The organism is Deinococcus malanensis, assembly GCF_014647655.1.
GTDB lineage: Bacteria > Deinococcota > Deinococci > Deinococcales > Deinococcaceae > Deinococcus > Deinococcus malanensis.
This window is the reverse complement of the sequence record NZ_BMPP01000003.1, coordinates 1-115,343: the sequence shown is the minus strand read 5'-3', so window position 1 is coordinate 115,343 and position 115,343 is coordinate 1. Positions and strand designations below refer to the sequence as shown.

93 protein-coding genes and 2 pseudogenes (1 of these 95 running past the window's edge) are annotated in these 115,343 nt (G+C 64.8%); 46 read left to right on the top strand and 49 right to left on the bottom strand.

Annotated features, from left to right (window positions below; translation table 11 throughout):
- The 8 genes from cobT to pstB form a co-directional block, all read left to right on the top strand.
- Positions 1 to 62, top strand: partial view of a nicotinate-nucleotide--dimethylbenzimidazole phosphoribosyltransferase gene (gene cobT, locus IEY49_RS04565; RefSeq protein ID WP_189005016.1) — the end only. The gene continues 1,021 nt to the left of window position 1, outside the view; 62 of the gene's 1,083 nt are visible here — the last part of the coding sequence; the start codon falls outside the window, past its left edge; it ends in the stop codon at positions 60 to 62.
- Between the two features lie 190 nt (positions 63 to 252).
- Positions 253 to 1,284, top strand: a complete 1,032-nt coding sequence (locus IEY49_RS04560) for a peptidoglycan-binding domain-containing protein (RefSeq protein WP_229780626.1) — start codon at positions 253 to 255, stop codon at positions 1,282 to 1,284.
- A gap of 91 nt (positions 1,285 to 1,375) precedes the next feature.
- Entirely contained in the window at positions 1,376 to 2,455 is a 1,080-nt protein-coding gene (locus IEY49_RS04555; protein ID WP_189005014.1) for a peptidoglycan recognition protein family protein, read from the top strand.
- A gap of 186 nt (positions 2,456 to 2,641) precedes the next feature.
- A complete protein-coding gene (locus IEY49_RS04550; RefSeq protein WP_189005012.1) occupies positions 2,642 to 3,673 on the top strand; it encodes an extracellular catalytic domain type 1 short-chain-length polyhydroxyalkanoate depolymerase in 1,032 nt (343 codons plus the stop codon).
- A gap of 159 nt (positions 3,674 to 3,832) precedes the next feature.
- Entirely contained in the window at positions 3,833 to 4,858 is a 1,026-nt protein-coding gene (gene pstS, locus IEY49_RS04545; protein ID WP_189005010.1) for a phosphate ABC transporter substrate-binding protein PstS, read from the top strand.
- A gap of 155 nt (positions 4,859 to 5,013) precedes the next feature.
- A complete protein-coding gene (gene pstC / locus IEY49_RS04540; protein ID WP_189005008.1) occupies positions 5,014 to 6,033 on the top strand; it encodes a phosphate ABC transporter permease subunit PstC in 1,020 nt (339 codons plus the stop codon).
- On the top strand, positions 6,030 to 6,890 hold the full coding sequence (pstA, locus tag IEY49_RS04535; RefSeq protein WP_189005006.1) for a phosphate ABC transporter permease PstA: 861 nt from the start codon (positions 6,030 to 6,032) through the stop codon (positions 6,888 to 6,890). Before pstC ends, pstA begins: the two co-directional genes overlap by 4 nt.
- Before the next feature lie 33 nt (positions 6,891 to 6,923).
- A complete protein-coding gene (pstB, locus tag IEY49_RS04530; protein WP_189005004.1) occupies positions 6,924 to 7,682 on the top strand; it encodes a phosphate ABC transporter ATP-binding protein PstB in 759 nt (252 codons plus the stop codon).
- A 289-nt stretch (positions 7,683 to 7,971) separates the two neighbouring features.
- Here the strand turns inward: pstB and IEY49_RS04525 are convergent, their stop codons facing one another.
- Positions 7,972 to 8,793, bottom strand: coding sequence for a hypothetical protein (locus IEY49_RS04525; RefSeq protein WP_189005003.1), 822 nt, complete (start codon positions 8,791 to 8,793; stop codon positions 7,972 to 7,974).
- Positions 8,794 to 9,871: 1,078 nt separating this feature from the next.
- Between IEY49_RS04525 and IEY49_RS04520 the strand changes: the two genes are divergently transcribed.
- Together IEY49_RS04520 and IEY49_RS04515 are read left to right on the top strand one after the other, a co-directional pair.
- On the top strand, positions 9,872 to 11,545 hold the full coding sequence (locus IEY49_RS04520; RefSeq protein ID WP_229780625.1) for a M14 family zinc carboxypeptidase: 1,674 nt from the start codon (positions 9,872 to 9,874) through the stop codon (positions 11,543 to 11,545).
- Positions 11,542 to 12,471 carry an acetamidase/formamidase family protein gene (locus IEY49_RS04515; RefSeq protein ID WP_189004999.1) on the top strand — a complete coding sequence of 310 codons (930 nt, stop codon included), beginning with the start codon at positions 11,542 to 11,544 and terminating at the stop codon, positions 12,469 to 12,471. Before IEY49_RS04520 ends, IEY49_RS04515 begins: the two co-directional genes overlap by 4 nt.
- Positions 12,472 to 12,607: 136 nt before the next feature.
- Here IEY49_RS04515 and IEY49_RS04510 read toward each other — a convergent pair whose 3' ends face one another.
- The 4 genes from IEY49_RS04510 to IEY49_RS04495 are packed head-to-tail and all read right to left on the bottom strand — an operon-like array spanning position 12,608 to position 16,976.
- A complete protein-coding gene (locus IEY49_RS04510) occupies positions 12,608 to 13,309 on the bottom strand; it encodes a gamma-glutamyl-gamma-aminobutyrate hydrolase family protein (protein WP_189004997.1) in 702 nt (233 codons plus the stop codon).
- Positions 13,310 to 13,334: 25 nt separating this feature from the next.
- Positions 13,335 to 14,183 carry a transglutaminase family protein gene (locus IEY49_RS04505; protein WP_189004995.1) on the bottom strand — a complete coding sequence of 283 codons (849 nt, stop codon included), beginning with the start codon at positions 14,181 to 14,183 and terminating at the stop codon, positions 13,335 to 13,337.
- Positions 14,184 to 14,211: 28 nt separating this feature from the next.
- A complete protein-coding gene (locus IEY49_RS04500) occupies positions 14,212 to 15,144 on the bottom strand; it encodes an alpha-E domain-containing protein (protein WP_189004993.1) in 933 nt (310 codons plus the stop codon).
- Positions 15,144 to 16,976, bottom strand: a complete 1,833-nt coding sequence (locus IEY49_RS04495; protein ID WP_189004991.1) for a circularly permuted type 2 ATP-grasp protein — start codon at positions 16,974 to 16,976, stop codon at positions 15,144 to 15,146. Before IEY49_RS04495 ends, IEY49_RS04500 begins: the two co-directional genes overlap by 1 nt.
- A 314-nt stretch (positions 16,977 to 17,290) precedes the next feature.
- Here IEY49_RS04495 and IEY49_RS04490 point away from each other — a divergent pair, with 314 nt between their 5' ends.
- Entirely contained in the window at positions 17,291 to 18,175 is an 885-nt protein-coding gene (locus tag IEY49_RS04490) for a transglutaminase-like domain-containing protein (RefSeq protein ID WP_189004989.1), read from the top strand.
- Between the two features lie 56 nt (positions 18,176 to 18,231).
- Here the strand turns inward: IEY49_RS04490 and IEY49_RS04485 are convergent, their stop codons facing one another.
- Positions 18,232 to 19,896 carry a long-chain fatty acid--CoA ligase gene (locus tag IEY49_RS04485; protein ID WP_189004987.1) on the bottom strand — a complete coding sequence of 555 codons (1,665 nt, stop codon included), beginning with the start codon at positions 19,894 to 19,896 and terminating at the stop codon, positions 18,232 to 18,234.
- A 271-nt stretch (positions 19,897 to 20,167) separates the two neighbouring features.
- Between IEY49_RS04485 and IEY49_RS04480 the strand changes: the two genes are divergently transcribed.
- Entirely contained in the window at positions 20,168 to 20,545 is a 378-nt protein-coding gene (locus IEY49_RS04480) for an HU family DNA-binding protein (protein WP_189004985.1), read from the top strand.
- Between the two features lie 80 nt (positions 20,546 to 20,625).
- Here IEY49_RS04480 and IEY49_RS04475 read toward each other — a convergent pair whose 3' ends face one another.
- The 8 genes from IEY49_RS04475 to IEY49_RS04440 are packed head-to-tail and all read right to left on the bottom strand — an operon-like array spanning position 20,626 to position 26,877.
- Complete coding sequence (locus tag IEY49_RS04475) at positions 20,626 to 21,324, bottom strand: histidine phosphatase family protein (protein WP_189004983.1); 699 nt, start codon at positions 21,322 to 21,324, stop codon at positions 20,626 to 20,628.
- Positions 21,317 to 22,429 (bottom strand): phosphotransferase family protein, encoded by a 1,113-nt coding sequence (locus IEY49_RS04470; RefSeq protein ID WP_189004981.1) that lies wholly within the window; start codon positions 22,427 to 22,429, stop codon positions 21,317 to 21,319. The genes IEY49_RS04475 and IEY49_RS04470 overlap by 8 nt, the downstream gene beginning before the upstream one ends.
- Entirely contained in the window at positions 22,426 to 23,220 is a 795-nt protein-coding gene (locus tag IEY49_RS04465) for an SDR family oxidoreductase (RefSeq protein ID WP_189004979.1), read from the bottom strand. Before IEY49_RS04465 ends, IEY49_RS04470 begins: the two co-directional genes overlap by 4 nt.
- A gap of 3 nt (positions 23,221 to 23,223) precedes the next feature.
- Complete coding sequence (locus tag IEY49_RS04460; protein WP_189004977.1) at positions 23,224 to 24,024, bottom strand: SDR family oxidoreductase; 801 nt, start codon at positions 24,022 to 24,024, stop codon at positions 23,224 to 23,226.
- Between the two features lies 1 nt (position 24,025).
- A complete protein-coding gene (locus IEY49_RS04455) occupies positions 24,026 to 25,264 on the bottom strand; it encodes an acyl-CoA dehydrogenase family protein (protein ID WP_189004975.1) in 1,239 nt (412 codons plus the stop codon).
- A complete protein-coding gene (locus IEY49_RS04450) occupies positions 25,261 to 25,605 on the bottom strand; it encodes a hypothetical protein (RefSeq protein ID WP_189004973.1) in 345 nt (114 codons plus the stop codon). The genes IEY49_RS04455 and IEY49_RS04450 overlap by 4 nt, the downstream gene beginning before the upstream one ends.
- 7 nt (positions 25,606 to 25,612) lie before the next feature.
- Positions 25,613 to 26,071, bottom strand: a complete 459-nt coding sequence (locus IEY49_RS04445; protein WP_189004972.1) for a MaoC family dehydratase — start codon at positions 26,069 to 26,071, stop codon at positions 25,613 to 25,615.
- On the bottom strand, positions 26,068 to 26,877 hold the full coding sequence (locus IEY49_RS04440; protein WP_189004971.1) for an SDR family oxidoreductase: 810 nt from the start codon (positions 26,875 to 26,877) through the stop codon (positions 26,068 to 26,070). Before IEY49_RS04440 ends, IEY49_RS04445 begins: the two co-directional genes overlap by 4 nt.
- A 165-nt stretch (positions 26,878 to 27,042) precedes the next feature.
- Here IEY49_RS04440 and IEY49_RS04435 point away from each other — a divergent pair, with 165 nt between their 5' ends.
- Together IEY49_RS04435 and IEY49_RS04430 are read left to right on the top strand one after the other, a co-directional pair.
- Positions 27,043 to 27,456 (top strand): response regulator, encoded by a 414-nt coding sequence (locus IEY49_RS04435; protein WP_189004970.1) that lies wholly within the window; start codon positions 27,043 to 27,045, stop codon positions 27,454 to 27,456.
- A gap of 64 nt (positions 27,457 to 27,520) precedes the next feature.
- Positions 27,521 to 28,240: a glycerophosphodiester phosphodiesterase gene (locus IEY49_RS04430; RefSeq protein WP_189004969.1), complete on the top strand. Its 720-nt coding sequence runs from the start codon at positions 27,521 to 27,523 to the stop codon at positions 28,238 to 28,240.
- Positions 28,241 to 28,294: 54 nt separating this feature from the next.
- On the opposite strand, the gene uvrA is transcribed toward IEY49_RS04430, so the two are convergent.
- The 3 genes from uvrA to IEY49_RS04415 form a co-directional block, all read right to left on the bottom strand.
- The gene (gene uvrA, locus IEY49_RS04425) at positions 28,295 to 30,835 is read right to left on the bottom strand and encodes an excinuclease ABC subunit UvrA (protein ID WP_189004968.1); all 2,541 of its coding nucleotides are present in this window, start codon (positions 30,833 to 30,835) and stop codon (positions 28,295 to 28,297) included.
- A gap of 219 nt (positions 30,836 to 31,054) precedes the next feature.
- Positions 31,055 to 31,879: an alpha/beta fold hydrolase gene (locus tag IEY49_RS04420; RefSeq protein ID WP_189004967.1), complete on the bottom strand. Its 825-nt coding sequence runs from the start codon at positions 31,877 to 31,879 to the stop codon at positions 31,055 to 31,057.
- Positions 31,879 to 33,675 carry an acyl-CoA dehydrogenase gene (locus IEY49_RS04415; RefSeq protein WP_189004966.1) on the bottom strand — a complete coding sequence of 599 codons (1,797 nt, stop codon included), beginning with the start codon at positions 33,673 to 33,675 and terminating at the stop codon, positions 31,879 to 31,881. The genes IEY49_RS04420 and IEY49_RS04415 overlap by 1 nt, the downstream gene beginning before the upstream one ends.
- 134 nt (positions 33,676 to 33,809) lie before the next feature.
- Between IEY49_RS04415 and IEY49_RS04410 the strand changes: the two genes are divergently transcribed.
- Both IEY49_RS04410 and IEY49_RS04405 read left to right on the top strand, forming a co-directional pair.
- On the top strand, positions 33,810 to 34,784 hold the full coding sequence (locus tag IEY49_RS04410; protein ID WP_189004965.1) for an NADPH:quinone oxidoreductase family protein: 975 nt from the start codon (positions 33,810 to 33,812) through the stop codon (positions 34,782 to 34,784).
- Positions 34,781 to 35,272, top strand: a complete 492-nt coding sequence (locus IEY49_RS04405) for a MerR family transcriptional regulator (RefSeq protein ID WP_189004963.1) — start codon at positions 34,781 to 34,783, stop codon at positions 35,270 to 35,272. Before IEY49_RS04410 ends, IEY49_RS04405 begins: the two co-directional genes overlap by 4 nt.
- Before the next feature lie 174 nt (positions 35,273 to 35,446).
- Here the strand turns inward: IEY49_RS04405 and modB are convergent, their stop codons facing one another.
- The 3 genes from modB to IEY49_RS04390 all read right to left on the bottom strand — a co-directional run bounded on the left by modB (position 35,447) and on the right by IEY49_RS04390 (position 38,844).
- The gene (gene modB, locus IEY49_RS04400; protein WP_189004961.1) at positions 35,447 to 36,109 is read right to left on the bottom strand and encodes a molybdate ABC transporter permease subunit; all 663 of its coding nucleotides are present in this window, start codon (positions 36,107 to 36,109) and stop codon (positions 35,447 to 35,449) included.
- Positions 36,110 to 36,874: a molybdate ABC transporter substrate-binding protein gene (gene modA / locus IEY49_RS04395; protein WP_189004954.1), complete on the bottom strand. Its 765-nt coding sequence runs from the start codon at positions 36,872 to 36,874 to the stop codon at positions 36,110 to 36,112.
- Positions 36,875 to 37,182: 308 nt separating this feature from the next.
- Positions 37,183 to 38,844 (bottom strand): FAD-binding dehydrogenase, encoded by a 1,662-nt coding sequence (locus tag IEY49_RS04390; RefSeq protein ID WP_189004952.1) that lies wholly within the window; start codon positions 38,842 to 38,844, stop codon positions 37,183 to 37,185.
- A gap of 345 nt (positions 38,845 to 39,189) precedes the next feature.
- Here IEY49_RS04390 and IEY49_RS04385 point away from each other — a divergent pair, with 345 nt between their 5' ends.
- From IEY49_RS04385 to IEY49_RS04375, 3 genes are all read left to right on the top strand, one after another.
- Complete coding sequence (locus IEY49_RS04385; RefSeq protein WP_189004950.1) at positions 39,190 to 39,570, top strand: hypothetical protein; 381 nt, start codon at positions 39,190 to 39,192, stop codon at positions 39,568 to 39,570.
- A 261-nt stretch (positions 39,571 to 39,831) separates the two neighbouring features.
- On the top strand, positions 39,832 to 42,339 hold the full coding sequence (locus IEY49_RS04380) for a GAF domain-containing protein (RefSeq protein WP_189004948.1): 2,508 nt from the start codon (positions 39,832 to 39,834) through the stop codon (positions 42,337 to 42,339).
- A 147-nt stretch (positions 42,340 to 42,486) separates the two neighbouring features.
- Positions 42,487 to 43,239 carry a GNAT family N-acetyltransferase gene (locus tag IEY49_RS04375; RefSeq protein ID WP_189004946.1) on the top strand — a complete coding sequence of 251 codons (753 nt, stop codon included), beginning with the start codon at positions 42,487 to 42,489 and terminating at the stop codon, positions 43,237 to 43,239.
- Between the two features lie 593 nt (positions 43,240 to 43,832).
- Here IEY49_RS04375 and IEY49_RS04370 read toward each other — a convergent pair.
- A complete protein-coding gene (locus IEY49_RS04370; RefSeq protein WP_189004944.1) occupies positions 43,833 to 46,712 on the bottom strand; it encodes an EAL domain-containing protein in 2,880 nt (959 codons plus the stop codon).
- 515 nt (positions 46,713 to 47,227) lie between these two features.
- On the opposite strand from IEY49_RS04370, the gene IEY49_RS04365 reads away from it, so the two are divergent.
- Positions 47,228 to 47,644 carry a response regulator gene (locus tag IEY49_RS04365; protein WP_189004942.1) on the top strand — a complete coding sequence of 139 codons (417 nt, stop codon included), beginning with the start codon at positions 47,228 to 47,230 and terminating at the stop codon, positions 47,642 to 47,644.
- 390 nt (positions 47,645 to 48,034) lie between these two features.
- The gene (locus IEY49_RS04360; protein WP_229780624.1) at positions 48,035 to 49,258 is read left to right on the top strand and encodes a GGDEF domain-containing protein; all 1,224 of its coding nucleotides are present in this window, start codon (positions 48,035 to 48,037) and stop codon (positions 49,256 to 49,258) included.
- Here IEY49_RS04360 and IEY49_RS04355 read toward each other — a convergent pair.
- Positions 49,207 to 51,693, bottom strand: a complete 2,487-nt coding sequence (locus tag IEY49_RS04355) for a transcriptional regulator (protein ID WP_229780623.1) — start codon at positions 51,691 to 51,693, stop codon at positions 49,207 to 49,209. The genes IEY49_RS04360 and IEY49_RS04355 overlap by 52 nt on opposite strands.
- 211 nt (positions 51,694 to 51,904) lie before the next feature.
- Between IEY49_RS04355 and IEY49_RS04350 the strand changes: the two genes are divergently transcribed.
- The 6 genes and pseudogenes from IEY49_RS04350 to IEY49_RS04325 form a co-directional block, all read left to right on the top strand.
- A complete protein-coding gene (locus IEY49_RS04350) occupies positions 51,905 to 53,698 on the top strand; it encodes a S8 family serine peptidase (protein ID WP_189004940.1) in 1,794 nt (597 codons plus the stop codon).
- Between the two features lie 278 nt (positions 53,699 to 53,976).
- Entirely contained in the window at positions 53,977 to 55,092 is a 1,116-nt protein-coding gene (locus IEY49_RS04345; RefSeq protein WP_189004938.1) for an aldose epimerase family protein, read from the top strand.
- Positions 55,093 to 55,240: 148 nt separating this feature from the next.
- Positions 55,241 to 56,359 carry a galactose-1-phosphate uridylyltransferase gene (gene galT, locus IEY49_RS04340; RefSeq protein WP_189004936.1) on the top strand — a complete coding sequence of 373 codons (1,119 nt, stop codon included), beginning with the start codon at positions 55,241 to 55,243 and terminating at the stop codon, positions 56,357 to 56,359.
- On the top strand, positions 56,346 to 57,389 hold the full coding sequence (gene galK / locus IEY49_RS04335) for a galactokinase (RefSeq protein WP_189004934.1): 1,044 nt from the start codon (positions 56,346 to 56,348) through the stop codon (positions 57,387 to 57,389). Before galT ends, galK begins: the two co-directional genes overlap by 14 nt.
- A 414-nt stretch (positions 57,390 to 57,803) precedes the next feature.
- Complete coding sequence (locus IEY49_RS04330) at positions 57,804 to 58,712, top strand: SDR family oxidoreductase (RefSeq protein ID WP_189004932.1); 909 nt, start codon at positions 57,804 to 57,806, stop codon at positions 58,710 to 58,712.
- Positions 58,713 to 59,042: 330 nt separating this feature from the next.
- Positions 59,043 to 59,348: pseudogene (locus tag IEY49_RS04325) on the top strand (transposase family protein); the annotation flags it as partial.
- A gap of 64 nt (positions 59,349 to 59,412) precedes the next feature.
- Here the strand turns inward: IEY49_RS04325 and IEY49_RS04320 are convergent.
- Positions 59,413 to 60,198, bottom strand: a pseudogene (locus IEY49_RS04320) (IS982 family transposase).
- Positions 60,199 to 60,528: 330 nt separating this feature from the next.
- Here IEY49_RS04320 and IEY49_RS04315 point away from each other — a divergent pair.
- The 4 genes from IEY49_RS04315 (at position 60,529) to IEY49_RS04300 (ending at position 65,758) form a co-directional block, all read left to right on the top strand.
- Positions 60,529 to 61,302, top strand: coding sequence for a ParA family protein (locus IEY49_RS04315; protein WP_189004930.1), 774 nt, complete (start codon positions 60,529 to 60,531; stop codon positions 61,300 to 61,302).
- Positions 61,295 to 62,185: a ParB/RepB/Spo0J family partition protein gene (locus IEY49_RS04310; RefSeq protein WP_189004928.1), complete on the top strand. Its 891-nt coding sequence runs from the start codon at positions 61,295 to 61,297 to the stop codon at positions 62,183 to 62,185. The genes IEY49_RS04315 and IEY49_RS04310 overlap by 8 nt, the downstream gene beginning before the upstream one ends.
- A 1,311-nt stretch (positions 62,186 to 63,496) precedes the next feature.
- Positions 63,497 to 64,918, top strand: a complete 1,422-nt coding sequence (locus IEY49_RS04305; protein ID WP_229780622.1) for a replication initiator protein A — start codon at positions 63,497 to 63,499, stop codon at positions 64,916 to 64,918.
- 555 nt (positions 64,919 to 65,473) lie between these two features.
- Positions 65,474 to 65,758: a hypothetical protein gene (locus tag IEY49_RS04300; RefSeq protein ID WP_189004924.1), complete on the top strand. Its 285-nt coding sequence runs from the start codon at positions 65,474 to 65,476 to the stop codon at positions 65,756 to 65,758.
- A gap of 34 nt (positions 65,759 to 65,792) precedes the next feature.
- Here the strand turns inward: IEY49_RS04300 and IEY49_RS04295 are convergent, their stop codons facing one another.
- The 8 genes from IEY49_RS04295 to IEY49_RS04260 form a co-directional block, all read right to left on the bottom strand.
- A complete protein-coding gene (locus tag IEY49_RS04295) occupies positions 65,793 to 66,488 on the bottom strand; it encodes an HAD family hydrolase (protein WP_189004922.1) in 696 nt (231 codons plus the stop codon).
- 181 nt (positions 66,489 to 66,669) lie between these two features.
- Entirely contained in the window at positions 66,670 to 67,431 is a 762-nt protein-coding gene (gene hpaI, locus IEY49_RS04290; protein ID WP_189004920.1) for a 4-hydroxy-2-oxoheptanedioate aldolase, read from the bottom strand.
- Positions 67,424 to 68,278, bottom strand: coding sequence for a 2-oxo-hept-4-ene-1,7-dioate hydratase (gene hpaH, locus IEY49_RS04285; RefSeq protein ID WP_189004918.1), 855 nt, complete (start codon positions 68,276 to 68,278; stop codon positions 67,424 to 67,426). Before hpaH ends, hpaI begins: the two co-directional genes overlap by 8 nt.
- Before the next feature lie 13 nt (positions 68,279 to 68,291).
- On the bottom strand, positions 68,292 to 69,272 hold the full coding sequence (gene hpaD, locus IEY49_RS04280; protein WP_189004916.1) for a 3,4-dihydroxyphenylacetate 2,3-dioxygenase: 981 nt from the start codon (positions 69,270 to 69,272) through the stop codon (positions 68,292 to 68,294).
- Positions 69,259 to 70,797 (bottom strand): 4-hydroxyphenylacetate 3-monooxygenase, oxygenase component, encoded by a 1,539-nt coding sequence (gene hpaB, locus IEY49_RS04275; protein WP_189004914.1) that lies wholly within the window; start codon positions 70,795 to 70,797, stop codon positions 69,259 to 69,261. The genes hpaD and hpaB overlap by 14 nt, the downstream gene beginning before the upstream one ends.
- Before the next feature lie 12 nt (positions 70,798 to 70,809).
- Positions 70,810 to 71,622, bottom strand: a complete 813-nt coding sequence (locus IEY49_RS04270; RefSeq protein WP_189004912.1) for an NAD-dependent epimerase/dehydratase family protein — start codon at positions 71,620 to 71,622, stop codon at positions 70,810 to 70,812.
- Positions 71,619 to 73,172: a 5-carboxymethyl-2-hydroxymuconate semialdehyde dehydrogenase gene (hpaE, locus tag IEY49_RS04265; RefSeq protein WP_189004911.1), complete on the bottom strand. Its 1,554-nt coding sequence runs from the start codon at positions 73,170 to 73,172 to the stop codon at positions 71,619 to 71,621. The genes IEY49_RS04270 and hpaE overlap by 4 nt, the downstream gene beginning before the upstream one ends.
- Positions 73,173 to 73,227: 55 nt before the next feature.
- Positions 73,228 to 74,028, bottom strand: coding sequence for a fumarylacetoacetate hydrolase family protein (locus IEY49_RS04260; protein WP_189004910.1), 801 nt, complete (start codon positions 74,026 to 74,028; stop codon positions 73,228 to 73,230).
- 115 nt (positions 74,029 to 74,143) lie between these two features.
- Between IEY49_RS04260 and IEY49_RS04255 the strand changes: the two genes are divergently transcribed.
- From IEY49_RS04255 to IEY49_RS04235, 5 genes are all read left to right on the top strand, one after another.
- Positions 74,144 to 75,331 (top strand): PucR family transcriptional regulator, encoded by a 1,188-nt coding sequence (locus IEY49_RS04255; protein ID WP_189004905.1) that lies wholly within the window; start codon positions 74,144 to 74,146, stop codon positions 75,329 to 75,331.
- A gap of 75 nt (positions 75,332 to 75,406) precedes the next feature.
- Positions 75,407 to 75,760, top strand: a complete 354-nt coding sequence (locus IEY49_RS04250; protein ID WP_189004903.1) for an ArsR/SmtB family transcription factor — start codon at positions 75,407 to 75,409, stop codon at positions 75,758 to 75,760.
- 211 nt (positions 75,761 to 75,971) lie between these two features.
- Entirely contained in the window at positions 75,972 to 76,511 is a 540-nt protein-coding gene (locus IEY49_RS04245) for a DUF6428 family protein (protein ID WP_189004901.1), read from the top strand.
- A complete protein-coding gene (locus IEY49_RS04240) occupies positions 76,511 to 77,704 on the top strand; it encodes an MFS transporter (RefSeq protein ID WP_189004900.1) in 1,194 nt (397 codons plus the stop codon). The genes IEY49_RS04245 and IEY49_RS04240 overlap by 1 nt, the downstream gene beginning before the upstream one ends.
- 311 nt (positions 77,705 to 78,015) lie before the next feature.
- On the top strand, positions 78,016 to 79,155 hold the full coding sequence (locus IEY49_RS04235) for an ABC transporter substrate-binding protein (RefSeq protein WP_189004898.1): 1,140 nt from the start codon (positions 78,016 to 78,018) through the stop codon (positions 79,153 to 79,155).
- A 74-nt stretch (positions 79,156 to 79,229) separates the two neighbouring features.
- Here IEY49_RS04235 and IEY49_RS04230 read toward each other — a convergent pair whose 3' ends face one another.
- From IEY49_RS04230 to IEY49_RS04220, 3 genes are read right to left on the bottom strand one after another with little or no spacing between them, the layout of a single operon-like run.
- The gene (locus IEY49_RS04230) at positions 79,230 to 79,937 is read right to left on the bottom strand and encodes an ABC transporter ATP-binding protein (protein ID WP_189004896.1); all 708 of its coding nucleotides are present in this window, start codon (positions 79,935 to 79,937) and stop codon (positions 79,230 to 79,232) included.
- Positions 79,934 to 81,730 carry a branched-chain amino acid ABC transporter ATP-binding protein/permease gene (locus IEY49_RS04225; protein ID WP_189004894.1) on the bottom strand — a complete coding sequence of 599 codons (1,797 nt, stop codon included), beginning with the start codon at positions 81,728 to 81,730 and terminating at the stop codon, positions 79,934 to 79,936. The genes IEY49_RS04230 and IEY49_RS04225 overlap by 4 nt, the downstream gene beginning before the upstream one ends.
- Positions 81,727 to 82,776, bottom strand: coding sequence for a branched-chain amino acid ABC transporter permease (locus IEY49_RS04220; RefSeq protein WP_229780647.1), 1,050 nt, complete (start codon positions 82,774 to 82,776; stop codon positions 81,727 to 81,729). The genes IEY49_RS04225 and IEY49_RS04220 overlap by 4 nt, the downstream gene beginning before the upstream one ends.
- 195 nt (positions 82,777 to 82,971) lie before the next feature.
- On the opposite strand from IEY49_RS04220, the gene paaK reads away from it, so the two are divergent.
- The 3 genes from paaK to IEY49_RS04205 all read left to right on the top strand — a co-directional run bounded on the left by paaK (position 82,972) and on the right by IEY49_RS04205 (position 85,481).
- Positions 82,972 to 84,252 (top strand): phenylacetate--CoA ligase PaaK, encoded by a 1,281-nt coding sequence (gene paaK / locus IEY49_RS04215; RefSeq protein ID WP_189004890.1) that lies wholly within the window; start codon positions 82,972 to 82,974, stop codon positions 84,250 to 84,252.
- Positions 84,253 to 84,314: 62 nt separating this feature from the next.
- Positions 84,315 to 84,926 carry a hypothetical protein gene (locus tag IEY49_RS04210; RefSeq protein WP_189004882.1) on the top strand — a complete coding sequence of 204 codons (612 nt, stop codon included), beginning with the start codon at positions 84,315 to 84,317 and terminating at the stop codon, positions 84,924 to 84,926.
- A gap of 51 nt (positions 84,927 to 84,977) precedes the next feature.
- Positions 84,978 to 85,481: a hypothetical protein gene (locus IEY49_RS04205; protein ID WP_189004880.1), complete on the top strand. Its 504-nt coding sequence runs from the start codon at positions 84,978 to 84,980 to the stop codon at positions 85,479 to 85,481.
- A gap of 41 nt (positions 85,482 to 85,522) precedes the next feature.
- On the opposite strand, the gene IEY49_RS04200 is transcribed toward IEY49_RS04205, so the two are convergent.
- The 3 genes from IEY49_RS04200 to glpK all read right to left on the bottom strand — a co-directional run bounded on the left by IEY49_RS04200 (position 85,523) and on the right by glpK (position 89,922).
- Positions 85,523 to 86,581 carry a glucose-1-phosphate thymidylyltransferase gene (locus IEY49_RS04200; RefSeq protein ID WP_189004878.1) on the bottom strand — a complete coding sequence of 353 codons (1,059 nt, stop codon included), beginning with the start codon at positions 86,579 to 86,581 and terminating at the stop codon, positions 85,523 to 85,525.
- Positions 86,582 to 86,730: 149 nt separating this feature from the next.
- Complete coding sequence (locus IEY49_RS04195) at positions 86,731 to 88,287, bottom strand: glycerol-3-phosphate dehydrogenase/oxidase (RefSeq protein WP_189004875.1); 1,557 nt, start codon at positions 88,285 to 88,287, stop codon at positions 86,731 to 86,733.
- Positions 88,288 to 88,422: 135 nt separating this feature from the next.
- Positions 88,423 to 89,922: a glycerol kinase GlpK gene (gene glpK / locus IEY49_RS04190; RefSeq protein ID WP_189004873.1), complete on the bottom strand. Its 1,500-nt coding sequence runs from the start codon at positions 89,920 to 89,922 to the stop codon at positions 88,423 to 88,425.
- 491 nt (positions 89,923 to 90,413) lie between these two features.
- Here glpK and IEY49_RS04185 point away from each other — a divergent pair, with 491 nt between their 5' ends.
- Positions 90,414 to 91,367: a sugar-binding transcriptional regulator gene (locus IEY49_RS04185; protein ID WP_189004871.1), complete on the top strand. Its 954-nt coding sequence runs from the start codon at positions 90,414 to 90,416 to the stop codon at positions 91,365 to 91,367.
- A gap of 69 nt (positions 91,368 to 91,436) precedes the next feature.
- On the opposite strand, the gene IEY49_RS04180 is transcribed toward IEY49_RS04185, so the two are convergent.
- The 5 genes from IEY49_RS04180 to IEY49_RS04160 form a co-directional block, all read right to left on the bottom strand.
- Positions 91,437 to 92,324 (bottom strand): N-acetylglucosamine kinase, encoded by an 888-nt coding sequence (locus IEY49_RS04180; RefSeq protein ID WP_189004869.1) that lies wholly within the window; start codon positions 92,322 to 92,324, stop codon positions 91,437 to 91,439.
- A gap of 147 nt (positions 92,325 to 92,471) precedes the next feature.
- The gene (locus IEY49_RS04175; protein ID WP_189004867.1) at positions 92,472 to 94,037 is read right to left on the bottom strand and encodes a glycoside hydrolase family 10-like protein; all 1,566 of its coding nucleotides are present in this window, start codon (positions 94,035 to 94,037) and stop codon (positions 92,472 to 92,474) included.
- 66 nt (positions 94,038 to 94,103) lie between these two features.
- Positions 94,104 to 95,228: an ABC transporter permease gene (locus tag IEY49_RS04170; protein ID WP_189004865.1), complete on the bottom strand. Its 1,125-nt coding sequence runs from the start codon at positions 95,226 to 95,228 to the stop codon at positions 94,104 to 94,106.
- Between the two features lie 103 nt (positions 95,229 to 95,331).
- Positions 95,332 to 96,303, bottom strand: coding sequence for an ABC transporter permease (locus IEY49_RS04165; protein ID WP_189004863.1), 972 nt, complete (start codon positions 96,301 to 96,303; stop codon positions 95,332 to 95,334).
- 123 nt (positions 96,304 to 96,426) lie between these two features.
- Positions 96,427 to 98,181: an ABC transporter substrate-binding protein gene (locus IEY49_RS04160; protein ID WP_189004861.1), complete on the bottom strand. Its 1,755-nt coding sequence runs from the start codon at positions 98,179 to 98,181 to the stop codon at positions 96,427 to 96,429.
- A 124-nt stretch (positions 98,182 to 98,305) separates the two neighbouring features.
- Here IEY49_RS04160 and IEY49_RS04155 point away from each other — a divergent pair, with 124 nt between their 5' ends.
- The 6 genes from IEY49_RS04155 to IEY49_RS04130 all read left to right on the top strand — a co-directional run bounded on the left by IEY49_RS04155 (position 98,306) and on the right by IEY49_RS04130 (position 106,418).
- Entirely contained in the window at positions 98,306 to 99,076 is a 771-nt protein-coding gene (locus IEY49_RS04155; RefSeq protein WP_189004860.1) for a GntR family transcriptional regulator, read from the top strand.
- On the top strand, positions 99,073 to 100,248 hold the full coding sequence (locus IEY49_RS04150; protein WP_189004858.1) for an anhydro-N-acetylmuramic acid kinase: 1,176 nt from the start codon (positions 99,073 to 99,075) through the stop codon (positions 100,246 to 100,248). Before IEY49_RS04155 ends, IEY49_RS04150 begins: the two co-directional genes overlap by 4 nt.
- 5 nt (positions 100,249 to 100,253) lie before the next feature.
- A complete protein-coding gene (gene murQ / locus IEY49_RS04145) occupies positions 100,254 to 101,168 on the top strand; it encodes an N-acetylmuramic acid 6-phosphate etherase (RefSeq protein WP_189004857.1) in 915 nt (304 codons plus the stop codon).
- Between the two features lie 221 nt (positions 101,169 to 101,389).
- Positions 101,390 to 103,012: a catalase gene (locus IEY49_RS04140; protein WP_229780621.1), complete on the top strand. Its 1,623-nt coding sequence runs from the start codon at positions 101,390 to 101,392 to the stop codon at positions 103,010 to 103,012.
- 143 nt (positions 103,013 to 103,155) lie between these two features.
- Positions 103,156 to 103,584: a Fur family transcriptional regulator gene (locus tag IEY49_RS04135; protein WP_189004856.1), complete on the top strand. Its 429-nt coding sequence runs from the start codon at positions 103,156 to 103,158 to the stop codon at positions 103,582 to 103,584.
- Positions 103,585 to 104,231: 647 nt separating this feature from the next.
- Positions 104,232 to 106,418 carry a sugar nucleotide-binding protein gene (locus tag IEY49_RS04130; RefSeq protein WP_189004855.1) on the top strand — a complete coding sequence of 729 codons (2,187 nt, stop codon included), beginning with the start codon at positions 104,232 to 104,234 and terminating at the stop codon, positions 106,416 to 106,418.
- Between the two features lie 381 nt (positions 106,419 to 106,799).
- Here the strand turns inward: IEY49_RS04130 and IEY49_RS04125 are convergent, their stop codons facing one another.
- The 7 genes from IEY49_RS04125 to IEY49_RS04095 all read right to left on the bottom strand — a co-directional run bounded on the left by IEY49_RS04125 (position 106,800) and on the right by IEY49_RS04095 (position 114,908).
- Entirely contained in the window at positions 106,800 to 107,768 is a 969-nt protein-coding gene (locus tag IEY49_RS04125) for a phosphotransferase (RefSeq protein WP_189004854.1), read from the bottom strand.
- Positions 107,769 to 107,782: 14 nt separating this feature from the next.
- A complete protein-coding gene (locus IEY49_RS04120; protein ID WP_189004853.1) occupies positions 107,783 to 109,066 on the bottom strand; it encodes a phosphotransferase family protein in 1,284 nt (427 codons plus the stop codon).
- A complete protein-coding gene (locus IEY49_RS04115) occupies positions 109,050 to 110,894 on the bottom strand; it encodes an ABC transporter ATP-binding protein (protein ID WP_189004852.1) in 1,845 nt (614 codons plus the stop codon). The genes IEY49_RS04120 and IEY49_RS04115 overlap by 17 nt, the downstream gene beginning before the upstream one ends.
- A complete protein-coding gene (locus IEY49_RS04110) occupies positions 110,894 to 112,063 on the bottom strand; it encodes a glycosyltransferase family 4 protein (RefSeq protein ID WP_189004851.1) in 1,170 nt (389 codons plus the stop codon). The genes IEY49_RS04115 and IEY49_RS04110 overlap by 1 nt, the downstream gene beginning before the upstream one ends.
- The gene (locus tag IEY49_RS04105) at positions 112,063 to 113,292 is read right to left on the bottom strand and encodes a glycosyltransferase (protein ID WP_189004849.1); all 1,230 of its coding nucleotides are present in this window, start codon (positions 113,290 to 113,292) and stop codon (positions 112,063 to 112,065) included. The genes IEY49_RS04110 and IEY49_RS04105 overlap by 1 nt, the downstream gene beginning before the upstream one ends.
- Positions 113,289 to 114,482: a glycosyltransferase family protein gene (locus IEY49_RS04100; RefSeq protein ID WP_229780620.1), complete on the bottom strand. Its 1,194-nt coding sequence runs from the start codon at positions 114,480 to 114,482 to the stop codon at positions 113,289 to 113,291. The genes IEY49_RS04105 and IEY49_RS04100 overlap by 4 nt, the downstream gene beginning before the upstream one ends.
- 81 nt (positions 114,483 to 114,563) lie before the next feature.
- Positions 114,564 to 114,908 carry a hypothetical protein gene (locus tag IEY49_RS04095; RefSeq protein WP_189004845.1) on the bottom strand — a complete coding sequence of 115 codons (345 nt, stop codon included), beginning with the start codon at positions 114,906 to 114,908 and terminating at the stop codon, positions 114,564 to 114,566.
- Between the last annotated feature and the right edge of the window lie 435 nt (positions 114,909 to 115,343).

Genomic DNA, 115,343 nt, shown 5'->3' with positions numbered 1-115,343 from the left:
TTTCGGCGGCGGCTACCCTGCGGGAAATGCGCACCTTTGAAGAAGCGGGCATCCCGACCTGAGGCGATTGCGCACGTGAAATTCCGCACAGTGAGCACCTGACTAGGCAGGGTACGGTAGGCCCTACGCACTCTCCAACAGGTCGTGGCCACCGGGTTCTGCCCGGTGTAAGGCCAGCATTGTCCTGAACTCCCCCGTGGGAGTGCTGGTGGTCAGCCCTCGCCTCACCGGCCTGGCTGCCCTGGAGCCTCTATGACGATGCGCACCCCCTTGCTGCTTCTGCTCGCTCCACTGCTGCTTGCGCCCCTGCTCGCGGCCTGCAGCTCTGCCCAGACCAACAGCGTGGCCACCTCGCCATCCCCGGTCGTGGGCACGCCGCCGACCCTGAGCATCCAGTCGGTGCTTTCCTGGCAGGCGCTGAGGCAGGGTGACAGCGGCCGTGACGTGGTGACCCTGCAGTACCTGCTGCGGCACCACGGTTACAGCCTGAGTGTGGACGGCGCCTTCGGGCCGGGCACCGACAGCGTGGTGCGCAGCTTCCAGAGCAGCCGGGGCCTGGTGGTCGACGGCATCGTGGGTGGCAACACCTGGGAGAAACTGATCGTCACTGTGCGGCAGGGCGACAGCAGCAACGCTGTGCGGGCCGTACAGGATCAGCTGCGCAACGGGTACGGCTATGGCAGCGTCACGGTGGACGGGGCGGTCGGCAGCATCACGAACACTGCTGTGCGGGATTTCCAGAGCAAACGCGGCCTCAGTGTGGACGGGGTGGTGGGCCTGAATACCTGGCACGGGCTGGTCACGGGCAGCAGCACTGGCGGCACCAGCACCACCGCCAGCCTGGCCAACCAGATCCTGAATAACACCCGGATCACCCTGGGCACCAGCAGCAGCACCACCGGCGGCAGCCCCCGGCAGAACATCGTGGACACCGCCAACGGTCTTCCGGCCAGGCGCGGCTGTGCCAGCAATGCCAACTGCGGCCTGACGGTGTACCTGAAGCGCTCCATGCTGCAGGGCATGCTGAACATGGCCAACGCGGGCAACCGCTTTTACATCACGTCGGTCGCCGGTGGCGTGCACTCCACCTATTCGGACCACTACGCCGGGCTGGCCCTGGATATCGGTATCTGGAACGGCACGAGCCTTTCGACGCCGAACAGCGCGCATACCGCCGCGCGGAATGCCTGCATCGCGGCCGGATCGGATCCCAGTCAGACCTTCAATGCCTATAACGATTCCTCTGGCGGTCACAACAACCACGTGCACTGCGCCTGGAACTGAAGCCCTGAAAGCAGCCGGATCCAAACAATCGACAGCTGATGGACCAGCGGGGCCGAGGTTTCCCCTGGTCCCCGCTGCCCGTAGGAGTCCAATGAACGACTCACTGACCCGCCGTGACCTGCTGCGCTGGAGCGCCCTGCTGGGAGGCAGCGCCCTGCTGGCCAGCTGCGGACTTCAGGCCCCGCCCATAGCCGACCTGCCCCTGAACACGCACGCCGTGACCGCACCGAACATCTCCAGCACGACAACCTGGAAGGCCCAGCCTCCCAAGGAGCCCATTACCCTACTCGACGCGCGGCCCACCCGGATCATCGTGCACCACACCGCCAGCGCCAACGTGACCGACTACTCGCAGGCCCAGGCCTTTTCCCTGGCACGCTCGATCCAGCAGAGTCACTTTGACCGCGGCTGGATTGACTCCGGACAGCAGTTCACCATCAGCCGGGGCGGCTATGTCGTCGAGGGCCGGCACCGCAGTCTGGAGGCAGCCCAGGGAGGCACCCGCCACGTGCGCGGCGCGCACTGCGACGGCTTCAACGATGTCTCGGTGGGCATTGAGAACGAGGGCACCTATATGACGGTCTCGCCGCCGGCAGGTCAGTACTCGGCGCTGGTCAGCCTCTGCGCGTGGCTGTGCCAGCAGTACGGAATTCCGGCCACCGAGTTGTACGGGCACCGGGATTTCAACAACACCGCGTGCCCCGGCGACCTTCTGTACAGTCAGCTGCCTCAGTTGCGCAAGGACGTGGCGGCGCGGGTGGGCGTCAGCGTCAGGATCTGGCCCACCACCCGCAGCGGCCAGACCGGGGACCGGGTCCGAAGTGCCCAACGCCTGCTGATCTCCCACGGTCAGAGCCTGACGGCTGACGGCAGCTACGGACCGGCCACAGCCAGCGCGGTCAGTGCGTTTCAAAGCAGCGCCGGGCTGACGCCCGACGGCGTGATCGGTTCAGCCACCTGGGAGCGGCTGATCCGCACGGTGCGCCGCGGTGACAGCGGACCGGCTGTTCAGGCCGCTCAGGGGCAGCTGGCCGCGCGCGGATACGCCGTCACCGTGGACGGCCTTTTCGGCGCTGGCACCGAGTCGGCCGTCCGAAGCTTCCAGTCCAGCCGGGGCCTGACTTCCGACGGCATTGTCGGGCCCAACACCTGGCACGCCCTGGAAAGCTGAACCGGGCAGCCAAACCAGGAGCGCTTCACATTGGTGACGCGCTTTCCTGGTGGTCAGCCTGCTGCTTCCCTCCGAGTGTAACCACCCCGTAACGACGCGACCATAAGGTGAGAACCGCCCCAGAATTCACCTGACCGCTCCTTCCTGCCTGCAGGAGGGCACCCGGTCAACCTGCCGAGGTCAACCATGAAGCGTTCCTGCCTTGCCCTCCTTCTCCCGTTCCTCCTGGCCGCCTGTTCTCAGCAGGCGCAGCTTCCGGCTGCCGAACTGCCGAGCGGGCCGGACACCACTGCCCCAGGCCTGCGCGCCCAGGCCACCGGCTACTGGGTCTCCGGCACGTACTCGAACGCCTACGGTGCGCGTTACTACCGCCTGTGGGTCCCAGCCAGCTACGACGGCGCCACGGCCCGTCCCATGATGGTGATGCTCCACGGCTGTACCCAGAATGGCTACGACTTTGCGGCCGGCACCCGCATGAATGCCATTGCCGACGCGCGCAATTTTCTGGTGCTGTATCCGGAACAGGGCACGGCCTACAACAGCTATGACTGCTGGAACTGGTTTTACGACGTCAATCAGCACCGCGGCTCCGGCGAGCCGTCGATCATCGCCGGCATGATCTCCCTGGTCAAGAGCAATTACTGGGTGGACAATGCCCGCGTGGGCGTGGCCGGGCTCTCGGCAGGTGCCGCCATGGCCAACATCATGGGCTGCACCTACCCGGACCACATCCGCAGGGTGGCTGCCTTTGCCGGGGTGATGTACCGGGGCGCCACCACGGCAACCGGCGCGAGCAGCACCATGAGCTCCGGCAGCCCTTATGACCCGAACGAGCGCGGCACGTCCTGTTACAACGAGATGGGCACCCGCAAGCGCGTGATGCCGACCCTGCTGTTCCACGGCACGTCGGACAGCACGGTCAGCATTACCAACACCCACCAGACCGGAGCCCAGTGGGCCCAGACCAACGACCTGGCCTACGACGGCCTGGACGACGGCGACATCGACAACACCGCTGATGCCAGGGTCAGCGGCACCGCCTGCCGCTCGTTCACCCGTTACGACTACAGGAACAGTGCCACGGGCGGCACCGTGATGCAGAAATACATCATCAGCGGTCTGGGACATGCCTGGTCGGGTGGAAGCACCGCCGGGACCTATACCGACCCTTGCGGCCCGGACGCCAGCACGCTGGTGGCCAACTTCTTCGGCTTCTGAGCACGTGACCACGCCACCAGAGGGGCCAGCCGGCCCCTTTTTCTGTGGGGGCTGCTCTGGCCCGGCCGGCCAGCCAGACCGGCGTGCCCTCACTCCTGCTGACAGACCGCTGACAGACCAGTGACGCCCGGCTGACAAACGGCATGCACTCTGTCAGGCATGAAGAAGACCTTCCTCATGGGCCTGGCCCTGATGATGACCGCCACCGCCAGTGCGCAGAGCATTACCGGCGCGGGCGCCAGCTTCCCCTTTCCCCTGTACAGCAAGATGTTCGCCGAATACAAGAAGGACAAGGGCGTTGACGTCAACTACCAGTCGGTGGGCTCCGGCTCCGGACAGAAGCAGATCACCGAGCGCACCGTGGACTTCGCCGGCAGCGACAATCCCATGAGCGACGAGCAGCTCAAGGCCGCCCCGGACAAACTGCTGCACATCCCTACCGCCATCGGCGCCGTCGTGCCCGCCTACAACCTGCCCGGCGTGACCGAGCCCCTCAAGTTCACCGGTCAGGTCCTGGCCGACATCTACCTGGGCAAGATCCGCACCTGGAACGATAAGAAGATCACCAGCCTCAACCCCGGTGTGACGATCCCCCCCCTGCCCATTCAGGTCGCCCGACGCAGCGACGGCTCCGGCACGACCTACGTGTTCGCCGACTACCTGGCCAAGATGAGCAGCGAGTGGAAAAGCAAGGTCGGCGTGGGCAACAGCCTGCAGTGGCCGGTCGGCACCGGCGCCCGGGGCAACGACGGCGTGGCGGGCATTGTGAAAAGCACGCCCGGCGCCATCGGTTACGTGGAGCTGGTCTACGCCAAGCAGAACAAGCTGACCTACGGCAGCGTCCGTAACCGTGCCGGCAAGTACATCCTGGCCGACAACGGTCCCGCCAGCCTGGCCGCGCAGGGCGTGGTCATCCCGGCCGATACCCGCGTGAGCATCACCAACAGCGCCAACGCCGGCGCCTACCCGATTGCCAGCTTTACCTACGTGATCTTCTACCAGGACCAGAAGTATGGCAACCGCAGCGAAGCCCAGGCCAAGGCACTCAAGAACCTGCTGAGCTGGATGGTGTCCACCGGCCAGCAGTACAACGAGTCGCTCGACTACGCCAAGCTGCCCTCCAGCGTCGCCAGCAAGGCCCGCAGCATCATCGGCAAGATGACCTACGGCGGCAAGAAGATCTAATTCCCTGCACCTCCACGGGGCGGCCTCCAGCGCGGGGCCGCCCGTTGTCATGCCTGGGAACCGCCGGGTACATAGCGTGCCTGCAGCGCCCTGACGTTTCCTTGACCTGCGTCCTATGAACTGTAGGCACCCACTCCGGAGGGGACCACACGCCCATGACCCAACCCATCAACCCCCGCCCCACCACGACACCACCGTCCCGTGCCCGGCTGTCCAGCCGCAGTGACCGGGCATTCGAACTGCTGATTCTGGCGCTGGCCAGCGTCATCGTGCTGGTGTTCGTGCTGAGCCTCTACCTGTTGGGCAAGGAATCCTGGCCGGCCCTGCAGCGTTTCGGCCTTGAATTCTTCACACAGCGGACCTGGAACCCGGTCAACAGCCAGTTCGGGGCCGCCGCGATGATTGCCGGCACCCTGGTGACCAGCCTGGTCGCGCTGGCCATCAGCGTGCCACTGGCTATCGCCAGTGCCCTGTTCGTGGCCGAATACGCGCCGAAATGGCTGGCCAATCCGGTCGGCTACCTGATCGAGCTGCTGGCGGCGGTGCCCAGCGTGGTGTACGGGCTGTGGGCGCTGTTCGTAGTTGCACCGATCCTGGGACGCTGGCAGACCACCTTCTTCGTCAACCCGGAAAACCTCCAACTGCTGACCCGCTGCCAGGACCTGTGGAACAACAACCAGACCACGCTGCAGTGCTTCTTCGTGCCGTCCAGTGCCAGCGGACGCGGCCTGGCGCTGGCCATCGTGATCCTGACGGTCATGATCCTGCCTTATACCGCGTCGGTGGCACGCGACGTGATCCGGCTGGTGCCGCAGGACCAGCGCGAGGCGATGTATGCGCTGGGCGCCACCAAGTGGGAAGTGATCAGCCGCGCGATCCTGCCCTACGCCCGGGCAGGCATCCTGGGCGGTGTGATCCTGGCGCTGGGACGTGCGCTGGGCGAGACGCTGGCGGTGGCCATGGTCATTGGCGACAGCCAGGACATCCTGAAAAGCATCTGGGGCAACGCCAGCACCATGGCCAGCGTCATCGCCAACCAGTTCGGTGACGCGCAGGAAACGCTACACCGCTCCAGTGTGGTAACCCTGGGCTTTGCCCTGTTCTTCGTGAGTGTGCTCGTCAACTACGTGGCCCGGCTGGTTATCGCGCGCCTGACGCCCCAGGGAATCAAATGATGCGCGCCGCGACTGCTCCCCGGGCGAACAAGGTCCTGCTCTCGCCGGCCCGGAGAATCAAGAACCTGCTGATGGGCGCACTGATTCTGCTGGCCACCCTGCTGGTCGTGGCTCCGCTGATTCTGATTTTCGCCTACCTGCTGCGCGAGGGCGTCGGTGCGCTGAATGCCGACTTCTTTACCAAGACGCCCGCCCCTGAGGGCGAGACGGGCGGCGGCCTTCTGAACGCCATCACCGGTAGCCTGACCATGCTGGGTATGGCAAGCGTGATCGGGGTACTGGTAGGAGTGGCCGGCGGCATCTTCCTGGCCGAGTATCCCCGCCACCCGCTGATGCCCACCATCCGCATGCTGAGCGACGTACTGGCCGGCATTCCCGCCATCGTGATGGGCCTGGTCGCCTACGGTCTGATCGTGCTGACCTTCGGATTCTCCGGGCTGGCCGGGGCGCTGGCGCTGGGCTTCCTGATGATCCCCATCGTGGTGCGCACCACCGAGGAGGTCCTCAAGCTGGTGCCGCACACCGTGCGCGAGGCGGGGCTGGCCCTGGGACTCCCGCAGTGGCTGGTTATCCTGAAGATCGTGCTTCCTGCCGCCACCGGTGGCATCGTGACCGGCGTGATGCTGGCGCTTGCCCGCGTGGCTGGCGAGGCCGCTCCGCTGCTCTTTACTGCTTTCGGCAACCCCAACGTGAACCTGAACCCGCTGGAACCCATGAGCGCACTCCCCCTGGAGATTTACCGTGGTGCGACCAGTGCCTACGACGAGAACCAGCGCATGGCCAAGGCCGGCGCCCTGCTGCTGATCACCCTGATTTTCGTCACCAGTCTGCTGGCGCGCCGCTTCAGCCGCCGCTGACCGTACCCCCATTCAAGGAGCCCTGACCAACCCATGACCCCCCTGCTCACCGCCAACGACGTCAGCATCTTCTACGGCGACAAACAAGCCGTGAAAAACGTCAACCTGGAATTTGCCCGCGGCACCGTCAATGCCCTGATCGGCCCGTCGGGTTGTGGCAAGACCACGTTCCTGCGCGCCATCAACCGCATGCATGACCTGACCCCCGGAGCGCGGGTCACCGGCCGGATTGTGCTGGACGGTCAGGACGTCTACGAGCCCGGCGTCGATCCGGTGGCCATGCGCCGGCGCGTGGGCATGGTGTTTCAAAAGCCCAACCCCTTCCCCACCATGAGTGTGTTCGACAACGTGGTGGCGGGCCTGAAGCTCGCTGGCATGCGGGATCGCCGACAGCTGATGGAGGTTGCCGAGCGCTCCCTGCGCGGTGCGGCGCTGTGGGATGAGGTCAAGGACCGCCTCTCCTCGCCGGCCACGGGTCTGTCGGGCGGGCAGCAGCAACGGCTGTGCATTGCCCGTGCGCTGGCCGTCGAGCCCGAGATCCTGCTGATGGATGAGCCGACCAGTGCGCTTGACCCCGCCAGCACGGCCCGCATTGAGGACCTGATGACCGACCTGAAAAAGGTCACCACCATCGTGATCGTGACGCACAACATGCATCAGGCGGCGCGCGTCAGCGACACCACCTCGTTCTTCCTGGTGGGTGACATGGTCGAGCACGGCGCGACCGCACAGATATTCCAGGCGCCCCAGGACGAGCGGACCGAAGCTTATGTGTCGGGCCGCTTCGGCTGAGAGCCGCGGGGCTGATTGCGCAGTGGGCGACATGACGTGTCATGTCGCCCACTGCAAGCTGAAGGTTTTGTCGTAGCTACACAGTGTTGCACTGAAAAATCATTGACCGACGGCGCACCAATGCTTCATGCGCTCTCAGGAACGCGACGAGGCCCCTTCAACTTCGATGTTGCCTTGCTGCATCATCGCATCTGCAGCGTGCAGGCCGACGCCCCGCTGTGGATGATCGGCCTCACTCAGAGCGACCACCACAGTGCTCCGGACCAATCGTGTTCACGGGCTTCAGCCCTCACTCCGGAATGAGGGCCCTGAGCGCCTCAACCAGCGTGCCCACGAAGTTCCGTCTGGTTTCGTCGTCCAGCAGGTCCAGGGACAGAAAAGGATTCAGGTCCTCGTGTTCCACCAGCAGCAGGCGACCATCTGGGGTGCGGCAGGCGTCCACCCTTTGAATCCCGTGCTTCATGGCATTCCATTCGATAAACAGCCTGGAGAACGCCAGGTCGTCCGGCGAGGGACGGTACAACTCCAGCGCCCAGCGCCGGCGCTTGTCCGCAGTGTACAGTGCGTACTGGAACACATCGTTGAGGTAATAGAACGACACTTCGTACTCGAAATCCACCCATGGCTGGATCAGTGTTCCGGATGGCAGGTTCCCGAAGGTCAGCAACTCCTGCTTCGCAGCAACTCTGATTCCATGAGAATCGGCGCCATTCATGGGTTTGGTAAGGTACCGGTCGCTGTCCGGCAGGAGGTCAAGCTCGGCGAGACCATTTACCGTGGGGATCACGGGATAGTGCTGCCTTGTGAGGTCTACAAGGTACTGCTTGCCTTTCATGTCGCCCTTGCCGTCCAATGAGTTGAACACCGCGCAGTTCCTTGCAGACATTCTTGCCGTAAACAACTCGTATTCACGTGCGTAAGCCGCGACCGGCCCAGCATTGCGAAACAGAATCACGTCGGCACTGTCCTCAAAGGCCTCACTGTGTCTGGGATGGCACAGCGCCACATGAAACGATTTCTGTAATTCCTCTGTCAGGTACAGGTCCTCAGCGGAATAGTTCCGGCTGTTGGTCTGGTAATGCAGGTCAGTGAGGACAAGCAGATTCCTCACATCAACACCAGGGGCGGCAGGGAGTCGTTCGGGCGGATATTCATCTGTCCGCGACTATAGGGGGAAAGTGCGTGCGGCAGCGGTGGCCGTGTGTCTTCAATCTCCCTGCGTAGTTCAGAAGCCCAGACGCCCAAAGCAATGTTCCATGGATCCAGTCGTTCCTGGAATTGAGCGCGCACCCTAAAGAACCCGAAGGTAGGCCCTGTGTCTAGAGGGTGAGGCTTTCCCGGTCATCCATAGCCCGTGTGACGCGGTCAACACCTCTCCCGTCTATGGTCAGCACTTTGTCCGGACGGCACGCACTTTCTTCATATGTTCATGAAAGCTTCGATGCTCCTGGACCATTTGCAGAGCTCCTGGGGTAGGAATAGCATGGGCAGGTCACACAAATCTTGGAGTGGCGTTCCATAATTTGGAACGAGCAGGAGGGGAACGGCATACGTCAACCAAACCGTGCTCAAACCGCTGGATCTGCTTGATCTTTTACCGAACATTCTTCGCTGAGTCTGCACGACATCTGCGACCTGCAGCAGATTCCCAGGGGTTTGGCGCACTGGCTCCTCGCCACCCTACAGTCAGCCAAACTGTGCAGCTTCGCCCTGAGGCTGAGTACATGCTGGGCTGCGAGGCGCCCGTAGTACACGAATGCGTAGCCCAGCGGCTCAGGGGTGGACCTGCAGATCCCGTTCTGAGATGGAATGCTTGCCGATGGCCGCACCTAACCTTCAACCCCCTGGTGGGTGTCCATGTTTCCCTGTGTCGCGATTACCCTTACGGTCCTGGGCTTCAATCTGCTGGGGAACTGGTTGCATGACCATCTTGACCTACAAGGCAGGCGCAGATGAAATCCTCTGATACAAACCTACAGTTCAGTCCTCTCCTCGATCACGAGGGCCAGCCGACACAGCGCGGGCAGAAACACACCTGGACACAGCACTTCCCCTGGGAAGGTCAGCGCCTGCTTGCTCAGCTGCAGGCCGTTGGCCCTGCTGAGGGGCCGCAAAGCATTCTCGCGTACGTCTCGGAGTCTCCAGATATGCGTCTGTGGCTCAGGGAGACGATGCTCCGCGGTGGCACGGTGCCCCGTACCGTCCGGGTCCGCAGTGCCTACAAAACGGCCTACTTCTGGGTCACGGAGGAGGTGCAGCCTCTCTGGCGGCGGGCCCAGGCAGACCGTATCACCCTCACATACCCCGTGCTTCCTGGCGCAAATCCTGGCCGTTTCCTGCAGGAAGCCTACCCGCTCGCCGCGGTGTTCGAGCGTGAAGGGCTGCTCGCGGAGTTCGTCGCGGGCACTGACAGCCTGCCTCTCTACCAAGCGACCCTGTGGAGGGGTTCCCAGCAGCTGTGGCAGGGATCATGCTTCACGCCCCTGGCGGAGCGGCAGTCGCCTGACGGGCGCACGGTCCTTGCCCCGACCGGCTGGTTGACCGTGCGTGCCGGTTCCGTCACAGCGCACGATCAGCCGGTTCCCACCGACGGCGAACTGTTCTGGGACTGGTACAACGCCACGGTCCTGCCGGCGATCCTCGAATTGGCGGACCAGCGTGACGACGGCCTGGTGTTTAAAAACCTCTCGGTTCACCTTCACCTCTCCGAGCCGGACCTCGCACTGGACGTCCTCAATGAGCGAATCAGCATGACCGAGGCCCTGACCGAGGAGATTTATTTCGGCACCATGGACGCCCTGAAGCGGCACACGTCCACGCCGGTCAGTGCCCGGCATCTCACTCCCGGACGCATCGTCCCGGTGGCCAGGGCAACCCCCGGCCAGGATGGCCTGGCGCGTGTCAGCCTCACTGAATGGGGGGACGCGCCGCAGGAAAGCTCACCGGTGGACCCGGGTCTACCGGCAGACGGCGGCATCAGGGGTGTCCTGCTGGACCGGCCCTCACCGCCTGCCCGGACCTGGGCCTCCGCCCAGACCCTGGCCAAGCAACACAGCCTGGAATGGCACGTTCCAGCCCACAGCATGGACGGACGGCCCATCCCAGTCGTCCTGCGGGCTACTCCGGGCACCCCGGACGGCGTTCTGGTGACTGCAGGCCAGCACGCCAACGAAACTACGGGACCCGTGGCGGCGCTCGAATTCATCACGGAACTCGCGTCCACGACAGCCAACTTTGCGGTCATTCCGCTGGAAAACCCGGACGGCGCTTCCCTGCACCGCGCGCTGACACAGATCGCCCCTGAGCACATGCATCATGCGGCGCGCTACACGTCTCTGGGAGACGACCTGGAATCGCGTCTGCGTCAGGGTCGGCCCCGCTGGGAGGCGCGGGCACGGGCCTGGGCCCAGAAGGAGACCGGCGCTTCCCTGCACCTCAACCTGCACGGGTATCCCTCACACGAATGGGTCCGGCCGTTCAGCGGGTACGCCCCACATGGGTTCGAGTCCTGGGCCCTTCCGGCTGGGTTTATCACCATTCTCTGGCACTGGCCCGGTCATGAGGTGCCTGCCAGAAGGATGGCCGAAGCCATCGCACAGAGGCTCGCCCTGGACCCCGAGGTTGCCGGGCACGCTGCCCGGGCCCTCAGGGCAAGCTCGGCGCATAACCTCAAGCCGCATTACGAGCTGATTCACGGCATGCCGTTTATCCTCACAGAGCAGCCAGCGGCCCTGTGTCCGATCACCGTCATCACCGAAGCGCCCGATGAAACGATCTATGGCGCCCCGTTCCGCATGTTCGTGAAGGCCCACCTGACGGTGTGCGCGGCGGCCGTCTCACACCACCTGCAGGTGAACAAATGACCTCCACGCCAAAATGCACCATCCACGACCACCATCACGGCTGGAACAATGCGCTGCCTCCAGCCATCGTGGCCCTGCCGGGTGACACGATCGAGTTCGACGTCCTGGAGGCCAGCGGCGGCCAGATCGGTGCGGCTGCCGTCAGCAACGATTTGCGCAGGCTCGACTTCGGGCTGCTCAATCCAGTGTCGGGCCCGGTACTCATTGAGGGCGCCGGGCCAGGAGACGCCCTGGTGGTGGACATCCTTGAGTTTGTTCCCTCCGGAGTGGGCTGGACCGCGAACATTCCCGGCTTCGGGTTGCTGGCCGATGAATTCCCCGAGCCGTATCTCAAAACGTGGACCTATACGCAGACCCACGCGGAGTTTCTGCCTGGAATCCGCGTACCTGTCCGGCCGTTTGCCGGGACTATCGGCAATGCCCCTGCGGAGTCTGGCATGCACTCGATTGTGCCTCCCCGCCGCGTCGGCGGGAATATGGACATCCGTGACCTGACAGCGGGGACCCGATTGTGGCTGCCGGTGGAGGTCGAGGGCGGCCTGTTCAGCGTGGGTGATACGCACGCCGCTCAAGGTGATGGCGAGGTCTGTGGTACGGCGATCGAATCTGCCATGCGCGTTACCCTGCGTTTTTCTTTGCTCAAGGAGGCAAATTTCAGCGGGCCCCGCTTCCGGACGGCCGGGCCCGTCACCCGGCATATCGACGAGCAAGGGTACGACGTCACCACCGGGATAGGCGCTGATCTGTACGAGGCGTCGCGCGACGCCGTGCGCGCGATGATCGATCACCTGGGCCGCGAGTACCGGCTGGCTCCGGACGATGCCTATCTGTTGTGTAGCGTCGCCGCCGACCTGCGAATCAGTGAGATCGTGGACGCACCGAACTGGCTGGTGAGCATGTACTTCCCGCGGGCTGTCTTCGCCTGACTGCCGGCCAGCCCCTGAACCAGCATCTTCCCGGAGGAGCCCTGACTGGGACGCCCGCCGCATCCCTAGCTGGAAGCAAGCAGCTTCGGGTTACCGGGCGCCCCCGCCTCTCTCGGGCAGGAGTTGCCTCAGGCATTTATGGGAGCAGCCGCATAAAGGCCTGAAAGGTGCCCAGTGCATGCGGATGGGCCGGCAGCAGCATTTCGGGGTGCCACTGCACGGCGATCAGGCCGTCGCCCTCCACCGCCTCGATCAGCCCGTCGGGAGCCGTGGCCGCCACGCGCAGGGTTGGGGCCAGCTGTCTAAGCGCCTGATGGTGATAGGAATTTACGTGGGAGCGCTCGCCGTGGGTGGCGTGCAGGTGGGTACCGGACGAGAAGGTCACCTCATGACCCAGCGCAGGGGGACGGGCCACCTGGGTGTGGTCCACCCAGTACTCGGCGGCGTCGGGCAGGTGCTGCCAGAGGGTGCCGCCTTCAAGCACGTTGATCATCTGCACGCCCCGGCAGATGCCGAACACCGGCTTGCCCAGCGCGCGCGTGGCCCGGTACAGCGCGGTCTCGAAGGCGTCGCGTTCCTCATCGATGTCGCCCAGACCACGCTTGGGAACCTCACCGAAATGACGGGGATGAACGTCGACCCCACCGGTCAGCAGCACCGCGTCCACCTTTGCGGCGTAGGTTTCGGCCAGATCACTCAGGGTGGGCAGCAGCAGGGGCAGGCCGCCGACCGCCTCCACACCCTCGGCATAGCGGCGCGACGTGCCGTTGAATAGTCGGCCCAGGGCGGCCTCCTGGGGTTGTGAGGTGCTCAGGCCAATCAGGGGACGTGCAGACATAGCAGCAGCATATGCGGCCCAGGCATCAACCGGAGCTCCCGCCCGGCGGGTCAGCATATACCCGCACCTCCACGTTCAGGGTGGCTTCTCCGCCGCCGCCGTAGTAGGTCCCGCGGACCGGCGACACATCCGGATAGTCACGGCCATGGCCGATTTTGATGTGCTTCTCGCCGGCCAGCATGTCGTTGGTCGGGTCAAACCCGATCCAGCCGTGCCCGGGAATCAGGGCCTCAATCCAGGCGTGAGTGGCATCGGCGCCGATCATCTCGCCACCGGAATACAGGTAGCCACTGACGTAACGTGCCGGAATTCCCAGGGTCCGGCAGATCCCGAGCATCGCGTGGGTATAGTCCTGGCACACGCCCCGCTGATCACGGGCAAACTGCTCAAGCGTGGTGCCGACACTAGTGGCTCCCGGCGAGTAACTGAATTGCCTGTGCAGCTGGGTGGTCAGGCCGACCATAAAGGCGCTGAGGTCCTCGTGCGGCTGGGGTCCCTGGACCCCGAACACCTGCGGCCAGCGGCCTGACGGCACCCGCGGGCTGGAGACCAGAAACTCGGTGAACTCGCCCCGCAGGTTATCAAGTGCCGAGAACGGCGCCGCTTCCAGGGGCGCCAGCGGACGGGTGTCCACTAGCGCCTGCGCCTCAATGCGCAGCACCTGATGGCGCTCGTGAACGTGTACATGGTGAATGAGTGATCCGAAATAGTCCCGGTGGGTGGTCACCAAGCTGGCTTCGGGGCGGACCACCAGGTGAAAGCTCCTCAGATCCTGGCGGGCGCTGACTTCCGGGGAAAGGCGCACCTCGTTAAACGAGTCCCAGGCGGGCTCCGCGTAACGGTACTCGGTGAGGTGACGGATATCGGCGCGCATGACCCTCCAGCGGGCAGTACAGGTCGGCTCAGACCGTGAAATACGAGGTGGAGATTGCCGAGCCGATGCGGTTGAAATCGGTCAGCAGCGTATCGAGCTGGGCCTGATCGCGTTCGATGAGCTCCTCGACGGTCGCGTGATCAAGCCGCGCGAGCAACCATTTAGCTTCACGCAGCAGCGCCGGGTGGGCCCCCGGGTGGATCCGGTCGATGCCTTCCAGAGCGTCGTGCAGGTTCTCACCGCTGTAGCGCACGCTGCGTGGAAATGCCGCGTCCAGCAGCAGAAACTCGGCGATGGTCCGGGGGCTGGTGTTGGCATGGTTACATTTTCGGTAGGCCTCGTACGCCGAAGCGGTTTTCAGGACCGCGATCCAGCGGTGGTTGTGCACGGCCATCTGCGCAGGATCTGCGGCGTGACTCCGGTAGCGGGTCTGCACCAGTCTCAGCACGTTGTCGCCGCGCTCGAGCATCTGACCGGCCCGCATGAACAGCCAGCCCTCATCTCTGGGCAGCGTGGCGAAGGCTATGCCGAAAAAGAACTGGCTGGTGTCGCGGGCGGCGCTGCAGAACTCGAACAGACCGTCGCGGTCCAGCACCTCTTCATTCTGGAAGCACAGGTCATAATAGGCGCGGTTGAGGCACTCCCACATTTCCGACGGAATGCGGTCACGCAGTCCACGGGCGTTTTCACGGGCGCGGGCCAGGCTCGACGACACACTTGACGGATTGTTGCGGTCAAACGCCAGCCACGCGGGAACGGTGCGCCCGTCTGCACGCCCATGGAAACGGGCAAAATTGTCCTTGCTGCCGGAAATATCCAGCAGCGGTCCCCATTCCTCACTAACCTGACCGCTGGTCTCCAGGGTGGCGTAGTAGTTGACGGTCAGCAGGCGCGCGGTATTTTCCGCCCGTTCCATGTACCGGCCAATCCAGTAGAGCGATTCCGCAAGGCGCGACAGCATCAGACTTCTCCTTCCGGGCGCGGCTGCCCGGCGCGGCTGGCCCCAGGGGTGCCCCCGTCCGTCTGCCCGTTGTCCTTGGCGCCCGGGGGATGGGCCGCCCGGGGCTCCTCCGTGGCTCCATGCCACTGGTGTTGGCCGGCCGCGGTGGACACTGCGTCCGGGCTCTGAGCCTGTCCCCCACCTTCCGACTGGCTCTGCGTCATTCCGCCGAGCGTCTGCGTCATTCCGCCGAGCGTCTGCGTCATTCCACCGGGCGTCTGCGTCATTTCGCTGGACGTCTGGGCCTGCACGCTGCCAGTCTGAGGTTCCGGCGGTAATGCGGCTGTCCCGGAAGGCGTCACCTTATGAAGCTCGGTGGCTCCCTGGTACTGCTGCTGAATCCGGGCAGGAGCGGGACCGTCGTGGTTCAGGACCCAGGTGTCCTTGCTGCCGCCCCCCTGCGAGGAATTCACGACCAGCGAGCCGCGCCGCAACGCGACCCGTGTCAACCCGCCTGGCACGATCGTGACTTCCTGTCCCACCAGGATGTAGGGCCGCAGGTCGACGTGTGCCGGTTCGAACCTCGCCGCGTCCGGATAGAAGGTGGGATGCCGTGAAAGTCCGATCACTGGCTGGGCAATGTAATTGCGGGGATTCTCGCGCACGTTGTTCAGGAATTCCTCGGTCTCGGCTGTGGTGGCTGCCGGGCCGATCAACATGCCGTAGCCACCCGCTTCTCCCACTGCCTTGATCACCAGTTCGGCTGCGTTCTCCAGGATGTGCGCCAGATGGTCGGGGTTCCATCCCAGGAAGGTGGGCACGTTGTCCAGCAGCGGACGTTCACCCAGGTAGTACTCGATCATACGCGGCACGTAGGCATACACGGCCTTGTCGTCGGCCACACCGGCTCCGATCGCATTGGCGATGGCCACCCGCCCCTGGCGGTAGACCTCCACCAGACCGGGAACGCCCAGCGCCGAATCCCGGCGGAAGGTCAGGGGGTCCAGGAAGTCGTCGTCGATCCGGCGGTAGATCACGTCGACCTGCGTCCGGCCGGACGTCGTCCGCATCCACACGCGGCCGCTGTCGACGAACAGGTCACGGCCCTCGACCAGTTCGACACCCATCTGCTGGGCGAGGTAGGCGTGCTCGAAATAGGCGCTGTTATACATCCCCGGCGTCAGGACGACCACGGTGGCCTCGGGAGCCCGTGGGCTGAGTGAGCTCAGCACGCGCTGCAGCGCCGTGGTGTAGTGATGCACGGTCCGCACGCCCTGGCGTTCGAACATGCCAGGGAAGATGCGGGTCATGGCCTGCCGGTTGGCCAGCAGGTAGCTGACTCCGCTGGGCGAGCGCAGGTTGTCTTCCAGTACCAGATACCGGCCCTGCTCGTCACGGATCAGGTCACTGCCGACGACGTGGGTGTAGATGCCCAGAGGAACCTGAAGACCGTGGACCTCCCGGCGGAAGTTACTGGAAGTGTAGACCAGCTCGGCAGGAATGACGCCGTCTTTCAGGATCTGAGCGTCACTGTAGATGTCCCGCAAAAATGCATTCAGGGCCTGAACCCGCTGGGTCAGACCGGCTTCAAGCGCGGCCCATTCGGAAGCCGGAATGATCCGCGGCACCGGATCGAAGGGAAATGTCCGCTCCACCCCCGCACTGTCACCATAGACGGTGAAGGTGATGCCCTGATTGCGGAATGCCAGATCCATCAGGGCCTGACGGCGCTGAAATTCGGTTGTCCCCAGGCGCCGGAAGTATGACAGTACGCCCTCGTAGTGGGGCCTGACCTGCCCGTGCGGAGTAAACATCTCGTCGAAAAATGCTGTCCCCTGGTCGTACTGCTCCATTGCTGTACCCCCGCGTAAGACCAAGAATATCCCATTCAACGAAGGTCTGGTTTTTTATACGTCCTGATCAGCCACAATAACTGACCGATGATGTCTGCCGTCCCATTTTCGCTGCCCCTATCTGCCTTCGATCGCCTCTTCATCGTCCGGTGATCATTTGGCCTTCCGCGTTGTTATGCAGTGTTTTGGATATAAATACTTTATATGCAGGGTACGGGCAGATTCGGGTGTGGCGAGGCACTGCGTTTGAGAAGGGTGGAGCCATCAGAAAGGTTGCCCACAGACATCACTGCCCTGCTCTGAGAAGATGTGTCATGTCCAGCGCCGAATCCCTGAATCTGATGCATGTCCGGGTGGGCTTCCAGCTCACCTTCGATCTGCCGTATCCCACTCCAATGCTGTTCGTGGTTGAGCCGGGGAACCAGAGCGGCCAGCGGATCGTGCACAAAACAGAACTCCTCGACAGCTCACGTGGTGTGGGACAGTGGAGCCGTTACACCGATTCATTCGGCAATACGGTATGGCGTGTGCTGGGCGTGGGTCAGGTGCTGGAGATCGGGCAGGATGCCATCGTCGAGGTCTCTGCTCACAGCGACCCCCAGTGGCCGGACCTGCCGAAAACGCCCGTCGAAGATCTGCCCGATGAGGTTCTGCAGTTTCTGCTGCCCAGCCGCTACGTCGATTCCGACCTGATCTCCAACGAGGCCTGGGAGCGCTTCGGTCAGATCCAGGGCGGCTGGGCGCAGGTGCAGGCCATCAGCGATCATCTTCATGGGGCGTGCATGTACGGCGCGGCCAGCAATTCAAGTACCACCGCCCAGCAGGCATATATGAGCGGGCGTGCCGTCTGCCGGGATTTTGCCCACATGGGCGTGGCCTTCTGCCGGGCGCTGAACATACCCGCACGCTACGTGTGTGGTTACCTGGGAGACATCGGAGTGCCCGCCACACCGACTCCCATGGACTTCCATGCTTGGTTCGAGGCCTGGATCGACGGTGCCTGGCGGACCTTTGATGCCCGGCACAACAAGCCGCGGACTGGCCGGGTGCTGATCGCTTCTGGTCGTGACGCTGCGGATGTGGCCTTTACCACCAGCTTTGGCCCGGCCCGGCTGACGCGCATGCAGGTGTGGGCAGATCAGGTCGAGCCCGGCACGGCGCTGCCTGACGTGTGGCAGCCGCCCCAGGCAAGATACTGAGCCCCAGCACATGAGCCCCGGCACGGGACCGGGGCTCACGCATACGTACAGCTTCCTCAGCCTGCCGACGTCCCTCCCTGCAGCTGCGCGCGAGCCTGCTCCTGCAGCTGGCGCCACGCCACCTTGCCGGTGGGGCTGCGCGGCAGGCTCTCGACGAACTTGTAATCGCGCGGGACCTTGTAGGTCGCCATCTGCTCGCGGGCCCAGTCCTGGAGTTCCTCGGCCGTGACCTGATGGCCGGCCTTGAGCACAATCAGGGCCTGGGCGCGCTCACCCGTGCGCTCGTCAGGCAGGGCGATCACACAGGCTTCCTGCACCGCCGGGTGGTCGTGCAGCTTGTTTTCCACTTCTGCGGGCCAGACCTTCATGCCCGAGACGTTCACCATGCGCTTGATACGGTCGGTGAAGAAGAAGTAGCCCTCGTCGTCCATGTACCCCAGGTCGCCAGTACGGAAAAAGGCCTTGCCGTCGATGGTGATAAAGGCGTTGGCCGTGTCGTCGGGGCGGTTCCAGTAGCCCTGCATGACCTGTGGCCCGTGAATGATCACTTCACCCACCTGCCCGGCCGGAAGTTCGGTGCCGCTGTCGAGGTCCATGATGCGGGCGTCCACGTTGAACAGCGGAATGCCCATGCACTGCAGCTTCTGTCGGTCCTTGGGGTTGGTGTGCGACTGGGCCATGGTCTCGGTCAGACCGTAGCCCTCGATGTACTTGATCCCGGTCAGGTCCAGAAGCCGCTGTCCGATCGCCTCGGGCAGGCTCGCGCCACCGCCGGTGATGTTGCGGACGCTTTTCAGGTCGGCGGGGTCAAAGGTGGGGGAGGCCATCAGGTCCACGATCATGGTGGGCGTGTTGGTCCACAGCGTGATCTGGTGATCGCGGATCAGCTGCCGCGCAGCGTCCCGGTCCCAGCGCGACATGATGTAGACCGTCCCACCCGCGTTCATCATGGTCAGCAGGCTGTTGACGAAGCCGGTCACATGGAAGAACGGCAGCGCCGCCAGCGAGCGGTCCTCGACATTGCCGTCCACCCACACGCCCGCTCCGAACACGTTGGCCTGTACGCTGCCGTGGGTGTGCATGCAGCCTTTGGGCAGACCGGTGGTTCCGGAGGTATACGGCATGACGCACAGGTCGTCTCTGCTGACGTCGGCCGCAGGCGCGGCGGCGTGCTGCAAGGCGTCTTCCAGGGTCACGTCGCCGGGTTGCAGCGTGGGATTGACATCCAGGCCCTCGGGCAGGGGGATGCGCGCGGTCTCGCGGTCGGTGCCGAGCATGATGTTGGCGGACACGACGTGGCCGAGACCGGCCTGCTTGGCCTTCTCGTAGAGTTCGGCACCCACGATGCCCACCCGGATTCCGGCATCCTGCAGGAAGAAGCCGAATTCACGCGCCTGCAGCATGGGCGCCAGCGGTACGACCACCGCGCCCAGGTGCCACGCCGCGAAGGCGCTGACGGCCCAGGCCGGGCTGTTCTGCATCCAGACGGCCACCCGGTCTCCCTTGCCGACGCCCTGGCTGGCCAGATGACCGGCGAGACGTTCGGCCTGCTCGCGGAGTTCGCGGTACGTGACGCTGCGTCCGTAATGCCACAGCGCCGTCTTGTAGGGGTAACGGTCCGAGGTCACCCGCAGGTTGTGCATCAGGCCGGTCTGCGGCAGCGTCAGGGTGCGGGGCTTGTGGGGGGGCCAGTAACGGGTGGGTGCCGTGGAATCAGTCATGACAGGACCTCCTGAAAAAGAGCTGCAAGGCCGCCTGAGCAGGCGGAAACGAGATTGTGCGTGGTCAGAAGTGTAGCTCACGGCCTGCACAGGTGCGGTGCGGACCGGGGTGCAACACGACGGTTAAGGTTTTCCCGTGCCAGACGCGATTCCTGGCTACGGAGGCAAAAATGCGTACTGGACGGCATTTCTCAGAACTTCTACGCGGAAAGGACGTGCTGGCCGGGCTTGGCTGGTTCCGACCCCCTTCACAGCGGGAAAGGGATATGTCATGCTGCTCACCATGACGAAAAAGTCTGCGAAAGCCCCCGCCAAGAAGCCCGCTGCCAGCGCCAAGGCTGCCCCCAAGAAGGGTGCTGTGGCCGCTGAGAGCAACAAGGTCGCCAAGACCCAGCTCGTGGAACTGGTCGCCGACCGCACCGGCCTGACCAAGAAGCAGAGCGAGGAAGCGGTCAGCACCATGCTGGAGAGCATCGTGGGCGCCCTGCGTGAAGGCAAGAGCGTCGGCATGCCCGGCCTCGGGACCCTGAGCGTCAAGCAGACCGCCGCCCGCACCGGCGTGCGCCCCGGCACCAGCGAGAAGATCCAGATTCCCGCCGGTAAGAAGGTGGCCTTCAAGGTCGCCAGCACCCTCAAGGGCAACCTGTAAGCCCAGGCTTGGCCTGAACCTGTCCCCGCCCAGCAGGGTGGGGACACTTTTTTGTGCTGGAATCAGCGGTGTGCCGACACTCACCGCCAGGACCTCAGCGCCACTTCCAGGTGATGAATCTCGTTGAAGGAATCCAGACTGATCCTGCCGCCTCCGAAAGTAAACCGCGTGACGCTGCCGTTACGGACCCGCCAGTTCAGCGCGAGGGCGGCGCTGTCGGGGGCACCCAGGGCCAGGGCAACGCTCAGGCCGATCACGCCGCCACTGGTAAAGGCCACCACCGTGCTCCCGGGCGGCAGCTTCAGCACGTCACTCATGGCCGCGCGCACACGCGCCCGGAACGCGTCCCAGCCCTCGACCTCCGGGTGGGTGATGGTCCCCGCCTGCCACTCGGCCGCCAGCGCTTCGAGGTACTTCTGGAAAGCGCGGTTGCGTTCTGGTCCTCCCCCCTGCTGCGCCGCAAAGGTCTCGCCAAGCGCGGCGAACTCCGGGTCGCGTGCGGCAAGTACGGGAGCCAGCGTGCGGATCAGCCCGTCACCGTCGTATTCGGCCAGCCGGGCGTCCTCACGGGGCGCCGGCCAGTCGGCCGCACCGGCCAGCTCAGCGGTCCGCCGCTGGCGGACCAGGGGTCCGTGCAGAGCGTGCGTGGGCGTGACCCCCTCAGCGCTGAGGGCTGCGCCCACCGCCCTTGCCTGAGCCTCGCCCAGCGGTGAGAGCCTGTCAGTGTCAGCCTCGAAAGGCGTGGCCTGTCCGTGGCGGACCAGAATCAGCTCACTCATGGGCTTCCACGACGGGCAACGTCTGAATGCGGCTCCAGGCCTCCCGGATCAGCCACTCGGCCTGGGCGGCCAGCGGTGCAAAGCGGGGATCGCTGGTCTGACCGGCGCGGTAGCGCGCGAAGATCTGAAGCACGATGACTGCCAGCTTGAAGTGGCCCAGTACCTCGTACCAGGTGACCGATTCAGGCGTCACGGGCCGGCCACTGCGCTGCGCGTAGCGGGCGATAAACGCCTCACGGCTCAGATAACCCTGGTCCGCGCCAGCGGCACCAATCCGGTTGCTGGCCCCTCCCGGCTGCTCGGGCATGGTCCAGTAGGTCAGGGTCAGGCCCAGGTCCACCAGCGGGTCGCCCACGGTGGTCATCTCCCAGTCCAGCAGTGCCACCACCCGGGAGGAATCAGCCGGATCAAGCATCAGGTTGTCGAGCTTGAAATCGTTATGCACCAGGGTATGGGCGCTTTCAGGCGGCGTGTGGGCCTCCAGCCAGCCGATGACATCCTCGTCGTGCAACTCGGCGGGCGGAGGCAGGTCACCGCTGTGCTGCAGGAGTTCCCGCGCCCGGCGCCAGCGGCCGGCCCAGCCCTGGACCTGCCGGCCGTTAAAGCCTTCGGGGCGCCCGATGGCGCGCAGACCTGCCGCGTCGATATCCACGGCGTGCAGGTCCGCCAGGGTGTCCACCAGCGCCTCCGAGAGCTGCCGGGGAGCGTCGGGGTTCGCGGCGAACGCGGCCGGCAGTGACGAGCGCACCACCTCGCCACGGCGGCGCTCCATCAGGTAGAAAGGGGTCCCCAGCACCTCCGGGTCCTCGATCAGCACTTCCGGGCGCGGAGCGACCGGCAGCACCGGATGAATGCGCTCCAGGAGGTGGTACTCGCGGGCCATGTCATGTGCGCCCCTGGCCACGGGACCCAGCGGCGCGCGGCGCAGCACGTATTCCTGTTCGCCCAGGCGCAGCAGGTAGGTCAGGTTGGAAAAGCCTCCTGGAAACTGCTCGGCGCTCAGGGCCTCCACATCGCCGGCCAGGCGGCCACGCAGGACCTCACGCAGCCGGTCCAGGGGGAGCTCCTCGCCGGGGCGCATGGGCGCGGAGTCGGGGCGGGTCACGGCCGGGCATCCCCGCTGTAGGCCGCGTGGCCTGAGAGCAGCGCCATGGCCTTGGTGCGCAGGTGCCGCATCTTGCTGATCCACTCGTCGTAGTTGTTGGCCTTGTTCTGAAACGACTTCAGGGTGGTCTCGTGGGTGGTGATCAGGAAGCCGTCGGCGCGCAGCACCGCCAGCGTCTTTTCGACCAGTTCGTCGGTGCTGATGGCCGTCTGCTGCAGGATCGGGGCGTTCTGGATCATGGGCGTCCACACGCCTTCCGGGCACAGGCAGGCGACCTTGATGCCACGTTCACCGTAGGTGATGGCCAGCCACTCCGCAAAGGCCAGCGCGGCGTGCTTGGTGACCGCGTAGGGCGCGGAGTGCAGTTCGGTCAGCAGACCGGCGGCCGAGGCGGTGTTCAGCAGGTAGCCGTCCCCACGCTCCAGCATGTGGGGCAGCAGGTGGCGGGCAGCCCAGACGTGGCTCATGAGGTTGACCCGCTGAATCAGGTCCCAGTGACGGTCCTCGGTCTCGGGACCTTCGCCGATGGCGATGCCGGCATTGGAGCAGAACAGGTCGATGCGGCCCTCGGCGGCCAGCACGTTCTCGATCAGGCCCTGCACGCCTGCTTCCTGGCCCACATCAGCCCCCACGAACCGCGCGCCGATTTCCTGCGCCTTCAGTGCGCCCACCTGTTCGTTGCGGTCAGAGGCCACGACCGTGGCTCCCTCGGCCACGAAACGGGTGGCCAGCGCGAGCCCGATGCCCGAGGCCGCGCCGGTCACCACAATCACCTTGTTCTGAAAGTCCATGTCTTACTCCCCCTGGGTGTACTTGTCCGGGAACGCCTCGCGTCCCGCGAGCTGTTCTTGTGTCTGCTGCGCCAGCATGCGCACCCGACCCAGCCAGCGGTCGTGGGTGTTGGCGCGGGACTGGAACGCCTTGAGGGTCATCGGATGGGTGGTAATCAGGAACTGTCCCTGCTGCAGTCCGTCCAGGGCGGCGCGGGCCACCTCCTCGGCACTGATGGCGGCCTCCTGCAGGTGCGGTGCGTTCTCGATCAGGGGAGTCTGCACCCATTCCGGGCACAGCGCCGCCACCTGGATGCCGCGGTCACCGTAGGTGATGGCCAGCCATTCCGCGAACGCCATCGCCTCATGCTTGGTCACGGCGTAGGGCGCCGAATGCACTTCGGTCAGCAGACCAGCCGCCGAAACGGTGTTCAGCAACGTTCCTTCTCCGCGCTCCAGCATGTGGGGCAGCAGATGTCTCGCCGCCCAGACGTGGCTCATGACGTTGACCCGCCAGCTCAGGTCCCACAGCCGGTCGAGCGGCTCCAGACCGTTACCTACCGCGATGCCGGCATTGGAACAGAACACGTCGATGCGGCCCTCGGTGGCCAGGACGTTCTGAATCAGGCCCTGGACGCCTGCTTCCTGGCCCACGTCGGCAGGAACGAACCGTGCACCAATGTCGGCGGCTCTCAGTGCGCCCTGCTCGGCATTCAGGTCAGAGGCGACCACCACCGCACCTTCCTCCGCAAAGCGGGTCGCCAGGGCCAGCCCGATGCCGGACGCCGAACCGGTGACCACCACCACGCGTGCCTGAAATGTCATCTCAGCCTCTCCGCAGGCTCACGCCCTGGCGCCGCAGCTCTTCTTTGGCCACCGTCTCGGTGTGCACGATGTCCGGGCCGTCGGCGAGCCGCAAGGTGCGGGCCTGGGCGTACATCATGGCCAATGGAGTGTCCTGGCTGACCCCGGCGCCGCCGAAGATCTGAATGGCCCGGTCGATAACCTTCAGCGCGACGTTCGGTGCTACCACCTTGATGGCCGCGATCTGACCGCGCGCCTCCTTGTTGCCCACGGTGTCCATCATGTGGGCGGCCTGCAGGGTCAGCAGCCGGGCTTGGTCGATCTCCATACGGCTGTGGGCAATCGCCTCGCGCACGTGCTGGTGCCCGGCCAGGGGTTTGCCGAACGCGACGCGCTGCGAGGACCGCTGGACCATCAGCCCCAGGGCGCGCTCAGCCTGCCCGATCAGACGCATGCAGTGGTGGATGCGCCCGGGCCCCAGGCGGCCCTGGGCGATTTCGAAGCCGCGGCCCTCGCCCAGCAGCATGTTGCTGGCCGGCACACGCACGTTTTCGAAGGTCATCTCGGCATGACCGTGTGGGGCGTCGTCGTAGCCGAAGACCGTCATCATGCGCTCGGTGGTCACGCCCGGAGTGTCCATCGGAACCAGGATCATGGACTGCTGCAGGTGCCGCTCGGCCGACGGGTCGGTCTTGCCCATGAAAATGCTGATGGCACAGCGCGGGTCACCGGCGCCGCTGGTCCACCACTTGCGCCCGTTGATGACGTATTCGTCGCCCTCACGTACGATGCTCGCCTGAATGTTCGTGGCGTCGCTGCTGGCCACTTCCGGCTCGGTCATGGAAAAGGCGCTGCGGATCTCGCCGTTCAGGAGCGGCGCCAGCCACTGCTCTTTCTGCTCGGGCGTGCCGTAGCGGGCCAGAACCTCCATGTTGCCGGTATCAGGCGCGTTGCAGTTGAAAACCTCGGGCGCCCACCAGACCTGGCCCATCACCTCGCACAGCCGGGCATATTCCAGATTTGTCAGGCCCCCGCCATACTTACCTTCCGGGTCGCTGGCCGGGGGCAGGAACAGATTCCACAGTCCCTCGGACTGGGCCCTGGGCTTGAGGTCTTCAATCAGTTGCACATGCGTCCAGCGGTTGCCCTCGTTCACCTGACGGTGGAACTCGGCCTCGTTAGGGTAGATGTGCGCGTCCATGAAGGCCGAGAGGCGCCCGTGCAGGTCACGGACGCGCGGCGAGACGTCAAACATGGTCATAAGGGTTCCTCCTCGGGGGTCAGGGGCCGGAAACCGGCGTGGTTGCCCTCGATACTGATCAGAAAGTCGCGGTATCCGGTGCCCCGCGCACTGCGCAGCACTAGGCCCAGCGCCAGGATGCGGTCAAGCAGCGCTTCAGCCCGGATCAGGAGCGCCGGATCGGGGTCACCGGCCACTTGCTCGGCTAGCGCGGCATCTTCGTCGAACAATGGCCGGTATAGGGCGAATTCAGGACACGGCTCGAAATGTCCATGTACAGCCAGATGGTCGCTGCCGGTAATGATCAGCGTGCCCAGACGCGTGGGTCCGTGCTCCAGCGTGTACACGGTGCCGGGGATCATGCCGGGGTCACAGGTACACCCGGAAAATGCTTTCGGCGGTGCAGGCCGGCCGGGCTTCGCCGTCAATCTCGATGGTATTCAGCACCGTGAGTTGCAGGTACCCGGCGCCGGGCTCGGCCGAGAGCAGGACTGCCCGGTTGCGCAGCCGGGTGCCGGAGCGGACCGGCGTGACGAACCGCACCCGGTTCAACCCATAGTTGACCACCATCCGGGCACCTTCGATGTGCGGTGCGCCGCCCGTATTCATGAATTCGCCGGCTAGCATGGAAAGCGTCAGGAAGCCGTGAGCGATGGTCGTGCCGAAGGGGCCTTCGGCTGCCCTGGCTGGGTCCACATGAATGAACTGGTGGTCTCCGGTGGAAGCAGCGAACGCGTCGATGCGCTCCTGGGACACTTCAACCCACTCCGACAGGGCGACCTCCTGACCGATGTGGTCGGCCAGAGAAGCGGGAGTCAGGGTGGTCATACGGCCGTGATGCCGCCGTCGACAGCGATGTTCTGACCAGTCATATACGCACTGGCGTCACTGGCCAGCAGCAGGGCCAGGCCCTTGAGGTCATGCTCGCCGCCCAGCCGGCGCATGGGCGTGTGCTCCAGGATGGACTGCTCGCCGTAGGCCAGCGTGCCCTTGGTCATCTTGGTGGGAAAGTAGCCGGGGCAGATGCTGTTGACGGTGATGCCCTTGTCGGCCATCTCGGCCGCCAGAGCGCGGGTGAAGTTCACCAGCCCTCCCTTGGACGTGTTGTAGGCCAGCGTCGCCGTCATGCGCGGGTCGTTGCCCTGGAGTCCGGCCACGCTGGCAATATTGATGATCCGCCCCTTGCCACGGGGGAGCATGCTGCGGCGCAGCACCTGCTGGGTCAGCAGAAAGGTTCCGTTCAGGTTGACGTTCATGACCTTCATCCAGGCTTCCATGGGGTGCTCGGCTGTGGGCGCCCCCCAGGTGGCCCCGGCGTTGTTGACCAGGATGTCGATAGGACCGACCTCGGCCAGAATGCGCTCCACAGTGGGCTCGATATTCTGGAAGTCGCCGAGGTCGCCGGCATACACATGGGCCTGGATACCCATGCCCTGCAGGTGCGTGCGGGCCTCATCGAGTTCGTGCTGCTTGCGGGCCGTCAGGACCACAGTGGCGCCGTATTCGCCCAGCGCCTCGGCCATCTGCAGTCCCAGCCCGCGCGATCCGCCGGTAATCAGGGCGACACGGCCAGTCAGGTCGAACAAATTTTTGAGGGTCGAAGGCGGCACGGACGCGGATTCTTGGGGCGGCATAGGAACCTCCATGAGCAGGGGAGTGGGCTGAATTGCGGTGCCCGGCCAGCATACGGAGAAATGTACGTGCGCGTCAATTTTGAACGAACAGGGATATTCCGGCGGAAGAGACGACGTAGTGAAGCTCACACCCAGCAAATGAAGCCGGGGTTAATATGAAGGCGTATGGTGCGTCAGATTCTGCTCATAGATGACAATCCCCAGGACCGGGTTCTGGCGGAGGAGGCCTTTGAGCAGGTCTGCGCCGACTGCCACCTGCTGACCCAGCCCAGTGGCCCTGAGGCACTGGAGTACCTGAAGAACACCACCGTGCTCCCGGATGTGCTGCTGCTGGACGTCAACATGCCTGGCATGAACGGCTTCGAGGTGCTTGCGGCCCTGAAGTCGGATCCCCGGCTGGCCCTGATTCCGGTCGTGATGCTCTCGACCTCACAGTCGCAGGAGGACGTGGCACGCTCCTACACGCTGCATGCCAGTTCCTATCTGGTCAAGGCGCCTTCGTTCGGCGGCTTCCTGGCGCAGATAGAGGCGTTTCTGTCGTACTGGCAGGTCAACCGCGTGGTTGGGACATCAAGCTAGGCCCTGCAGGCGGGAGCTGCCAAATCATGGCACCTGCCCCGACACCGGACCGTTAGGCTGTGGTATGGCCTCACCCGCATTTCGCCGTCCCCTGCTGTTGGGGCACCGCGGCTCTCCCAAAGCGCATCCCGAAAACAGTCTGAGCGGATTTCATGCCGCGCTCGATGCCGGACTCGACGGGGTCGAGCTGGATGTGCGCCGCCTGCTGGACGGCACGCTGGTGGTTCACCACGACGCGGCCCTTCCCGATGGCCGCGCGCTGACGACGCTGGTGCGCAGCCAGCTGCCGTCTGGAATTCCTTCCCTGGCGCAGGCGCTGGCCTGGGCTGCCAATTCGGGTGCTTTTGTCAACGTGGAATTGAAGTTCGAGTCCGCACGACCAGACGACCGGGTCGGCCGGACCCTGGACCTGATCCGAACCTTTGGACTGGCTGGGCAGGTGATTGTCAGCTCCTTCAACCCGTGGTTGCTGCTGGCGGCACGGCGCGAAGCCCCCGAGGTGCCACGGGCGCTGCTGGTTCACCATGGGTACCGGTGGGGGCAGCTGGATCTCATACCGCTGATGATGCGGTGGACCGGCTGTCAGGCGCTGCATCCTGTTCATACCCTGGTGACCCACCAGCTGATGGCGCAGGCCCGTGTCCACGGCTGGCAGGTCAATGCCTGGACCGTGAACAGCGTCACGGAAGTGCACAGGCTCTGCGGCCTGGACGTAGACGGGCTGATCGGAGACCTGCCACATGTCCTTCTGGGAGCCCGCGCGGCGCCGCGAATCGGGGCCTGAGGCGACTTCCAGCCAAGGGCGACGGGGACCCTTACTTCCCACCCCCCTCCCCTGTCAGGTGGTTTCCGGTCCCAGCACCCGGCGCAGATAGGGTGCGGTGCGGCTGACCTCGCTGCGCGCCACTTGGGTGGGTGGGCCTACTGTCACAATCTGGCCACCTTCGTCACCGGCGCCTGGGCCCAGGTCGATGACCCAGTCGCTGCCGACCACCACCTGTAAGTCATGCTCGACGGTGATCACCGTATGGCCGGAGTCTACCAGCCGCCCCAGCTGCCGCAGCAGCCGCTCGACGTCGGCCGGGTGCAGTCCTGTCGTCGGTTCATCGAGCACATAGACCGTGCGGCCCCGGCCCGTGCGCTGCAGTTCAGTGGCCAGCTTGACCCGCTGGGCCTCACCACCCGAGAGTTCCGTGGCCGGTTGTCCCAGGCGCAGATAACCCAGGCCCACCTCGGCCAGAGTGTCCAGGGCACGCCGGACCGGCGGCTCCCCGGCAAAAAACTCACGGGCCGCGTCCACGGTCATGCCCAGGACACCAGCAATGTTCTGCCCTGCATATTCGACCTCCAGGGTCTGGGGGTTGTAGCGGGCGCCATGGCACACCGGGCAGGGCGCATACACGCTGGGCAGGAACAGCAGTTCCACCATGACCCAGCCTTCTCCCTGGCAGTGTTCACAGCGGCCACCCTTGACGTTGAAGGAAAAGCGCCCGGCATTGTAGCGGCGTTTTTTCGCCAGTGGGGCGGACGCAAACAGGCGCCGGACATGGTCGAACAGGCCAGTGTACGTGGCCATGTTGCTGCGGGGCGTACGGCCGATCGGCTTCTGGTCCACCCGCACCAGCCGGCTCACCCGGTCGAGGTCGCCGGCCAGGTGCGCAGGACTGCCCAGGCGTTCTGGTCGAGACTCGGCGTGCTCGTCGTCCTCGGTTTCGGCCGGAAGTTCATGCCCCAGCCGGGCGGCCAGGGTCTCGACCAGCACCTGACTGACCAGGGTGGATTTGCCGGAGCCCGACACGCCGGTCACGCTGGTCAGCACACCCAGCGGGAAGCGCACGTCCAGCGCCTGCAGGTTGTTGCGGGTCACGCCCCGGAGTTCCAGCCACCCGGAAGGCACGCGGGGTGTGCAGGCCCCAGCCCGTTCGTCGCGGAACAGGTAGCGTGCGGTCTGGGAGGCATCCACATCACGGAGTCCTGCTGGCGGACCACTGTAGAGAATCTGCCCGCCGTGCTCTCCGGCCGCCGGCCCGACGTCCACCAGCCAGTCGGCGCGGCGCACCACGTCCAGGTCATGCTCCACGACGAACAGCGAGTTGCCGGCCCGCTTGAGGCCGTCGAGCGCCGAGAGCAAGGCCTCGGTGTCGGCCGGATGCAACCCGGCCGAGGGCTCGTCGAGCACATACACCACACCGAACAGGTGCGAGTAGAGCTGGGTGGCCAGCCGCAGGCGCTGCAGCTCGCCCGGCGACAGGGTGGGCGTGGCGCGCTCCAGCGACAGGTAGCCCAGCCCCAGGTCCAGCAGCACCTCCAGGCGCGCTTCCAGATCCTGGGCCAGACGCTGCCGGGCAATGGCCTGCTCAGGGTGTAATCGGTCGGCAGAGGTGGAAACGCCCTGTGCATGGCTCTGAAGCAGCTGCGATACAGCCTTGAGCGGCAGCCGGGAGAACTCGGTAATGTCCATTCCAGCGAAGGTCACCGTCAGGGCCTCGGGGCGCAGACGCTTCCCGTGACAGACCGGGCATTCGGTGCTCAGCATGAACCCCTGGACCCGCTTTCTCATGGCCGCACTTTCGGAGGTGGCGAAGGTGTGCAGGACGTGCCGCCGGGCACTGGAGAAGGTGCCCATGTAACTGGGCTCCAGCTTGCGCTTCAGGGCCCGTTTCGTTTCCTCCGGGGTCAGCCCGGGGTAGACCTGCACCACCGGCTGCTCGTCGGTGAACAGAATCCAGTCGCGCTGCTCCTGCGGCAGCTCGCGCCAGGGGCGGTCCACGTCGTACCCCAGCGTCACCAGGATGTCGCGCTGGTTCTGGCCGCCCCAGGCGGTGGGCCAGGCCGCAATGGCCCGCTCGCGGATGGTCAGCGACGGGTCCGGCACCATGGAGGCTTCCGTCACCTCGTACACCCGGCCCAGGCCGTGGCAATTCGGACATGCCCCTTCCGGGGTGTTGGGCGAGAAGCCCTCGGCGTACACGATCGGCTGCCCGGGGGGGTAGTCACCGGCCCGCGAGTACAGCATGCGCAGCAGGTTGGAAAGGGTGGTGACGCTTCCCACTGAGGAACGAGCAGTCGGCGCGCCGCGCTGCTGCTGCAGGGCCACGGCCGGTGGCAGGCCCTCGATGGCGTCCACGTCCGGAGCGCCGAGCTGATGGAACAGCCGCCGCGCGTACGGAGAGACCGATTCGAGGTACCGCCGCTGCGCCTCGGCGTACAGCGTACCGAACGCCAGTGACGACTTGCCGGAACCCGAAACGCCGGTAAAAACCACCAGGGCGTCGCGTGGGATGTCCACCGAGATGTCCTTGAGGTTGTGCTCGCGCGCGCCACGGACACGCACGAAGCCAACTTCCTGTGGGTCACCGTAGGTCCGGCCAGGGGTCATGCCCCGGAGTATCCGGCCAGAAGCGGGCTTCCAGCCGGCAGTCCGGAGATTTGCTAAAGACCCGCCTCTCTCGGCCCAGGCGGGTTACCGCGCCGCGGCCTGCACGGCCGCAGTGACAGACTGCCTTTTCGCTGGCCAGGGCCTTCCTGCCGACGCCACCCAGCCAGGTGACCCCATCGCGGGTGTGTCGTTGGCGCGCGTCCTGGCAGACAAGACAGGTTAATGCGCGTCTACAAAGGTCAGCACGTCTCGGTTGAACTGCTCGTATTGCTCCAGGGGTGGTAGGTGCCCGGTTCCGGCATAGGTGATGAACTGCGCGCCGGGAATGCTGCGTGCCAGGTGCTCGCCGTTCTCGTAACGGACGAGTGGGTCGGCGTCACCGTGGATCACCAGCGTGGGAAGGTCCAGCCGGCTTAGGTCGCCGGTCACGTCATGCGTGCTGGTGGAGCGGAACTGCCGGGCATATACCTCCGGCGCGAAGGGATGTTCGTCGGCACCGGCCGCAATTCCTGCATGCAGCCGGGGGTTGGCGTCCATCCATCCCGGCGCGGTAATCAGGCGTGTGGAGTGCAAGGCCCGCTCCCCGGCGCTCAGGGAGAAGTCCGGCCGCAACGCCTCACGGCCCGCAGGATTGGGTTTGACATGGGTCTGGCCGCCGGCGGAGGTGGCCACCAGGGTCAGGCTGCGCAGCAGTTCCGGGTGCCTCACCGCGAGGTTCAGGGCCACGAAACCGCCCATGCTCAGGCCCACCACGTGCGCGGGGGCCGCGTCCAGGGCACGGAGCAGTGCAGCTGCGTCGTCTGCCTGGTCTGCCGTGGTGTAGTCGTCCGGGGCCGGGTCGCTGCCTCCAGTGTCGCGGTGGTCCAGACTCAGGGCCCGGTACCGCCTCCCGAAGACCGGAAGCTGTGAGCGCCAGGTCAGCCGGGTACCGCCCAGCCCAGGCAGAAACAGGACCGTGCCCTGCGGATCGGCCGGCGTCTCCTCGCTGTAGGCAATGGTTCGGCCCTGGACCTTCACCGTTTGTGCAGGAGCGAAAGCCGGCATCAGAACCAGGCCTCCTGCATCTCGGTGGTCGTGCGGTCCACGCTGGCCAGCAGGTCGGCGTGGGCGCGCACGCGGGGCAGCTCATGGGTGGCGAAGAAGCGGGCGGCGTGCAGTTTGCCCCGGTAGAAGTCGGCGTCGTCGCCACGGGCAGTGGGCAGGGCCCGGGCCGCCGCAGCCGCCTGACGAAGCCACATCCAGCCGACCACGGTATGGCCCAGCATCTCCAGCGCACTGTTGGCGTTGGCCAGATACAGGTCCGGACCAATACGCCCGGACTGCGACAGCAGCGCCTGCAGAGCCTGAGTGCACTGACTGACCGCCGTAGAGAGCGCCGTGCGGATCTCGCCCAGGCCTTCGAGGGCCTCTGAGGCACGCAGATCCGCCTGCATGCGTGAGAGCAGCACCTGCAGGCCGCGCCCACCGGCCTGGGTGACCTTGCGGCCCAGCAGGTCGTTGCCCTGAATGCCCTCAGTGCCCTCGTGGATGGGATTGAGGCGGTTGTCGCGGTAGTACATCTCGACCGGGAAGTCGCGCGTGTAGCCCGCGCCGCCCATCACCTGAATAGCGTCGCTGAGCGCGTCCTGGCTGTATCTGCTGGGCCAGGACTTCACCAGCGGGGTCAGCAGGTCCAGCAGCAGGTGGGTGTCCTCCCGCGCGTCTTCCGGGCCGGTCTGCAGGTCGTCCACAAGGCTGGAGGCGTAGAGGCCCAGGGCCAGCCCACCTTCCACGATGGCCTTCTGCCGCAGCAGCAGCCGGCGGACGTCCGCGTGGGCGATGATCGGAACGGTCGGGCTCTGGGGGTCCTTCTGGCTGGCCGGCCGGCCCTGAAAGCGCTCGCGGGCGTACTCCAGGCTGGCCATATAACCGGCGTAGCCGAGCATGACGGCGCCCATCCCAACTCCGATGCGCGCTTCGTTCATCATGTAGAACATCTGCGCCAGGCCCCGGCCCGGCTCGCCGACGAGTTCGCCGATGGTCTCGCCGCCCTCGCCGAAGTTGAGCAGGGTGTTGGTCGTGCCGCGGTAACCCATTTTGTGGTTCAGGCCCGCCAGCACCACGTGGTTGGTCTCGCCGGGAGTGCCGTCCTCCTGAATGCGGTAGCGGGGCACCAGAAACAGGCTGATGCCCCTGACACCTGCGGGCGCCCCCTGAATACGCGCCAGCACGAGATGGATGATGTTCTCACTGAGTTCGTGCTCGCCGCCAGAGATCCACATCTTGGTGCCGGTGATGCTGTATGTTCCGTCGCCCCGGGGCGCGGCAGTGGTGGTGATATCGGCCAGACCGGACCCGGCGTGCGGCTCGGACAGGGCCATGGTGCCGAACCAGCGGCCCTCGAGCAGCGGCAGCATGTAGCGCTGCTGCTGCTCGGGCGAGGCGAACACCCGCTGCAGATTGGCGTTGCCGATGGTCAGGAACGCGTAGCCGCTGGTTCCGATGTTGGCCGCCTTGAAGTGGGCCTGCACGGCCTGCATGACCACGCGGGGCAGTTGCAGGCCGCCCAGTTCCTCGTCGTGGTGGGCGCTGAAGAACCCGGCGTCCCGGAAGGCCGCCAGAGCCTGGGCCACGCCGGGGACGAGCCTGACCTTGCCGTCCACCACGTGCGGCTCGTTCAGGTCGGCCTCGCGGGCATGCGGGGCAAAGTGGCGTTCTGCGACCGTGTAGGCGAGGTTCAGAATGTCCTCGTAGATCTCGCGGCTGTGCTCCGCGAAGCGGGGACGCTGGGGCAGGGCGGCGCTGTCCAGCACCTCGAACAGCTGAAAACTCAGGTCTCGTTTGCTCAGGAAGGGGGCCATGTCGCAGTTCTCCTGGGGGAAAGAGGGAGGGGCAGGCACGCGAGTGTCCGCGCACGTCTACTTTGAACGTAAGCGTTACTATAGGCCATTCCCCTGCCGGCCCTGCCCCCCGTGCCCCGTTCAAGGAGACCCCCATGCGCGCCGTGATCTGCCAGAACTTCGACCAGCCCGAGACCCTGACTGTCCAGACCCTTCCCGATCCCCAGCCCGGACCCGGCGAGGTGGTGATCGCTGTGGAGGCGGCTGGCGTGAACTACCCAGACGCCCTGATGGTGATGGGCCAGTATCAGGTTCGCCCTCCCCTGCCCTTCACGCCGGGAGCCGAGGCCGCAGGGCGCATCAGTGCCGTGGGAGAGGGCGTCACCGGACTGCAGGTTGGTCAGCGGGTCGCGGCTTTTACGGGTACCGGCGCTTTTGCCAGTCACCTCAAGGCGGATGCCCGCGCTGTGCTGCCACTGCCAGACGCACTGCCACTGGACGTGGCCGCCACGCTGCCGCTGGCCTACGGCACCAGCCTGCATGCTCTGATCCAGCGCGGCGCCCTGCAGGCCGGCGAGACCCTGCTGGTGCTGGGGGCTGCGGGGGGCGTGGGTCTGGCCGCCGTCATGATCGGCAAAGCGCTGGGCGCGCGGGTGATCGCTGGCGTGTCCAGCCCTGAAAAAGGCGAGGTCGCACGGCAGCATGGCGCCGACGAGGTCATCGAGTACGGCACCGAGGACCTGCGCGAACGCCTCAAGACGCTGACCGGCGGCCATGGTCCGGACGTGATCTTCGACCCGGTGGGGGACCGCTATGCCGAAGCCGCCTTCCGGTCCATCGCCTGGGGTGGCCGCTACCTGGTGATCGGCTTCGCTGGTGGGGAGATTCCGCGCCTTTCGCTGAACCTGCCGCTGCTGAAAGGTGCGAGCATCGTAGGCGTGTTCTGGGGAGAATTCGCGCGGCGTGATCCTCAAACCAACGCCCGAAATCTTGCCCGTCTTTCGGCCTGGATCGCCCAGGGCGAGGTTCACCCGCTCGTCAGTGAGCGCTATGAGCTGGAGCGCACCGGCGAAGCGCTGCGTGCACTGCTGGACCGCCGCGTGACCGGGAAGGTCGTGCTCACGCCGTGACGCCCGGGGCCGAGCAACCCTCCCCAGCGGCAGTCACGTACTACACCACCGCCGAACTGGCCCGGGCCGCAGGAGTCACGCGCCGCACCGTCATGCACTACGCCGAACTGCAACTGCTCACGCCGGATCAGGTCACGGCCTCTGGCCGGTCGCTGTACGCCCCCTATTCCCTGCGCCTGCTGCGCGACCTGATCGATCTGCGCGCCCTGGGCCTGCCGCTGGAGGAGGCGCGCGACATGGTAATTCTGCGCCGGGCCACCCACAATGTCGACGGCACCTACCGGCGCGACTGGCGGCGCGAGGACATTCCCCTGGACGACGCCCGGCTGCGCGCTCTGCATGCCCGCCTCCGGCTGCTGCACGACGCCTATGACCGGCAGGCCGAGAATCTGGCCCGCTTCGACCGATGGCTGACCAAACGCTTTACCGGCGGAGACGTGCCGGCCATCAGCCCCGACGAGGCTGTGCCGGACGCACTCCGAGACTGATCCACGCGTCCCTGCGACCCTCTCAGCCAGATGGAAGGCGTGCGATCTGCCCGCAGGGAGATCGGCTCCGGGGTGGCGGGCACCTTTCCTTCATGACGGGCCGCCTCGCGTTCTCCTGGCAACGCTGCCCGCCGGCTGGAACGTGACTGATTTTTCAGTACCGGCACGTTCCGCCTACGTCCGGGCAATGAGCTTTTTTCCAAGCAGCTGAATCAGCACCAGCAAGACGGCGGAGGTCACCAGCAGTCCAAATGCCAGCTGTCCGGCCCTCTCATATTCGAGGGCCTGGACCAGATCGAACAGGTAGATGGCAGCCGTCCGGGTCTCGCCGGGAATATTGCCGCCCACCAGCAGCACGACCCCAAACTCCCCCAGGGTGTGCGCGAAACTCATGGCTGTGCCGGTCACCACTCCCGACAGCGTCAGAGGAATCACCACGAAGCGCAGCCGCTGCCAGCGGTCCAGCGCCAGAGCCCGGGCAGCGTCCTCATATTTGCGGTCCAGTCCCTCAAGCGCACTGATGTATGGCCCAACTGCGAAAGGCAGGCTGTACAGCACCGACCCGATCAGCAGCCCTGGATAACTGAAAGCCAGCTGCACACCGGTCAGGTCGGTCACCACGCCCTCGCGGCCCAGGCTGACCAGCAGGTAGTACCCCAGTACGGTTGGCGGCAGAACCAGTGGCAGGTTGATCATGGCCCGAAGGACGGTGGACCACCATCCCACCCTCCGGGACAGCCACAGTGCCAGCGGGTAGCCTGTGACAAGCAGCAATACGCTTGTCACGGTCGCGAGGTTGAAGGTCAGCAGCAGGGCTTCACGCAGGGGCGCTTCCAACTACTGCTCCCGCGGCAGGACAAAGCCGTAGCGTTTGAAAACTGCCCTGGCTTGCGGACTCAGGATAAAGCTCCAGAAACGCCGCGTGTTTTCCCCGTTTTTGATGATCACCATCTGCTGCTGCAGGCGCTGGTGCGAGCCCAGGGGAGCCAGCCAATAGTGCCCCCTCAGCGCCGCGAAGCTGGGCGCTTTCACCAGACTGTACGCAAGAATGCCCGCATCGGCAGCCGTGGACGCGAACTGCGCGGCCTGCGCAATATTTTCGGCCAGCACAAATTTTCCCTTCAGCGTAGGCTCCAGCTTGTAGGTCCTGAGCAGTGACAGGGCCGCCTGACCGTACGGAGCGTGGGCCGGGTTGGCGATGGCAATTTTGCGGACCCGGGGATCATTCAGTGCGGCCGGGCCCAGCCGGGCCACGTCAACGGAACTGCCCCTGGGGACCCAGATCACCAGACGGCCGATGGCGTAATCCCGGCGGGTTCCCCGCACGGTCAGGCCAGCGTCCTCCAGCTTCCTGGCATAGCTGCTGTCCGCACTCAGGAACATGGTGAACGGCGCACCGTTCTGTATCTGGGCCGCAAAGTTGCCGCTGCTGCCATACGAGATCTGGACCGGATCTGCCCTGGGATACGCCTCGCGGTAGCGGGCCACCAGGTCATCCAGCGCGAACTTCAGGTCGGATGCGGCAGCAATCTGAGCCGTTTCAGCCCGGACCCCACCGAAGGTCAGGGCGAGCAGGGCGGCGATCAGAACAGGCTTGAACATAACTCTCCTCGGTAGACATTCTGCCCCAGCGCACAGAATCAGAACTTCGCAGCCGCATCAGACCGTGCTCAAATCTGACACGGCAAGCGCTAATGGGTGCCCGGCTCTGAACGTGGCCCCTGATCCTTGGCGCCCCAGGATGGCTCTCCCATGACGCTCAGCAGTCTGGGTGCCTGTGAGCAAGTCTGAACCGCAGCTTCGTGGAAGGGCTGGCCACCTTGGTGTGCTGGGGAAACGACGGGATCTACAGGCTCTCCCATTCTGGTCTGGAGCCGGCACAGACCCGAGCAGAGCGCCCGCACGTAGGATCAGTCCACGGCGGCCGCGACGCTGCGGCCCGCCACCCGGCCGCTGAACAGGCAACCGCCCAGGAAGGTGCCCTCCAGCGCGCGGTAGCCGTGCTGGCCACCGCCTCCGAATCCTGAGACCTCGCCTGCGGCATAGAGACCCGGCATCGGCTCGCCGCCCTCGCGCAGAACCCGGCCCTGAAGGTCCGTTTCGAGCCCGCCCAGAGACTTGCGGGTCAGCACGTTGAGTCTCACGGCGATCAGGGGTCCGTCCGCAGGGTCGAGCAGCGGCGCGGGCCTGGCCACCCGGATCAGCCGCTCACTGAGGATTGCCCGGGCGCCACGCATAATCGCAAGCTGTGGGTCCTTGCCGGCCACGTTCCGGACCTGCAGGTCACGGGCGAGCACTTCACGTTCCACGGTTGCAAAGTCCACCTGGCTATCCCCGGCCAGCTCGTTCATGCCCCGGACCAGTTCTCGCAGGCTGTCCCGCACCACGAAATCCGCACCCTGATCCATAAATGCCTGAACCGGAACCTGTACCTGCCTGCCTGCCCGTTTCAGGGTCTGACGAACACTACGGCCGGTCAGATCCGGATTCTGTTCGGACCCTGACAGCGCGAACTCCTTTTTGATGATGGCGCGGTTGAGCACAAACCAGGTGTGTGTATATCCATGCCGTGTGATATGCGCCAGGGTGTCAAGGGAACTTGCGCCCGGGATGTGGGGAAACGGCAGGCGCCGCCCGCCCGGGTCGAGCCACAGGCTGCTCGGGCCAGGCAGGATCCGGATGCCGTGCTGCGGCCAGACCGGGTTCCAGTTGCGCAGGCCTTCGGTGTAGTGCCACATGCGGTCAGGATTGATCAGGTGGCCGCCTGCGTCCTTGACTACCTGCTGCAAGGCGCCGTCAACATGCTGCGCCACTCCCGAAACCATAAATGCCGGGGCCGGACCCATCCGGTCCTGTGGCCAGTAACGGCGAACCAGACCATGATTTCCCCCGATGCCGCCGGACGCCACGAGGACCGCCTGGGCATGCAGGTCGAAGTCTCCCACCACCACCCGGGAACTGCTTTCGCCACGCGCAACGTGCGACGGTTCGAGGATATCTCCAAGCACGCCGTGCACCGTTCCATTCGTGATACTCAGCCCACGCACGCGGTGCCGGAAGCCAAACCGGATGCGCCCGGTTGCTGCATGCTTGCGTACCCGCCGTTCAAAGGGCTCCTGGACTCCGGGTCCGGTGCCCCAGGTGATATGAAACCGGGGCACGCTGTTGCCGGGACCACTGGCCCCGGCCGCACCGCGCTCGGCCCAGCCAACCGCCGGGAACCAGCGCATCCCCATGGCGTGCAGCCACGCCCGCTTCTCACCGGAGGCAAAATCGATGTAAGCCTGTGCCCATTGCCGGGGCCAGTGGTCCTCGGGCCGGTCAAAGGCAGCGGTGGCCATCCAATCGCTGCTGGCGAGTTCACGCGAGTCGCGGATGCCCAGACGGCGCTGCTCCGGCGAGTTCACGAAAAAAAGGCCACCCAGCGACCAGTAGGCCTGTCCACCCAGATGCTGTTCGCCCTCCTGATCGAGAATCAGGACCGATTTTCCGGCGTCGGCCAGCTCGGCCGCAGCGACCAGACCGGCCAGTCCAGCGCCCACGACGATGACGTCAGCGTGTTGTGTCTGCATAGGTTCCCCCGGGACGCACAGCTTTTGATTGACAGCAGATGGTGCCTCCTGACTCTACCGGGTGGGCTCGCTGTAAAGGTCAGAAATGGAAGCGCCGCTGCATCCGGCTGCTCCCTTTTTCCGTATTCGACCTCCAGAGGAATAACTGCAAACGACGTTCTGAGGATGCCAACGACGTCCTCTTGCATAAACATGCATGTCAGGTCAGAATAGACCCAGTATAAATTCTGAATAACCATGAAGCTTTGCACATTCTTCAGAGCGCGCACGTCAATTCTGTTTTTCTGTCTCGTCATACGGGACGAAATTGCCGAAAACCTGGTGGAAGAGGAGTAGCCTCCAGCTATGCCCACAATTCAAAGAGGGCCTGACAGCGAGTCAGGTCCCAGCGCAGTGCAGGTGCTGATGGTCCGGCGTCACCTGTCCCTGCTAGGCGAACCGGACCATGAACTCCTTGAGGCGTTGGCAGACCAGGTGACCGACGCTGGTCTGATGCGTGACGTCACCCGCGCCAAAGTGGGGCTCGATCCCGAATGGCCCGACGTTCCGGTGCTCGCCTCACGGCATGGGGTTCCCCTGGCCCGGGCCATCGCCGCCGGTCGGGAAGGGTTGCGAAGGCTCTACCGGGCGCTGCTGTGCTCAGGGCAGGAAGGAGCTGGACCAGGAGTCCCCGAGGCGTCTTCCAGGCCTTCTGAGGACACCCCTCCCCGACAATCAGGTCCCTGAGCCATTGGCACGTCCAGTGGCGCCGTTGACTTTCGCTGGGCACCCTTCTGCCTTTACTGGAACCACTCAGTCCAGTTTCCGCCAGAGGGACTCCAGGTCAGCCTTCAGACGGTGGTCACGAGGCAATAGGATTTGGCGTGACGCGCCGGGTGGTCACACGCCGTCTGTCCACATCTGCAAGGGCGGGTAGCGAGGATGCATTATGCTGAGCTTCCAAAACATGTCTGGCACGGATGTCCAGGGCCGTTTTGTCTCTGATCTATGACCTCTTCTTATGCCCTGACCCCTCCCCTGGTCCAGCTGCTGGACGCCACCGCCGACGCGGTCTTCACCCTGGACGCAGCCGGCTTTTTCAGCTATGCCAACCGCAACGCGGCCGCCATGGTGAATCTGACACCAGCTGAAATCGTGGGCAGGCACCTGGAGCAGGATTTCCCGGACGCCTTCAGCCGGCGGTGGCCAGCCGAAAGCCGCGCGGCCATCGCTGAGCAGCGCCCGGTCGAATACGACGCCTTCAGCCCGTCACTGGGTACCTGGGTCCGGGTGCATATCGTGCCGACTCCAGAAGGGCTGGCCGTGCAGCTGCGTGACGTGACCTTCGTCAAACGCACGGAGGTTCTGCAGCAGCTGACCGCAGAGCTTAACCGGGTCTCGACCCCGGGGCAAGTGGGCCGTGTGCTGCTGGAACAGGCAGTGTCGTCTGCCGGCGCCTATATGGGTGCGCTGGTCGTGCCCAGCGCCGACGGTGCTTTTCTCGAGCTGCAGGACGATGTCGGCTATACGCCGGAACTGCGCGAGCGCTTCGCCCGGTTTTCGCTGGACCTCGACATCCCGCCCTGCGGCGCCGTCCGGCAGGGCCGCGCCGTCTTTGTCAGCGGCACCGAGTTCGACGAGCAGTATCCCGGATCAGTCGCTGTGCGGGCCGACCGGACACGCAGCCTCGCCGCGCTGCCGCTTTTCATTGAAGGAAAGCTCTGGGGGGTCCTGGCCCTCAGCTTCGAGGAGGCGCGCCGATTCCGCCCCGCAGAGCAGGAATTCCTGCTGAGTCTGGTGGAGCAGTGCTCTCAGGCGGTCGGGCGGACCCAGGCGGAAGAAGGCTGGCGCGTGAGCCAGACACAGCTGAGGGTGATGCTGGAAGCCGCCGGGATCGGTTACTGGGAGCTGGATTCACAGACCCAGATGGTCTGGCGCTCGGTCCGGCACGATACGATTTTCGGCTACCCGGACGGACACCCGGATTGGACCTACACCTGCTTCCTGGAGCATGTGCTGCCCGACGACCGGAAACGGGTGGACCAGACCTATCAGTCGGCGCTGGCCCTCGGACAGCCCTGGGACTTCGAGTGTCGTGTGCGCCGCGCAGACGGCGAGGTCCGCTGGATCTGGGGCCACGGCCTTGCGCTGGGTGACCACGACCTGAAGCGGGGGCACATGCTGGGGTTGGTGCAGGACATCACCGGCCGTAAGCAGGTCGAAGAACAGCTGCGCACCCAGGCCGATACCCTGGCCGCCCTCAACCGGATCGGACAGGCCCTGTCTGCCGAACTGGAGTTGGGCGCCCTGGTACAGGCTGTGACCGATGCCGGGGTGGAACTGACCGGCGCGCAATTCGGGGCGTTTTTCTACAACACCACTGACCGGAATCAGGAGACCCACACGCTGTATGCGTTGTCCGGTGCTCCGCGGGAAGCCTTCGCGGGATATCCGCTGCCGCGCACCACCGCCATCTTCGGCCCGACTTTCCGGGGTGAGGGCGTGATCCGCGTCGACGACATTACCCAGGACGCCCGGTACGGTCAGAATGCCCCATACCATGGCATGCCGGCCGGTCATCTGCCGGTGCGCAGTTACCTTGCGGTTCCGGTCGTCGCGCGGACCGGTGAAGTGCTGGGTGGCTTGTTTTTCGGCCACGGCACGCCAGGGATCTTTACCGAACGCGCCGAACGGGTCTCCCTGGGGCTGGCTGCGCAGACGGCCGTGGCGCTCGACAACGCCCGCCTGTACCAGCAGCTCCAGAACAGTCACAGCGACCTTGAGGCGCGGGTGGAAGAGCGCACTGAGCAGCTCCGGGCACAGGCCGCCGAGTTGCAGCGCAGCAATCAGGAACTGGAGCAGTTCGCCTACATCGCTTCGCATGACCTGCAGGCCCCGATCCGGGCGGTCACCAGCTTTGCGGGACTGCTTGAAAGCAGGTACAGCGCACAGCTTGACGAGCGCGGTCAGAAATACCTGACCCAGATCGTGTCCAGCGGCCTGCATATGAAACGTCTGGTGGACGACCTGCTGGCCTTTTCCCGGATTCATACCACGCAGCACAGCCTGGAACCGACCGACACCCAGGCGGTCTTCGGGGAGGTGGCCGCGAGGCTGGCGCAGGATGAAAGCCTGACGACCCCACAGATGACGTTCGATCCGCTGCCTGTGGTGCTGGCCGACTCCCGCCAGTTTGATCAGCTGCTGCAGAACCTGATGACCAACGCGCTGAAATACCGTCGTGAAGGGGTGATCCCCAGTGTTCACGTATCTGCGGTGCGCGACGGCGACCTGTGGCGCTTCGCCGTTCGGGACAACGGAATAGGTATTGCGCCGGAGTACTTTGGCCGCATCTTCGAGATTTTTCAGCGACTGCATGGGCAGGAGCAGTACAAGGGGACCGGCATCGGTCTGGCCGTCTGCAAGAAGATCGTCGAGCGGCATGGTGGCCAGATCTGGCTGGAATCGACGGTCGGGCAGGGCACCACGTTCTTCTTTACCCTGCGCGCGGCGTGAACGTGAGCCTGGAGAACGCCAGGGCAGTGGTTCTACCTGCACCTGGTCACCCGGTATGCCCGGTCGCCGTTCAATATTGCCGAGAAATCCCCTTTGACGCCGCCGAACGTTCATCCGTCTGCCTGGGGTCGGCGTTACGGTAAACGTATGTCCGCGCCTGTGCACATCCGGGTTCGCCGCGTCACCGATTCCTCCGACCCGGCGCTGGCGGCGTTCGGTCAAATCCAGGAACGGAGCTACTACGCCCCAGACATGCTGATTCCTCCAGCTGCGTTTCCACATATGGTGGCGGCCGGCCGGAGGGGGGAGCGCCGGGACCGCATCCTGGTGGCCGAGGACGGGCACGGGCGGGTGCTGGGGGGTACGGTGTACCACCTGCTGCCCGAGGCGGCCTTCAGTTCCTTCCTGGCCGTTTCCCCTGAGTGGAGGGGCCAGGGTGTCAGCCGGGCCCTGCATGCTGTCCGGCTTCACGAGGTCCGCGACTCAGGCCTGGGTGGGCTGTTTGCCGACAGCGTCTTTGCCGGCCGGCAGCCGGCAGAGGACCGCGAAGCCGAGGCACGGACCGGCACTGACGCGGTGATCCGTCGGCGGGCGCTGCATGCTCTGGGTTACCGAACTGTGGATGTGCCGTACTGGCAACCTGTCGGCGGCCCGGACGGCGGTCCCCTGGCCGATCTGGACCTCCTGTATCAACCGCTGGACGGCGCCGGAACAGTGCAGACCGCGCTGGCGGCCTCCACCCTGCGCCATTACTGGAGCACATGGCTGGGAGCGTCCCGGGCCCGTCAGGAAGCCGAGGCTCTGGCCGAACGTGCCGGAACCTATACACTACGCCTGCTTCCTGCCGTCGAAACTCCAGGTTACTGGCAAGTACCGGACACACAGCGCCACCTGCGCTGAAGCCTGGTTTCTGCAAACCTTCTCAGGGAACTGGACCTCATCGCGTCTGGACCAGAAGGGAAAAGCACACAGTCCAGGAACGTGCCCGGTCCTGATGCCCGGGCGGAGGGCCCCAGGCCAAGATCAAGCGGCCCTTGTGAAATCTGTCGGAGTGGCACACCGAAGACTTTTAGCCTGAGCGTGCCGGCACCGGGTTGGGAGGACTTCTCATTCACTCTTGAAAACAGGAGTCCAGATGAAGCCGATGTTGTCCCGTTACACGCTGATGGCACGGGTCTGAGTCAGTTGGACAAAGACAGAGGCAGGGTCCTGACCGGCCCTGCTTTTTTCTGGTGGGCGGCGCAGACGGTCAGGAGTGGCAGCGATGATCCCTGCCATGATCGTTCTCCCAGCACCGCCGGACCGGCGGTAGTTGATCTGGTGATTGCCCGGTCAGCCTTCGAGGTGAGCCGCCTTGGCGTCAACTGCGATTGACCGGCACCGAGCTGGTTCATGGCCATCCAGGTACCGGGAAACAGCGGTACCACGGTGAGCCGGACGCGCCGCATTGCCTGTGGGGCTGTGCACCAGTCAACACTCTTGTGGCCTCGCTCTCAGAACTGGGTGCTGCTGGCAGGCTGCGCCCTGCCGAACAGATGCCCCTGGCCCAGATCACAGCCCAGCTGCCGGAGCACACGCAGCTCGTCCGTCGTTTCGATGCCTTCGGCGATGGCCTCCAGGTTCAGGCTGCGTGCGAGGCCAAGAATGGCCTGAACGACGGGATACGTGGGCGACGTCTCACTCAGACCCGATACGAATGACCGGTCAATCTTCAGGATGTTGATGGGCAGCCGCGGCAGGTAGCTGAGGCTTGAATAGCCGGTTCCAAAATCGTCGACTGAGATCCACACGCCCAGGTCGCGGAGCTGGCGCATTCGCCACACCGATTCTTCTACCTGCCGCATCACGACCCGTTCGGTCAGTTCCAGCTCAAGCTGTTCTGCGGGGAACCCGGTCTCCTGCAGGCACCGGGCCACCGTCTCGACGAAGTTTTTGCGTTCAAACTGCAGGGCGGAGACATTAACCGCAACCCGGAGCCGCGGATGCCCCTGGGATTGCCAGACGACGCCCTGCCGGCACGCCTCCCCAAGCACCCAGGTTCCGATGGACTCGATCAGGCCGGTTTCCTCGGCCATCGGAATAAAGCGCTCCGGCGAAACCGGGCCGAGCTCGTGGTGATGCCACCGGACGAGGGCCTCGACGCCGGTCTGGAGACCGTCACTCAGCCGGACCTGTGGCTGATAGTGCAGCTCGAAACTGTTGTGCTCGGCCGCCTGCCGCAGAAACGAGGAAAGCTGGAAGCGCTCGTAGGCCCGCCGGTTCATCTCGCTGCGAAAGACAGCAAAGTTCGTTTTGCGGGTTTTGGCATGGTACATCGCCAGGTCAGCGCTTCGGTGCAGCGTCTCGGGGTCGCCGCCTCCTTCCGGAGTCAGCGTGATGCCGATCGAAGCACTGACCCGGATTTCCCGGTCAAGCACCTGAAACGGATGCGAAAGTGCCTCCGTGATGCGCCGGGCCACCTCCAGGGCGTCTGCTTCCGCCGCAAACGGGAGAATCATGGTGAATTCGTCGCCGCTGATGCGCGCCACGGTGTCGCCGTGCTGAACACACTGCCTAAGGCGCCGGGCAATTTCCTGCAGGACCTGGTCACCCGCCTCGTGCCCAAGGCTGTCATTCACGCTTTTGAAGTTATCGACGTCGATAAACAGCACGCCGAGCTCGCCTTCGACGTGCCGCGCCGCATCCAGAGCCCGGTGAAGGGCCTCTTCGAACAGCTGCCGGTTGGCCAGCCCGGTCAGCGTGTCGTGCTGCGCCTGGTACCTGAGCTGCTCGGCCAGATGATGATGTTCGATGGCGACCGCCGCGAGGTGGCGCGCCTTGTCCAGTGCCCGCAGGACTTCCTGAGCAAAGGTCCCGGGAGCCTTCGCAAACAGGGTGATGGCTCCCAGCACCGTCTGGCGCCCGTCCTTGATCGGAAGTGACACGCAGGCACGCAGTTCATACGGCGCCAGGACGACACGCCACCCGGTAGACGACGGGTCAGTAGCGAAGTCCTCCACGGTCACGGGGTCTCCGCCCAGCACTGCGGACCCACAGAATCCCTCCTGTTCGGCGACACCGTTCAGGGCCAGACGCAGTTCGGCCTTCAGGCTGGGCGCGGCATAGACTGACAATCTGCCGCGGTGCCGCAGCAGCACCGCGCACACATGCTCCGGTGCCTGGGCTTCGACCATCAGCGCAACCTGATGAAGGATGTCCGGTAAAGGTCTGCCCTGCACTGTCATCTCCAGGATGGCGTTGCGGTCCTGCTGAGCCTGTTCCTCGGCCTTTGTGGCGGAGATATTCTGCATCAGCACCGTGAGACCGCCGGAGTGGGCATAGATTTTGAGCCTCAGCCACACGTTCAACGGGGCGTAGTGCGTTTCGAATTCTCCCTTGCCTTGCGACTCGATGGCCGCCCTGGCCAGCTGATGAAACTCACTGTCCATAGCGTCTGGAAACAGATCCCAGATAACGTGCCCGATCAGCTCCGCAGCCGGCCGCTGGACCAGCCGCTCTGCCGACGGATTGAGGTAGGTCAGCCGCCACTCGGTGTCTATGGCAAAGAATGCTTCCTCGATCCTGGAAAGAATGGAGGTCATGTGCGTGGCCTTGCGTGTGGCCTGCTGCTGCGCCTCCCGCAGATCGGTCAGGTCCCGCGCTGTCAGCAGAATCTGTGCCGGTACTCCGTCAGTGTTCCGCAGGGGGGTCATGACGATGTCCCAGAAGAGGCTGACACCCTGTGAGGTCAGGCTGGTGGCCTGGACGTGTGCCTTCTCTCCTTGCCGGACGCGCTCCATGGCCCGATCTATCTCAGGCCGGGAGTCGTGGGACCAGAGGCCTGACCCTGTCACGGCGTCAAACGGCCGGTCCCCCGCGGCCGCCAGCATCTGACAGCCACGGTCATTCACCCACAGCACTTCTCCGTCAAGGCTCAGCACCTGAATGCAGTCCGGGCTGTTGGTCAGAAGGCCCTGGGTGAACTCCACTTGGTCACGCAGGTGGTCCTCCGCCTGCTTGCAGTTGCTGATGTCCTCGTGGATGATCACAGCGCGGCGTTCCTCGCCGAAGGCCGTGACCCGCATCTGGAACCATCGGCGCTCCTCAGGCGCATGACAGGGGTACACATGCGTGTACACACGGCGGTGCCCCTGCATAACACTCCGGATGCCCTGTGCCACAGCCTGCGCTTCGGGCAGCATGCTGGCGTCGCAGATCTCCAGGTAGTTCACGCCCACCGCAGCATTGGGCATCCTCAGTCCATTCGCCTCGCCAAAGCTGGTCCAGGCGGCATTGACATCCAGGATGACGCCGTCCTGGTCAAGGATCGCCAGAGTGGAGGGTAGAGCCTCAAAGGCCTCCTGGTACACCGTATTCGCACGACTCAGAGCCATAGTGGTTCCTCCCGTGTTCCGATCCCGACCAGGACGGGCACACGGCGCCCCCTGGAGTTTCAGGGTGATGGGTTCAGAATAATCATCCTGCTGGCTGGTGTGCGGCAGCAGGTCTGACTCTGCCCACAGTACGAGCCGTGACCTCCCTGGCTGGGCGCGAACGGGTAGGCGTGCTCAGATGCTTTTTTATTGAAATGGCCTGGACCATGGGAGGAGGTGGTCACCTCAGGGGCGATAAGAACAGCTGCATCCGAATCTGAGACATCGGCGGCTCCTGGACCTGCAGGGCTCGTTTGAGAGCAACCGTTGTGCAGAACGGTCCGGAACCGGGGCGGTCACATGACTGGACCTCATCTGCACGTTTCGTGGTGACGAAACTGACCGATGCGTGGACAGGAATTACTTCCTTCCCCGGATTGAGGGTTCGTTTACCTTGACTTGGGTAAAGGTTCAAGATCAAAGCTTCTTTATTTGTCTGCCACATCAAATGCCGCCTGCCGGCGGAGGATGACTTCATGAACCCTGCCTTCCCGCTTCTTCTTGTTGAGGGCAACAGGACCGACCGGCTCCTGCTGCATAAAGCCCTCAGCAAGTGTGGCTACGCGCTGGATGCGGTGATCTGTGCATCTGCCGAGGAAGCTCTGCATTACCTGGAGACCGCTCCGCTGCCATCCATGGTGATCGCCTCGGTTGCCCTGCCCGATATGGACAGTGAAGCATTCCTGCAGCGGCTGGACCTGCATCCCCAGTGGCGTTCGCTGCCTGTGGTGCTGTGGGGCCGCCGCAGTGAGCTGCAGTCGCATTCCGGCCACCGCCAGCTGTTGACGGGGCTCAGCCTACCGGTGATCGAAAAGGGTGAAACCCTGGGCGAGTACATCAGCGGCCTGTCCGAACTGGTCAACGAGTGCATGCCACAGCGCCTTTCGGCCTGAGCAAGAGATATCGCCCGGCCTGTGCCCTTTGGGCCGCTATGAGAAGACATTTGGGGGTAGTGCTGAGACTCAGCACCACCCGGTCTTTAGGCCCGGCGTGTATGGAACGCAAAAAACCTTTTCCGCTCAGCCACGCAGTGGAGCGCCGCACTGTCTCCTTGCTCGGAAGGAAGTTGCATCACCAGTATCCGCAGCCTGCAGGCGGAGTCAATGACTGCCCGTCAGCGCCCACTTCGGTCACGGTCTGCGTCCCGCCCCTGAAAGCTACCGTGATGTGAGTTGGACTTCCAGGCGCATCCCGTTCCAACGCCACTTGAAATGAAGCTCACAATTCACTGTGGCAGGATTCTGAGGTGGTCTGTCCTTAGGGACGCGGCCCAAAGGCAGAACGTGAATAAGGAAAATGCCTTCACGAACCGGGATTCACCGCTTATTTCCACCGATCTTCACCGGACGGTGTCTATCACGACCCCGATCATCGCCTTCGCTTTTCTTGCCGCCATCATGTCCGATATCCGTACCGGGCAGGAAAATTCTTTCGACCGCCTGGCCCACCCGCTGATGTTTACCGTGCTTCTGGGCCTCGAGACTCTTCTCCTGATCCGGCCCCGCTCCTATCCTTTCGTGACGGCTACGATGCTGCTGGGCAGCAGCGCTTTTTTCCTCAGCAAGCTGGTTGCCCTGCTGTTCTTCCCCAGTCCTGGCATGAATGTGCCCGCAGAATTTACCGAGTCCTTTGTCTGGATTCCCGGGGTGTACCTGCTGGCCTTTTTCACTACCCGCCTCGACCGGGCCCGCCTGAGCGGCCGTCTGTTCGTGTTGCTGTTCCTGCTGACGTCCCTGGCGTTCGCGGTCAGGAGCTGGCCGGTGTGGGATCCGGTGCTGCTGAATGCCCTGATTCAGCTGAACCTGGCGAACTGCACCCTGTTTGTCCTGTCCGGAATCGTGTACCGCTTTGCCGGTCATCACGTACAGACGGTGGCCCACGCGCAGACTCTAGAACATCTGGTGTACGTCGACGCCCTGACTGGTCTGCCCAACCGCCGTCAGCTGGAACGCACCCTTCAGGAGGCGACAGCCGCCTCCACAGACACCCACTCCACCAGTTTCAGCCTGCTGAGCATTGACCTTGACGGCTTCAAAGGCGTCAACGACAGTCTTGGCCACGAAGCGAGTGACCTTGTGCTCAAGGAAGTTGCCGGCCGGCTTCGCGGCGTGTGCCGGGCCCGGGATGTGGTGGTGCGGATCAGTGGAGATGAGTTTGCAGCGGTCCTGCTGGAGAGCAGGGAATACGCAGCCAAGCTGGTGGCATTCAGATTTCTGGAATCGCTGACACGCCCGGTTCACGTGGCCGGCCGGTACAGGTCAGTGCCAGCGTGGGAATCAGCATGTTCCCCCACGACGGAAGGGACGCGCAGACCCTGCTGCGTCACGCGGACCGGGCCATGTACCACGTCAAGCAGAACGGGAAACGGGCGGTGCAGTTCTTCGCCACGACTCCTGCCGTTTCTGGCACACGCCACGACTGACCCGGCACGTGAAGTCGGCGCGGTGCCTTGCAGTTACGGCGCTTCTAGGGCCAGCCGGGCCTGCTCCAGATGGCGCCTTTCCTGATCCGCCGCCTCCTGCTCGCCGTGAAGCTCATGCCAGTGGATCAGATCCATCCGGCTGTCCAGGTCCAGTGGATCGGCGGTAATCAGCACGCGCAGGGCGTCGCGCCTGCGGGCGTCTCCGGCCGGCTGGGCACTGGCATGAACACGCAGGGCGTCGTGGAGCAGCCGCTCGGCCTGTTCGCGTTCCTCGGGTAACTCTGTCGGCAGGTCGGGAAACACGCTCAGTGGCGCCGTCATGGGCCTCAGCAGCTCGGCCAGGCGCGGGGTGTCCGGCCCGCTGAGCGCTCCGCGCAGCTCGTCGAGGTCGCTGTGCACCGGAAAGAGCATCGAGACCTGCCCACGTTCGGTCCCGACCAGGGGAGTGCCGAAGACGCTGCGCAGGTGATACAGGGCAGTCTGCAGACTGGCAACCGGGTTCTTGGCTCCTGGCCAGAAACGTTCGGCGAGGGCCTCACGGTTCTGGGGCCGCTGGGCCAGCGCCAGGGCCATAAGCAGTGCTGCACTCTTGCGGGTCGGAAAGTCGGCCAGTTGCAGGGTCCGTCCGGCGTGCTGAACCCGCAGCGGTCCCAGCGCCTGAACCCGCAGAGGAAACAGGGCGCGTGTCTCAGCGTCGCGGGCCATGCCGACGAGCGTGCCTGCCGCGCGGCTGCTCAACAGGGGCAGGTAGCCGTGGGTGCGGATCAACTCCAGGGCCTCGGTGAGGTCGTCGGGTTCACCACGTTCCAGCAGTGCAGTGGCCAGTTCCAGCCGGGCCTCTTCCTCCCGGGCCTCGGCAATCACACTGCCCAGGTCGCCCTGTCCCTGCAGGGCCGCCTCCAGATCCGCGCGCAGACCCAGCTGCCGCGCCTCTTCCAGGGCTGCGGCGGCCCGGTCAGGGTCACCACTTTCGCGGTAAGCCCGGGCCAGCAGCAGCGCGGTTTCAGCATGCAGTGTACGGTCCGCGGTCTGGATCTGGCCCAGCCAGTGCAGCGCCTGCGGGGGCTGCCCCTCATGCAGCGCCAGCAGCGCCTGGACCCGCAGAGCCCACCCGGCCACTCCGCTGTCGGACCCAGGGGCACGAACCAGAACCTGCGCCGCGTGCAGCTGCGTCTCGGCACTGCCAAAGTCACCCAGCGCCGCGTGCACCTCCGCCAGATTGAGGTGGGTCATGGCCGCGTCCCGCGGCTGCCCCGATTGCAGGATGAGGGCCTTGGCATAGGGGGGCAGCGCCTCACGCAGCAGGCCACGTCCGAACTGCAGCCCCCCCAGCGTTTCGAGACTACGGGCCTCGCGCAGAGGATCTCCTGCGGCCCGAAAGGCGGCAACGGCCCGGCCCAGGCTGAGCTCCGCCTCGGCGTGACGCCCGGTCTGAATCAGCAGCAGGGCGCGGTTCTGGCTGGCTTCACCAGCCGTGACCCCGCTGCCTCCTGCAGCTGCCTCAAAGTCGGCCAGAGCACCTTCGGTCAATCCCCGCATGGCCCGCACCACGCCCCGGGCATTGTGCACCGTGGCCACCAGAGACTCCGGCAGCCCGCCCAGCGCCTGCGAATACAGGGCGTCCGCCTCGTTCAGGTCCCCGGTACTGCGGGCCAGCAGTCCGGCCAGGTACCGCGCGGCCGGCGACTGGCGCCAGTGGTCCGGCACACTGGCCAGCTGAGAGCGCAGGTTCGCTTCTCCCTGGCCGGCGCGGGCGGTATAGGCTAGCAGTTGCAGATGTTCGTCCCAGGCCTGCGCCGTTGCCAGCGTGGTCAGGGCCGCCGTGGTGTGGCCCGCCGCCTGAAGTGCTTCTGCCGCACGGACCGCCGGCCCAGGGGCGGGGACCGGGCACAGGGCACGCCGGAGCAGTTCCGGGAACGCCCAGCCTCCCGGTGCCGGCCACAACCACCCCTCGTCGCTGAGGATGTCAAGGTCGGCAGGTGCAACGTCCAGAGCCTGCGCCACCGCCGGAGCAATCAGGGCAGCGTTGGCCAGCTGCATGGCCGACCGCCGCAAAGGCTCGGGTGGCCAGTAGGGAGCCAGCAGTACGCTGATCAGTGGATGCCGGTGCAGTTCCTCGACGGCTGGAAGTCCGTCCGCTCCCTGCTGGGCGAGCAGGCGAGCCAGAATCTCCAGTGCAGCCGGCCATTGTCCAAAGGCCGCGTAGGCCTGCTCTCGCCACTGCGCCGGACTGCCTGCCAAGGCAGCAGTCCATTCGTCCGCGTCGAGCTGAAGGTCACCCACACCAAGAACCAGTGCCGCGTGATGTTCAGGGTCCAGGGTGCGCAGGTCCGTGTGCGTGGTAGGAAACCACACCCAGCGCCTGTCCCGGGGTCCCGGCGACGCCTCCAGGATGGCCCACCCGGCTGCACGCGCCCAGTCCCGCAGGATTGGATGGCCCGCAGCCACCCCCACCGGAGCCACCACCCCGTGCTGTTCTTCATGAAGACGCCCTCGCAGCCGGGCAGGCAAGGTGTCCATCATTCCACTATATCTCCGTGTGTGACGGTATTTTCGTAGCGGCTTACAGTCTGACGGCAGCTTCACTCTTTCTTAAGAAGAAGCGGTATTCCCGTTTAAGGGGCTGTATCTGAAGCCTTTTTGAGCTTTTTTTGAGACTGGAACGCTCTAATAGCTCTACCGTAATGTCCCTATCTCTGCTCTCTTCCACTGTTCTCCCAGGAGCCGCATGATGAAACAGCTCACCGCGTACAGCCTCGGTCTCACTCTTCTCCTTGCGTCCTGCGGCCAGGGCACCCCCCAGGTTTCCGCCCCGGTCGCCAGGCCGGGAACCGGTGGCTCACTCGCGGCTCAGGGCAACACCCTGAGTGCCTGTCAGGCGCTGTACGCCACTGCGCCCAGCCGGGTACAGGTGGACAGCACCATGCGTTACGGCGAGGTCGGCACCCTGATTCTGTCCTTTGTGGACGATGCGAGCAAAGGCCGGGCCATCACCTGGATGGATTCGAACCTTGAGGTGGATCTGGGCAATGGCCTGGGGGCGCTGACCCACCTGCCCATGGTGGCTGTCCGGACCCTGGTGACCCCCGAACTGATCCAGGCGCTCGAAGCCAATCTGCCGGGCCTGCAGTCGATCTACCGGGACGCCCCGCTGCACTACAGCCTGGCGGAGAGTGTCCGGTTTATCGGAGCAGATACTGCCCAGAGTACCTACAGCGTGACCGGCAGAGGTGTCGGCGTGGCGATCATCGACTCCGGGGTGGACGGAACCCACGCCGACCTGGACCACGTGGCGAACAACGTCAAGCTGGCTGGGTCGGTCACCGACACACCGGTCGGAGGTGCGCTGTACGTCGAACTGCCCAACACCGACACCAGCAGTGGGCACGGCACCCACGTCGCCAGCACCATCGGGGGCAGCGGCGAGGCATCGGCCGGCAGCACCCGGGTCCGCCGTGGGGTGGCTCCCGGGGCCACCCTGGTGGGCGTCGGTGCAGGCGACGGCCTGAGCATCCTGTATGCCCTTCAGGGCTTTGACTACGTGATGCGCCCGGAGGTCCGGGATACCCACAACGTGCGGATCATCAGCAACTCCTGGGGCTCGAGCGGCGAGTTTGCTCCCTACAATCCCATCAGCCTGGCCTCCAAGCGCGCCTACGACGCAGGAATGATCGTGGTCTTCGCCGCAGGTAACGAGGGCCCCGGCGCCGATACCCTCAACCCCTATTCGGCCAGTCCGTGCGTGATGAGCGTGGCAGCCGGGGATAAGAAAGGCGCCCTGGCCAGCTTCAGCAGCCGTGGACGTGCGGGGGACGCCAACGTGCACCCGGATGTCACGGCTCCTGGAGTCAAGATCAGCGCGGCGCGGGCCCTGACCGGGGTGGCGGCCACCACCGTGCCGGATGTGGACAACGCCCAGTACTCCACCATCAGTGGCACCAGCATGGCCACGCCGCATATCAGTGGTGTGGTCGCCCTGATGCTTGAGGCCCATCCAGGGTTGAACCTCGACAGCGTGCTGAGTGTCTTCAAGAAGACCAGCCGCGCGGTGTACGACACCAGTTCGGCGGTCGTCCGGCAGCGCGAGGAGTGGGAAGTGGGCTACGGGTACGTCGACGCCCACGCCGCTGTGCGGGAAGCGGCGCGGCTCAATCCCAAGCGCACCACGGTCGAGACCACCGCCCTGCCCGGCTGGACCGGCACCGTCAGCCCGGCCGTCTGTGCTCCTGGGGTGGACTGCGCGGTGAACGCCAGCGACAGCCACACCATCAGCGTGCCAGCGGGCAGCAGCGCCCTTCGGGTGACCACCGAGTGGGGCAATGCGGCATTCGATCTCGACCTGGACGTGTACGATCCGGCCGGTCAGCTGGTCGCCTCCAGCGCTCAGGGCGTCAGCACCGGTGAGGCCGTCGCGGTCTCCAACCCCGTGGCCGGAACATGGACTGTGGTGCTCAAGGGCTATCTGAATGCTGCCACCACCTACACCGGCACGGCAGAGGTGGACAAGGTTGTCGTGCTGAAGTAACACCGCACTTGATTTGCAGGCCCTGTCTCACCCGGCAGGGCCTGCTGTGTTGAGGATGCCGTAGCCTGGACTCATCATGGCGTGGGGGTCAGGGCTTCTAAGATGAGCCCAGCTCAACTTGGCGCGGCCACGGCTGAACATTCCACCCCGTGTTTTACTCAATTTGTCTGGAGGCCCCATGACCGTGTTTCTGTTTTTCCGCGCTTTCCCGAGACAGGCAACAGGAGCCACCACCCGGCCGGCGAACAGCCCCCGGCATCCTGAAAGTGAGGCGCAGCATGACTGACAAGCACCTCTCAGGCCCCGTAGGCTCCATCACCGCCGAGCCCTGGGGCCACTCTCCCGAAGGGCGCGAGATCACGCTGTACACGCTGCGCACACCGGACCAGACCGAGGCAGCCATCATGGACTACGGAGGCGTTCTGGTGCGGCTGCTGCTTCCGGACCGCGCTGGCCGCCTGGAGGACGTGGTGCTGGGGCACGACGAGGCAGCACCCTATTTCACCCGGGACCAGTCCCCCTATTTCGGGGCGCTGATCGGCCGCTACGGCAACCGCATTGCGCAGGGGCGCTTCACGCTGGACGGAGAGACGTATAACCTGGGGTGTAACGACGGCCCGAATGCCCTGCACGGAGGCGAAGGAGGCTTCGACCACCGTCACTGGCTGGGAGAAATGCGTCTGGCGGACACCGGGCCGGCCCTGGACCTGACGTATAGCAGCCCCGCAGGAGAGGAGGGCTACCCAGGCCGCCTGGACGTCCGGGTCACGTACGTGCTGGGCCTTCCCGGACAGCTGGAGATTACCTACCACGCCGAGTGCGACGCACCGACCATCGTCAACCTGACTCAGCACAGCTACTGGAATCTGGTGGGCGACGCCCGGCGGGACATTCTGGAGCACGAGCTTCAGATCGAAGCCGACGCGATGACCCCGGTCAGCGCCCAGCTGCTCCCCACGGGCACCCTGAAGCCGGTGGAGGGCACGCCGTTTGATTTCCGCACCTGGAGGCACCTGGGAGACGCCCTGCGGGAGCACGGGCACGAAGAGCAGCTTCAGCAGGCCAAAGGCTATGACCACAACTTCGTGCTGCGGGACGCTCCGGGGATGCGCCTGGCAGCCCAGCTGCGTGAACCGCGTTCGGGCCGCTGCCTGATGGTCACCACCACGGAGCCGGGTCTTCAGGTATACACCGGCAATTATCTGAATGGGATCAGGGGCAAAGGCGGTCAGACGTACGACCAGCACTGGGGTATCTGCCTGGAAACCCAGCACTTCCCGGATTCGCCCAACCAGCCTCACTTCCCCTCCACGGTGCTTCGTCCGGGTGAAACCTATACCTCGCAGACCTGCTACGCCTTCACGTTCTATGACGCGCCGGAGCCCCTGACCTGAATCGAGCGGCCGTGTCCGGAACCTGCGCTCCAGGCCGGGCGGTCTGATCACACCTCTTTCCTACCTGAGCCTGTTCACGGGCTCTGAACCGGCGCGGTGCCCTTCGCCCGCTTCCTGGGAGTCCAGCCATGAAGAGAGTCCTTCACCCATGACCACCTCTCCCCTCCCCTTTCACGTTCAGCATCTCCAGAAGCCCGACGGACGCGACCTGACCCTGTATGGCCTGCAGCCGGTCCAGCTGGACTCGGAGGTTCCAAGCCCCAGTCCCGATCCGGTCGACGCCCGGCCGGTGATGCGCTGGCATCCTCTGCGTGGGGAGTGGGTGATGTACGCCTCGCACCGGTTGGGGCGGACCTTCCTTCCCCCTCCGGAGTACAACCCCCTGGCGCCGACCTCGGACCCGGCGCATCCTACCGAGCTTCCTCGCGGCACCTACGACATCGCAGTCTTTGACAACCGCTTTCCAAGCCTGACCCTGGGAGCACCCGTACCTCCGGCTCCGGCCCACGCTCTGAATACCGAGGAGCGCGCGGCCACCGGCAAGTGCGAAGTTGTCGTGTTCAGCCAGAATGCCAGCGGACGGCTCTCCGACCTGTCCGACGATCAGATGGCCCTGCTGCTGGGGGTCTGGGCTGACCGCACCAGCGTGCTCGCGGCCACGGGCAAGATCCGTTCGGTGCTGGCCTTCGAGAACCGGGGTGTGGAGGTGGGCGTCACGTTGCACCACCCGCACGGACAGATCTATGCCTACGACCACGTGCCCCCCGTGCAGGCCACAATGCTGGCTCAGGCGCAGAAGCACCGGGCGGAATCGGGAGAACCCTGGCTGGCGGCGTTCGTGAAGGCCGAGCGCGACAGCGCGGTCCGGGTCATCCGGGACGAGGGTCTGGGCCTCAGTGTTGTGCCTCCCTTCGCCCGCTATACCTACGAGACCTGGGTCCTCCCGTCCCGCCCGGTGGGGCTGCTCAGCGAACTGGACGATGCCGAGAAACGTGCTTTTGCACGGGTTCTTAAAGATGCATTGCAGCGCCTCGATAGTCTGTTCGGGGTCCGTATGCCCTACCTGATGACGGTCCATCAGGCGCCTGTAGGCGACGCAGCGACAGCAGACTTTCCGCTTCACATCGAGATCTACCCGTACCTGCGGGCTCCGGGGCGCCTCAAGTACCTGGCCGGCACAGAACAGGGCGCCGGGGAGTTCGCCAACGACAAGTTCCCGGAAATGGCAGCCCATGAACTCAGGGAGGTTAAAGTTGAAAACCTTTGAAGACATCTACGGTCAGGCCCCTGAGGTCACTGCGGTTGCCCCGGGACGGGTCAATCTGCTGGGCGAACACACCGATTACCAGGGCGGCTTCGTGCTGCCGGCGGCCATCACTCGCACGACCACGGTCGGTCTGGCCCGCAACGGTACGCGGCGGCACCAGGTCTACGCCGCCGATCTCGACGAGCACTCCACCTTTGAGATCGGCCAGAACGCGCACGAGGAATTCGCCCGGTACGTGGCTGGTGCCCTGGCTCTGGGTGGCGTCACTGAAGGCCTGAATCTCCACATTACGTCCACCATTCCGATGGGCGCCGGCCTGAGCAGCAGCGCGGCGCTGGAGGTCGCAACCCTGCGTGGCCTGCGTGATCTGGGCCTGGTGGAGCTGGATGATGTGCAGATCGCCCTGACAGCCCAGCGCGTCGAACACGAGTTCGTGGGAGTTCAGTGCGGCATCATGGATCAGATGGCCAGCAGCCTGGCCGATGCCCGCTCGCTGCTGTACCTGGACACCCGCAGTCTGGACCGCCAGCTACGGCCCCTGCCCGAAGGCTCCGAGGTCCTGGTGCTGGACTCCGGGGTGCCGCGGCGGCTGGCAGAGAGCGGGTATAACGAACGCCGCGCCCAGGTCGAGGAGGCCTCGAGGCTCCTGGGGGTCAAGGAACTGCGTGATGTTCAGGACGTGGCGCGGGTCGAGTCGCTGCCGTCGCCGCTGAATGTGCGTGCCCGGCATGTGGTGACCGAGAACCAGCGCGTCGAGCAGGCAGTACAACCCGGGCTGAGTGCCGAATCGTTTGGGAAGCTGATGAACGCATCCCACGCCAGCCTGCGGGACGATTATGCAGTCAGCCACCCAGAGGTGGATTCGCTGGTCGAGCTGCTTCAGGCTCATCCTGATGTATACGGCGCACGCATGACGGGTGCCGGATTCGGTGGCGCGGTCGTGGCGCTGGTCCGGACCGGCACCGCCCCTGCGGTGGCGAATGACATTATGGGTGAGTGGGACGGGCAGGCCCGGCAGGTGGTGCCCTGAAGCAGACGGCACCTGGAGACAGTTGAGCACCGGTTCATGCCTTTCAGGGGCCTGGACCGGACGTTTTTTATCAGCAAGGTTTACCGGAACACCTCACCGCCTGGCGATTGCCAATATCTGCAGTAATCGTATACGACTATCCGGCGCATGTTCCTATGGTGGTTGCCTATTCCCGGTTCCGGCAGTCTCCCTGGGACGTGACGGTGCCTTTGGCCTGAGCCGTGATGTCATCTCACGATGACGGGCCCGATATCTGCTGGTGGTATCTGCTGCCAGTCTGACCTCAGGCTATGCCTGTTGACCGGCTGCGCCTAGGGGTCATCCGACCTGGGTTCGAACTTCTCAAGAACCCTTGAGCTGGATCAAGACGGGCGCCAAGGTTGCTTTGTCACACTCGCGCGAAGAGGAGACACTATGTCAAACGATGAAAAAGCACAGAACGTTCATGCCGAGACCGCTCCTACCGAAGCCATGCCTGAGCAGGCGCCTGCAGAAACGCAGTCGACCCAACCTGGCAGTGAAGCCGAGATGAGCCTCACCCCGATTGTGATCCGGGAGGATTACCGGGGCAGCGACAAACTGAAGGGCAAGGTGGCCCTGATCACGGGCGGGGACAGCGGCATCGGGCGGGCCGTAGCTGTGCATTTTGCCCGCGAGGGCGCCGACGTGGCCATCCTGTATCTGAACGAAGAACAGGATGCGCAGGAGACACTGGCGATGGTGCAGGAGGAGGGCCGGCGCGGGGTGCTGATCGCTGGCGACATCGGGGACGTTCAATTTTGCCGGCAGGCTGTAGAGCAGACCGTTCGGGAACTCGGGGGGCTGGACATACTGGTGAATAATGCGGCCGAGCAACACCCGCAGGACAGCATCAGCGACATCAGCCCCGAGCAACTCGAGCGCACCTTCCGCACCAATATTTTCGCGATGTTTTACCTGACCCAGGCCGCGATGCCCCATCTCAAGTCCGGCTCCGTCATTATTAACACCACGTCCATCACAGCTTACAAAGGCAGTGCTCAACTGCTTGACTATTCGAGCACCAAAGGAGCGATTGTCTCGTTTACCCGGAGCCTGAGCCAGAATCTGGCAGAGCAGGGCATCCGGGTAAATGCTGTCGCTCCCGGCCCGATCTGGACACCGTTGATTCCAGCTACCTTCGACGCCGAGCGCGTGGCCTCCCACGGCCAGAACACGCCGCTCAAACGCCCGGGCCAGCCAGCTGAAGTCGCTCCCTCGTTCGTATTTCTCGCTTCGGACGACAGCAGCTATATCAGCGGTCAGGTCCTGCATCCCAACGGTGGTGATGTGGTCAACGGCTGAGTGGAAACGAGCACACGCGGGCCTCGAATAGCCGAGGCCCGCTTTGCTTGTGTCATTGGAGCGTATGGCTTAAACGTGTTTATGGCTGCCTGGATAGAGCACCGACGACAGTGCCAGAAGACCATAGGTCGGAGTTATTTCGTGCGCATGACCATCTGTCTTCACGTGAAGACGAGCGACGAGACAGTCCAACAGTCATGCTCGATACGGCGGGAGTTCCACGTTGGAGTCGCATTTACAGGTAAGCTCATAGCCCTGCCACCGGGGATGCGCTGATTGATGATTGCAATGGTTCCCTTGACCTTCGCCGCTGCCACTATTTCCGTTGGACGACCGGCCAACCTGCACGACACGACCGTCGCCTACGAACTGAATCTTTGCTGGCCAGACTTTGGCGGACCCCAAGTCATCGGGGATAAGGGGTACTGCGCGCTGGGGTTCATCTATCCACCCAAGAAAAACACGCGCTACGACACCGGGGGCGGGAAGACCGCCACCCGGAATTACGCAAACGCATTGAAACCGTGCTCTCTCAATTGATTGAGGCTCAGATCCGCTCTGTGCAGACCAAAACACTGACTTCAATGCAGTTCCGCCATCCTGGCCATGCGCGCCCGCAACCTCATGCATTCCTAAACGGGCTATGCAGTCTGATCAGGTGGTCTACCATGCGCCGCGAACAGGCTGGACCGGCGGGCAATCAGCGGCTGAAATCGAGGATTTTCTGGTTATGTGCCAGGACAGCCAGCGCGACCTTGAGCCGCACTCTAAGATACGTCTTGACCCGACCCCATCGCAGCCCAGCGCCCAGCAGCATGGAGAACGCAGACTCTACGCACTTCCTGGCTGACCCATACTCTGCTCTCCAGCGCGAATCAACTGTCTGGCATTGACCTTCGGTGGCGTCAGACACGTCTCTGAGTGATAGCCCTTATCTACTATCTGCTTTGGCCCTCCATAAGAGGGCCAATCTTTGTTCATCTCTCACAGCACGGTGAAGTCGTGCTCATTTGCGGGACGGATCTCGTATTTTGCAATCTTGCCATTTCAAAGTGCACCAGCCATGCAGCTTGAAGCCGTAAACCGGTCCAGTGGTGCTGAATCCATGTCGGGCACCATGGAATTTGCACCGTGGGGCACGCTTGAACGTCGAAACGAGGAGGGGTTCTGAATCGATGGCGATGAAGTCCACGAACTGGACTTCAGTGGCAAGTTGCTGAACCACTGGGGTCAACCGGGCGAGCCGGATGCGGGCCTGGGGCTCAGAGGGGAAATCCGGGAAGTGATTGAGTTTGAGAAACCGCCACCAGCGGCTGGGATACGGTACATTGTACAGCTTCTGAAGGAGTGCGACTGCGAGCAGTTCTGCTTCCAAGATTTTCTCGTGTGGATGCAGAAGTTTCAGTGGAATATGAGGCGCAATCCAGCGACCAAGCATGGTGACAGCGGTGGAAAGCGGCAGTAAAGTGAGGTTGGGACGGCCCATAACACCGTCCCTGTCGAATTTTTTGCCCTACGGGTCAACCCCTATTCCCGGTTATTCATTCAACCACGCCATTCTATGCCTTTTTCGAAATGTGGAACTCGAAGTCTTGATGTCCTGGATAACCGGGCTATTGTCTGCCGCAATTCTAAAAAGTCACCTGCCGCGCGCCAGTCGAGCAGAGGTACGAAGACCTTCTGGCACCTATGCGTTATGCGTGCGGCCCAGGAAAATAACTCCGACAACCTCCTCCGTCTTCACGTGAAGACAGAACCCACATGTCTGTCTTCATGTGAAGACGAACCTTCACCGAACCACGTATCCTGCAGGAAGATGCGCACATTAACGTTTTTTAACCACGCTGGGGGAGCTGCCAAGACGAGTCTGGCCCTTAACGTCGGCCACGCGCTTTCGCTCGAAGGCTATCGCGTCTTACTAGTGGACCTTGATCCCCAGGCAAACCTCAGTACCTGGCTGGGGCATGCTGCGGTCACTAACGAGCAGACTGCCTTTCACGCCGCAATAGACAGCGAGGCCAGGCTTCCTGAGCCACAGACTGTCCACGGCATGCACCTGATCCCCAGCAATCTTCACCTCGCCCTGTCAGAAGGTCAGATGATGGCTCAGGAAGGCTCTACCCTGAACCTGCGCTTCGCCCTCGAGGACCTGAAAGACGACTACGATGTGGTACTCGTGGACAGTCCACCAAGTCTGGGAAAGCTTGCGGTCCTGGCCGCACTTGCTGCCGACCTGCTGATCGTGCCGGTTCCAACCCGGGCAAAAGGCCTGAATGGCCTCCCTGGGGTGGCTGCAGCCATGAACACCTATCGCCGGCTTAGACCTGACCTGCGGGTTGGTCTGTTTGTTCCGACACTCTACGACGGACGAAACACACACGATCGAGAGGTGCTCGAAGCACTTCGGCGCCAGATTGAGCCGCTTGCTGCTCCATTAACCTACCGACCTGCAACATGGAATGACAGTGCGGGCATTGGTGAGCCGGTACTGGTGTATGCCCCCAACAGTCCTGCGGCCAATGAGGTGCGGCAACTGGCCCGCGAAATCGAGGTCAGTGCTGGCCTGGAGAAGAAGGTGCACCATGGCTAAGCGAAAATTCGATGCTACGGCCACGCTGGATGCACTGTTGGGGCCACTGGGCGCAGGTGACCTTGTCAGTCAGGATCAGTTGCGCATGCTGGATCTGCAGCAGCTGAAGCCAACACCACATCAGCCACGCACCACATTTACAGAGGCGAGCCTGAACGAGCTTTCAGAAAGCATTCGCGAAAACGGCGTCCTGCAACCGATTCTGGTACGCTCCACTCCCTCAGGGCTGGAGATCGTCGCCGGGGAGAGACGATGGCGCGCCGCCCAGCTGGCCGGTTTGACCTCGATTCCAGCCTACGTCCGCGACCTTGATGATCAGCAGGCCGCTGCCGCCAGTGCTGTAGAAAATCTGATCCGGGAGGACCTCAATCCCATCGAAGAGGTCGAGGCCAAGCGCCGCATTGCCGCGCTGGCTCTGGGACTTCCAGAAGAACAGGTTATGACGCGCCTGCGTCGCCTGCTGGACAAGCCGGAAGAAGACCAGGAAGGTGTCAGAGAACTGGATACGGCGTTTGGTCGTCTGGGCGGCGAGAAATGGCAGAGCTTCTTACGGAACAAAGGCCGGATCCTGAACCTGCCAGCCGATGTGAAAGAGGCAGTGCGCGGCGGTCTGGATTACCGAAAGGCCTTGGTGATCGGCAGGGTCGCCTCTGCTGGTGAGCGCCGGCGGCTTATCCAGCTCGCCAGGGACGGAGCCACAGTTCAGGCGCTGCATGACGCGCAAAAACCACAACCGACTGAACGCGACGCGCAGCTGAAGGCTGTAGTACGCGCTTTGGGCCACAAACGGCTGATGGAGAGCATGAATCCCCGGAAGCAGTCCCGGATCGATAAGTTGGTTGCAGAACTTCACCAGCTCCTGGTGGTAACCGAGGATCAATAACCGTTTCAAGGGAATTGCAAGGACTCTCGACTCCTTGACAAGAACCAAATAAAATATCCTTCCCAATCTCAAATTTACGGTAACTGGTCCGCAGGCCCTTGAGCCCTTTGCCCCGGTACACCTTGCAGGTGATGCTCACTTTGCCCTGCTGCGAAGCGCTGATAGGCAGTGGATCATAGGCAGGTTGCAGGCCCGCGGGTGACCTGGCTTGGCCTTGCAAAATAGCTGGTCTCAGGCTCAGTCTCCGGGACCATGGGACCATTCAGGTCATCCCCCTGGGTGCTCCATGACATTCCGCTTTTGATTCAGGCCGGCGTTCTATGGCCGTGGCCGCTTGTGGTCCCGTTTCGGAGGAACGACCGGCCAGATGCCAAGTCAGTGGCACAGCCGATGTGCATTCTCGCCGCTATAAGCACGATCTGCCGTTGCAGGCTGGTGTATGCCCTTTCCTTACGACAGAGCGCACCAAAGAGAAATCGTCACGGGTTTCCATCGGCAGCCAAAAATTTTCAGTTAAAGAGACCTTTGACAGAGGAGGGGAGAGCAACCCATCGTCGTTGCAGCCTGTTTTCTGATGAATACCACAAAGTTCCTACATGCAGCCGAGCACCAGCTCGCTCGCTGCTTCTGCGAAAAGGTCACTACCGACTGGCTAAACGCTCCTTTCGAACTGCTCTTTCAATAGACAGAAATTTGCTCTGGCCACCTTAGCTTGGGAGACACAAGCCGAGTGATGTTGATCTCTTTGATTGATCTTTTAAAAGATAAAAAGAATGATGATCATCATCAAGGGCGCCTCCTAATTCCCATAAACACGCTGAAAAACCCACCTTATCGCCTGAGTTGTCCGGTATTTGGAGGGGAAAATCGCCTGAGTTGTCCGGTACTATCGCCTGAGTTGTCCGGTAATTCAGGGGTAATACCGCCTGAGTTGTCCGGTAGTCGACATGCTTCCTTCGCCTGAGTTGTCCGGTACGCGGAGGGGTAGATCGCCTGAATTGTCCGGTACGGGTGAAAAGCAAATCGCCTGAGTTGTCCGGTACTATCGCCTGAGTTGTCCGGTAGTGACGGAGCATCAAGTACCAGAATCGCCTGAGTTGTCCGATGTCGTCTTCTGCAGTCCCGAGACAGAATAATTTGCCGTTGAGAAGTGGATTTAATTGGACCCGATGCCGAAATCGCCTGAGTTGTCCGATATGCCCGGTATCACAAACCGCCTGAGTTGTCCGGTATCGCCAGGGAGGACGCGGAACAGTATGATGCGGCCATTCCACATTGGAGGCTTGGGCGTTGGCACGTAAAACCCGGAACGTGAAACGCTCACCTACCCCGTTGACCGAAATAACCCGGATCGACGAGGCAAATGTGGGTCGCCTGGGGCTGATCAGTATTCAGGAGCGCGTCCCAGACACCTTTTCGTCCTGGACCGTCGAGTTTCAGGTGGACGGCAGGCCAGCAACGTTGACCTGCGACGCCATGCCCAAGTACGGGGGTGTCCCACATGGTCTCGATGGCGATATCGCAACTGCCATCATGGACCTGTATGTGGAATCCGGATGTCCCGATGATGGCCTGCTCCATACCACCGCCTATCAGATTCTCAAACGGGCTGGACTGGATGACTCCGGCCGGTACTACACCAACCTGAAACAGACCCTGTACCGCCTGCGTACAGCCACCTATTCGGCGTCTGAAGCCTGGCGTGATCACCGGCGCGGCAACTGGACGACCGTGACTTTCAATTATCTCCAGGGCCTCGACTTCACCAGTGGGGACGAAGACCTGAATCTCAGCCGCAGCAGCGCCCTTCGGATCCGGCTGGCTGAGCCCATCGTACGGTCGGTGCGTTCGCAGTACACCAAGCCGCTGGATATCGAGTTTCTGACCAGTCTGGACCGTCCCCTGACGCGTGCGCTCTACCGCCTGCTTGACGCCCGGCGCTATTCGCCGGAAGACCCGCGCACGCCGCGTCTGTCCTACAGCGTGAACCTGATTGACTGGGCCGCGGCCTGCAAAATCATCGACCAGCGCAGCAACAAGATCCGTTCCACCCTGCAGGGTGCCCACGACGAACTGATCGAGCGCCAGTATCTGGAAAGCGTCGAATACGACGGACGCGGCAAGAAACAGGTAATCACCTACCGCTTTGTCGAAGTGGGCGGTCACAAGCCTGAGCTGGATATTCAATCCTCGCCGGTCATGGCGGAACTTGTCAGCCACAAGGTGTCCATCTCTGTGGCCCGCCGACTGATGGAAGAATTCGGAGAAATTCACATCCGCGAACGGCTCCAGAAGTTCAGGCGTCTGCTCGAGAGCGGATACCGTGTGCGGAACCGTTCGGCCCTGCTGGTGGACGTTATCCGTGACCAAGAAGACAAATACCCGGAACCTTCATCCGCGCCCTCCTCGGTACCGGGCCGCGCTCCAGCGCCTGTCCCGCCGCCAGCCCGCATGCCAACCCTGGAAGAGGCCATGCACGAGCCTGAAACGCTGGAAGCGCGGGTCGAGAAAGCCATGAAGACCATCCAGTTTCTGCTGCGCGACCGGCTCAGCGTCAGCGAATATGGCCTGCTCCGCATGGGTCTGATTGTCGGTCAGCCGGACCCCGAACGCATCATGCGCGCCGCACTGCAAGCGAAAAGAGACGGCACGCTTGATGCCTTCACCGATGATCTGCTCTCGGTGCTGACCACCATGAATCACGAGGTTCTGAGCGCAGCGCCGGGAGCCTGATGCCACTGGTGGAAGTGTTGCCCTGTGGTGAGACGGCCCTGCCGCCCCCTCTTGAGCGTGGTCGGAGAGGTTGAGATAAGCGGATTCCGCAGCCAGAAGAGCATCTCGTACTGGATAGACATGGCTCGTCTCACCTTGAAGGCGTCAGACTACCGGACAACTCAGGCGATTTCATATGCCAAGGCCTTGTTCGGCGCATCGAACTGATCACGGCTATCGGTTCGGCAATCAGATGTAAGGGAAGCCGATTCCAGTTTTTAGCAGTCTCCGTGCGCCACCCTGTGGCTGGCTGTCTTCGGAGTGCTCCTCGTCGGCTCCGGGTGGCCAGGGTGCAGCAGGCTCGGGGCGGAAGCAGTTATCCCTTTGAACTCAGGGTCGGGGAGGCAGAGATTTAACCCGTCAACACAAGCGCCGGCATGGCTTGAATTCGGTGTGCTGGCCGTTTGGACCTGGCGGGACGTCCAGCCCAGGGTCGACCAGCAGCCAACTGGGAACCAGCCCTGTGGCTGGGGGTTCCCGTTCGCTGCTCTTGGGTGCACAGTGGAGGAGGGGACCATGCGCGTGATCGATGCCCTGAGGATCGAGGCACACAAGCTGCGCGACCAGGCCAGTCAGCAGGCTGGTACCGGTGCCGTTTACGCCGCAGGAGAAGCGTCCCGTGCCGCTGCCGGCCTGGGTGAGCTCATTAACCGCCTTGAGGCCGTGCCGGAGTGGCAGGCACGACAGGCCACGGAGGACCACGCCTACTGGCTGGGCCTGGAGGACCCCCAGACCCCCGCTGCCAGGTGGGAGGCCACCGCCTGTTTGCGGGCCCTGTGCTGGCGCCAGCGTCAGGATTGAGCTGTCCGCTGGCTCAGGCACCGGGCTCTACAGTTCAGTCGTCCTGCGGCTCCTGTTCCCGCTCTTGCAACTCGGCCAGGGGTGCCCCGGGGGTCAGTGCAAGGTCACACTGCGACATGAACGGCAGATCCGCCGGATAGACGCTGACTCCCACTGTCAGGGTGATGGTGTCTTCCCAGCGGCTCACTACATAGTTCACGGCACTTTCCGGTGTGATGTCGCGTGGCAGCACCAGGACCTCGTCACCCTGCTGCGTTATCCGCAGCCGCGACCGGAAGGGGCTGTCGTCCAGCCAGGCCTGCAACTCCTGCAACAGCTGCTCGGTGGCCAGCGGCAGCTGGTGAGGATGCCTCACCCTCAGCATCAGGGGATACGCGCCATGTGTGAGCAACTCGGCGTCGGTGCCCACCTGGGACAACTGCCCGATATGCACTGCCGCCTGATGGGCCAGCGTCAGGGCGTCCGCATTCTCAGCCTGGGTTTCCAGGGTCAGGCGCCTCCAGGCCGGGTCCTCCGCTCCGTCCGGGGTGAGCACCACGGCGCCGTGACGCAGAATCTGCCACGACGTGAACGAGGCTGGAACCATCAGTAGTTCCACCTCGTCCATGCCCGTGACCGGCACCAGTTCCGCGTGCCTGAGCAACTGCCCCAGGCCCGCGCTGAAGTCCGGTGCCCCGTCTTCCAGCGGGCTCAGCAAGGTCCCCAGGGGATTGACGAAGGCAATGATCACCCCTGCATCCTAGACGGTCGCCAGCGGCCATGTGCAGGGTATGAGCGGCACGACTGACCATGAGGCGCCGTCCTGGACATGCAGACGATATGTCGACCTCCCCGAGGTTTGCGGTGGCCGGAGGCAAGACTGGGCGCCACGGGCCGTCACGCCGTGCAGCAAAGCCCGGGGAAGCCTGCCCTCAGCTTCTGAAGGTCGACGCGAGCGCAGCCGTCGAGCGCGCGAGCAGCGTCACGTCCGTGCCCACAGCTACGAAGGTGTACCCCCACGACAGGTAAGTTCGCGCCTGCGCCTCATCGGTGCTGAGGATGCCGGCAGCGCGGCCCGTGGTCCGGATCCGCCCGGCAGCACCCTGAATGGCTGCCTGCACCTCCGGATGTCCAGGATTGCCCAGATGTCCCATGCTGGCGGCCAGATCGGCCGGGCCGATAAACACGCCGTCGACGCCCTCCACCGACGCGATCTCGTCCAGGGCAGCGAGACCGGCCACGGACTCCACCTGCAGCAGCAGGCAGACGCCCTCGTTTGCACGGCTCGCGTACCCGCTGTCGCGCCCGAAGCCGCTGGCACGTGCCAGCGCCGCTCCGACGCCCCGCACACCGTGCGGTGGGTAGCGTGTAGCCGCCACCAGCGCACGTGCCTGCTCAGCGGAGTCCACCATAGGGATCAGCAGGGTGGTCGCGCCGATGTCGAGCAGCTGCTTGATGATGACCTCATTGCCCACCGGCGGGCGCACCACGGCGTGCGAGGCATAGGGGGCGATCGCCTGCAGGCAGGCCAGGGTGGACCGCAGGTCGTTCGGGGCATGTTCTCCATCAACGGCCAGCCAGTCGAACCCGGCGCCGGCGCACAGCTCGGCACTGTAAGGATCGGCCAGGGCCAGCCACAGTCCGATCTGAGGCTTGCCGCGGGCCAGCGCCACTTTAAAAGGATTCTCAGTCATGCGCTCCTCCCGGACCACGTGGCGTGCCGACAAAGCGGCAGGAAAAAGCCCCCAGCGGCCCGTAGTCGAACGTGAATACGTCGCCGCCGGCAATATCTACCGGGCGGGTGAACGAGCCGGCCAGCACGAACTCGCCAGCCTGCAGGCCCTCGCCGTGGGCCGCCAGACGGTTGGCCAGCCAGGCGATGCCCTGGGCCGGATGGCCCAGCACGCCGGCTGCCACACCGGTTTCCTCGATGACCCCGTTGCGGACGCACAGCGCCGCTGCCCAGCGCAGGTCGATGGCGTCAGGCGCTACGGCCCGGCCGCCCACGATCACTCCCGAGTTGGCAGCGTTGTCGCTGATGGTGTCCATCACGCGGCGTGGCTTGCCGGTTTCCCGGCTGACCCGGGCAATGCGGGCGTCGATGATTTCGGCGGCCGGGGTCACGTACTCGGTGGCGCGCAAAACGTCAAATACCGTGATGTTAGGCCCATGCAGAGCCCGGCCCAACAGGAAGCCCAGTTCGACCTCCACGCGCGGCTCCACGAAGCGCGCGAGGGGAATATCCCCGTTCGGTTCGAAAAACATGTCGTCGAGGAGCGCGCCGTAATCCGGCTCGTTGATCTGTACGGCCATCTGCATGGCGCGTGACGTCAGCCCGATCTTGTGGCCCACCACGCGGCGGCCACCCTCAAGCTTATGAGCCACCCAGGCGCGCTGGACTGCGTAGGCGTCGGCGATGGTCATGCCGGGGAAGCGTTCGCTGAAGGGGGAGAGCTGGACACCGCTGGCCTCAGCGGCCTCCAGTTCGGCGGCCAGACCCATCAGGGCGGTCTCGGGGATCACTCGGGGGAGTTCTGTCATGCCGGCCTCCCCATCAGATCACATGCACCGGAATGCCGGTCAGGGCCCCGGCCTCGTGGGCCTGCAGGCCACCATCGAAGGCTTCCATTACCGAGGCTTCCTCGAACCAGCTCAGTGGCGTCTTGGCACCCCACAGCGTCTGCCGGCGGGGATCGTCGCGCATCCAGCGTATCGGTTCGAAGTCAGGGTCCACCGTGATGTAGTCGCTGGTGTACAGCTCGATCCGGTGGCCGTCCGGATCGCGGATGTACAGGAAAAAGGCATTGGAGATCCCGTGCCTGCCCGGGCCGCGCTCGATGCGCTCGGGCTGCCGGGCGCCGGCCATGATGTCGCAGGTGCGGATGATCGAGTTCACGTCCGGCATCCAGTACGCCCAGTGATGCAGTCTCGGTCCCGGACCGTTGGTCAGGGCCAGATCGTGGACGCCGCCCCGGCGCTGAATCCAGGCGGCCCAGTAGGCGCCCTGCTCGTCTACGGTGTATTCAGACAGGCGGAAGTCCAGCTCTGCCAGGTACCAGTCCATGGTCGCCTTCACGTCCGGCACCATCACGTTGACGTGGTCCACGCGCTGCAGGCCCGGGCCGCGGTGGCGGTGGAACTCCTGCAGCATCCAGGGGTGCGTGCCGACCTCGTGGTAGAAGCTCAGCGGAATGCCGAAGGGGTCCTGGAGCCGCAGCATGCGGGGCCGGTCAAGTTCCTCCTCCCAGCGCCACGGCAGCTTCTGCTCTGTCGCCAGGGCGATCAGCGCGTCCAGGCTTCGCTCACCGCGCACCCGGTAACCCAGCTGACGCACGCGCACCGGATCCTGGGGGCCGCGGCTCTGCTCGAGCTTGAGGGTCCACTCGCGGTCCTCCACGCCCCGCAGGTACAGGGCATTGCCTTCCTCGTGCAGGATGTTCATGCCCAGCAGATCAACGTAAAACTCGCGGCTGGCGGCCAGATCCGAGACCGTGAAGATGGCCTGCGCGATGCGGATGACGTCAGGCCTGGTCACGCGCGGCGCCTCCCTGGTTCAGAAAGGCCTGGACGCGGCCCACGGCCTCGCTGCTGTCGTAGACCTCGTACAGGGCCGAGTGCATGCGAACCGGGTCGCCGAAGAAGAACCGCTCGTACAGCTCCTGTCGGCCCGCAAACGAGCTCATGGCCATGTCCCAGGCCAGCCGGAACAGCTTCAGGCGCTCGTCGGCGCTGGCGTTGCCCGCCTGCAGGAACTTGGCGATCTGTGGCCCCAGCGGTCCCTCGCGGTCAGCCTTGCTGGGCATCATGATGATGCCCGAGGCGCCCAGCAACTGCAGCAGCTCAGGCAGACGCGCGTGGTTGGCCGGGTAGTAGTTGCGCGCGGCGTCCAGGGGAGCGCGGGCGGGAGTCATCACGCCGTAGCGGTTAAGCGTGGCCTGCTCCCGGGCTGCGACCTCCAGGGCCTTCATGATCTCCAGCATGATGATGATCTCGGCGACCTTGCTCTGCACATGCTGGAACTGGCCGCTGCCGATGGCGTTGACGATGCTCTGCGCAGCACCCAGGAAGGTCTCGGTCTTGGAGACTTTGAGGTTGACCACCTGATAGGCCATGTGCAGCACGGCGTCGGTGCCGGCGTAGGCCTTGTTGGCCAGTTCCACGTCGTACAGCAGGAACACGCGCTCCCAGGGGACGAGCACATCGTCGAAGATCACGAAGGCGTCCTGCTCGTCGAAGCGGCTGGAGAGCGGATGGTCCTCGGGGTCGCGGCCCACGTCGATGGGCTCGCGGCACTGGAAACTCAGGCCCGGCGTGTTGGTGGGAATGCCGAAGCCCATCGCGTAGCGGCTCTTGTCGGCGTTTTCCTTCAGGACGGTGGACGGGAAGATCAGGATCTCGTCGGCGATGGGCAGGGTGGCCATCATGCGCGCGCCGCGCACGATGATGCCTTCCTCGCGCTCCTCGACCACGCCCAGCGCGATGTAGGGGTCGGGCAATTCCGAGGCCATCTTGGCGCGGTTGACCTGGGGATTGGTCAGGGCGTGCGTCAGGCACAGGTCGTGGTCGCGCACGTATTCGTAATAACGGCGCATGTTGGCGGCGAAGTCGCGCTTGGGATCGCCGGCAATGCTGGCGCTGCAGCTGCTGAAATACTCGGCGCCCATGCCGGCGGCCATCACGTTGGCATTCATGTAGTCAGGCGCGCGGCCCAGGAAGCCCAGGCCGTAGTTCGCTCGCACGCGGTGGGCCTCGCCTATTTTGGCCAGATCCTCCTTGGTGCGCGGCACCATGAAGGAGGTTGCGTAGCGTACGCCGCCGTCCTCGTAGGTGAGCAGTTCGCGCAGCTCAGGCTGGTTCTGCAGGTCGTACAGGCCAGCCAGGGAACGGCACATGTTGGCGGTGGCCGGGTGCGTGGTGGGGTCCTCCACACGCTTGCCGTCGATGTACAGGGTCGGAGGGTTCTGGCGCAGGCGGTCGAGGAACTGCTGTCCGGTCACCGCGCCGGGAGCACGCGTGCCCTCGTCCGGATTTAAGGTCGGGCCAGTGGTCGTCTGGGTCATGGGGAGTCTCCTTTATCGGTCCTGGCTGGCCAGACCGGTGTAGTTCGGGTCCACGAAAATCCCGCCCTGCCGCTGCTCGGTGATGTGGTCCGGGTCGCCATGCAGGTGCTCGACCTGACTGGCGTAGGCTTCGGCGTCGTCCTGAGGCTGATAGCCTAGCCGGTCCCAGCCTTCGGCCGACATCCATCGGCGGGTGTTGCCGCTGATGCCGGCCACGGTCAGGTAGCCGACGTCCGGGGCCGTCATGGCCCGGCTGAACAGCTGAGTAGCGTCCCGGGGCGAGAGCCACGTGGACAGGTGGCGGCGGTCTTTAGGATGCGGCTGAAACGAGCAGATGCGCACACTGACGAACTCCAGCCCGTAGCGCTCCCAGTACATGCGGCCCAGGGCCTCGCCGAAGACCTTGCTGACGCCGTAATAGGTGTCGGGCCGCACCGGCACGTCGGGGGAGATGGTTTCGCTGCGGGGGTAGAAGCCCACCGTGTGGATGCTGGACGCGAAGGCTATGCGCCGCACTCCGGCCTGCCGCGCCGCTTCCAGGACGTGGTAGGTGCCGTCCATGTTCACCGCGCGGATGCGCTCGTAGGTGTGCTCGTCGGCGATGGCGCCCAGGTGGATCACCGCGTCGACGCCTTGCATTGCGGCAAGAACATCTTCGAAGCGGGTCAGGTCGGCCGAAACGATCTCCTCGCCGGCCTGGGCCTCGCCGAGGTCACGGGTGTCGGTCAGGCGCAGTACCGGAAAGCGGCCGCGCAATTCCTCCCGCAGGGCCCGGCCGATGGTGCCGGCTGCTCCAGTGATCAGCACGCGCTGCGGCGTGCTCATCCTTCCACCACGGTTTTGTCCACCCGCGGCGCCTGACCGACACCCAGTTTCGCCGTCTTGTGCGTGCCCAGGGAAATGGCGATGTTCTTGGTCTCCATGTAGAACTCAAAGGAGTAGTCCCCGCCGTCCCGGCCGATGCCGCTGTTCTTCACGCCGCCGAAGGGGGTGGGCAGGTGACGTACGTTCTCGCTGTTGATCCAGATCATGCCGGCCTCCATACCCTGCGCGAAGCGGTGCGCGCGGGTCAGGTCGTTGGTCCACAGGTAGCCGGCCAGGCCGTATTTCACGTCGTTGGCCAGGGCCAGGGCGTCGGCCTCGTCGGTGAAGGGAATAGCGGTCAGCACCGGCCCGAAGATCTCCTCCTGAGCGATGGCCATGTCGTTCCTGGCGCCGGTGAACAGGGTGGGGGAGACGAAGTTGCCGGCCTCGCCCACGCGCTCGCCCCCGGCGGCGATGGTGGCTCCTTCCTCACGGGCCTTGCCGAAGTAGGACATGACCTTCTCGAAGTGCCGGGGGTGCACCAGCGGTCCCACCTCGGTCTCGGGGTCCAGTGGATCGCCGACGCGGATGTTGCGCGCGCGCTCGGCGATGCGGGCGGTGAACTCGTCGTAGATGCCCTCCTGGACCAGCACCCGGCTGGAGCTGGTGCAGCGCTCGCCGTTGAGCGAATAGATCATGAACACCACGGCGTCCAGCGCGCGGTCCAGGTCCGCGTCGTCGAACACCACGACCGGGTTCTTGCCGCCCAGTTCGAAATGCACCCGCTTAAGGGTTTCGGCCCCCTGGCGCATGATGTGGCTGCCGGTGGTGGTCTCGCCCACGAAGGCGATGGCCTTGACCAGCGGATGCTCGGTCAGGGCCCTGCCGGCACTTTCGCCGAGGCCGTGCACCAGATTGTGGACGCCTTTGGGCAGCCCCGCTTCGTCCATGATCTCCGCCAGCAGTGTGGCACTCACCGGACTCCACTCGGCCGGCTTGTGAACAACCGTGCAGCCCGCCGCCAGTGCAGGGGCAATTTTCCAGGTGGACAGCATGAACGGCGTGTTCCAGGGAGTAATCACGCCGACCGGACCGATGGGCTGGCGCAGGGTGTAGTTGATGAAGCCGGGGGCCGGCAGGCTCTGGCCGTCGCCGGCACCGGGCGCCCGGTCGGCATAGAAGCGGAAGTTCTCCGCGCCACGTGTGGCTGCGGATTTCATGAAACGGATCGCCTGACCGGTATCGATGCTCTCAAGCACCGCGATTTCCTGAGCCCGGGCCTCGATCAGGTTGGCAATGCGGTGCAGGACCTTGCGCCGCTCGGCGCCGCCAACCTCCCGCCAGGTCTGGAAGGCCTCATGGGCGGCCTGGGCCGCCCGGTCGATGTCCCCGGCGTCGCCGCTGGCCACCTGAGTCAGGAAGGCATTGTCCACAGGGGAGTGCGTATCGAAGGTCTCACCGCTGTGCGAGGCCACCCACTGCCCACCGATGAAGTGTTTCAGGCCGCCGGTAAGCCGCTCTTCACGCAGCCGGCGTGCCAGTTCGTGATTGGGGCTGATCGTCTGTGTCATGGTCGCTCCTTGAAGGTGAAGAGGCTCGTCGTGCTAAGAGCGGTGTGCATGCGGCTCAGCGGCCGTCCCACTCGCCTTCCTTGCTTTCCTGCCCGGTGATGGGATCGGCCAGGTCGTCCTCTTCCTGGATATCGTTGATCAGCGTGCCCAGGCCCTCGACCTCCAGACGCATCACATCTCCCGGGTGCACATGGCTGATGCCTTTGGGCGTGCCGGTCAGGATGACGTCGTCCTTCTGCAGCGTCATGAAGCGGCTGATGTGTTCGATCAGTTCAGGAATTCCGAAGATCATGTCACGGGTACTGCCTTCCTGGCGCAGTTCGTCGTTGACGTAGGCGCGCAGGGTCAGGTCGTGCGGATCGTTGATCTCGTCGGCCGTGACGTAGTACGGTCCCAGCGGACCGAAGGTGTCCCAGCCCTTGCCACGCATAGGTGGACGGAAGGTGTTGGTCACGTAATCGCGCACCACCAGGTCGTTGCCGATGGTGTAGCCGCCGACGTAATCCATGGCATCTTTGGCCTTTACCCGGCGGGCGTCGCGGCCGATGATCACGCCGAGTTCCACCTCGTAGTGCATGAACTGGGCGCCGCGCGGGTAGATCACCGTGCCGCCATGAGGCAGCAGGGTGGTGTTCGGCTTCCAGAACAGCGCGGGCTCCTTGGGCTGGGTCAGGCCCAGTTCGCCGGCGTGGTCGTTGAAGTTCAGGGCCAGGGCAATCACCTTGGGCGGCTCGACCGGCAGCCGGAACTGCACCTTGCCGGGATCGTGGGCCACGCCTGCGGCGTCGATCAGGCGATTGTCCTGCAGGTAACCGCTCAGTGGACGGCCGCCGCTGATGAAACGAGCGTATTTCATGAAATCTCCTGTGCAGACGCTGGAATTGAAGTGAACCTCAGCATAGGCCCACGGCTCGGGCCGCCCTCTTGGACGTTTTGTGAATGCCGATGTCCCTCTTTGTAGAATTGGACAGATGCCGCAGCTTTCCGACTTGTGTGCTGTCCTGGGGCTGCCAGTGGCAGATGAAGGAGGCCGCGCCTGGACCACGCTGGAGGAGGCCTGTGCGCTGTTGCCCGGTCAGCCGGCCGAGGTGGTCCGAACCGCTGCACTGACTTTCCTGGCGCAGCAGATGGTGGCCTTGCCGGGGATTGCCGGTGTGTTTGCCGCGTTGCGGGAGGCAGTGGCTCATCCCCAGCCGGAGCGTGAACTCACACGCCTGCTGGGCCGGCTGACCGGGGGCTTCGCCGCCATTCATGCCAGCTGGGGGGATCTGGTGGCCTCATCTGGTGAGCCCCGCCCGGGACAGGCCTGGAAACTCATTCACAAGACCCGGCATGTGGGGACACTGACGATGGCCGTCTCTGCTCCGTGGGTACCACTGATGCCAGTGGCTGCCGAGTACGCCCTGCTGGCCCGCCTGCAGTCGGCGGCGGCCGGGGCCGCGCGCCGCCGGGTGGGCGAGCGCTCCCTGGACGCGCTGCTCTCAGGCCTGGACGATGCTCCTGGACTGGGCAGTGGCCCGTTTGCGCTGGCGGTGGCACGCTTTTCGCATGAGGCGGCTGCCACGCGGACGGCCCGCGCGGCACAGGAGCATGTGCTTGACGTGCTGGCCAGCGCGGGAGAGGGATATTTCATGGAGCGGGGGGTAACCGCCTACTCCACGGTGCGTGGACAGCGGGCCGTCTGGCTGTGGCCCACCCGCGATCTGACTCGTGAAGCAGTGGAGCTTCACGCCGCGCTGCTGGCCTCCACGGCGCAGGACGTCCGGGTGGGTGTGAGCGCGCGGCACCCTGCGAGTCAGGTCCAGTCGGCCTTCGACGAGGCCACCCAGGCCCTGACCGGCACCCGCGAGGCACGGGGCTGCACCCTGTTCCAGGAACTTGATCCGCTGCATACGCTGGTCACCAGTGGAGCCCTGGCGACCTTGCAGGCGCAGGTGCAGGCGCGGCTGGCGAGTCTCGACGACAACGGGCGCACCGAAGTTACCCTGCGGGCCTACCTGAACCACACGGGCTCCCTGGGCGAGCTGGCTGTTCAACTGCACATTCATGTCAACACCCTGCGCTACCGGCTGCGCCGGGCCGAAGAGGTGCTGGGCGGCCGGCTCAGCGATCCGCACCTGCTGGCCCGTCTGTATCTGGCTTTTGAAGCGGGAACATGAGAATTGAAGGACCGGAAAGTCTGCGACCTGATCCGACATATTGACAAATAGCAATATGTCGATCAAAATACATCCATGGATTTCGATACGAATGCAGAGGTGTTCAAGGCGCTGGCTGATCCTCATCGCCTCAAGGCCCTTCATTTTCTGGCCACTGCGACCCCAGGCTGCTGCCAGAACGGCGAGAGTGTCTGCGCATGCGATCTGGTCGACCATCTGGGACTCGCGCAGCCCACTGTGAGCCACCACATGCGGCTGCTTGTTGATGCCGGGCTGGTCACTGCCGAGAAGCGGGGCCGCTGGACCCATTACACCCTCAGCCTGCAGGGCCTCGGAACCGTCCGGTCCCTCCTGGACGGGCTGGCCAACCAGGCGGCGCAGGCTCCCAGCTGCACGGCCAGCGCCCGTCCTCCGGCCCAGGCCTCGTAGGCCGCACGCTTCAAAAGGAGTCCGTATGAACACCCTCTGGCTCATGGAAACTTCCCTCGCCCGGCTCCACCAGCTTCGCCAGGAAGCGCAGAAAGAGGCTCTTGCCCGGCAGGCCTGCGGTCCCGTGCGCTGGAACCTGCGCCGCCTGTTTCGACTCCCGGCCCTTCCCTCTTCTTCGGTACCCTGCCCGACCTGCTAAAGGAGCTCTGCTATGACCCAGACAATTCCCGGCCTGACCGACCAGACCACCACCGCCGCGCTGATCGGCCAGCTCCGTACCCTTCCCCAACGACCCCTGGAATTCCATCTGCACGGCGAAGTCCTTGTGCCAGCCGGCTACCACGTGACCGAGGTCAAGGCGGTGACCATCGAGGCAATGGACTGCGGCGGGAAGGCCAGCACCTGGCGTGAAACGGTCATCCAGCTGATGGATGGCAGTGCCGAGGAAGCGCGGGCGGGGTTCATGACCAACCGCAAGTTCCTGGCCATCTATGACCGCGTGGTCAGGCATATTCCCGTCCGCGAGGAAGCTGAAGTGCGCTTCGAGTACGGCAACAGCGTCAATCCTGCCATGCAGTACCACGTCACTCACCTTGAAACGCGGCCCGACCGCATGATCGTGCACCTGCGCACGCCAGGGGTGCAGTGCAAGGCCGGCGACGCCTGTGGCCTGCCCGCGGCCGACACCGCAGCAGACTGTACGCCCGAAAGCGGCTGCTGCACTCCCCAGGCGCCCATCTCTCTCGGCTGATGCTCCGACCATCAGCGTCCACACCAGCACTGGTGTGGACGCTGGCTTTGCTCAGCACGGTCAGTTACGGCGCCCTCTACTATGCCCAGCCCCTTCTGGCGGTCGCGACCGAACAGGCTTTCGGCTGGAGCCGGACCCACACAGGGTTGGCCTTTACCCTCGCGCTGGTGGTGACGGCTGTCCTGGCTCCCGGGGTCGGACGCACCCTTGATCGACATGGCGGGCGGGTTCTGCTGACTGCAGGGGCCGTGCTGGGCGCGGCGGCCTTTATGGTCCTGGCGGTCTCCTCCGGGTACGTGATGTTTGTGGCCGGGTGGCTACTGGCAGGCCTAGCGATGAGCCTGACCTTCTACGAGGCCGTCTTTGCCGTCCTGGCGCACCAGCTCAGCGGGCCCGCACGGCGCCGCGCCAGCCTGACCATCACCCTCGTGGCAGGGCTGGCCAGCACGGTCTTCGTGCCGCTGACCACGGTTCTGCTCCAGAGCTTCGGCCGGCAGGCGACCCTGCTGGGCTTGTCGGCACTGCTGCTGATCATCGGGGCACTGGTCTGGAAGGTCCTGCCTGACTCGTTCAGGGCGTCCTCGGTCAGTTCCCCTTTTGTGCCGGACTGGCGGCTTCCCTGGCTCACCATGGCCTTCACCCTGGCGCGGATCGTGACTGTCGGGGTCGGCTTGCAACTGGTGCCGCTGCTGCTCGGGTCAGGATACCTTCCACTTGAGGCGGCCGGACTGGCCGCGCTGATGGGTCTGGCTGCCCTCCCCGGCCGGATGCTGTTCATGCCTCTGATGGCCAGGTGGAGTGCGCTGCCGCTGACCGGTGCTCTGATCGCCCAGTTGTCCTTCGCAACGTTCCTGTTTCACCTGGCTGAATTCAAGCTGGTGGCGGTGCTTGCCGCTGCACTGTTCGGCATGGCGAGTGGCGCGCTGACGCTGGCCCGCACTGAAGTCCTGCTGAGTTTTTACGGCCCTCAGGTCTTTGGGTCCGTCAACGGCAGGATGGCCCGGTCTGTGAACGGGGCGCAGGCCCTGACGCCTCTGGGGGTGGGCCTCCTGTTCACGGTGACCGCCGCGTATACGGCGTCGTTGAATCTGATGGTTGCCCTGGGCATGGCAGCAGTACTGCTGCTGGCCTCCGCAGGGCCAATGAACAGCCTGGGTAGACCAGCCTCTGGAGACTTTCCCCGGCACCGGTAGCTGCGGGTTCACAGAAGGGGCGTACATACCGGACGCGGCGTCCTCTCTGGAAATCGCCTGTGTTGTCCGGCATTGCGGTCCTGTGGTCATGTCGCGTTTGCCCTTCTGTGTGGACCACGTTCACCTGCTGCCTGGCGTACTGCGCTTCCGTATGCCTGGCTCAGGACCAGACGCAGGCTTTACGCCGGGACCCCCTGCCGAGTTAACCTCCTGCTTTCCGGACCGACCGTGAAGCAGCTTCTGAAGGAGGGCGGCGCACTCTGCTAGCATCCCATTAACCACAACGCACTGCTTTTGCACGGAGGCCCTCTATGAAAACCCGGTTGCTCCTGACCGCCCTGCTCGCCACCACGTCACTCGCCCTGGCCGAGGTCCGCGTCGGCGTCATCGTTTCCTCTACCGGCCCCGCTGCCAGCCTGGGGATTCCCGAAAAGAACACGGTCGCGCTGCTGCCGCAGACCATCGCCGGGCAGAAGATCGTCTACACCATTCTGGACGACGCTTCTGACACAACCGCGGCCGTCACCAATGCCCGCAAGCTGATTCAGGACGGCAAGGTAGACCTGATTATCGGAACGACGACCACACCCGCCTCGCTGGCGATGATCGACGTTGTTTCTGAAGCCAAGGTGCCGATGATCAGCCTGGCCGCCTCCGAGAGCATCATCAAGCCCGTCGACGCCAAGCGCAGCTGGGTGTTCAAGACGCCCCAGACCGACGCCCTGATGGCCGCCGCGATCGTGCAGCACATGGTGCAGAACAAAATCCGGACCGTGGGCTACATCGGCTTCAACGACGCCTACGGAGAAGGCTGGGCCACCGAACTCAAACGCAATGCGGCGGCGCGCGGCATCAAGGTGATTGCCGAGGAACGCTATGGCCGCAGCGACACCAGCGTCACCGGCCAGATTCTCAAGCTCTCGGCGGCCCGGCCCGACGCGATTCTGATCGGGGCGTCCGGGGTACCGGCCGTGCTGCCTCAGAAGACCCTGAATGACCGCGGCTATACCGGCAAGATCTACCAGACCCACGGGGTGGCCAACGCCGACTTCCTGCGTGTCGGGGGCAAGGATGTCGAGGGCGCCATCCTGCCGGCCGGCCCGGTCCTGGTGGCCGATCAGCTGCCCAGTACCAACCCCACCCGCCGGGTCGGACTGGCCTACATGAACCTGTACGAAGCCAAGTACGGCAAGGACAGCGTCAGCACCTTCGGGGCGCATATGTGGGATGCCGGGCTGCTGATGCAGAAAGCACTTCCTGTGGCCCTCAAGAAGGCCAAGCCCGGCACCGCCGCCTTCCGTGAGGCGCTGCGGACCGCCCTCGAAAGCAGCCGCAATGTGATCGGGGCACACGGCATCTTTAACCTGAGTGCCACCGATCACCTGGGTCTCGATGCCCGCAGCCGCGTGATGGTGCAGGTCGTGAATGGGACCTGGAAACTGCTGAAGTAACGGTGCGGCACAACAGGAGGGGCGACTCGCCCCTCCTTTTTTTGTGGCCCCGATTGCTGCGGGACACGGGGCGTTCAGCCGCCGAGGTAACTGGCGCTCAGCTCGGGATGCCGGGCCAGTTCCTGTGCGGGGCCATTCATCTTGACCTGCCCGGTTTCGAGCACGTAGGCCTCGTCGCTGATGGCCAGACTGGCGCGGGCGTTCTGCTCGACCAGCAGCACCGTCACGCCGCTGTCGCGCAGGCCACGCACGATGCGCAGGATGTCGCGCACGATCAGCGGGGCCAGCCCAAGCGAGGGTTCGTCCAGCAGCAGCAGCTTCGGTCTGCCCATCAGGGCCCGGCCGATGGCCAGCATCTGCTGCTCGCCGCCCGAAAGGGTGCCTGCCAGCTGGCTGCGGCGCTCCAGGAGGCGGGGGAAGCGGGCATACACTTCGTCCAGGTCAGCCTGCCAGGGCGTGCGGCGACGGGCGTAGGCGCCCAGGGTCAGATTGTCGGCCACGCTCATGCTGGCAAACAGCTCACGGCGCTCGGGCACCAGGCTGATGCCGCGCGCCACCCGGCCCTCCAGTGGGACGCCACGCAAGGATTCTCCGGCATACAGGAGTTCTCCCTGGGACGGCAGGACGCCCATGACCGAGTTCATCAGGGTGGTTTTGCCTGCCCCGTTGGCACCGATCACACTCACGATGTGTCCCTGCGGTACCCGCACGCTCACGTCGCTCAGGGCCTCGACCCGGCCATAACGGGTATGCAGATGCTGCACGTCCAGCAGAACACTCATGCCACGTCCTCCGTCAGGTCCACGCCCAGGTAGGCCTCGCGTACCGCCGCGTTTCCGCGCACCTCGGCGGGATCTCCCTCGGCCAGCTTCTCGCCGTAATTCATGACCACCAGGCGGTCGACCAGGCTCATCACCAGGTCCATGTCGTGTTCCACGATCAGGATGGTCACGCCCTCGTCACGCAGGCGGCGCAGCAGTTCCACCAGGGCCGCCTTCTCTCCGTAGCGCAGCCCGGCTGCCGGCTCGTCGAGCAGCAGCAGCACCGGGTCCGCCACCAGGGCGCGGGCGACCTCCAGCACGCGCTGCTGTCCCAGTGGCAGGTTGCCGGCCAGTTCGAAGGCCTGCTCACCCAGACCGACCCGCTGAAGCTGTTTCAGAGCCTCGTGCTGCAGCGCCGCCTCCTCGTCCCGTTCCAGGTGAAGCATGCTGCGCAGCACGCCGGCCCGGGCGCGCGCGTAGCCGCCCATCATGGTGTTTTCCAGCAGGGTCAGTTCCGGCAGCAGGTGCACGTGCTGAAAGGTCCGGCTGATACCCAGGCGGTGAATCTGTCCGGCACTGCGCCGCGTGATGTCCTGCTCCAGGAAGCTCACGCGGCCACTGGTCGCCGGATTGACGCCTGTCAGCAGGTTGAAGACCGTGCTTTTGCCCGCGCCGTTGGGCCCGATCAGTCCCAGGATTTCCCCGGTCCGCAGTTCGAACGACACGTCGTTGACCGCCTTGAGGCCGCCGAACTGCTTGACGGCATGTTCCACACGCAGCAGCGGGGTACCCGGTTCCGGGGGGATACGCCCGGCCAGGGCGGGGCCAGCCGGCAGCAGCCGCATGGGTTCCTGCGGGAGCACGCGCTCGACCAGCGGCCACAGTCCCCGGCGTGCGAACTGCAGCACCAGAATGATCAGCAGCCCAAAGACCACTGTCTCGAAACTACCCTGCTGGCCCAGCAGTCCGGGCAGAACGTCGCGCAGCTGTTCGCGCAGCTGGGTGATCAGCGCCGAGCCCATCACGCCGCCCCAGACGTACTGCGAGCCGCCCACCACAGCCATGAACAGATACTCGATGCCGGCCGAGAGGCTGAAGGGGGTGGGATTTAAGAAGCGCTGGTTGTGGGCATAGAGCCAGCCGGAAAGTGAAGCCATCAGCGCCGAGAGCACGAAGACCTGGACCCGCAGGCCGAAGGTGTTGACGCCGAAGGCCTCGGCCACCAGGGGCCCACCGCGCAGCGCCCGCATGGCGCGCCCGGTGCGCGACGACAGCAGGAACTGGGCCGCCAGCGCCGTCAGCCCCAGGCTAAGCAGCGCGAGGTAGGCGAAGGCCCGTGGACTGGTGAGGGAAAGGCCGAACAGCCGCAGCGCCGGAATATCGGTCAGGCCGGTATTGCCGCCCAGGGCCGGGGTGTTGCCGAAGACATAGAACAGACTGATGCCCCAGGCGATGGTGGCCAGCGGCAGATAGTGCCCCTGCATACGCAGGGTGATCAGGCCCAGGAACGCCGCGACACTGCCGGTGGTCACGAAGCCGGCCAGCAGGCCCAGCCAGGGGCTCCAGCCCAGCCGGGTGCTGACGATGGCCGTGGTGTAGGCACCCACACCCATAAACGCCGCATGCCCGAAGCTGGTCAGGCCGACGATACCGGTCAGCAGGACCAAGCCCGTGACCACGATGGCAAAAATCAGGATGTTGGTCAGCAGCGTGACCTGAAACGTGGGCAGCAGCAGGGGAAGCAGCGCGGCAACCAGCACCGCCGCTCCAGCAAGCAGGGTCCGGCGCGACAGCGGGGGGCGTGCGGCGTTCATTCCTCGTCCTCGGGAATATGGCGGGTCGTTACACTTCGCCATAGCAGCACCGGCAGGATCAGGGTGAACACGATGACTTCCTTCCAGGCCGACAGACTGAACGACGCGAAGCTCTCGATCAGGCCCACCAGAATGGCGCCGGCCGCGGCCAGCGGGTAACTGACCAGACCGCCGATGATCGCCCCGATAAAGCCCTTGAGCCCAATCAGGAAGCCGCTGTCATACGTCATGGCCACCGATGGCCCGATCAGCATTCCGCCGAGCGCCCCGATCAGGGCCGCCAGAGTGAACGTCAGCATGCCGGCCGCCGAGGGGCTGATGCCCACCAGCCGGGCGCCCAGCCGGTTGACGGCAGTGGCCCGCAGCGCCTTGCCGGCCATGGTGTGATTGAAGAATTGTGCCAGGCTCAGCATCAGCAGGGCCGAGACAAAGATGACCAGCAGGCTCTGGCGGCTCAGAGTCACCTGCCCCAGGCTCAGGTTGCCCTCCACGAATGCGGGCGTGCGGGAGCCCTCGGGACCGAAAAACAGCAGGGCGAGCCCGGTCATCAGCAGATGCAGCGCCACCGAGGCAATCAGCAGCACCAGCACCGTCGCGTTCTGCAGCGGCTGGTACACCGTGCGGTACAGCAGCGGCCCCAGCGGAGCGACCAGAGCCAGCGTCAGCAGCACCTGCGACCACAGGGGTGGTTTCAGAGGTGCGAGCCAGCCGGTCAGTGCCCACACGCCCAGGCCGAGCGCTGCAGCGCTGCCCAGGATCAGGCCTCCCCGCCCGGCCTGTCCCCGCCGGGCCAGCGAGGCCGCTTCCATGACGGCCGCGACCGCCAGTGCCCCCAGCAGCAGCCACAGCGTGCCGGGAGTTTTGCCGAGCTGCAACGCGGCCAGGGTCAGGGTGCCGAACACCACGAACTCGCCCTGGGGGATGAAAATGATCCGGGTCACCGCAAAGACCAGCACCAGCGCCAGGGCCAGCAGCGCGTACACGGCGCCATTGGTCAGGCCATCGGCCGCCAGGACTGGAAATATTGCCGGATCAAACATTTTCAGATACCCGCCCGGCCGCCTGCTGGCCCCCATCCCACTCTTGGTTGTTCATTGCCCGCACCATATCGGAGCCGCCGGACCCCGGCAAGCCGCAGCGGCAGCGTTCTGGCCGCGCGCAGGCTGGAGGCTAGACTGGCACCACTACTCCCGTGTCTGCCGGCCGTCAGCGCCGGTGTTCTGTTGTGATGGAGGTTACTCATGTTCCAACCCGACCGCGAAGCCATGCCTGTTCCCGAACTGCGTGCCCTGCAGCTGCAGCAGCTGCAGACCATGCTGGCTCGCCAGTATGAGAACGTCCCGGCGTACCGCACGAAATTTACCGAGGCGGGCGTCACGCCTGCTGACCTGCGCACGCTGGATGACCTGCAGCGTTTTCCGTTCACCCGCAAGGCTGACCTGCGCGACAATTATCCGCTGGGCCTGAGTGCGGTGCCCCGGACTGAGCTGCGCCGGATCCATGCCAGCAGCGGGACCAGTGGCAAGCCCACCGTGGTCGCCTACGACGAGCACGACGTGAATGTCTTCGAGGAAGTGGTGGCGCGCAGCCTGTACGCCGCCGGCGCGCGCCCCGGTATGGTGTTTCACAACGCCTACGGCTACGGGCTGTTTACGGGCGGGCTCGGAACCCATGGAGGTGCCCGGCGCCTGGGCCTGTGCACCGTGCCGGTGTCGGGCGGTGGCACCGAGCGGCAGGTCGGCCTGATTCTGGACCTGCAGCCTGAGGTCATTGCCTGCACACCCAGCTACGCCCTGGTGCTGGCCGACGCCCTGGCCCGCCAGGGTCTGGGCCCGGATGACATCAGCCTGCGCTACGCCGTTCTGGGTGCCGAACCATGGGCCGAAAAGACCCGCCAGGAGGTCCAGGCACGTCTGGGAGTCCGGGCCACCAACATCTATGGTCTCTCCGAGATCATCGGGCCTGGGGTTAGCAACGAGGACGCCGACGAGCAGCAAGGCAGCTACGTCTGGGAAGACCACTTCTATCCCGAGATCGTGGACCCCCAGACGGGGGCCGCTTTGCCCGACGGCGAATGGGGAGTGCTGGTCCTGAGCAGCATGTCCCGCAGCGCAATGCCGATCCTGCGCTACTGGACCGGGGATATCACCCGCTTGATTCCAGACCAGGGAACCACCGGGCGCACCATGCGCCGGATGGACCTGATCCGGGGCCGCAGCGATGACCTGATCATCCTGCGCGGGGTCAACGTGTATCCGACCCAGCTTGAAGCGGTGCTGGCCAGCCTGGGCCAGACGAGCCCGCACTATCACGTCACCGTGTCGCGCAGCGGCCTGATGGACGAACTGCACCTTCAGGTCGAGGCCAGCGACGATGCGCCGGCCCTGCGCCAGGAGATCGTGCGGCTGGTCAAGGTACAGGTGGGAGTCAGCATCTCCTGCGAGTTGTGCGCGCCAGGCAGCCTGCCCCGCAGCGAGGGTGGCAAACTCCGGCGAGTGACTGACCTGCGCATGGCACGCTGAGCCTGGCTTTAATGAGACGTTTTATATAGACTCATGTTCTGCCCGGACGGTATGACTATCTCATGAGAGTTGGAGCCGCCGGGCAGACCCTGGCCGATGTGCTTGGTGCCGAGAGCGATCCGGTCTACCGGGCCGGACAGGCCCTGACGGTGCTGGAAAGCTGGCAGCTGCGCCTGCCCCGGCTGCGCATCATGGTGGTCGGCGGCCTGACCCCGAGGGTGGTCGCCCTGATCGGCACCTCGGTGCGGTCGGCAGGCAGTGCCATCTCCACATCATCCGACGTGCGCCATGTGTTGCACCTCAAGTCCCTGATGCAGCGCGAACTCGGTACCGAGCCACTGGACATCGCCGGCTACGCCCATACCGGTCAGCTGTTCGAGATCCGCCCCTCGGCGGTGGCCGATCTGCGCCGCGCTACCTGGACCCTGGCGGAGGCGGCCGATGACGTGGTCGCGGCCTTCAGCGCCCTCCAGGGCGCCCAGGGTGCCCTGGGGGTGCTGACCCGGCCCCGCCTGCGCGCCCGCGTTTCCGACGCCCAGGCCCGCTGGACCCGTGAATGTGACGCCCTGGTCCGGGTGGGCAGCCAGTTGCCGGTGATGCCGGTCAGTGCGCTTCCAGTCGGGGCAACCCGCATGGCAGCGGTCTGGGATGAACCCAGACGTGTGGTCGGCTAAGAATTCTTTAGCCCCCGGACAATGTTCATGCCAGGGGCGTACAGTAGCCGCATGAGCGATGCCTTCCCGTCAGGAACGGGCCCCTCCCTGCTGGACCTGCTGATCGAATGGCAGGAGGGAGTCGGTGACCGTGACCGCCTGATTCAGCGCCTGACCCAACTGGGCCCAGAGCAGGGTGCCCAGGTTCAGCAGCTGATCCAGGAGGTCCAGAACAGTCTGGCGCCCACACCAAGTCACGCGGCGCCGCCGCCCAGTCCAGCCGAATGGCGTTCTGAACTGATGGCCTGCCGGGCACGCGTCTGGCCAGCGCCGGACCCGGCCGGATTGCTGGTCGGGCCAGACGTGATGATCCTGACCGACGGCCACGCCGGCACCATCGTCCGTGACCATGGAGCCCGGACCCTGCCCGGCAGTGTGGCCGCTTCACTGATGCTGCTGTGTCAGACCATCATCATGGCCCAGAACGCCGTGGACGCCCAGGAGCTGAGCCGGCTCCAGCAGCAGCGCATCACGGCGAACTCCACGTCGCTCTCGGACATCGAGCCGGTTCAGTAACACGCGGCGTGAGCGGGCCACCAACTGGCCACAGCCCCCCCTCAGGCCAGTTCAATCACGCTGGCGTCGCTGATGGTCAGCTTCAGGGCCCTGGGCCGGCGCTGTCCGCCGCACACCTGGGCCTTCACGCCGATCAGACAGTCCTGAAGCCGGATATCCACCTTCTCGATCAGGGCTCCGGTGTCTACCGAGCTGTACTCGATTTCGGCCTGACGCACCACGCTGTCGGCGCCCACGCTGGTAAAGGGACCAATGTAGGCGTCCTCTACCCACACGTTCTCACCCAGCAGCACTGGTCCGACAATCTTGCTGCGCAGCACGGTGGCCGAGGCCGGTATCACCACGCGGCCAGTGATCTGCGAGTCCTCGACGGCGCCCTGTACGTCGGCCTCGATCTTTTCGAGCAGCAGCCGGTTGGCATCCAGCAGGTCGTCGGGCCGCCCGGTGTCCTTCCACCAGCCCTCGACCCGCCGCCCCAAGACCCTGGCGCCGCGCTCGATCAGGCCCTGGATACCGTCAGTGATTTCGTACTCGCCGCGCGCGGACGGGGGCATGCCGTCGAGCACCTCAAAAATGGCGGGGGTAAAGCAGTACAGTCCGGCCACAGCGAGGTTGCTCGGCGGGTTTTTCGGCTTCTCCACCAGCCGGGTAATCTGCTCGCCATCCAGTTCCGCCACACCGAATGCCGTAGGATTGTCGACCTCAACCAGCGCGATCAGCGCCTCTGGCCGCTCCTGCTGGAATTGCTGCACGAACGGCGCGGCCCCGTGCTCGAACAGATTGTCGCCCAGGTACACGCAGAAGTCGTCCTGCCCCACCCAGCTGCGGGCGGTCAGAACCGCATGACCGAGGCCAAGCTGTTCATGCTGGTTGATCAGGGTGACCTGGACGCCCTCGATCTGGCCAAGGCAGCTCTGAATTTCTTCACGGGTGATGTCAGAGACAACCACTCCGATGTCGCGGATTCCTGCCTCGACCAGCGTGTTGATGGCCAGGCGGATGATAGGTTGGCCGGCCACAGGCAGAACAGGTTTGGGACGCGTGAATGTCAGGGGTCGAAGCCGGGTTCCCAGACCCGCGGCAGGAATAATGGCTTTCATTGCCCGGCAGTTTAGTGCGCGTGTCACGTTTGAAACGGCAGGGAGATATTTATGTAGACCTGAGAGTTGCTCGGAAATTCTGCCTGGAGAAACTGTTGTTCAGGCTGCCGGCCCAGCCGGTGGCCGGAGAAACGCTGACCCCCCTGGCCTCAGGGCAGAAGGTAGCCCTGCGCCAGTCGGGAGTAGGCACGGACCTGGCACTCCTGCCACGCTTCGTCTCGGCCCAGTTCCTCTGCCAGCAGGGCCGCCACACGCGGCGCGGTCTGGATACTCGCGCGCGCGTCGAGCAGCAGCGCGCGCAGACGTCGGGCCAGCACATCCTCCACGGTGCGGGCCTGCTCATGCCGGGCGGCCCAGCGGACTTCCGCCTCCGTGTAGTCCAGGTCAGGATGCAGCGGCACGTCAACGCCCGGTAGCGCACGGACCCGGGGCACGTCCGTCCCGTAGACCTTCCAGTGGTCGCCGGGAGTCTCAGTGGTCGCTCCGTGAAGTTTCAGGATCTGGGACAGGCTCAGGCGCCGGGTCAGCCCGGCAAGCTCGGCCGCGCGGTCCACGGTGTCCTCACCCATCCGGCGGTAGGTGGTCCACTTGCCGCCGGTCAGGGTAACCAGCCCGCCGCCGCTGATGCGGATCACGTGGTCGCGCGACAGGGCCTTGGTGTCGGTGCCTTCGGCGGCCCGGACCAGGGGGCGCAGGCCGGCAAACACGCTCAGAACGTCGGCCTGGGTCGGAGCAGGGTCCATGTACTGCGCGGCCGTGCGCAGGATGAAGTCCACTTCCTCCGCCAGGGCGCGGGGTTCGGCACTGGTCTCAGGGACCGGCGTGTCGGTGGTGCCGATCACCACCCGACCGTGCCAGGGAACGGCGAACAGCACCCGCCCGTCGTCGGTGCGCGGGACCATGATGGCGCTGTCGCCAGGAAGGAAGCGCCGGCCAACCACTACATGAACCCCCTGGCTGGGCGAGAGCATTGGTTGAATGTGAGGGTCCTCCATGCGGCGGACCTCATCGACAAAGACGCCGGTGGCGTTCACAACAGCGCGCGCCCGGACGGAATGGGTCTGACCGGTTTCGCTGTCACGGAAGTCGGCGCCGGCAATCCTGCCGTTCTCGTGGAGCAGGCCCGTCACTGGTGCATGGTTCAGGGCAACGCCACCAAAATTCTGGAACGTCCGCAGCAGAGAGATGGCCATGCGGGCGTCGTCGAACTGACCATCGAAATACAGGATGCCGCCCTTCAGCGCGGGGCGGCGCAGCGTGGGAATACGGCGAAGCGCCTCACTGGCAGTGACATAGCGGCTGCGGCCGAGGCCGAGTTTGCCGGCCAGCAAGTCATACAGCTTCAGTCCGGCTCCGTAAAACGGGGCCGACCACCACGTGTAGGCGGCCACCACAAAAGCCTGATCCCGGACTAGGTGCGGCGCGTTGCGGCGCATCAGCCCCCGCTCGTGCAGGGCCTCGCGAACCAGCGAGATGTTTCCCTGGGCCAGATAACGGACGCCGCCATGCACCAGTTTGGTGCTTCGGCTGCTGGTGCCCTTGGCATAGTCCTGGGCTTCGAGCAGCAGGGTGCGGTAACCGCGGGAGGCCGCTTCCAGCGCGGTGCCGAGGCCAGACGCTCCGCCGCCGATGACCAGCAGATCCCAGGTCTGGGGCTGGGTAGCGTCTTGAAGCTGCTGGGTTCGGGGGTCAGTGGGCTGGGTCACGTCGGGTCCTTTGGGTTAGAGAACGAAGGCGAACGCCATGGAACACATGTTCATCATAGTAGAACATATGTTCAAATGAAAAGAGAGATGGATAGGCTGGCTCACTGCTGGAGATCAGCCTGGGCCGCAGGAACCTTAGCCTTCCGGCTGCTCCCACTCTCGGCTGCGCTGCACGGCCCTGCGCCACTGGGTCAGGCGACGGGTGCGCTCGTCTTCGGCCATCTGGGGCTCGAAGATCCGGTCTACCTGCCACAGGCGGGTAATCTCCCCGGTACTCTGCCAGAAGCCCACGGCCAGCCCGGCGAGGTAGGCGGCCCCCAGGGCGGTCGTTTCGGTTACTCTGGGCCGCACGACCGGCACACCCAGGAGGTCAGCCTGGAACTGCATCATCAGGTTGTTGCGGCTGGCGCCACCGTCCACGCGCAGTTCCTTCAGGGGTGCTCCGCTGTCCTGCCCCATGGCTTCGAGCAGTTCGGCTGACTGAAAGGCGATGCTTTCCAGGGCCGCACGCGCGATGTGCGCGCTGGTGGTGCCCCGGGTCAATCCGACCATGGTGCCCCGGGCGTAGCTGTCCCAGTAGGGCGCCCCCAGTCCCACGAAGGCCGGCACCAGAAACACGCCCTCGCTGCTGTCGACACTGGTGGCCAGGGCCTCGACCTCACTGCTGTCGCGGATGATCCCCAGGCCGTCTCTGAGCCACTGCACCACTGCCCCTGCCACGAACACGCTGCCTTCCAGAGCATAGGTCCGCGCCCCACCGAGCTGCCAAGCCACCGTGGTCAGGAGCTGGTTCCGGCTGGGCACGGCTTCCTGGTCAGTGTTCATCAGCATGAAGCAGCCGGTTCCGTAGGTGTTCTTGGCCATGCCGCGCTCCAGGCAGGCCTGTCCAAAAGTGGCCGCCTGCTGATCCCCGGCGATCCCCGCAATCCTGATGCGCGCCCCCAGCAGCCCCTCGGCGGTCTCGCCGTACACCTCACTGCTGCTGCATACCCGTGGCAGCACCTCGCGCGGGATATCCAGCACCCGCAGCAGCTCGTCGTCCCACTCGCCGGTGTGAATGTCGTACAGCAGGGTCCGGCAGGCATTGGTGGAGTCGGTGACATGCAGTTCGCCCCCCGTCAGGTTGTAGATCAGCCACGAGTCGACCGTGCCGAAGGCCAGTTCGCCTCTCACAGCCCGCTCGCGGGAACCCTCGACATGGTCCAGAATCCACTTCAGCTTGGTGCCGCTGAAATAGGCGTCGATCAGCAGGCCGGTCTTGTGCTGAAAACTTTCAGCGTGCCCCTGCTCCCTGAGCTGATCACAGAAGGCCGCGGTGCGGCGGTCCTGCCACACGATGGCAGGGTGAACCGGCTGACCGGTGACGCGGTCCCACACCACCACCGTCTCGCGCTGATTGGTGATTCCAATGGCCGCGATGTCGCTGGCTTTCAGACCTGCGCCTGAGATGGCTTCCTGCGCCACACCGATCTGTGTGCTCCAGATCTCCTGCGGATCGTGCTCGACCCAGCCCGGCCGGGGGAAGAACTGGCGGAATTCCTTCTGGGCCACGCGGCAGACGCTGCCTTCCTGATCGAATACGATCGCGCGGCTGCTGGTGGTGCCCTGGTCGAGCGCAAGGATGAACCGACTCATGTAAAGCCTCCTGTGGGTGGAGCTCAGGACTGAAATCCGACGGTACTGGCCGGACAGGCACCTTGACCACACTGGACCGGGAACGGTGCGCGAAACTGAGATCGCCAGGTCCTGGTATCAGCGCGCGAGACGCGCATAAAGCGGCGCTGCTTTGAAATGACAATGCGGAGCTCCTGCGCCGCAAGTTCAGGACCGGTGGGGACCATCAGACGATAGCTGGAAGTCACAACTTCCGTGTCGGCAAAAAGACTGGGTCGAATTGCGTGCGTCGTGAATGTCTCGCCCCCCCTTAGAAACCGTCTGAGCGAGTCGTGGCCAGCCACGCTGCGAATACGTGGCACCTTTGCAGGCACAGCCTGTAGGTCCGAAATAGTCAGTGCGCCCATAATTACTGACCATTGAACATCTGTCAACACTACTCGAACAGGTGTTCAACTGAGGACAACATGTGTCCGCAACGGCTCACCAGCAGCTGCGTTTATGCTTAGGCGGTGACTGACGACTCCGGGGCCCTGGCAGTGCAGATTGCCCGCCTGTACTACCACCAGGGCCTGACGACCGACGCCATCGCCCGGGAACTGGGGCTGTCGCGGCCGAAGGTCAGCCGGCTGCTGACCCTGGCGCGGCGCACCGGGCTGGTCGAGATTCGCATCCATGACCCCCAGGCACAGCCACAGAGCCTCGAAGCGCAACTGCGTGAGCGCTATCCGTCGTTGACCGCACATGTCGTGGGGGTGCCGCCCGGGAGCATGGATGCGGTGTGGCTGGAGCGTGTGGCGGTCGCCAGCGCGCGTGTGCTCGATACCCTGCTGCGGCCCCGACAGGTGGTCGGACTGGCCTGGGGCAACACGGTCGATGCGGTTTCGCGCGTCCTGACGCCGCGTCACGTGGCGGAGCTGGAATTTGTTCAGCTCAATGGCAGCGCCCATGCCCGGGATTTCATGAGCGGCTTCGTCACCGATACGATTACGCGCTTTGCCCAGAACTACAGTGCGCGTGCGCACCTGTTCCCAGTCCCCACCTTCTTTGACGACCCGGCGACCAAGGCGGCCATGTGGCGCGAACGCAGCGTGCGGCACGTGGTGGATCTGCAGGAGCGCGCCGACGTGCTGCTGTACTCGGTGGGCACGCCAGACCCGCGTGCTCCCAGTTACGTTCATGTGGGCGGGTACCTTGATCCGGTGGATCAGCAGGGCCTGCATGACCAGGGCGTGGCTGGCGATATCGCCACAGTCTTCTACCGCGGCGATGGAAGCTTTGCCGACATTCCCATCAATGCGCGGGCCAGCGGGCCCGACCTGAGCCTCACGACCCGTGTGACTCACGCTGTGTGCGTTGTGAGCGGCCTTGCCAAGGTCGAGGCGCTGCGAGGAGCACTCAACGGCGGTCTGATGAACACCCTGGTCGTGGACGAGACGACCGCCCGAGAACTTCTGCGCACCTGAGTCCTGCTCTGGCTCGTGGCCGGGCGGACGCCCAGGGTGAACCGCCGCCTGTTCTACTGCCCTGACGGCTCAGTCCGCATACAGCCGGGCGGCGTAGCGCGCCGCTGCCTCGGCATGGTTGCGCTGCTGCACGCTGACCCCCGGGAGGGCGCGGCTCAGTGCCGACGGGAACAGGGGGCTGATGCGCAGGGCCCCGCCTGTAGCAGTGACTGGCAATGTGCCGGTCTGGGCCCGGACCCGGCTGACCAGTTCGGCCAGGGCCACCGCCGCAGATTCCAGCATGAGCATGGCGTCCGGATCGCCGGCGTCCGCCGCGCGTCCCACTGCAGGAGCCAGGCGGGCCAACGCGGCGGCACCCTGCGATCCGTAGGCGAACCCTCTCAGGGTTTCCCAGTCCAGGCCGCCGGTAATGGCGGCCACCTCGTGGGCCAGCCGGGAATCGGGAACCTGTCCCAGGTCCAGCTGCGTGGTCAGGTGCCGCAGGGCGGCGCGGCCCAGACTGAAGCCCCCACCGTCGTCTCCCAGGCGGTACCCCCGTCCCCCCGCCCGGACCACCTCGCCCCGGGCGGTCACGTGATACGCGATGCTGCCGGTACCCGCATAGAGCAGGATGCCGGCTCCCGGTCCCAGGTGAGCCCGGTAGGCCAGGTCCAGATCTCCTTCTACGTCCACCTGTCCGGCAGGCACCCTGAGTGTTTCGGCCAGGGCCGCCTGGAGATGCCGTGCCGCGTCGGTGCCCACCGTGATTCCGGGAACCCCGGCCTGCACTGCGTCTGGGTGCCCCGGCAGGGCCGCAGCGAGCGCCGCCAGGCTCTGTGCGCCGGCTGGAGTGCCGAGCAACAGTGCGGTAAAGGCTGGTGCAGTTCCGGTTGCCACCAGCTGGGAGTCGCGGACCAGCGCCCAGCCGGTTGCAGTGCCCCCGGCGTCCAGGCCCAGCAGCAGCGGTGAGCGGGTCATGCGAGAACCTGCGTGATCATCGTGCCGAGTCTAACCCCCGGGACCGTGGATTCCGTGTGGACCTGTCGGGAGTCAGCCCCGAAAGGAGCGCTCCGGCAAAGGTGAAGCGTGCCGCGGGGGCACGCTTCATCTTGATCAACAGCGGGTTCAGGGCAGCGCGATGGGGGAGAGCATGGTGACCTGCCTGGGCAAGGGGGTGAACTTCTCACTCGTGACGCCGCCCACTTCGACCTGCACGGGGCCATGCGGAAGGCGCATGAAGCCGTAACGGCCCTGGCCGTCGGTCTGGGTCCGCGCAACCTCCTGACCGCTGCCGTCAAGCAGACGCACGACACGGCTGCCCAGCGGTCCGCTGGCCGCAGTGATCTGCCCGCTCACCGCGCGCAGCTTGGCGGGGTTGGGGCGGTCCCAGCGCACTTCGCGCTCGAAGGGCCCGCCTTCGCCAGCCAGGCGCGCAGCCAGTTCCGGCAGCACCTGCTCCTTGGTGCGGGTGCCCGCATTCACGTCTTTGTCAGGCGTGCGGTACGAGTATCCAGCCCAGCCGCTGAGACCCGCCTGACGGGTCTTCCAGATCTGGTTGACACTGCTGACCTGATCGTTCAGGTAGATGGCAGTGCCACTGACCTGATGAACGTCAGGCGCAACGGCCTGCAGAGAGGATGCGAACTGGTTCCACTGGTCGAACCAGAGCGCCTGGACCGGAACGAAGTCACGCTTGTAATTCATCATGACGTTCACGTCCAGGTAGCCTTCCCTGACCCAGGTCACCCAGTCCTGCAGCACCTCGTTATAGGGCCTGGAGCGCAGCCATTCGGTCTCGTTGGCTGGCCCGGCACCGTACGTGATGGTCGCGGCATTCACACTGACGTCAGGCTTGACGGCCTTCACCGCCAGAGCGGTCTCGCGCACCAGATTGGTCACCTGCTGCATGCGCCATGCGCTCCACTGCGGATCACCCGGCAGCGGCGTACCGGTGGCGCCGGTTTCGGCCCGGTAGCGCTCGAGCGCGGTAGGGTTGTAGCCCCAGTTGCTGGGACCGCCCACGGGGTTGAAGTCGGTGTAACGCACGCGGTCGAACTGAATGCCGTCCACATCGTAATTCTTCGCCACAGAAACATACATGTTGCGGATGTACTCGGCTGCGTCCGGGTGCCCGGGGTCCAGCAGCCAGTCATTGCCGCCGCGTGTGGTCCCGTCGTTCTTGACCGTCAGCCAGAAGTCGCGGCCTGTTGCTTTCAGACCATGGGCATTGAAAGCATGCGTGGGGTCGGAGGGGGGCGTCAGGCTGTTCCAGATGGCCGTGGTGATGATCCAGGCATGCACCTGAATGCCCTGGGCGTGGGCCTTGGTGATCAGGTCGGCCAGGGGGTCGAATCCGGCGGGCACGGCCGGATCGTTGGTGCGGGGCATGGCGGCGTTGTTGCAGTAGCAGTCACCCCGGCGACCGACCTGCGCGAACAGCACGCTGACGTTCATGGCCCGGGCTGTGGCCACCAGCGCATCAATTTCCGCAGCAGTCTTCATGCCGGGGCCAAATGCGTCGACCCACAGGCCTCGCAACTCCTGCTGGCCCTGGCCCCGCGGGCTGTCGTGCGGGCCGGGGGTCTTGACGCCCTGGGGATTGACGACAGAGGCGTCAGAGGACTGGGGAGTGGTGCCACAGGCAGCGAGCAGCAGGGAAGTCAGCAGGGCAGCAGTGAGCTTGTGAGTCATGGGTCGTGCTCCTTTCAGACAGCGTGAGAGGTCGAAGGGCCAGGCGGCGGACCGGGGGCGGCATGTTCAGCGGCTTTGGGTATCGGCGGCGTCCCGCAGGGCGTCACCCATGAAATTGAAGGCCAGCACCGAGATCACGATCATCAGGCCCGGGAGCAGCAGCCAGGGATAGAGGTTGAGGGTCTCGAAGTTCTGGGCGTCCTTGAGCAGCAGGCCCCAGCTGGTCATGGGCTCCTTGATGCCCAGACCCAGAAAGCTCAGCGCACTTTCGCCCAGGATGTAACCCGGCAGGGCCAGGGTGGCGGTCACGATCAGGAAACTGCTGAGGTTGGGCATGATGTGGCGCAGGATTACCCGCAGGTCGCTGGCGCCGATGGCCCGGGCGGCCTGGACGTAATCAATATTGCGGGCACTGATGACCTGCCCGCGGATCACCCGGGCCAGCCCGGCCCAGCCGATCAGCGACAGCACGGCGATGATTCCCAGATAGACCCAGGTGCTCGGCCACTTCGCCGGAATGATGGTGGACAGCGCCAGCAGAATCGGCAGCCGCGGAAAGGACAGCAGCACTTCGATGATGCGCTGGATCACGTCGTCGATCCAGCCACCGAAAAACCCACTGATGCCCCCCAGCACGATACCGATGGTGAAGCTGATCAGAATACCGATCACGCCGACTGTCAGGCTGACCTGCGAGCCCACCAGCATGCGCGAGAGCAGGTCCCGTCCGAACTTGTCGGTGCCCAGCGCGAAGAAGTAGCCGTCCTTGACCCCGAACAGGTGCCACTGGCTTTTGAAGACGCCCAGCAGGCTGTAGCGGAACTCGGCCGGGTCCTCGCCGCGCACGAAGAACAGGATGGGAAGGGGCCGGCTCTTGTCCTCGGCAAAGGTGGAGAGGAACGTTACCGGGTCCCGGGTCTTCTTGAAGCCGTACACGAAGGGCCGCATCAGCTTGCCCTCATGCATCACGTGGATGGCCTGCGGACGCTGGTACGGATATTCCTCGTGCTGCACCGTGATCGAGTACGGCGCGAGGAACCCCGCCAGCAGCGCGATCAGGTACATCGCGGCCAGCACCCAGAAACTCAGGACCCCGACCCGGTTGCGCCGGAAGCGGCGCAGGGCCAGCGCGAGCGGCGTCTGACGGGCGCGCACAGGTTGGCTGGCAGGAGCGTTGGCGACCACCGTCATGGCTGCCCCCTGAGAAAGGCCGGGCACGGCGCAGGGATCATTTCGGATCTGACCGGAAGGGCGTTGCCCCTGCTGGCGGTGCTCATGGAAGTGACTGAGGTCTTCATTCGTACCTGATCCGGGGGTCGGCCCACGCCAGCGCGAGGTCCGCGAGAAGGTTGCCGATCAGGAGCAGCAGCGCGCTGAACAGCAGCAGGGTCATGGCGACGTACTGGTCCTTGTTCAGCAGGCTGTCGTACAGAAAGGGGCCGATGGTCGGCAGGTTCAGCACGATGCTGGCGATGATGGTCCCGGAAATCAGGCTGGGCAGGCTCAGACCCGCCAGACTGATCAGAGGGTTGACCGCGTTACGAACCGCGTGACGCCACAGCACCCGCTGCGGCGTCACGCCCTTGCTGCGCGCCGTGCGGACGTAGTCCTGGTTGATCACGTCCAGCATGCTGGCGCGCATCTGGCGCATCAGGGCGGCCACACCCTCAAGACCAATGGCGATCATCGGAATCCAGAGGTGGCCTAGCAGGTCGCGCACCCGGGCCCAGGACCACGGCGCGTCGATGTAGTCGGGGCTGAACAACCCCCCCACGTTGGTGCCGCCCGCATTGAGCACCAGTGCAATCAGAAGCAGCGCTACCAGAAAATCCGGTATGGCGAGGCTGATATACCCCAGGAAGTTCATGATGGTGGCACCGGGGCCGTAGCGGTTGATGGCGGTGTAGATGCCCAGGGGCACGGCAATCACCCAGCTGACCACCAGGGTGAGCAGGGCCAGGAACACGGTCCAGCCCAGCCGCTCCCAGATCAGGCTGCTGACCGGCCGGCCGTTGACGAACGAGTACCCGAAGTCGCCCTCGGTGACGATGCCCTTGATCCAGGTGAGGTACTGGATCCACAGCGGCTGATCCAGACCCAGCTGACGGGTGATGCTGGCCACCGTCTCCTTGGTTACGCGCGGATCGTCGAGGTACTGGTCGATAAAGCTGCCGGGTTGCAGCTGGATCACGGTGAAGCACACCACGCTGATCAGCAGCAGCGTGGGAATCATGCCCAGAATGCGGCGCAGCGCGTAGGTCAGCATTCTGGCAGCACCCGGCGGGGATAGGAACTTGCTCGGCTCACGTTCTCTCCTGCCTCAAATGGACGCTGGTGGCGCGCTGCTCCGGCACGGGGGCCGGGAAACCGCGCGCCACCAGCGGGCGGCTTACTTCTGGTAGACCAGCGGAACCGGGTTGTAGCCGGGAATCACGCCGAGGTTGTACACGTAGTTGCCGTACTTGTTGCTGACGGCCCCGATGTTCTCGGGCTTGGCAATGGGCGTGACCGGCAGGTTCTGCGCGAACAGCAGCTGCCAGCGGGTGTACAGCGCCTTGCGCCGGGCGGCACTGGTGGTGGTGGCCGCTTCGTTGAAGATGTTGTAGATGTCGCGCTCCCACTTGGCCATGCGCGAGACGATGGCCGGGTCGCCGTCCTTGGCTGGCTGGGTGCTGCGGTGCCAGTAGTACAGGCTGCCACCGGGCTGCCAGATGGGGCGGCGCAACTCGGGATCCGGCTGATCACCGAAGGCGTGCAGAATCATCTCCCAGTCGCCGCTCAGGCCGGTGGAGAACAGCTTGCTGCTCAGGATGCCCTTGAGGTTGACCTTGACGCCCACCTTGGCGAAGTCGCTTTGCAGGATGGTGGCGATCGGCGGGTAGACGCTGCTGTCGGTGCCGTAGGTCAGGTCGAACTCCAGCGGTTTGCCGTTCGGCAGCAGGCGGATGCCGGCGGCGTTCTTGCGGTTCAATCCCATGGCGTCGAGGGCCTCGTTCACGGCCGAGAGATTGAAGCTGCCCAGCTGCTTGGTGGTGTTGGTGTAGAAGGCCTTGTTGACCGGGGCCACGCCGTGTCCGGGCAGGCTCGCCAGACCATTGTAGACCGTGTCGATAATGCGCTCACGGTTGACAGCTCCCTGCATGGCGCGGCGGAAGCGCACGTCGCTGAAGACCTTGGCCAGGGCCGGGTCCTTGGCGTCGAAGTTGTAGGCCACGAAGGGTGGGCTGCCGAACAGGGCGGTGGAGCGCATGACCTTGAACGGGGCGCCGGCCACCTCCTTCTGCTTCAGATCCGGGAATTGAGCGCCGCTGATGTTCAGCTGGTCCACGTTGCCGGCCAGGAACTGCGCCACCTGGGCCTGCGGGTCACGGATGATCAGGAATTCCAGGCGGTCGAGGTACGGCAGCTTCTTGCCCGCAGCGTCCACCTTCCAGTAGTTGGGATTACGGGTCAGGGTCACCTTCTGACCGGCGGTGTAGTTGGCAAGCTTGAAGGGTCCGGTGCCTACCACTTCCGATTCGTTGACGTTGGTCGGCCAGGCGCTGTTGATGTCCGCTGCCTTGGCGCCGCCTTCCTGGCTGAATTTCAGCAGTTTGTGCTTGGGCATGATGAAGTACCGCTGCTGCAGCAGGAAGGCGGGAGCGGCCTGGGGAAGGGTGAAGCGTACGGTGTTGGCATCGACCTTGCTGATGGTCACGTCCTTACCGCCCAGCTTGAAGTTCCCGACGTCGCCCGCACGGGCTTCGGGGTTCATGATGATGTTCTTGTAGGTAAAGACCACATCGTCGGCGTCGAAGGCCTGGCCGTCACTCCACTTGACGCCCTGGCGCAGCTTGAAGGTGTAGGTCCTGCCGTCGGGGCTGATGTCCCAGCTTTCGGCCAGTGCCGGCTCGATCTTGTAGGTGGCCAGGTTGAACTCCACCAGGCCGTCGAACATCTGCTGCGAGATCAGGCCCAGGTTGTTGTCGATCACGCCGTAATAGAACAGGCTCTGGGGGCTGTCCCCCAGGGTCAGGGTATAGGAGCCGCCGGTCTTGCCGTTGACAATGCCCAGGGCGTTGTAACCAGCGACTTTCTTGGGGGCGGCCAGGGCGCCGCCAAGCAGCGTCAGGGAGAGCAGGGCGAGGGTGCTTCGTTTCAGCATAGGAAACCTCCGGTAGGGGGTAGGGACGGGTCAGGTTGTGGCGTGCGCCCTTCCAGACTAATACCACTTTGGTGCCACTTGCAAGCCTGTGACAAAGTGGTTCGGAAGTGGTATGGTCGGTCCAATGTCCCTTCGTCCCCACGGGTGGGCTCTCCCACTGGATGCAGCCAGCGCGACCCCTGTTTACCTTCAGGTCGCGTCCGGCATCGCGCGGCGCATTCAGGACGGCCAGTTGGAGGGCGGCAGCGCCCTGCCGTCCGAGCGTGAACTGGCCAGCCGACTGGGGGTTTCGCGCGTTACGGTGCGTCAGGCGCTGGCTCAGCTGGCCGAGCAGGGCCTGCTGACCCGGCGCCACGGCAGCGGAACCTTTGTCTCTCCGCCACCGGAGGCACCGGCGGTCCGTCCGCTGGGGCTGCTGAGTTCCTTTTCCGACGATGTCCGTTCGCGCGGGCAGAAGCCTGGCGCAAGGGTCCTGAACTTTGAACGTGGACGCCCTACCCCACAGGAGGCGATGAGTCTGGCGCTTTCGCCTTCCGACACGGTTCTGCGCGTGCGGCGGCTGCGCACGTCGAGTGGCGAGCCGCTGGCGGTGGAGGAAAGCACCCTGCCCGCTGCCCTGGTTGATCCACTCACGGCGCAGGACGTGACCGATGCCAGCCTCTACGCCCTGCTGGCCGCCCGTGACCTGCAGCCTCACCGCGCCATCCGGCACCTGCGGGCCATCAATGCCCAGGAGGATCTGGCCACGCTGCTGGGCATTCCTCCGGGCGGCGCCGTACTGGCCACCGAACGGGTCTCCTGGACCCGTGAAGGCCGGCCCGTCGAGTACGCCCGCGCCCACTACCGGGGGGACCGCTATGACTTCGTGATGGAGTTGCAGGGAGACGGTCCATGAGCCGCCCCGCCCGCGTCCTGGGACTGATGAGCGGCACCAGTGCCGACGGCATCGACGCTGCCCTGCTGGAACTGCCCGGCTGGCCGCCGCTGGGGACGGGCGGACGGTTTCCTACACTGCCTTCCGGCACTCCACGGGGGCGGGTGGTGGGCCATCACTTCACGCCCTACCCGCCGGAGCTGCGTACCGCGGTTTTGCGGGCCATGCGCTCTGAAGCGGACACTGCCGAACTGACCAGCCTGCACTGGTGGCTGGGCGAACTTCTGGCCCAGGGCGCCGCACCCCTGGCCGCCGACGCGGACCTGATTGCCAGCCACGGGCAGACGGTGCAGCATCAGCCGCGCGTGGATCTCGGGCGGGGGTGGGCACGCCCAGCCACCCTGCAACTCGGAGAAGCTGCACTGATTGCCGAGCGGACCGGAAAGCCGGTCGTGGCGGACTTCCGTGTGGCGGACCTGGCTGCGGGGGGGCAGGGCGCCCCGCTGGTCCCCTTCGCCGACTGGGCGCTGCTGAGCGAGGTGGGCGTGAACCGGGCGGTGCACAACCTGGGCGGCATAAGCAACCTGACCTTTCTTCCCGGAACGGACCCGGCCGGGGTGCTGGCCTTCGATACCGGCCCGGCCAACTGCCTGATTGACGAGGCCGCCGCGCTGGCAGGGCAGGCCTGTGACCTGGGCGGCGCCCTGGCTGCGGCCGGGCAGGTGGACCAGAGCACTCTGGAACGCTGGCTGAAGCAGCCCGAGCTTGCCGCGCCTCCACCCAAGGCCACCGGGCGGGAAACCTGGAACCTGGACCGGCTGGGCAGGAGCAGCCTGAACATTCCCGATCTGGCCGCCACCGCCACCGCATTCACGGCGCAGACCATCGCTGACGCCTACGGACGCTGGGTGGTCCCGCTGGGCCTGGATGAGATCGTGGTGGCCGGGGGTGGAGCACGCAACCCGGTGCTGATGCACGAACTCGCCGCGCGGCTGCCGGTGCCGCTGTGGACCTTCGAGGACCTTGGCTGGACCGCGCAGGGGCTGACCGACACCACCCGGGAAGCGGCCGCCTTCGCCTTTCTGGGCTACGCGCGGGCCCAGGGCTGGTCCAACACCCTGCCCCACACCACCGGCGCGCGGCATGCCGTGTCCGGCGGCAAACATCTTCTTCCCCCACCTTTTCCGGAGTGACCAGCATGACCACCGAATCCCGCCTGACCGACGACCCCCGGCGCACCGAGGGCTTTGACCCCCGGCATACCCATCTGGATCTGCTTTCGTCGCTGGCCCTGGTCCGGACCTTTGCCGACGACCAGCAGCAGGCGCTGAGTGCCGTAGACGCGGCGGTGCCAGCACTGAGTGCGGCCGTCGAGGCGGCCCTGCCGCGCCTGGAGCGGGGCGGCCGGCTGATCTATGCCGGCGCCGGAACCAGCGGCCGGCTGGGCGTGCTGGACGCCACCGAACTGACTCCGACCTTCTCCTGGCCTCCGGAGCGGGCGGTTGCCCTGATTGCCGGCGGGGACCGGGCCATCCGGGAGGCGGTGGAGGGTGCCGAGGACGATCAGGACACCGGACGGACCGACGTGCGCGGCGCCCTGGTGGGACCCGGTGACGTGCTGATTGCCGTGGCGGCCAGCGGCACCACGCCATATGTGCTCGGCGCGGTGGCCCAGGCCCGGGCGGCCGGCGCACTCACGGTCGGGCTTTCGAACAATCCGGGAACACCGCTGCTGGCCGCCGTGGACTGTCCGGTGCTGCTCGACACCGGTCCCGAGGTCATCAGCGGCAGCACCCGCCTCAAGGCGGGAACGGCGCAGAAAATCGCCCTGAATATTATTTCGAGTGCGCTGATGGTGCGGCTCGGGAAGGTCTACGGCAATCTAATGGTGGATCTGCGGGCCACCAACACCAAGCTCGAGGCGCGTGCACTGCGGCTGGTCATGCACGCCACCGGTGCTGACGAGTCCAGCGCCCTTAGGGCCCTGAACGGGGCCGGTGGCAAGGTCAAGACCGCGATCGTCATGTTGAAACTGAGCGTCGGTTCTGCCGAGGCCGAGCGCCGGCTGGCGCTGACCGGGGGACATGCGCGTATCACGCTGGAAGACTGCTGAGCCCATACAGGGAATCAGGCCATATGGGGAATCGGGGTTATGGGGTGAGTACAGGCGCAGGACACTGCCGCCTCTGACTGGTATCCGGGTGCGGTGAAGTCCGGCACGCCTCATTTCTGATCTGGACTTCACAATTCATACTCACTATGATTCTCAAGTCACGATTACCCCACCCAGACAGGCCTGTTTTCTGCCCCCTCTTCCGCCGATCAAGGAGACCCATGACCGACCACAATCCGCAGGACAACACTGGAACCGCCGTTCAGAATCCCGGCAGTTCCAGTGATCCCCGCCGCACCGAGGGCGAGCAGAGCCAGACGCTGACCACCCGGCAGGGACACCCAGTCACCAACAACCAGAACCTGCGGACCATCGGCAGCCGTGGGCCCACCACCCTCGAGAACTACCACTTTCTGGAAAAGATCAGCCACTTTGACCGTGAGCGTATTCCCGAGCGTGTGGTGCATGCCCGCGGCGCCGGAGCGCACGGGGTCTTCGAGGCGTACGGCACGGTGGGCGATGAGCCGGTCAGACGTTACACCCGCGCCAAGTTATTTCAGGAAAAAGGCAAGCAGACCCCGGTGTTCGTGCGGTTTTCGAGCGTGATTCACGGCGGGCACTCGCCCGAGACGCTGCGTGATCCACGCGGCTTTGCCGTCAAGTTCTATACCGAGGACGGTAACTGGGATCTGGTCGGCAACAACCTCAAGGTGTTCTTCATCCGCGACGCCATGAAGTTCCCCGACCTGGTCCACGCCTTCAAGCCCGACCCGGTGACCAACCGCCAGAGCGGCGAGCGGATCTTCGATTTCATCAGCAATACGCCCGAAGCCATGCACATGATCACCCTGCTGTTCTCGCCGTGGGGCATTCCCGCCAACTACCGGCAGATGCAGGGCTCGGGAGTCAACACCTACAAGTGGGTCAACGAGCGCGGCGAGGGCGTGCTGGTCAAGTACCACTGGGAGCCGCTGCAGGGCATCCGCAACCTGACCCAGCCCGAGGCCGAGAAGGTCCAGAGCAAGAATTTCAACCATGCTACCCAGGACCTGTACGACGCCATCGAGCGGGGCGAGTTTCCGCAGTGGGAACTGTGCGTACAGATCATGAGTGACGGCGATCACCCGGAACTCGATTTCGATCCACTGGACGATACGAAGATCTGGTCCCGCGAGCAGTTTCCATGGCTGCCGGTGGGCCGCATGACCCTGAATCGCAACCCCCAGAACTACTTCGCGGAGGTAGAGCAGGCCGCCTTCGGCACTGGCGTGCTGGTTGACGGTCTGGACTTCAGTGACGACAAGATGCTTCAGGGCCGCACCTTCTCGTACTCCGACACGCAGCGCTACCGTGTGGGCCCCAACTACCTGCAACTGCCCATCAACGCGCCGAAAAAGCACGTGGCCACCAATCAGCGCGACGGGCAGATGGTCTACATGGTCGACTCGGCCCCAGGTCAGAATGCCCACGTCAACTACGAGCCGTCCAATCTGCGGGGTCTGACCGAGGCGCCCCGGACCTACCCCGACCACACACCCTGGGTCGAAGGGCCCCTGGTGCGACAGAGCATCGAGCGGACCAACAATTTTGCCCAGGCCGGCGAGCAGTACCGCAACTTCGAGGACTGGGAACGCGACGATCTGATCGCCAATCTGGTGGACAACCTCAAGGACGCGGCCCCGGTCATTCAGACCAAGATGGTTGACCTGCTGACGCAGTGCGACACCGATTACGGCCGCCGGGTTGCCGAGGGACTGGCCCAGGCAGGTCAGAGCACCGAAGAGGATCAGCAGCAGGCTGTCAGGCAGGCAGAGGAAAACAGTCACGAGGCGCAGCCCTACTGAGAGCGGGCCGGCACGGCTGAGGGACACGCCATGGGCATGGGCCGATGGTGTGCCTCCCCCATCAGGGGAGTCCGAGCAAAGGCTCCTGGCCGCTATGCTGAAACCGTCGAGGTGCCGGCAGCCCGGCACCTTCCTTGCCACCCATGACCACACCTGCTTCCTCGGCCATGCTGCAGCATCTGCTCGAAGACCACGGTCTGCGGGCGACCCAACCGCGTCTGCGCCTGCTGGAGTTCTTTGCCGGCACGCGGGGCCATTTCACGCCCGAGGAAATCTTCGGGCACCTGCGGGCACAGGGGCAGCCGATAAGCATCGCCACGCTCTACCAGAACCTGCGGACCTTCAGCGAACACGGGCTGGTCAAGGAAATGATCGGTCAGGAGGGAGAGGTACGGTACGATACCAACATGGAGCCGCACTCCCATATGGTGTGCGTGCGGTGTGGCCGGCTGACAGACATTCACGTCGAACTGCCCGATCTGCGCCCCCCGGCTCAGGGACACGGCTGGCTGATCATGCAGACCCGGGTGGATTTTCACGGCCTGTGTCCGGAGTGTCAGGCGCGGGCGTAGACCTCGCCGGGCCAGTTGCGCCCTCGGGATCCGTGGTGGTCCTGCGAACCTTTTTCGGAGCGGGGGTGAACTGATCACGCCGCCCGTTACCGGGCAGGTTTAAGCCCGGGACGGCAATGGCGATGGCCAGACACGAAAAATCGCTGGCAGGTGCTCTGCGCGACAATGCTCATTTCGAGTGCTGCTGACTGGAGCCCTTCGCAGAGGACAGCCGGCGCCCGGGTGCCAAATTTACCCGACGTACGGAATGCACGGGGAAGTGATATTCGCACTGGTATGTGAATCGCCATGAACCTGGTCGCCCGGCTACATGACTTGAGAGACCGGGGGAATTACCTGACCTCGCCGTCCGGAAGCAACTGTGTTTGACCCTCATCTACCGGGTGAAAATCGATTCTCGCAGTTCTCACTTGGGCTCATCGCCGGTTCATGGCCCTAGCATCTTTTGCGCTCAGACACAGGTCCATTTGTCTGCCCGTCTCCAGAAAATCTTCACCAATCCGTAGGGGGAACCGAGAAAGGCTAAAAGTGATCTTTAGAATTCCAGGACGCTGTGGCGCAGCGTACGGGGCAGAATCCAGCATGCCTCTGACGTTTTTACCCTATGACCCCGCATTGCGACTTCCCGCTCAGTATCAGGAGGTCCTATGAACGGTGGTCTCCCGCCAGAGCGCCGGAACGCCACGCAGCGCCTTGAACTCTGGATCGGGATTGAGTGCACCTTTAACCGGGTACGTGAGAACTACCTCAATCAGTTGGAAGTCTGTGGACACCATGAGCGCCTTGACGACCTGAACCTGTTGTCCACCCTGGGTGCCAAATGCATCCGGTATCCAGTGCTCTGGGAACAGGTGGCGCCCGAATCGCTCGAACAGTTCGACTGGTCCTGGACCGATGCCCGGCTCCAGCGGCTGCGTGAACTGGAGATGCAGCCCATCGCGACCCTGCTGCACCACGGCAGCGGTCCCCGCTACACCAGCCTGCTTGACCCCGAGTTTCCCGAAAAGCTCGCCGCTTACGCGGGTGAGGTAGCACGGCGGTATCCCTGGCTGCGCACCTACACTCCCGTCAACGAGCCGCTGACTACAGCACGCTTCAGTGGTCTGTACGGCATCTGGTACCCCCATCACGCCACCGACGAGGCCTTTGTCCGGATGCTGCTTAATGAGTGCCGCGGTACCGTGCTGGCCATGCGGGCGATCCGTGAGGTGCAGCCGGGGGCGCAGCTGATCCAGACCGAGGATCTGGCCAAGGCACACGCCACTCCCGTCATGCAGCATCAGGCCGATTTCCAGAACGAGCGCCGCTGGCTGGCCTATGACCTGCTGTGCGGTCTGCTGGGTGAAACCCATCCACTGTGGGACTACCTGATCCGGTCGGGCGCCACGCCTGAGGAACTGCTCTGGTTCCGCGAGAACCCATGCCCGCCCGACGTGATCGGCGTGGACTACTACCTGACCAGTGAGCGTTTCCTGGACGAGCGCCGTGAGCGGTACCTGGATCATCACTGCAACGCGACGCACGCGGACATCGAGGCCGTGCGGGTCTATCACAACCATTCAGGCATCAAGCAGCTGTTGCGCGAAACCTGGGAACGTTACGGATTGCCGATCGCCGTGACCGAAGCCCACCTGGGCAGCAGCCGCGAAGAACAGCTGCGCTGGTTCGAGGAAATCTGGGAGGCGGCCGAAGAGGTCAAGGCCGAAGGAGTCGATATGCGCGCCGTGACATCCTGGGCGGCGCTGGGCAGCTACGACTGGAACATCCTGCACACCGAGTTCAGGGGCTACTACGAGCCCGGGGCCTTTGACGTGCGCTCGCCGGTTCCCCGCCCGACTGCCCTTGCGCGGGTGCTCCGGGCCCGCGCGCAGGGCGTGCCTCCCGAACATCCGAGTCTGGCGTCGCCGGGATTCTGGCGTCGGCCCGACCGGTTCTTCTATCCCCCGGTTGGGACTCCTGGCCCGGTCCCTGCGGCGCGCGGACCGGTGCGGCCCCTGCTGGTGCTGGGCACGGGCCGGCTGGGGCAGGTGGTGGCTAGGCTGTGTGACGACCGCGGGCTCGAGCACCGCCTGCTGAGCCCGGCAGAGGTCAACCTCACCAGCCAGCAAGCCCTGGGCGCCCTGCTGGATGTTGAGCGGCCCTGGGCAGTGATCAACACGCTGGGCTACGGGAAGATCGACCAGGCGGAACGTGAGCATCAGGAGTTCTGGCTGACCCACACCGTGGGTGCGGCTCTGCTGGCACAGGCGTGCGAGATGCGTGGCGTGCAGCTGCTGACCTTTTCCTCGGACCAGGTTTTCGGGGGCGAGGGTGAGGCGCCTTACCACGAGCTCGACCTGGCCTCGCCGGTCAATGCCTACGGCCGCGCCAAGCTTGAGGCCGAGCGACAGGTGCTGGCCAACCATCCCGCCGCCCTGATCGTTCGCAGCTCTGCCGTGTTCGGATCCGGCACCGGCCGGGGGCTGCTTGCCGAGGCCCTCAGAACCCTGCAAACCGGGGAGATGGTCCTGGTAGACCAGGACCACCGCTTCTCGCCGACCTACCTTCCGGATCTGGTGCACACCAGTCTGGACCTGCTGATCGATGGTGAATCGGGCGTCTGGCACCTGGTGAACACCGGCGAGAGCACCTGGGCCGAGATGGTTGGCCGCCTTGCACATGCCGGCGGGCTGCCGGATCACCGCATCCGGACGGCATCGGCCCGCGAACTGGGCTGGGTCGCCCCGCGGCCCCGCTACAGTGCGCTGCGCAGCGACCGGGCGCAGCTGCTCCCCAGCCTGGACCACGCGCTGGATCGCTACCTCGACGGTTGGGTCCGCGCCGGACGTCGTTAAGGACGGTCAGCTGGTCAGGAGTGGCTGCGGCCGTTGCCGGGCCTCAGGGGTTCGTGGGGCGGCTGGCATCCTTCCTGGCAGCTCGCCCGGGCACTTCATATGCGCTCGCCGCGTATGGTGCCTGGCGATATACCGGTTCCGACTTTTATGACCCTGTCTGGTCGCATCAGCTCGTGGTGGAGCATCTCCCTGGGCGCCTGAATGACGGGCAAGATGGTCGTGACGGCGCTGTATAGCCACGATACAGGCCGCCGACTGCCGCATCCTCAAACGCTAGTCAGAGGTCAGAAAAACCGTAGTGCCTGAGCGAGCAGTCCGGCTGACTGCCGGAAACAGCCGAACGGAAACCAGGAGAGCCCTGCGGCGACACGGCTCTGGGAGTCAGAGCAGGCACCCTACCTGTTTCTCGCTCAATTCCAGCAGGGCGCCGACGAAGGGTTGCCGTTCCTCCATACGCGCACTGATCGAAATGTGGCGAACCAAAGTCAGGGCAGCGTAAGCCTGCACGGCGACGCGGCTGGCTTCCCCATGGTACCGAGCAAACCGGCGCTGAAGGGCCTCCTCGACAGGGGCGAGGCGATCAGAGCTACCCAGCGTACGGAGCGCCAGTTCCGTGACATGGCCGCAGAAATTTCCGATGTCCAGGGCCGGGTCGCCCCAGCAGCACAGATCCAGGTCCAGCAGCCACAGACGCTCTCCATCCACGATCAGCTGGTCCTGGTAGAAATCCCGGTGAATCGGCCGGAGGACCGGCGCGGGAACCCGGGCGGCCAGCTGGTCGCACGCCTCCAGCAGGCGCGTCAGGCGGGACTGCCAGTCCGGGTGGCTGTTCCCAAGCACTCCCAGGCGTTCGTGCAGGATGCGCAGTTCGTCTGCCATGAGGTGCTGACGGGTGGGTGAAGCTGCGGACCGATGCAGCTTGTGTGCCGTGTCCACCACACGACCGGCCAGCACTTCTCCCTGTGGCCCGGTCAGCAGGGAGCCCACCATCTTCCCAGGAACCTGTCGTTGCAGCCACATGTTCCAGGCTGGTATGACGCCCAGCGGCTCAGGCACGCCGATGCCGTCTGTTGCTTCTCCAGAGAATCCACCGCGAAACAGGGAGCGCTGCAGCCCATAGCTCGCCCGGTCCAGGTTCCTGGCCCGGATCTTGCCCAGCACCGTCAGAGGGCTGGGGGGCTGGCCCTCGGGCCGGACCTCAAGCGTGTACTCGACCAGGGCACGGCGCCCGACCTTGTGACGCAGGAGGCGAACCTGCCGCACATCACATGACGCCAGAGTCGGTTCCGCAGTGGACCGCAACTGCTGTCCCGCCAGCTGCGGGTCCAGGGCGGCGGCGAGGTATGGCATGGCTGGGTCAAGTGTCACAAGGCGCCTTTCCGCTGTGCCAGAAGTTCGCTGGCCAGCTCCAGGAGAGCCCCGGTCCTTTCCGGCCAGTCCGGCAGGCGCTGGCGGAAAGGCAGCGGCGCCAGACGCAGCAGGTGAGCGGCGACATGGACCGGCAGCTGGCCAGGCGTCCAGCTGGGGCGGGCGGCGCCGTACCCGCCCAGTAGGGCGTCGCGCACCGCACCGGCGCGGGCACTGGTCAGGGTAACCTCCAGTACATCCCAGTGCAGCCGGGCGATGAACGAACCCAGATCGCTGTCCGGATCGCCGCACGCGGCCGCGTCGAAGTCGACGAGAGCGACCCCATGCTGGCCGACCAGAACCTGTTCGGCCGAGAAGTCGCCGTGGATGGCCGTGCGGGGCGTATCGACCTGAGCGAGAGCACGGGTCAGCTGACGCGACAGTCGTCTGGCCTGCAAAGACAGAGACGGAAGCACTGCCGTGACAGCCGCAGCGGCAGCTTTCAGGGGCTGGTCTCCTGTCGTCTCGCGTAGGCCGGACAGCCGCCGGGGATTTCTGGAATGTAGCTTCGCAAGGGCGCGCCCCAGCTCCTGCACCGCCGCCAGATCCAGGTCCGGGTCCGGCAGGGCGCGGCGCAGGTCGCGTCCGGGCAGCCATTCGGTGACCAGCACCCGCCGGCTCGTGGATCTGCCCAGCAGGGTTGGAACACGCAACGCTCCGCGCGACGAAAAGCGGCCCGCAGCGTCCCGGGCCGGTTCGTAGGCGCGGGCTTCGTAGTGCTTGAGCAGCGCTGCAGGCTGGCCGTCCACATTCAGCCCGGCTACAAAGCGCCTTTCAGGCTTGTAGCGGAGCATCGAGACCTCGGCCCCGTGCAGGTGCGGCAGGTCCGGCAGCACCCGGGCCAGCAGCCGCCGACGTGTCCGGGGGTCGGCCAGCAGCGGCAGGGTCCTGAGCTTCCGGTCAAAGGGGAACGGCGTGTACACCAGCAGGCCGCCGTCCAGCACCAGGGGAGCCTGTCCTGTGGCGGCTCGAACCTTCTCCTGTGCCGCCACCTTCAGGCTGCCTGGTCGGAAGGCCGTGACATGAAAGGGCGTCACCTCACCGGCTGCGTGGAGGTGCCCGCCAACCAGGCAGCTCGTCCCCGGCTTATAACGCACATAAGCCAGCTGCACGTCCGTGGCGTTCAGATCCGGCATGGCCTGCCTGAGTCTCGTTAGCAATGCTTCCGGGTCCAGGGCGACGGCCAGCGCCGGAAGGTGGGATTCGCGGCGGGTGAGGCCCAGGTCAGCGGGGAACAGCATGTGACTCGTCTTCCCAGGCGATGGCTTCACTCTGACTGCGGTACAACGCGGCGTACCGTCCACCGAGGGCCAGCAGCTCGCTGTGGCTGCCGCGTTCCAGGACCCGGCCCTCTTCCAGGTACACGATCAGGTCGGCCTGGGAGGCGTGCTGGAGGTTATGGGTGACAAAAATCGAGGTGCGACCCCGGGTCAGCTCGCTCAGGGCCTGCATCACCAGCTGCTCGTTCTCGCGGTCCAGGCCGTTGGTGGGTTCGTCCAGAATCAGCAGCGGCGTGCGGCGCAGGGCGGCCCGGGCCACCGCGATCCGCTGACGCTGCCCGCCGGACAGGGTCTGGCCGCGCTCACCGACCACCGTGTCATAGCCGTCCGGCAGCGCCATGATGAACTCGTCGGCATTGGCCAGCTGCGCGGCCTCGCGGACTTCCTGGCGGGTCGCGTCCGGGCGGGCGTAGGCGATGTTGTCGTGCAGGCTGGCGGCAAACAGCAGGTTTTCCTGCAGCACCACGCTGATCTGCGAACGCAGGCTTTCGAGGGTGTATTCCGGCAGGTCGTGTCCGTCGATGGTCACCCGGCCCGAGGTCGGGTCGTAGAGGCGCAGCAGCAACGCCAGAATGGTGGACTTGCCCGCACCGCTCATGCCGACCACGGCCACCTGCTGACCGGGCTGAATCTCGAGGTGCAGGCCCCTCAGGAAGGGCCGCTTGCGGTCATAGCCGAAGTGGACGTTCTCGAAGCGCACGTGTCCGCGGAAGACGGGAGCCGGGACCGCGTCCGGCAGGTCGCGCACGTCCGGCACCCGGTCGAGCACCTCCAGAATCCGTTCCCCAGCTGCCGAGGCCTTCGCCAGACGCCCGGTGTACTTGGCGAAGTCCTGCACCGGTTTGAAGGCGTTTTTCAGGTAGGTGAGAAACACCAGCAGGTCGCCGGGCGACAGTTCCTGGCGCAGCACCAGCCGGGCACCGAACCACATCACCAGGGCGGTCGAGACCGCAATCAGCACGTCCACACTGCGCTCCAGACCCGCCGAGAGCCGGGCGGATTTGGCGCTTTCCTTCAGGTTCTTGCTGTTCTGCTGACCGAAGGCTCGCAGGAAAGCGGCCTCCAGCGACAGGGCCTGGACGACCTTGATAGCACTCATGGTCTCGGTGACGGTGGACGCCATAGCCCCTTCGCGTTTGCGCTGCTTGCGGCTTACTTCCCGGATGCGGTTGGACAGCTGCGACGAGCGGATCAGCAGAATCGGCAGCGGCACCAGCGCCAGCAGGGCCAGTTCCCAGCGCATGACGAACAGCACCGCGATCATGCCCACCAGGATCAGGACACTTCCCAGCATCGGCAGCGCGGCCGTGACCACCACGTCGCGCAGCATGCCAACGTCCCCGATGACCCGGCTGGTCAGCTCCCCGCTGCGCGCCGTCGAATGAAACGACAGCGACAGACGCTGCAGATGCGCGTAAAGGTCGGTGCGGATGGCCGTGAGGACCCGGTTGGCCACGACCGCGAAACCCACCGTGCTGGCGTAGGCGGTCAGGGCCCGCAGACCGACGATGATCACGACCGACACCGCGACCGCTGCAATAACGGCCGAAGTGGACAGCGTTCCGAAGCCCGGCACCGTCACCGGCTGGGGCGGACGGATCAGCACCGAGTCCACCAGCACCTTCAGCGGCCACGGCTCGAGCAGCCGAATGAACACACCCAGCAGCATGGCGCCCAGCGCCCCCCCTGCGAGCCCCCGCTCCTTGCGGATATAGGGCCAGAACCTGCGGGTGATCCGCAGCAGACTGGGTAGCGCCTGCCGGAGCTGTCCTGTGGGCCCGCTGCCCATTATGCGGACCTCTGGGGAGGGGAGACGCCAGCGAGGCTCAGGATCTCCCTGACACGTCCATCCCAGGTGTGGTGAGCCAGAACCGCCTGCCGAGCAGCCTGGCCCAGGCGCCGGCGCAGGGCCGGGTCGTCATGCAGCCTCCGCAGGGCGGCCGACAGGGACGCGACCTCTCCCGGCGGGTACAGCAGCCCGCTCTGCCCGTGCTCGATGAGGTCCTGCAGCTGCCCGATGTCGCCAGCCACCACCGGCAGCGCGGCCGCCATGTACTCGTAGACCTTGAGCGGAGAGAAATAGAACCCTTCCAGATTGCCGTAGGGCGCGGCCGCCACGTCCATGGAAGCGAGCAGCCCCGGAATACGCTCGGACGGCACGGCCCCCGTGAAAATGACATCTTCATCCAGACCACGGTCCTGCAACTGCGTGGTCAGGGTCTCGCGTTCCGGCCCGTCACCCACGATCAGCAGCCGGCTGCGGGGCACCTCGCGGCGCAGCTCCTCGAAGGCTTCAAGCAGGGTGGGCAAACCGTGCCAGGGTTTGAGTGTGCCGACAAAACCCACCGTGAAAATGCCCGGCGCCGGCAGGTCCGGCAGGAGGTCCTCCGGGAAGCGGCCAGGATTGACTCCGTTCGGAATGACCTGGACCCGGCCGGTAGCCTCAGGCATCGCCTGCAGATAGGCACCGACCTCCCTGGACACGGCCACCAGCAGGGACGAGGCGCCAAACGCGCGCCGGGCCACGTCCTCCGCGGCCGTGCGGTCGATCAGCCCGCGGTGCTGGGCCTGTTCCTCGACCAGCGGAGCATTCACCTCCAGAACACCCGGGATGCCCTCGCCGCGGGCGTAAGTCATGCCGGCGTGGCTCCACAGGGAGTACCGCTCGTACACCAGATCGAATGGACCCTGCTCCTGAAGGGCTGCCAGGGTGGCGTCGTTGGCCGCCAGCTGCGCCTGCTCGCGGTCTGCCGGGTCATCTTTAGAGGCACGGGGCAGGGCGTGAACCTGAACGGACGACAGATCCTGGGGCGCACTCCCGCCGGTCCGCGGGGCGAACAGCGTGACCTCGGTACCGGTCCGGAGCAGGGCTCGCAGCACCTCCTGAACGTGAATGCTTGAGCCCTTCATCCCAAAGGTGGGCACACCGGGGTCGGCACAGACATAGGCGACGCGCATCACAGCACTCCTGCGGCGGCTGGCTGAAAGGCCTGGCGGATCCGGGCTGCGTTGCGGTGGATATCGAACTCATCGGAGACCAGGGCGCGGGCCTGTCCGGCCAGCCTTACCCGCAGTGAGGCATCGCGCAGCAGCTCCTGGAGGGCCTGGGACAGCGCTTCAGGACAGTGCTCTGGCACCAGGAGCCCGGTGTCACGGTCGCGCACCACCTCGGGAATTCCTGTGACCGGGGTGCTGATGCAGGGCGTGCCCAGTGCCATGGCTTCCAGCAGCACTGTGGGCAGGCCGTCACGGTTGCCGTCGGCGCCCACCACGCACGGAAGGGCAAATGCGGCGGCCTGGGCGATCAGCCGCAGCACCTCCGCCTGGGGCAGCGCGCCCAGCAGGTGAACCTGGTCCCCCAGCCCGAGTGCCGCGATCTGGGCGCGCAGCACCGGTTCAAGTTCACCCCGGCCCACGATGCGGCACTCGAAGGGCACTCCACGGCGCGCCAGCAGGGCGCAGGCGTCGATCAGGTCAGTGAAGCCCTTCTTCTCCACCAGTCGGCCGACCCCCAGAATCAGTGGGGAGCGGGTTTCGGGCGCCTGATAGGTCAGTCGCTGGTGATCCAGACCGTTGTACACCCTCTGAATATGCCCGGCGTCGGGTCCCGCCAGCTCACGCAGGTGCCGCAGGTTGTAATCGCTGACCGTGATCACCTGATGGGCATCGCGAATCTTGCGCAGCAGGTCGGCAGTCTTGACGCTGTCGTGGTAGATGTCCTTGGCATGGGCGGTAAAGCTGTAGGTCAGCCCCGCGAACCTCGCGGCCAGCCGCGCGATGCTGGTGCCGACGCTGGCGAAGTGGGCGTGCAGATGGGTGATGCTGCGCTGGCGGGCCGCCACGGCCACCAGGACCGCCTGATAGATGTCCAGGGCGCCTGTGCCCTCCTGCGAGGCGAGATGCAGCTGCGGCCACAGGTCAGGCAGCACCGAACCTGCCTGGGACAGGGTGGTCCAGAAGGTCTGCGTGCTGGGGCTGTGGCTGGGAATCTGGGTCACTGGCGAGCGGACCCGCGCGACGATGTCCTGAAAGTACGGGTCGCTGGGCGTCCGCAGGGAAAAGATGTCCAGCGGAAGGCCGGCTGCCTCGTGGGCCAGAATCTCGTGGACGATGAATGTCTCAGAATAGCGCGGGTACATCTTGGTGACGTACCCGACGCGCCCCAGGGCTGGCGCCGGACTGCTCATATCACCTCCGCGACCGGTGCCGAGGCGGCCAGCTCGGCAAGCATGGCAGGCAGGCGCTCGAGGCCGCGCATATCCAGCTGAAGCAGGGAAGGTGTGGACGCTGACTGGTTCTCCAGCCACATGGCCAGCGCCTCTGGAGTCAGCTGGTCGGGATGCAGCACGTCAATGTGGCCCAGTTCAGCGAGCTTCTGGGCCCGGACCAGCTGCTCGGCCCGGGGGCTTACCCGCGGAACGATCAGCGCCCGCTTGCGGTAGGACAGCACTTCCATCACAGTGTTGTACCCACCCATCGCCACGATCTGGTCGGCCCGCTCCAGCAGCGGCGCGGTTTCCGGCAGGAAGCTCAGTGTCCTCATGTCCGTGCGGCGCCCAGCAGTGCGCTCCAGCTCTGCCCGGTCGCTTTCCGGGAAGTAAGGGCCCGTCAGGATCACGCCGGTCGTCCCAGGCGGAAAAGGGGTCCCCCCGAAGGCGCGGATCAGTTCGGCTCCATCCTGACCGCCTCCCGCCAAGCACACCACCACCGGCCCGGCTGGAAGCTCCAGCCGGGCCAGAATCTCTTCGGCCTCGGTGTGACGCTGGTGCGACTCGCGGTCCAGGTACCCGGTGTAGCGTACCCGGGCGGCGATATCCGGCGACAGCTGGTACTCCCGGGCCAGGTCGTACACCCCGGGATCGCCGTAGACCCAGACCTCGTCGTACCAGCGCCGGATCGCCCCTTCGTTGTCCAGCCGTTGCCATTCCTCGCGCACCGCTGAAGGCTCGTCCAGGACATCCCGCAGTCCAAGCACACAGCGCGTCTGCCCTCCCGTCCGCAGAAACCGCAGCACCTCCTTGAGCTCCTGCACCGCGCCCAGCGGCACATTGTCGACAATCAGGACGTTGGGGCTGAAAGCCTCAAGCGCCGCCATCATGGTTGCCGAGCGCAGCCGGGCCATGGCCCCCAGTGATAGGTGCAGTGACCGCGAACGGTAGGCGCCGGTCGCCTCCTTGTGCAGGGCCGGGAGGGTCAGGCAGTCGACGCCCGGCGGATAGGAGAACGCCGATGACGTGCGGGCGCCGGTGATCATCAGCGCGCTTAGCTCCGGATTGGCCGCCGTAAGAGCCTGGGCGATCAGCAGGTTGCGCCGGGTGTGACCCAGCCCCATGGTGTCGTGCGAGTACAGCGCGACCCGCAGGGGAGTGCGGGTCATGGGGCGATCGATGACCACGGCTCTCGGTGTGGCTTTGGAGGGGCGAAATGCGCGGTGCGGCATGGGAGTCCTTTGCTGATGTCAGGGCTGTAGGCGGTGCGCCGGCCCGGCTGCAGGCGCAGATGTCGGAATGGGGTCAGTCGGCAGGGAACGGACGCGTCTGGCACCGACGAGTACGGCAGAGTCTTGTGCAGTGGAGTCGCCTCTTCCGACGCCCAGGTACTCGTAGCTGCGGCGCAGCATGATGTGCTGCTCCAGGGTGTTCCGGCCGTCCAGACACTTCTGAAGTGCTGCCAGCTTGTTCCGGTCCGTTTCTACACAGGTCCCGTCATGACCTGAAAGCGCAAGCGCTGTGGTCAATCCCCTGTACCTGGCCCCGTTGACGACATTCATCTGCTGAAAGGGAAGGAGAGTCGGGGGTTGCATTAATCGCTCCTCATGTCTATTCAAATCAGTTCACCTGCCTCCCTGCCCCTTCCCCAAGAAGGAATTGGAATATGCAGTAAAAGTAATTTCTCCGGCACAGTAGCCGCCGCTTTGAGATGATAGCGATGACTATATAATTCACCATTGAATGATTTTGTGAGAGCCATAAAAGTTTGCTTTCATGAAGCTAATCTATAGATCCAAAATTGTGTATAAAAATTAACAGTTTTATTTTGAGATCAGACTAAAAGAGACAACCCGAGTGTTTCATATTCAAAATTTCACTTTGATTCTTTGACCGGAGAGCTTTTATAAGCTTATTGATCACGGCTAGATTTGCATCCATAAGGTGTTGCGGGAGGTCAACATACCGAACACGTTGCCACGCACCAGTCAGCTTCTCCTTCAATGCCACCAAGGTGCGGGCGCAAAAAT

Excerpts from the sequence above, each read along its gene's own strand:
- IEY49_RS04560 (WP_229780626.1), top strand. The coding sequence starts at position 253 with ATGACGATGCGCACCCCCTTGCTGCTTCTGCTCGCTCCACTGCTGCTT.
- IEY49_RS04555 (WP_189005014.1), top strand. The coding sequence starts at position 1,376 with ATGAACGACTCACTGACCCGCCGTGACCTGCTGCGCTGGAGCGCCCTG.
- IEY49_RS04550 (WP_189005012.1), top strand. The coding sequence starts at position 2,642 with ATGAAGCGTTCCTGCCTTGCCCTCCTTCTCCCGTTCCTCCTGGCCGCC.
- pstS (WP_189005010.1), top strand. The coding sequence starts at position 3,833 with ATGAAGAAGACCTTCCTCATGGGCCTGGCCCTGATGATGACCGCCACC.
- pstC (WP_189005008.1), top strand. The coding sequence starts at position 5,014 with ATGACCCAACCCATCAACCCCCGCCCCACCACGACACCACCGTCCCGT.
- pstA (WP_189005006.1), top strand. The coding sequence starts at position 6,030 with ATGATGCGCGCCGCGACTGCTCCCCGGGCGAACAAGGTCCTGCTCTCG.
- pstB (WP_189005004.1), top strand. The coding sequence starts at position 6,924 with ATGACCCCCCTGCTCACCGCCAACGACGTCAGCATCTTCTACGGCGAC.
- IEY49_RS04515 (WP_189004999.1), top strand. The coding sequence starts at position 11,542 with ATGACCTCCACGCCAAAATGCACCATCCACGACCACCATCACGGCTGG.
- IEY49_RS04510 (WP_189004997.1), bottom strand. The coding sequence starts at position 13,309 with ATGTCTGCACGTCCCCTGATTGGCCTGAGCACCTCACAACCCCAGGAG.
- IEY49_RS04505 (WP_189004995.1), bottom strand. The coding sequence starts at position 14,183 with ATGCGCGCCGATATCCGTCACCTCACCGAGTACCGTTACGCGGAGCCC.
- IEY49_RS04500 (WP_189004993.1), bottom strand. The coding sequence starts at position 15,144 with ATGCTGTCGCGCCTTGCGGAATCGCTCTACTGGATTGGCCGGTACATG.
- IEY49_RS04495 (WP_189004991.1), bottom strand. The coding sequence starts at position 16,976 with ATGGAGCAGTACGACCAGGGGACAGCATTTTTCGACGAGATGTTTACT.
- IEY49_RS04490 (WP_189004989.1), top strand. The coding sequence starts at position 17,291 with ATGTCCAGCGCCGAATCCCTGAATCTGATGCATGTCCGGGTGGGCTTC.
- IEY49_RS04485 (WP_189004987.1), bottom strand. The coding sequence starts at position 19,896 with ATGACTGATTCCACGGCACCCACCCGTTACTGGCCCCCCCACAAGCCC.
- IEY49_RS04480 (WP_189004985.1), top strand. The coding sequence starts at position 20,168 with ATGCTGCTCACCATGACGAAAAAGTCTGCGAAAGCCCCCGCCAAGAAG.
- IEY49_RS04475 (WP_189004983.1), bottom strand. The coding sequence starts at position 21,324 with ATGAGTGAGCTGATTCTGGTCCGCCACGGACAGGCCACGCCTTTCGAG.
- IEY49_RS04465 (WP_189004979.1), bottom strand. The coding sequence starts at position 23,220 with ATGGACTTTCAGAACAAGGTGATTGTGGTGACCGGCGCGGCCTCGGGC.
- IEY49_RS04460 (WP_189004977.1), bottom strand. The coding sequence starts at position 24,024 with ATGACATTTCAGGCACGCGTGGTGGTGGTCACCGGTTCGGCGTCCGGC.
- IEY49_RS04455 (WP_189004975.1), bottom strand. The coding sequence starts at position 25,264 with ATGACCATGTTTGACGTCTCGCCGCGCGTCCGTGACCTGCACGGGCGC.
- IEY49_RS04450 (WP_189004973.1), bottom strand. The coding sequence starts at position 25,605 with ATGATCCCCGGCACCGTGTACACGCTGGAGCACGGACCCACGCGTCTG.
- IEY49_RS04445 (WP_189004972.1), bottom strand. The coding sequence starts at position 26,071 with ATGACCACCCTGACTCCCGCTTCTCTGGCCGACCACATCGGTCAGGAG.
- IEY49_RS04440 (WP_189004971.1), bottom strand. The coding sequence starts at position 26,877 with ATGCCGCCCCAAGAATCCGCGTCCGTGCCGCCTTCGACCCTCAAAAAT.
- IEY49_RS04435 (WP_189004970.1), top strand. The coding sequence starts at position 27,043 with ATGGTGCGTCAGATTCTGCTCATAGATGACAATCCCCAGGACCGGGTT.
- IEY49_RS04430 (WP_189004969.1), top strand. The coding sequence starts at position 27,521 with ATGGCCTCACCCGCATTTCGCCGTCCCCTGCTGTTGGGGCACCGCGGC.
- uvrA (WP_189004968.1), bottom strand. The coding sequence starts at position 30,835 with ATGACCCCTGGCCGGACCTACGGTGACCCACAGGAAGTTGGCTTCGTG.
- IEY49_RS04420 (WP_189004967.1), bottom strand. The coding sequence starts at position 31,879 with ATGCCGGCTTTCGCTCCTGCACAAACGGTGAAGGTCCAGGGCCGAACC.
- IEY49_RS04415 (WP_189004966.1), bottom strand. The coding sequence starts at position 33,675 with ATGGCCCCCTTCCTGAGCAAACGAGACCTGAGTTTTCAGCTGTTCGAG.
- IEY49_RS04410 (WP_189004965.1), top strand. The coding sequence starts at position 33,810 with ATGCGCGCCGTGATCTGCCAGAACTTCGACCAGCCCGAGACCCTGACT.
- modA (WP_189004954.1), bottom strand. The coding sequence starts at position 36,874 with ATGTTCAAGCCTGTTCTGATCGCCGCCCTGCTCGCCCTGACCTTCGGT.
- IEY49_RS04390 (WP_189004952.1), bottom strand. The coding sequence starts at position 38,844 with ATGCAGACACAACACGCTGACGTCATCGTCGTGGGCGCTGGACTGGCC.
- IEY49_RS04385 (WP_189004950.1), top strand. The coding sequence starts at position 39,190 with ATGCCCACAATTCAAAGAGGGCCTGACAGCGAGTCAGGTCCCAGCGCA.
- IEY49_RS04380 (WP_189004948.1), top strand. The coding sequence starts at position 39,832 with ATGACCTCTTCTTATGCCCTGACCCCTCCCCTGGTCCAGCTGCTGGAC.
- IEY49_RS04375 (WP_189004946.1), top strand. The coding sequence starts at position 42,487 with ATGTCCGCGCCTGTGCACATCCGGGTTCGCCGCGTCACCGATTCCTCC.
- IEY49_RS04370 (WP_189004944.1), bottom strand. The coding sequence starts at position 46,712 with ATGGCTCTGAGTCGTGCGAATACGGTGTACCAGGAGGCCTTTGAGGCT.
- IEY49_RS04365 (WP_189004942.1), top strand. The coding sequence starts at position 47,228 with ATGAACCCTGCCTTCCCGCTTCTTCTTGTTGAGGGCAACAGGACCGAC.
- IEY49_RS04355 (WP_229780623.1), bottom strand. The coding sequence starts at position 51,693 with ATGGACACCTTGCCTGCCCGGCTGCGAGGGCGTCTTCATGAAGAACAG.
- IEY49_RS04350 (WP_189004940.1), top strand. The coding sequence starts at position 51,905 with ATGAAACAGCTCACCGCGTACAGCCTCGGTCTCACTCTTCTCCTTGCG.
- IEY49_RS04345 (WP_189004938.1), top strand. The coding sequence starts at position 53,977 with ATGACTGACAAGCACCTCTCAGGCCCCGTAGGCTCCATCACCGCCGAG.
- galT (WP_189004936.1), top strand. The coding sequence starts at position 55,241 with ATGACCACCTCTCCCCTCCCCTTTCACGTTCAGCATCTCCAGAAGCCC.
- IEY49_RS04330 (WP_189004932.1), top strand. The coding sequence starts at position 57,804 with ATGTCAAACGATGAAAAAGCACAGAACGTTCATGCCGAGACCGCTCCT.
- IEY49_RS04315 (WP_189004930.1), top strand. The coding sequence starts at position 60,529 with ATGCGCACATTAACGTTTTTTAACCACGCTGGGGGAGCTGCCAAGACG.
- IEY49_RS04310 (WP_189004928.1), top strand. The coding sequence starts at position 61,295 with ATGGCTAAGCGAAAATTCGATGCTACGGCCACGCTGGATGCACTGTTG.
- IEY49_RS04300 (WP_189004924.1), top strand. The coding sequence starts at position 65,474 with ATGCGCGTGATCGATGCCCTGAGGATCGAGGCACACAAGCTGCGCGAC.
- hpaI (WP_189004920.1), bottom strand. The coding sequence starts at position 67,431 with ATGACTGAGAATCCTTTTAAAGTGGCGCTGGCCCGCGGCAAGCCTCAG.
- hpaH (WP_189004918.1), bottom strand. The coding sequence starts at position 68,278 with ATGACAGAACTCCCCCGAGTGATCCCCGAGACCGCCCTGATGGGTCTG.
- hpaB (WP_189004914.1), bottom strand. The coding sequence starts at position 70,797 with ATGACCCAGACGACCACTGGCCCGACCTTAAATCCGGACGAGGGCACG.
- IEY49_RS04270 (WP_189004912.1), bottom strand. The coding sequence starts at position 71,622 with ATGAGCACGCCGCAGCGCGTGCTGATCACTGGAGCAGCCGGCACCATC.
- hpaE (WP_189004911.1), bottom strand. The coding sequence starts at position 73,172 with ATGACACAGACGATCAGCCCCAATCACGAACTGGCACGCCGGCTGCGT.
- IEY49_RS04260 (WP_189004910.1), bottom strand. The coding sequence starts at position 74,028 with ATGAAATACGCTCGTTTCATCAGCGGCGGCCGTCCACTGAGCGGTTAC.
- IEY49_RS04255 (WP_189004905.1), top strand. The coding sequence starts at position 74,144 with ATGCCGCAGCTTTCCGACTTGTGTGCTGTCCTGGGGCTGCCAGTGGCA.
- IEY49_RS04250 (WP_189004903.1), top strand. The coding sequence starts at position 75,407 with ATGGATTTCGATACGAATGCAGAGGTGTTCAAGGCGCTGGCTGATCCT.
- IEY49_RS04245 (WP_189004901.1), top strand. The coding sequence starts at position 75,972 with ATGACCCAGACAATTCCCGGCCTGACCGACCAGACCACCACCGCCGCG.
- IEY49_RS04240 (WP_189004900.1), top strand. The coding sequence starts at position 76,511 with ATGCTCCGACCATCAGCGTCCACACCAGCACTGGTGTGGACGCTGGCT.
- IEY49_RS04235 (WP_189004898.1), top strand. The coding sequence starts at position 78,016 with ATGAAAACCCGGTTGCTCCTGACCGCCCTGCTCGCCACCACGTCACTC.
- IEY49_RS04230 (WP_189004896.1), bottom strand. The coding sequence starts at position 79,937 with ATGAGTGTTCTGCTGGACGTGCAGCATCTGCATACCCGTTATGGCCGG.
- IEY49_RS04225 (WP_189004894.1), bottom strand. The coding sequence starts at position 81,730 with ATGAACGCCGCACGCCCCCCGCTGTCGCGCCGGACCCTGCTTGCTGGA.
- paaK (WP_189004890.1), top strand. The coding sequence starts at position 82,972 with ATGTTCCAACCCGACCGCGAAGCCATGCCTGTTCCCGAACTGCGTGCC.
- IEY49_RS04210 (WP_189004882.1), top strand. The coding sequence starts at position 84,315 with ATGAGAGTTGGAGCCGCCGGGCAGACCCTGGCCGATGTGCTTGGTGCC.
- IEY49_RS04205 (WP_189004880.1), top strand. The coding sequence starts at position 84,978 with ATGAGCGATGCCTTCCCGTCAGGAACGGGCCCCTCCCTGCTGGACCTG.
- IEY49_RS04200 (WP_189004878.1), bottom strand. The coding sequence starts at position 86,581 with ATGAAAGCCATTATTCCTGCCGCGGGTCTGGGAACCCGGCTTCGACCC.
- glpK (WP_189004873.1), bottom strand. The coding sequence starts at position 89,922 with ATGAGTCGGTTCATCCTTGCGCTCGACCAGGGCACCACCAGCAGCCGC.
- IEY49_RS04180 (WP_189004869.1), bottom strand. The coding sequence starts at position 92,324 with ATGACCCGCTCACCGCTGCTGCTGGGCCTGGACGCCGGGGGCACTGCA.
- IEY49_RS04175 (WP_189004867.1), bottom strand. The coding sequence starts at position 94,037 with ATGACTCACAAGCTCACTGCTGCCCTGCTGACTTCCCTGCTGCTCGCT.
- IEY49_RS04170 (WP_189004865.1), bottom strand. The coding sequence starts at position 95,228 with ATGACGGTGGTCGCCAACGCTCCTGCCAGCCAACCTGTGCGCGCCCGT.
- IEY49_RS04165 (WP_189004863.1), bottom strand. The coding sequence starts at position 96,303 with ATGCTGACCTACGCGCTGCGCCGCATTCTGGGCATGATTCCCACGCTG.
- IEY49_RS04160 (WP_189004861.1), bottom strand. The coding sequence starts at position 98,181 with ATGCTGAAACGAAGCACCCTCGCCCTGCTCTCCCTGACGCTGCTTGGC.
- IEY49_RS04155 (WP_189004860.1), top strand. The coding sequence starts at position 98,306 with ATGTCCCTTCGTCCCCACGGGTGGGCTCTCCCACTGGATGCAGCCAGC.
- IEY49_RS04150 (WP_189004858.1), top strand. The coding sequence starts at position 99,073 with ATGAGCCGCCCCGCCCGCGTCCTGGGACTGATGAGCGGCACCAGTGCC.
- murQ (WP_189004857.1), top strand. The coding sequence starts at position 100,254 with ATGACCACCGAATCCCGCCTGACCGACGACCCCCGGCGCACCGAGGGC.
- IEY49_RS04140 (WP_229780621.1), top strand. The coding sequence starts at position 101,390 with ATGACCGACCACAATCCGCAGGACAACACTGGAACCGCCGTTCAGAAT.
- IEY49_RS04135 (WP_189004856.1), top strand. The coding sequence starts at position 103,156 with ATGACCACACCTGCTTCCTCGGCCATGCTGCAGCATCTGCTCGAAGAC.
- IEY49_RS04130 (WP_189004855.1), top strand. The coding sequence starts at position 104,232 with ATGAACGGTGGTCTCCCGCCAGAGCGCCGGAACGCCACGCAGCGCCTT.
- IEY49_RS04125 (WP_189004854.1), bottom strand. The coding sequence starts at position 107,768 with ATGCCATACCTCGCCGCCGCCCTGGACCCGCAGCTGGCGGGACAGCAG.
- IEY49_RS04120 (WP_189004853.1), bottom strand. The coding sequence starts at position 109,066 with ATGCTGTTCCCCGCTGACCTGGGCCTCACCCGCCGCGAATCCCACCTT.
- IEY49_RS04115 (WP_189004852.1), bottom strand. The coding sequence starts at position 110,894 with ATGGGCAGCGGGCCCACAGGACAGCTCCGGCAGGCGCTACCCAGTCTG.
- IEY49_RS04110 (WP_189004851.1), bottom strand. The coding sequence starts at position 112,063 with ATGCGCGTCGCCTATGTCTGTGCCGACCCCGGTGTGCCCACCTTTGGG.
- IEY49_RS04105 (WP_189004849.1), bottom strand. The coding sequence starts at position 113,292 with ATGAGCAGTCCGGCGCCAGCCCTGGGGCGCGTCGGGTACGTCACCAAG.
- IEY49_RS04100 (WP_229780620.1), bottom strand. The coding sequence starts at position 114,482 with ATGACCCGCACTCCCCTGCGGGTCGCGCTGTACTCGCACGACACCATG.
- IEY49_RS04095 (WP_189004845.1), bottom strand. The coding sequence starts at position 114,908 with ATGCAACCCCCGACTCTCCTTCCCTTTCAGCAGATGAATGTCGTCAAC.